This window comes from Streptomyces sp. NBC_00316 (assembly GCF_036158715.1).
Classification (GTDB): domain Bacteria; phylum Actinomycetota; class Actinomycetes; order Streptomycetales; family Streptomycetaceae; genus Streptomyces.
On sequence record NZ_CP108023.1, the window covers coordinates 4,702,484 to 4,817,826 of the forward strand.

A 115,343-nucleotide genomic window follows, 5' to 3' on the forward strand; every position below is an offset into this window, starting at 1 on the left:
GGCAGCGGCGTTCGAGGTCGTGGACCGCGTGATCGAGGGTGGCAACGACCCGCGGCGCTTCGTCGCCGACCTGCTGGAGCGGCTGCGCGACCTGGTGATCCTGGCCGCCGTGCCGGACGCCGGGGAGAAGGGCCTCATCGACGCGCCCGCCGACGTGGTCGAGCGGATGCAGGCCCAGGCGTCCGTCTTCGGCGCCGCCGAGCTGAGCCGCGCCGCCGACCTGGTCAACGAAGGGCTCACGGAGATGCGCGGGGCGACCTCGCCGCGCCTCCAGGTCGAGCTGATCTGCGCCCGGGTGCTGCTGCCCGCGGCCTTCGACGACGAGCGTTCGCTGCAGGCCCGGCTGGACCGGCTGGAGCGCGGCGCCTCCTTCGCGGCCGCCGGGACCGGCCCCGCCCTGGGGTACGTACCGGGGCCGGAGGCACAGGCGCATGCGCCCGTGGCCGCGGCGCCGCCGGGGGGCGGGGTCGCTGCGGCGCGCGCCGCCGTACGCGCAGATGTCGCCGAGGCTGTGCCGGCCGGTGCTCCCGTCGCACCCCCTGCCGTGTCCGCGCCGCCTGCGCAGTACGCCGCGCCCGCTGCTGCCGCCCCCGCCGCCCCTGCTCCGCAGCCTCCCGCCGAGGCCCCCGCCGGCGGGCAGCGTCCCGGGGCATGGCCCGCCGCGGCCGCGCCGGAGTCCGGGCGCCGTCCCGGTGGCTGGCCGACCGCCTCCGCTCCGGGGCAGGCACCGGCCCCCGTCACCCCTGCCGCTGCCCCCACCCCTGCCCCTGCCCCGGTTCCCGCGGCCTCCGTTCCCGGTGCGGCCCAGCCCGGTCCGGGCATGGCACAGGGCGCGGCCCAGGTGCGGAACATGTGGCCGGACATCCTGGAGGCCGTGAAGAACCGGCGCCGGTTCACCTGGATCCTGCTCAGTCAGAACGCGCAGGTCACCGGATTCGACGGCACCACCCTGCAGATCGGCTTCCTCAACGCCGGCGCCCGCGACAACTTCGCGAGCAGCGGCAGCGAGGACGTGCTCATGCAGGCCCTCGCCGAGCAGTTCAACATGCAGTGGAAGATCGAGGCGATCGTCGACCCGTCGGGCGGCGCGGGACAGCCCCCGCAGACCGGCGGCGGCCGTCCGTCCGCCCCGCCCGTGCAGCAGCGCCCGGCCGCACCCGCCCCGCAGCAGCACGAGTCCCGGCCCGCACCGGCCCCGTACCAGCAGCCGGACGCCGCCCCTGCCGCGGCATCCGCCCCGCAGTCGCACGCCGCCCCCGAGCCGCCGCGTTCGGTCGCCCCGGAGGACGACACCCCGGAGGCGGATGACCCGGATCTGGTCGACTCGGCGCTCTCCGGCCATGACCTGATCGTCCGGGAGCTGGGCGCCACGGTCGTCGAGGAGTTCACCAACGAGTAGCGCGGGCGGACAGCCCGCGGCACGCCCCGCAGGCTGTCCGCGGAGCGGCTTCCGTCAAGGCCGCCGCGCTCCGGCGGCTAGGCTGCACCCCGTGAAGGTCCTCGTCATCGGCGGCGGCGCCCGCGAACACGCCCTGTGCCGCTCTCTCTCCCTCGACCCCGACGTCACCGCTCTGTACTGCGCGCCCGGCAATGCCGGCATCGCAGAGGTGGCCGAACTGCACCCGGTCGACGCACTCGACGGCGACGCCGTCGCGCGCCTCGCCACCGAACTGGGCGCCGAACTGGTGGTCGTCGGCCCCGAGGCTCCGCTCGTCGCCGGGGTCGCGGACGCCGTGCGCGCAGCCGGCATCCCCTGCTTCGGCCCCTCCGGTGAGGCGGCCCAGCTGGAGGGCTCCAAGGCGTTCGCCAAGGACGTGATGGCCGGCGCCGGTGTCCCCACCGCCCGCAGCTACGTCTGCACCACCCCCGCCGAGATCGACTCCGCCCTCGATGCCTTCGGTGCCCCGTACGTCGTCAAGGACGACGGCCTCGCCGCCGGCAAGGGCGTCGTCGTCACGGACGACGTCGCGACCGCCCGTGCCCACGCACTGGCCTGCGAACGTGTGGTCATCGAGGAGTTCCTCGACGGCCCCGAGGTGAGCCTCTTCGCGATCACGGACGGCACCACCGTGCTGCCGCTCCAGCCCGCCCAGGACTTCAAGCGCGCCCTCGACGACGACGAGGGCCCGAACACCGGCGGCATGGGCGCGTACTCCCCGCTCCCGTGGGCCGACGCCAAGCTGGTCGACGAGGTCATGGAGACGGTCCTCCAGCCGACCGTCGACGAACTCCGCCGCCGCGGCACCCCGTTCTCCGGGCTGCTGTACGCGGGTCTCGCGATCACCTCGCGCGGCGTCCGCGTCATCGAGTTCAACGCCCGCTTCGGCGACCCGGAGACCCAGGTGGTCCTGGCCCGGCTGAAGACCCCGCTGGCGGGTGTCCTGCTGGGCTCCGCCAACGGGACCCTCGACGAGCTCTCCCCGCTCAAGTGGCGCGACGACGCCGCGGTCACCGTGGTCATCGCCTCGCACAACTACCCGGACACGCCGCGGACGGGTGACCCGATCGAGGGCCTCGACGACGTGGCGGCGCAGGACGCCCCGCATGCGTACGTCCTGCACGCCGGGACCAGGCGCGAAGGCGACACGATCGTCAGCGCGGGCGGCCGTGTGCTGTCCGTGACCGCGACCGGCAAGGACCTCGCCGACGCCCGTGAGCGCGCCTACACGGCGGCCGCCCGGATCCGGCTGGACGGCTCGCAGCTGCGTACGGACATCGCCCGTAAGGCCGCCGGAGCCTGACCGGAGGCCGGGAGACACTCGCGTCCGGCCGACTCCACACATCGCGCCCCCTCAGGTCCCTGGCCGGAGGGGGCGTGGCCATGCCGCCCGGGCCCCGGCCGGAGCCGATGAGCGGATGTCGCCCGGCCCCCGGCCGACCACCGCGACCCCCCTCGACCGGCTGCCGCCCGACCGGCCCCGCCCGCCGCCGGCGACGGCTCCGGCCGGCCCGCCCGAGCCCCTTTGCCGCATGGACACCGGCACGTCAGCACCTTTGCCCAAAGCCATTCCATCGAGTGACGGCTAGGCCATCCGGATGACGTCCGTCGAGGCCCCAACTAGGGTGCGGCGCAAGCGTTCCGGCACTTGGCCCACCGGCATTGCGATGTCAGTGACGGGTGCCACAGTGGGGGAGTGAGCAATACCGCCGCGGGGGCAGAGGGGGTGACGTCCGGCTGTGTCCGGTACCGGTACTGGTGAGGAGCTGGGTGCGCAGGATGCGCGCACCCGGGCTCTCGCCCTGCTGCGCATCCGCAGCTGGGCCACAGCCGCAGCCCTGCTGCCGGCGGCGGTTGCCGTCGTGCTGCTCGTCGCGGCCGCGCAGGGCCGTATCGGCGGCAGCGGCTGGGACACCGCGCGCTGGGTCGTGACGGCATGCGCGGTGATCGTGCTGCTGGGCGCTGCTGCGGTCTCGGTCGCGATCGTACGAGCGCGGCCGGCGATCAGCCCGACCGTCCCGCTCACGGAGCAGGCCGCCCCCGATCTCTACCGGCTGGTCCGGGACCTCGCCGACCGGCTCGGCGTGCCCGCACCGTCGGCCATAGCCCTCACGCCCGACTGCGACAGCTGGCTGGAGGACCGCACCCATCCCTCCGCGCAGCCTGCCGGGAACGCCGCGGGCCCCCGGCGGAGCGCCGCCTCCGGCGGGCGTCGGCACCGGGTGCAGGCGGCGCCTGTGCTGGTCATCGGCTCGCCGTTCCTGTGGTGGATGCGGGTCGCAGAGCTACGGGCGGTGCTCGCCCCGGTCGTCGCGGGCACGGGCCCTTCCGCCCACCCCGACATAGCTGCCGCCCGCCGTTTCGTACGGGGGCTGGACGGCGCGGTCGCCGACGCGGCCGCCCCCGCCCCGGGACCGCTCGCGAAGGTGCGCAGGCTGCCGCGCGCCTTCGTCGGCTGGATCGCCCGGCTGCTGCTGCGCAGCTGTCGCGGCCATGCTGCGGCGATGGAGCGGGGCGTTGCCGCCGCCGCGTCCGAGCGTGCACAGGCTGTGGATTACGGGCTGCGGATCGCGGCCCAGGAGCAGGTCGGCCTCGCGTATGCGGGCTGGGACCGGCTGCTCACCCGGGTCGCGCTGCCCGCCTGGCGGATGGGCCGCTGGCCGTCCCGGCTCGACGCGGGAGTCGTCTCCGCGCTCACGGAGCTGTCCCGGCGCGACCGGCTCGCCGAGGGCTTCGCGTCGCGGCTCGGCGAGCGCCCCGCCTGCGACCTCCTGGAGGAGCCCGGCGCGGCCGACGAGGCGGCCTCGCTGCTGGCTGCCCGGCTCTTCCACGGCGGCCCCGCGGAGGCCGGGCCGGACTGGTCCCCGGTCGACTGGCAGCAGTACCCGGAAGAGGTCGTCGACCGGAAGTGGCGCACCGAAGCGGCCCGTCTGCTGCGTGTCCTGGACGCAATGGGCGTACCGCCGGCGCCGGCGGCCGAAGGATCGAGCGAAGCTTCCGTGAGGGCCACGGAAGCCGGGTCGGTCGGGGCAGCCAAGGCGCGCAGCGCCGATTCCGTCGGTGTCGCCGTGCCCACGCTCGCCCGGATCGTGGAGCATCTGGCGGGCCCGGGCGGTCGGGGCGAGGAGCTCGCGGCCGGGATCAGCGCCGCGGTGGCCCGCGAGGAGGCCGCAGCCCCGCAGCACCTCCCCACCGGTTCACCCGCCGGTGCCGCCGGAGGCGATGACGTGCTCGACTTCTGGGGCCCCGCCCCCCTGCCGCTCTTCCCGCTCCAGCCGCCGCGTACGGGCACGGAGCTGCTCGCCGACCACGTCGCGGCGATGGTCTGCTGCGCCGCCGTGGACACGGCAGGCGCGACGCCCGGCCTCGACTGGCTCGACGGTCCTGCCCTCCTGGTCGACGGCGAGCGCCGGGCGGACCTGGGCAGTCCGGTCCTCAGCCTGGTCGAGGACGGGGACGCCGGACCGCTCCGATCCTGGCTCGCCTCCGTCGGCGTCCGTACCGACAAACCCGTCCGTCTCGTGTGACACAGGGGCCCACCCCGGCACCACCAACATCCGGAAGGGTGGGTTCCGTTCACGCCAATTCACGACGAACGGTGACGGAGTGCATGCGTTATGTGATGTGCTGGGGATCGGCGCTGACAGCCCCGGCACCGCAGGCTGACACGCGGCGCCTGTACATGGCACACCACAGTCGGCACACCACAGTTGTCTCGGGGGACTCGAGGGAGGTAGCGATATGGGGGCGGAGCAGATTCGCCGGTGGGAATCGGGTGCCCTCGCGCACGCCGTCTCCGACCCCTTCGGCCAGGGGCCGCTGCCCTGGCTGCGCGGCAGTGAGAACTACTTCGACGACACCGGCCAGGTAGTCCCCTGGTACGCCGATCTCGCCCTGGCCCGCGGCACCGGCGGCGGCACCCGTACCGCCGACGACGTGCACCGCCAGATCAAGGGCTTCATCTCGACCGGCGCCGCGGCACCCGGCGAGGCGATCGACTTCCACATCACCGTCGACCCGCCCCAGCAGTTCTCCGTGGACATCTACCGGATCGGTCACTACGGGGGCGACGGCGCCGCCAAGATCACCACCAGCCCACGGCTCTCCGGCATCGTCCAGCCGCCCCCGCTCGCGGCCGACCGCACCGTCTCCTGCCACCACTGGTGGCTGTCCTGGCGGCTGCAGATCCCTGCCTACTGGTCGATCGGCGCCTATGTCGCCGTCCTCACCACGGCCGACGGATACCGCTCCCACATCCCGTTCACGGTCCGCGACGACCACCCGGCCGATCTGCTGCTCGTCCTGCCGGACATCACCTGGCAGGCGTACAACCTCTACCCCGAGGACGGCCGCAGCGGCGCGAGCCTCTACCACGCCTGGGACGAGCAGGGCCGGCTCCTGGGCGAGGAGGACGCCGCGGTCACCGTCTCCTTCGACCGCCCGTACGCAGGCGCCGGCCTGCCGCTCCACGTCGGCCACGCCTACGACTTCATCCGCTGGGCCGAGCGGTACGGCTACGACATCGCGTACGCCGACACCCGCGATCTGCACGCCGGCCGGATCGACCCCGGACGCTACCGGGGGCTGGTCTTCCCGGGCCACGACGAGTACTGGTCCGTGCCGATGCGCCGCACCGCGGAGGCCGCCCGGGACGGCGGAACCTCGCTCGTCTTCCTCTCCGCCAACACCATGTACTGGCAGGTCAGCCTCTCCCCGTCGCCGTCCGGAGTGCCGGACCGGCTGCTCACCTGCCGCAAGCGGCGCGGCCCGGGGAAGCCCGCGCTCTGGCGCGAGGTCGACAGGGCCGAGCAGCAGCTCCTCGGCATCCAGTACGCGGGCCGGGTTCCCGACCCGCACCCCCTGGTCGTGCGGAACGCGCAGCACTGGCTCTGGGACGCGACCGGGGCCGGCGAGGGCGACGAGATCGACGGTCTGGTGGCGGGCGAGGCCGACCGCTACTTCCCGCGGACCACGCTCCCCGAGCACGAGAACCGCATCCTGCTCGCCCACTCCCCGTACCAGGACAGCGAAGGCGTGACACGCCACCAGGAGACGTCCCTCTACCGGGCCCCCTCGGGCGCCCTCGTCTTCGCCTCCGGCACGTTCGCCTGGTCCCCGGCGCTGGACCGTCCCGGCCATGTGGACACCCGCATCCAGCGGGCCACCGCCAATCTCCTCGACCGCATCTGCAAACGCGCCTGACGGACATCGGCACACGTGCCCGAACGGCATCCCTGCATGCGCCCGAACGGCGCGATGCGGCCGTCGCACGCCGCCCCGCTCCACCCCCGCTCCACCTCACCCACCCGGATACGGGACAATCGGAACGACTCCTGGATCAACCTACGCGGAGGCAGCGTGTCCGGATTTGTAGAAAAGCCCGAACCTGTGGTGGTCCCCGGACTCACCCACCTCCACACCGGCAAGGTGCGCGACCTGTACCGGAACGAGGCGGGCGACCTCGTGATGGTCGCCAGTGACCGCATGTCCGCGTACGACTGGGTCCTGCCCACCGAGATCCCCGACAAGGGCCGCGTCCTCACCCGGCTCTCGCTGTGGTGGTTCGACCAGCTCGCCGATCTCGTCCCGAACCACGTCCTGTCCACGGAACTCCCCGCCGGAGCCCCGGAGGACTGGGCCGGCCGGACGCTGATCTGCAGGTCGCTGCAGATGGTCCCGGTCGAGTGCGTCGCCCGTGGCTATCTGACCGGCTCGGGCCTCGCCGAGTACAACGCGTCCCGTACGGTCTGCGGCCTCGCCCTTCCCGAGGGACTCGTCGACGGCTCCGAACTCCCGGCACCGATCTTCACCCCCGCCACCAAGGCGGCCGTCGGCGACCACGACGAGAACGTGTCGTACGAGGAAGTGGCCCGTGAGGTCGGCGCGGAGACCGCCGCCCAGCTGCGCCGGACGACGCTGGACGTCTACGGCCGCGCCCGGGACATCGCCCGTGAGCGCGGCATCATCCTCGCGGACACGAAGTTCGAGTTCGGCTTCGACGGTGACGAGCTGATCATCGCGGACGAGGTGCTGACTCCGGACTCGTCCCGCTTCTGGCCGGCCGCCGCCTGGGAGCCGGGCAGGGCCCAGCCCTCGTACGACAAGCAGTTCGTGCGCGACTGGCTGACCTCGCCGGCCTCCGGCTGGGACCGCACGAGCGAACAGCCGCCCCCGGCACTGCCGCAGGAGATCGTCGAGGCGACCCGGTCGAAGTACCTGGAGGCGTACGAACTCCTCACCGGCACCACCTGGCAGTAGGACACGAAGAAGGCCCCGGTCACGAGGACCGGGGCCTTCTTGCGTGGAGCGAACGACGAGGTTCGAACTCGCGACCTCAACCTTGGCAAGGTTGCGCTCTACCAGCTGAGCTACGTTCGCATGCGCCGAAGCGCGAGACCAACTATACCCACCCTCACTGCCGTGGGAGACGCACCGCCGCATGTCGGTTCTCCGCGCCGAGCTTCGAGGCGGCCGCGGAGAGGTGGTTCCGCACGGTTCCCTGTGGCAGTGACGCCCGCTCCGCGGCCTCCGCCACGGGCGCCCCGTCCGCCGCCGGTTCCGGTACCTCGGCCTCGCGCACGATCAGCGGCGGGCCCCCGGAGGAGATCGCGCCGGCGGCCAACTCCGGGTCCACATACCGGTTTCCGGCGTGCACGGTACGGATGATGCCGGCCGGCCGTCGGGCGCCGACCGTCTTCGGTGCGAACGCCCGCACGCCCGCCTCGAGCGCCCGCTTCAGATGTCCGGGGCGGCCGTGACCGCTCACGATCATGATCCGGCAGCCGGGCAGTCCGACCCGCCGCGATGTGGCCACGCTCACACCGTCTGCGCCCGGCATCCGCCGATCGAGCACCGCCGCATCGGGGCAGTGAGCCCGCGCCATGGCGAGCGCCTCCGGGCCGGTCGCCGCCTCCGCCGCCACCACGAGGTCGTCCTCCAGCGCGAGCAGCGCGGCGAGCGCACCGCGGACCGGATGCTCGTCGTCGGCGAGCAGTACGCGTGTCGCGGTCACCGCCGCCCCCGGAATTGCCGGAGGGAGATCCCGCGAGCCGGAGGGATCTGAACGGGGACCGCGCCGCAGGAGCTGCGCGTCCGACTCCCGGGCTCGGCGTGACGGTTCGCTCAGCGTCTCCTGCAGCCGGTGCGGATCTCGATCCGCCGGCCGTCGGACGCGGACCGAAGCTGCAGCGGCAGCCGCCGCGCGGTGCCCCCGTCGGGCAGTTCGAACCGGATCCGGGCCGCCGTCACCTCCGCGGGCGTGCCCGCCACCACGATCCGGCCCCGGTGCATGATCGCCGGCCGGCCGGCGAGCGATTCCGCCTCTTCCAGGTGGTGCGTGGTGAGGGCCGGCTGTCACCACTGCTCGGGACAAGCGTCATGGGCGGTTATGGAATGGGCACCGGAAATACGACGAAGGCCCTGGTCGATATCGACCAGGGCCTTCAGACGATCAAGAGCGGACGACGAGATTCGAACTCGCGACCCTCACCTTGGCAAGGTGATGCTCTACCAACTGAGCCACGTCCGCATTGCTGCCGCTCGGCTTTCACCGGGCGGTGCGAGCACCACTCTACCTGATCCACCGGAGTGGTCTGAAAGAGCGATGCAGAGCGGGTGACAGGAATTGCACACTGCGCCTTCCCCCTGGAAGGGGGATGTTCTGCTACTGAACTACACCCGCACGCTGCGTGAGGTTCGGCCTTCCGGCCTTGCCCCTCGGCGTGCTCCAGACTCTAGCCGAACTGATGGGGTGTCGCGCAAGTCGGTACCCGCGGGGTGTCGTCGCAGGTGCGCTCGGGTGACGTCCCCTCGCACCTCGCGGGTCGCTTCCCCGGCTGTCCCTCAACTCGCTTCACGGAACGCCTCGTAGACCTTCTTGGGGATCCGGCCGCGAGCCGGTACCTCCATCTGGTGCGACCGGGCCCAGGCGCGCACGGCCGCCGGGTCGGGTGCGAGCGAGGTGTGCCGGTACGACACGGGGGGCCTGCCGTGCTTGCCGGTTTTTGTCTGCTTACGGCCTGCCGCCATGTACGGGGCCAGGACCTTGCGCAGTTTCTTTGCATTGGACGGATTCAGGTCGATCTCGTACGACTTCCCGTCCAGGGCGAAGGTAACCGTTTCCGCCGCTGCTCCCCCGTCGATGTCGTCGGAGAGTGTGACCACTACGCGCTGAGCCACGGATATTGGTCCTTTCCTACGGCATCCGCGCGACTGACATGGGCTGATGTCGGCCTTCTGGCTGTCAGGCGGATGCAGGTCGACCGGTGTCGACCGTTTAGGGGCAATGTTGCTTTCCCTGCTAATCATTTGTACAGCGGTGGACGCCGCATTGTGAAGCCCGGCCAATTACCTCCGCGTGTCCGCCTTCTCCGTGTGATCCTGTGAGGATTTTTTTCGCGGGACATTCCCTGCGTGTTGGCCCGCCCGATATCCCGGTGTGATCATGGCCGGCGATATCTACCCGCGTAGAATTTCTGGCCAGGTAGGCTGAGGTCACCTGCGGGGGTCTGGGGAGCCCCCCGGAGAAACAGCCGCACCACACCACCACCGGGAGTGCCAGTGGCACGCGTCGTAGTCGACGTCATGCTCAAGCCGGAGATCCTCGACCCGCAAGGACAGGCGGTGCAGCGCGCACTGCCCCGTCTCGGCTTCGAGGGAATCGCGGACGTACGTCAGGGAAAGCGTTTCGAGCTCGAGGTCGAGGGGCCGGTAGACGACGCCGCCCTGAGCCGCATTCATGAGATGGCGGAGACGTTCCTCGCCAACACCGTCATCGAGGACTTCACCGTGAAGGTGGAGAAGGCCGAGGAGTCGAAGTGACTGCTCGTATCGGAGTCGTCACCTTTCCCGGCACGCTCGACGACCAGGACAGCCTGAGGGCCGTAAGGGTCGCGGGCGCCGAACCCGTATCGCTGTGGCACCGCGACAAGGACCTGCACCAGGTCGACGCGGTCATCCTGGCGGGCGGCTTCTCCTATGGCGACTATCTGCGGGCCGGAGCCATCTCCCGGTTCTCGCCGGTCATGGAGACCGTCATCGAGCAGGCGAAGGCCGGAATGCCGGTCCTCGGTATCTGCAACGGCTTCCAGATTCTGACCGAGGCGCATCTGCTGCCCGGCGCGATGCTGCGCAACAATCACCTGCACTTCATCTGCCGCGACCAGAAGCTGCGCGTCGAGAACGCGGAGACCGCCTGGACCTCGGACTACTCCGCGGGCCAGGAAATCTCCGTACCGCTCAAGAACATGGACGGGCGTTACGTCGCCGACGAGCGCGTCCTCGACGAGCTGGAGGCGGAGGGCCGGGTCGCCTTCCGCTACGTGGACGTGAACCCCAACGGTTCGCTGCGCGACATCGCCGGCATCACCAATGCCGCGGGCAACGTCGTCGGTCTGATGCCGCACCCGGAGCACGCCGTCGAGCCGCTGATCGGAACCGGTCGCACCGACGGTCTCGGTTTCTTCACCTCGATCATCAAGAAGCTGGTCAACGCATGAGCCTGGATACGGTCAAGCACGCGGCCGAGACCCCGGACACGGCGCAGCCCTGGAAGGAGCTCGGCCTCAAGGAGGACGAGTACGCCCGGATCCGCGAGATCCTGGGCCGCCGTCCCACCGGCGCCGAGCTCGCCATGTACTCCGTGATGTGGTCCGAGCACTGCTCCTACAAGAGCAGCAAGGTCCACCTCAAGCAGTTCGGCGAGAAGGTCCCGGCCAACGACGCGATGCTCGTCGGCATCGGCGAGAACGCCGGTGTGGTCGACGTCGGTCAGGGTTACGCGGTCACCTTCAAGGTCGAGTCGCACAACCACCCCTCGTACATCGAGCCCTACCAGGGCGCGGCCACCGGCGTCGGCGGCATCGTCCGCGACATCCTCGCCATGGGCGCCCGCCCGGTCGCGGTCGTCGACCCGCTGCGGTTCGGTGCGGCCGACCACCCCGACACCAAGCGGGTCCTGCCCGGCGTCGTCGCGGGCATCGGCGGGTACGGCAACTGCCTCGGTCTGCCGAACATCGGCGGCGAGGTCGTCTTCGACGCCTGCTACCAGGGCAACCCGCTCGTCAACGCCGGCTGCATCGGTGTGATGAAGCACGAGGACATCCACCTCGCCCAGGCCTCCGGCCCCGGCAACAAGGTGATCCTGTACGGCGCCCGCACCGGCGGCGACGGCATCGGCGGCGTCTCGGTGCTGGCCTCGGAGACCTTCGAGTCGACCGGCCCGGCGAAGCGCCCGGCCGTCCAGGTCGGCGACCCGTTCCAGGAGAAGCTCCTCATCGAGTGCACCCTGGAGATCTTCGGCGAGAAGCTCGTCGCGGGCATCCAGGACCTCGGCGGCGCCGGGCTGTCCTGCGCCACCTCCGAGCTGGCCTCCGCCGGCTCCGGCGGTATGCGCGTCGAGCTGGACACCGTCCCGCTGCGCGACTCCTCCCTCTCGCCCGAGGAAATCCTCATGAGCGAGTCGCAGGAGCGCATGTGCGCGATCGTCGAGCCGCAGCACGTCGACCGCTTCCTGGAGATCTGCGAGAAGTGGGACGTCATCGCCACCGTCATCGGTGAGGTGACCGAGGGCTCGCAGCTGGAGATCTTCTGGCACGGCGAGCAGATCGTCGACGTGCCGCCGCGGTCCGTCGCCCACGAGGGCCCGACGTACCACCGCCCGTTCGCCCGCCCGTCCTGGCAGGACGCACTGCAGGCCGACGACGCGAACAAGCTGGCCCGTCCGGCGAACGCCGCCGAGCTGCGCGAGCAGGTCCTCAAGCTGGTCGCCTCCCCGAACCAGGCCTCCAAGGCGTGGATCACGGACCAGTACGACCGGTTCGTGCAGGGCAACACCGTGCTCGCGATGCCCGAGGACGCCGGCATGGTCCGGATCGACGAGAAGTCGAACCTCGGCGTGGCCATGGCGACCGACGGCAACGGCCGGTACGCGAAGCTCGACCCGTACACCGGCGCGCAGCTCGCACTGGCGGAGGCGTACCGCAACGTCGCCACCTCCGGCGCCAAGCCGCTCGCCATCTCGGACTGCCTGAACTTCGGTTCGCCCGAGGACCCGGACGTCATGTGGCAGTTCGCCGAGGCCACCCGTGGTCTCGCCGACGGCTGCCTGGAGCTCGGCACCCCGGTCACCGGCGGCAATGTGTCGCTGTACAACCAGACCGGTGAGACGGCGATCCACCCGACGCCGGTCGTGGCCGTGCTCGGTGTGATCGACGACGTGACGCGGCGTACGCCGGTCGCCTTCAAGGAAGAGGGCCAGCTCCTCTACCTGCTCGGCGACACGCGTGAGGAGTTCGGCGGCTCGGCCTGGTCCGAGGTCGTCCACAACCACCTCGGCGGTATGCCGCCCAAGGTCGACCTGGGCCGCGAGAAGCTGCTCGGCGAGATCCTGATCTCGGCGTCCCGCGACGGCATGGTCGATGCGGCGCACGACCTCTCCGACGGCGGTCTGATCCAGGCGGTCACCGAGTCCTGCCTCCGTGGCGGGAAGGGTGCCCGGCTGGTGGTGCCGGACGGTCTGGACGCGTTCACCTTCCTCTTCTCGGAGTCGGCGGGCCGCGCGGTCGTCTCGATTCCGCGCAGCGAGGAGCTCCGCTTCAACGACATGTGCGGGGCGCGGGGTCTGCCCGTCACCCGGATCGGTGTCGTGGACGGCGAGGAGATCGAGGTCCAGGGCGAGTTCAGCATTCCGCTGAGCGAGCTCCGTACGGCGCACGAGGAGACCATCCCGGGTCTGCTCGCCTGAGCCGGTTCGCTTCACCTCTTCACGACGCAGCCCCCGCCCGACCGACCGGGCGGGGGCTGCGTCGTCGCGTACGTACGGCTGCGCTGCCGGACCGGTCCCCGGTGGTCGTGGGCGGCGTCGGCGCGGCGCTCCCGTGCGGTCCCGCACCACCGGGATCACCCAGGAGACCCGAGCCGGTCTGAGACACTCGCAGTCATGCCGCCGTCCCAGAAGCGCGCCCGCCGCTACGACCTCGTCCGGACGCGCACCGCCGTACAGGCGCAGTTCGCCCATGTCCGCGCTGCGGTCGGCACACTGACGCCCGATCAGCTCGCACTGCCGACCCGGCTCGGGGAGTGGACGGTGCGGGAGCTGGCGACCCATCTGACGATGGTCGTCTCGAACGTCTGCCGGAATCTGGAGCTGCCGGAGCCGCCCGGCGAGAAGCCCGGCCTCACGCTGCTGGAGTGGCCGTTCTCGACAGCCGGGCGGGCCGGCCGGATCGCCGACGACACCAAGGCGCTCGCCGCCGACCGGCCCGACCTCGATGCGTTGTACGCGGAGACCGCCGACCGGTTCGAGGCGGCGGTGCCGGGCGTGGCCGAGGACCGGCTGCTGCCGACCCGGATGGGCGTGATGCGGCTGGGCGACTTCCTCGTCACCCGCACCGTCGAACTCGTCGTGCACACGGACGACCTGAACGCGGCGACCGGGCTGGACATCCCGTACGACCGGCAGGCCCTAGCCGCCTGCACCCGGCTGCTCACCGACGCCCTCGCGGAGAAGGCGCCCGGCGGCTCGGTCGAGGTGCGCGTCCCGCCGTTCGCCGTCGTCCAGTGCGTCCAGGGGCCGAAACACACCCGCGGTACGCCGCCCAATGTCGTCGAGACCGATCCGCTGACCTGGATCCGGCTCGCCACCGGGCGTACGCAGTGGTCCCGGGCGCTCGACGAGGCGAAGGTCGAGGCGAGCGGTGAGCGGGCCGATCTGGGCGACCTGTTGCCGCTGCTCGGCTGAGAGGAAGGCGGGGGGAACCGGAGCGGGCTCCCGTCCCGTCACAGGGCCATGTTTCGTCGCTGCCCGCCGGTGCGGAGAAGAAGGCGCGGCTGACCTTCGGCAGGGACGACTCCGTGGAGGGCAGTCCCGGCTGCAACCAGATCCGCGGCGTCGCGACGGTCTCCGGCGCAGGCGTCATGTTCGGCCGGATCAACGGCACCGGGATGATGTGCCCGGATCCGCAGATGACGGTGGAGCGTGCGCTGCTCGAGGTCCTGGACGGGCGGGCCACGTACCGGATCGATCACCGCACGCTGACCCTCACCGCGGCGAACGGCGAGGGTTTCAGCGCGACGGCACCCGCACCCGGGACGTGACACCCGCACCCGGGACGTGGGTCAGGACCCCGTCGGGTACGGCAGCAGGCCGGCGTCCGTCCTCTCCCAGGACGCCCGCAGCTCGGCCAGCAGCTCCGGCTCGGCCTGCGCCCGGTCCGCCTGTTCCCGCTGGTCATGGGCGAGCTGGAACAACTGGTCGGCCCCGCCCTTGCCCCGGTAGTACTTCCAGTCCCCGCGCCGCAGCGCCCGTTCCCCGCGCACCCGCCAGAACAGGTCCCGCTCCTTGGGCTCCTCGCCCCTCAGCAGGTATCCGGCGAGGCTGACGCCGTCCAGCGGGTACGCGGGGTCCGGCCGTGCGCCGCCGAGCTCCAGCAGCGTCGCCGTCCAGTCCGGCGAGAACACCGGCAGACCGCTCACCTGGTGCGGGTCGATCCTGGCCGGCCAGCGCAGCACCGCCGGGACCCGGATGCCGCCCTCCTGCAGCGAGGACTTGTTGCCGGAGAGCGGCCATTGGTACGAGAACCGCTCGCCGCCGTTGTCGCTCGCGAAGAAGACCAGCGTGTCCTCCTCCTGGCCGGACCGCTCGAGTGCCTTCAGCACCTCACCGACCGAGCGGTCCAGGTCCTCGACCATCTGCTTGTACTTCTCGACCGAACCCCCGTCCGCGTGGAACAGCCCGGCCAGGCCTCCGGCCTTGATCCTGCGGACGATCTCGGCGCTCTCGGCCGTGTCGCCCTCCGCGATCCACGGCCAGTGCGGGGTGGTGAAGTTCAGGTTGAGCAGCCATGGCCTGTCGTGGTCGCGTTGTACGTACGCGCTCGCCCGCTCGGTCAGGATCCGGGTGTAGTAGCGCAGGTCCTTGTACTCGGCGTCGCCCTCGAACAGGTCGTACTCGCCGCCGAGGCCGAGCTTGGAGTAGTACTCCAGCGCCCCGCCGAAGTTCCCGAAGAACTCGTCCCAGCCCGACCTGGTGGGGCTGTAGTCCGGCAGATAGCCGCAGTGCCACTTGCCGATCAGTGCGGTGCTGTACCCGACGCCGCGCAGCAGCGAGGCGAGCGTCGGATGGGTGGGTTCGAGGCCGACGGAGCGGTCCGCGATGGGCTCGGCCAGTCCGCCCCTCGTCCGGCCCGGATAGCGCCCGGTGTAGAGGCTGAACCGGGTGGGGGAGCAGGTGGCGGACCCGGCGTAGGCATCCGTGAACCGCACGCCCTGGCGGCCCAGCCGGTCCAGGTTCGGGGTGTGGATGTGCGGGGAGCCGTACGAGGAGAGGTCGGCCCAGCCGAGGTCGTCGCCGAGGATGAAGAGGATGTTGGGCCGCCGGGAGTGCCCGCCCGGGGCCGCCCGGAAGGGCCGCTCCCGGGCGGCCTCCGGGTGGGTGCCGGCTTTTGCGGGGACTGCCGGGGCGGCGGAGGCGGGTGTGGCGGCGGCCGGGATGCCGACGGCGGCGGTGGCGGCGGTGGCGCCGACGGCGGTCCCGAAGGCGCGCCGGGTCAGTGACGCCGAATCCGTTCTGTTGTTCGAGTTGCTTGAATCGCGAGAAGGCATGACTGCTCCAGGGCAGGGCTCGGCCGCGCACGGCGGGGCGGAGCGGGAAGGCCCGGACGAACCCGTCAGGCGTCAGATGAGGACACACGGACGCACGGCGGGTGCGGGTACGGGTGAGGGAAGCGGAGGTGGGAGGCGCCGGCGCACGGAGCGGGGCTCAGCCCTGGCGCGCGGTGCGGCGCGTCGCGGAGATCAGGCGCAGCGACAGATGGCGCTCGCGACACGTCCCAGATCGACGTGGCGGCGCTCCACAAGCGTGACCGAGCGATCACCGAGGGGCTGCATGAGGCAGGAGCCTGCCAACGCGGCATGCGCCTGTCAACGCCGGTCTCGCACTCCGGACACCGCGCAACTCGCCTCCGGAGGGAGTGCAATCCACCTCCGGACCCCGCGCAGCGCCCCCGGCCGATGTGAGGCTCACCACGAAACGAGCGTTCGGCCGGCGCCCCTTCCGGCCCGTCGGCCGGCTCTCCGATCGCGCTCCCGGGGTCCGTCGGCCCCCGTGGCGCCCCCTGGCCTGAACTCGCCGGTAGCCCCCGGAAGGCCGGGCCGGGACCGCCCCGCGGCCCCTCCCGGACCGCCCCGCGCCCCACCCGCAACGGAAAACCGTCACTGCCCGTGATCGTTCGATGCACCCCGCACCTGCGGTCCCGGCGCTCGTCCCCGGTGCTCGGGCGGGGTGTCCCCAATTCGGACCGATGGTCGATCTCGCCTACACTCGGTGGCGTGCCCCGTGGTGATGGACGACTCAACCACGACCTGCTCCCCGGAGAGAAAGGCCCCCAGGACGCTTGTGGCGTCTTCGGTGTCTGGGCTCCGGGCGAAGAGGTCGCCAAGCTCACCTATTTCGGACTGTATGCCCTGCAGCACCGTGGACAGGAGTCCGCGGGCATCGCAGTGAGCAACGGGTCCCAGATCCTGGTCTTCAAGGACATGGGACTGGTCTCGCAGGTCTTCGACGAAACGTCTCTGGGATCTCTCCAGGGCCATATCGCGGTCGGTCATGCCCGCTACTCCACCACCGGTGCCTCGGTGTGGGAGAACGCGCAGCCGACGTTCCGTGCCACCGCGCACGGCTCGATCGCCCTGGGTCACAACGGCAACCTGGTCAATACGGCTCAGCTCGCCGAGATGGTCGCCGACCTTCCCCGCAAGGAAGGCCGCGCCACCCAGGTCGCCGCGACGAACGACACCGATCTGGTGACCGCTCTGCTCGCCGGCCAGACCGACGACGACGGCAAGCCGCTCACCATCGAGGACGCCGCCGCCAAGGTGCTTCCCGATGTCAGGGGTGCCTTCTCGCTCGTCTTCATGGACGAGCACACCCTCTACGCGGCCCGCGACCCGCAGGGCATTCGCCCGCTGGTCCTCGGCCGGCTGGAGCGCGGCTGGGTGGTGGCCTCCGAGTCCGCAGCCCTCGACATCTGTGGCGCCAGCTTCGTCCGTGAGATCGAGCCGGGCGAGCTCGTCGCCATCGACGAGAACGGTCTGCGCACCTCGCGCTTCGCGGAAGCGAAGCCCAAGGGGTGTGTCTTCGAGTACGTCTATCTGGCCCGCCCCGACACCGACATCGCCGGGCGGAACGTGTACCTCTCCCGGGTGGAGATGGGCCGCAAGCTGGCCGCCGAGGCCCCGGTCGAGGCCGATCTGGTCATAGCGACTCCGGAGTCCGGCACCCCCGCCGCCATCGGCTACGCGGAAGCCAGCGGCATCCCGTTCGGCGCCGGTCTGGTCAAGAACGCGTACGTCGGCCGGACCTTCATCCAGCCGTCCCAGACCATTCGCCAGCTGGGTATCCGTCTCAAGCTGAACCCGCTCAAGGAAGTCATCAAGGGCAAGCGCCTGGTGGTCGTCGACGACTCGATCGTCCGCGGCAACACGCAGCGCGCACTGGTCCGGATGCTCCGCGAGGCCGGAGCCGCCGAGATCCACATCCGGATCTCGTCCCCGCCGGTGAAGTGGCCCTGCTTCTTCGGTATCGACTTCGCGACCCGCGCCGAGCTGATCGCCAACGGCATGTCCGTCGACGAGATCTGCACGTCGATGGGGGCCGACTCGCTCGCGTACATCTCGCTCGACGCGATGATCGAAGCGACGACGATCGCCAAGCCGAACCTGTGCCGTGCCTGCTTCGACGGCGAGTACCCGATGGAGCTCCCGGACCCGGAGCTGCTCGGCAAGCAGCTGCTGGAGACCGAGCTGGCGGCGGGCCCCGCGGCCACCGCAGCGGCCGACGCCCTGCGTCGTCCGTGACCGGCCTGGCACCCCAGCCCTGCCACCAGCCCCGTATCTCCACACGAAAGATCCCAGGCAATGTCTGAGACAACAGGTGCTTCCTACGCGGCAGCGGGCGTCGACATCGAGGCCGGTGACCGTGCCGTCGAGCTCATGAAGGAGTGGGTGAAGAAGACACGGCGCCCCGAGGTCCTCGGCGGCCTCGGCGGTTTCGCCGGCCTCTTCGACGCCTCGGCGCTGAAGCGTTACGAGCGTCCGCTGCTCGCCTCCGCCACCGACGGCGTCGGCACGAAGGTCGACCTCGCCCGCCAGATGGGCGTGTACGACACGATCGGCCACGACCTCGTCGGCATGGTCGTCGACGACCTGGTCGTCTGCGGCGCCGAACCGCTGTTCATGACCGACTACATCTGCGTCGGCAAGGTGCACCCCGAGCGTGTCGCGTCCATCGTGAAGGGCATCGCCGAAGGCTGTGTCCTTGCGGGCTGCGCCCTGGTCGGCGGCGAGACCGCCGAGCACCCCGGTCTGCTCGGCCCGGACGACTTCGATGTCGCGGGCGCCGGTACGGGCGTCGTCGAGGCCGACCGGCTGCTCGGCCCGGACCGTATCCGTAAGGGTGACGCGGTCATCGCGATGGCGTCGTCCGGACTTCACTCCAACGGGTACTCGCTCGTCCGCCACGTCGTCTTCGACCGGGCCGGCTGGGCGCTGGACCGGGACGTCGAGGAGTTCGGCCGCACCCTCGGCGAGGAGCTCCTGGAGCCCACGAAGATCTACTCGCTGGACTGCCTGGCGCTGACCCGTACGACCGAGGTGCACGGCTTCAGCCACGTCACCGGCGGCGGTCTCGCCAACAACCTGGCCCGCGTCATCCCGGACGGCCTGCACGCCACGGTCGACCGCTCCACCTGGACGCCCGGTGCGGTCTTCGATCTGGTCGGCAAGGCCGGGCAGGTCGAGCAGCTGGAGCTGGAGAAGACGCTCAACATGGGCGTCGGGATGATCGCGATCGTCCCCGAGGGATCGGTGGACGCCGCGCTGACGACGCTGGCCGACCGCGGGGTCGACTCCTGGGTCGCAGGCGAGATCACGGAGCGCGGCGCGCACGCAACCGGCGCTGAGCTCACGGGTTCGTACGCGCGCTGAGGCGCTGTGCCCCCGGCCGCCGGGCAGCTGTGAGGTCACGCCTGCCCGGCGGCGGGGAGCAGCCGGCGACACACCGGCCGGTCATGGATCGTCCGGTCGCACGGAGCCGGTCCAGCCGGACCCTGAGGATTCGTTCGGACCGGGACAGCACAGAACCCGGTCCGGGCAGGCCCGGACCGGGTTCTGTGTCAGCGCGAGGTCAAGCGCCGCGGCGCTGTGACGACGGACCGGACTGATCGTCCTCGTCCTCGTCATCGTCGTCGTTGTACAGATCCGCGTACTGTGCGTACGGGTCATCTTCCTCGTCGTCGTCCTCGAACGGCTCTGCGTTCGGTGGCTGACTCGAAGGCGATGCGCCCAGCTCATTGGCCAGACGCGACAGGTCAGTCCCGCCGCTGCTGTACTTCAGCTGGCGGGCGACCTTTGTCTGCTTGGCCTTTGCCCGGCCGCGCCCCATGGCTCGACCCCCTCGGTGACGGGGCTCGACGGCCCCAGAGTCTTGACACGCGTTCATGTTTCAGGACGGACTCTCGGCAGAGAGACCGTGCCCGTAGGGCTTTAACGGTACCTGCTTCCGTGGCCATACGGTACGCCGCCCGCATCACACGCCCCGGAACAGGACCAGCAAGAAGCCCCGTCCTCGCTGGTCAACTGCGATTTTAACCTCTTCTTGGCATGCGACCCGCCGACCGGCGTGAGTCTTGTCTCGCAGGTCGGCGGATCAGTGGGTCCCTGGAGGCCGCGGGCGGGGGAGACACCCGGTGAGGCTCTCGCGACCCTCGGTGACCGGGTCAGCCGCGGCGGGCCTCGGACATCCGCTGCTCGGCGATCCGGTCGGCCGCTGCGGCCGGCGGAATGCCGTCTTCCTTCGCACGTGCGAATATGGCCAGCGTGGTGTCGAAGATCTTCGATGCCTTGGCCTTGCACCGGTCGAAGTCGAAGCCGTGCAGCTCGTCGGCGACCTGGATGACACCGCCCGCGTTCACCACGTAGTCGGGGGCGTACAGGATCGAACGGTCCGCGAGGTCCTTCTCGACGCCCGGATGCGCGAGCTGGTTGTTGGCCGCACCGCACACCACCTTGGCCGTGAGCACCGGAACGGTGTCGTCGTTCAGCGCGCCGCCGAGCGCGCACGGGGCGTAGATGTCGAGGCCCTCGGTACGGATCAGCGTGGCGGTGTCCGCGGCGACCGAGACCTCCGGGTGGAGTTCGGTGATCCGGCGCACCGACTCGTCCCGTACGTCCGTGATGACGACCTCGGCGCCGTCCGACAGGAGATGCTCGACGAGGTGGCGGCCGACCTTGCCGACGCCCGCGACCCCCACTTTTCGGCCACGCAGCGTCGGGTCCCCCCAGAGGTGCTGGGCCGAGGCCCGCATGCCCTGGAAGACGCCGAACGCGGTGAGGACCGAGGAGTCCCCGGCGCCACCGTTCTCCGGGGAGCGGCCGGTGGTCCACCGGCACTCGCGGGCGATGACGTCCATGTCGGCGACGTATGTGCCGACGTCGCAGGCGGTCACGTAACGCCCGCCGAGCGAGGCCACGAACCGGCCGTACGCCAGAAGCAGTTCCTCGGTCTTGATCTTCTCGGGGTCGCCGATGATGACGGCCTTGCCGCCACCGTGGTCGAGACCGGCCATGGCGTTCTTGTACGACATGCCGCGCGCCAGGTTCAGCGCATCCGCGACGGCCTCCTCCTCGGAGGCGTACGGATAGAAGCGGGTGCCGCCGAGGGCCGGGCCCAGGGCGGTGGAGTGGATGGCGATGACGGCCTTGAGGCCGCTGGCACGGTCCTGGCAGAGCACGACTTGCTCGTGGCCCCCCTGATCCGAGTGGAACAGGGTGTGCAGGACGCCGTCGGTCACATCGGTCACTGTGGTGACTCCCAAGTACGAAGCGGCGGAAGACCCTCCTGAAGGTGGGGAGGGTCCCGGACCGACCGGTGCGGCCGGTCCGGCTTGGGCAAGAGCGTAAGTCCTGCGAAGACGCAGATCTGTTCCAGTGCTGAGGATCACCCCCTGGCGGAGTACGGGCGTGACACGATTTGCTGCATGTCGGTGGTGTCTTCGGTGCTCGTCCCTTACGCGTCCTATCTCCGGGTCTACGAACCGCTGGCCGCCTTCCCGGAACCGGAGCGCGCCCACTGGGCCCGGTACGCGGGGCGTGCCCGCATTCCCACGGCCCAGGACGAACTGCGGCGTTCGCTGGCGGACTTGGTGGCCACCCCGCCGGTCGGGGTGCCGGTGCACGAGAGCGGGGACGCGTTCGTCGCCGAGGTGGACGGTGTGGTGTGCGTCTGCCCGTGGCGGACCCGGCTGCGCGGCTGGCTGGCACTGGAGGAGCTGGCGGAGATGTTCCCGGCGCCGGTGCTGGACGCGGTGCTGCCGCCGGTGGTGCGCGGGCAGGCGGTCGCGGACCACGAGCGGTGGGCGGAGCGCAATCCGGACGCCCGGCCGTGGATCCGGACCACGGTGTGGCAGGTCCCCGTGCGCTGGTTCGTCCTCTTCTCCGACGAGGAGCGGGAGCACACCGAGGGGGCTGCCGAGGGGGAGGCGCCGGTGCTGCGTTACCGGACCCCGATGGTGCAGGCGCGGCGCCGGCTGGCCCGGGCGCTGAAGGCGCTGCGCGAGAGCGCCGACGAGGGCCCGCTGACCGAAGGGCTGGTGGACGTGGGGCGCTGGCTGGAGGAGTTCCATCCGCGCGCACTGGTCGAGCTGGACTACGGCGGCCTCGTGCACACCCTGTCGGCCAAGCAGCTCGCGGAGGACCGGTCGGCACTGGACGTCGCCGAGGGCATCGCGGCGCTCCAGGCCGGCGACACCGAGAAGGCGGGCGAGGCGTACGGGCGGCTGGCCGAGCGGTGGCGGGCCGTGAGGGACCGCCAGTTCGCCAACTGATCCCGAGGGACTCCGGCCGGGCCTCCGAGCGACTCCGGCGGAACCGGGCCTGAACCGTTGTTCCTTGTGACTCGTGTGAGTGGTGGGGGCCAAGGGGCGGGGGTGTAATCCTGTGGCCTTAGGACCTACGTCCCGAACCGGGCCTTTGACTCAAGGGTGATGGATAGCACTAACGGGGCCCTTGCGTCCTTCCCTACTCCTCGTGCCAAAATAGGACAAGGAGTCCGGGGAGGACTCCATCCGTCCAAGTATGGGCGGAATGCTCAGCATTGCACGCTATGGGGGGTCTGATGGCTCCTGATCGCTCTGTGACTGATCGTCACTGTGGTGTGACTGTCCGCTATGGCATGGTCCATCGGCTTCCGTCGCTGATGAACACCTGGGAGGGCAATTCCATCGGTTTGGCCGACGCGGCTGGACGGATGGTGTAGTTGTAGTGCCGAGGACAAGCCGTTCGTCCTATAACCGACTCGGCCCGCGTCCGCCATTTCGGGCAACGTGGGCCAAGGTGCAGAATTTAGAGGAAAGAACCGAGATGGTTCGGTTCTCCCGAGGAGGCCGCTCATGACCGCTCGCACCCCTGATGCCGAGCCGCTGCTGACCCCGGCTGAGGTTGCCACGATGTTCCGCGTGGACCCGAAGACGGTCACCCGTTGGGCCAAGGCAGGCAAGCTCACGTCCATCCGCACGCTCGGTGGACATCGCCGGTACCGCGAGGCAGAGGTCCGCGCACTGCTTGCGGGTATTCCGCAGCAGCGCAGCGAGGCCTGACACACCCCTGTCGCCGCGCCATAACCGGGCTGCCCGGGTCCCCCAACCCGTGTTCGCCCACCCATAGCTCCACACGACGGGCGCTCGCCCCAACGGGCGCCATTCCTGTGCAATACGGGTAAGTCGTTTTGATCGCGCTGGACTCCGCCGGGTCCAGCGCGATCTTTTTTTGTGCCCGCGCGGACGGGTGGCGGGCCCGGGACGGGCCTGGGGGCGGGCTGGGGATCGGCTGTACGTCGGCTTGTCGCCGGCTGTTGTGCGGGTCTGCTCGCACCTGCCGGACGGGCTCGAAGGGCTCACCTGACGGTCCCGCGGTGACCCCGTCCGGGTGGTGCAATTGCACATATTAAATTCGCCAGTTGTAGGAAGGGTGTAAAGTCACCCTTTCTCAAAACACTTTCAGTGACTCCCGTCACATGGCCCTGCTCTTGCCAAGGCTGATCCCGCCACTGCGCAGAAGTGGAATTCCCGGCCGTCGGTCACGGGGCGACGGGACTTCCGCTTTCGGCCCGCGCCCCGCCGGCCGGTGCATCGGGGTCGTGGACGGGCGCGGCGATGACGACGGTGTCCGGAACGGCTGCTGACGCACCGCCGGGTAAGCCGGGCGGTGCGGAGGAGAGAGGGGGCCCGGCGGCCGTCGTGGGCTCCGTGGGCTCTGTGGCGGCCGCCACGGGACCGTTCGCCGTCGTGAGGTCGCCGACGGGCTCCAGGAAGTCGGCGGAGGGTTCCATGAGGTCGTCGGAGGGTTCCATGGCGAGCCGCAGGAGCCGGTGGCAGATCGGGCAGTGCCGGGTGAGATGCCGGTAGCCGGAAGCGGCCGCCAGGTGGGCGCGCAGAAGTGCGCGGGTCTCGTGCCTCGCTGTGGATGCAGCCATCCGCGCCACCTCCCGGTGGAACGCGCCGCCCCGCGCCGAGGAACAGGGGCAGCCCCTGTTGTCTGAGTACTCGTTGGCAGTTGCCGGAGTCAAGACACGCGAAAGCCCGGATCCTTGAGGATCCGGGCTTTCGTTACTGCGGTCCTGACGGGATTTGAACCCGCGGCCTCCACCTTGACAGGGTGGCGAGCACTCCAAACTGCTCCACAGGACCAGGTTTTCGCGGCCGCCTTGCGGCTGCCTGCGAAAACAGACTGTACAGGAGTTTGGAGGCTCTGGTCGACCTCACTCCTGGTGGCCGTCCGGTTACGTCCCCCGGACCGCCGGGATCACGGCGCCGCGGCGTCGATCGCCTTCACGATCCGCTTGTCGGAGACGGGGTACGCGGTGCCCAGGGCGTGCGCGAAATAGCTGACCCGGAGCTCCTCGATCATCCAGCGGATGTCCAGGACCTCCTGCGGAACGGGCCTGCCTTGTGGCATCTGTTCGAGCAGCCAGGCGTACTCGTCCTGCATCTCGTGGACCTTCTCCATGCGCGTGGTGTCGCGCTGGACGGCCGTCGGCATCTGCTGGAGCCGTCGGTCCGCGGCGACCAGATAGCGCATCAGGTCGGGCAGCCTGCGCAGCCCGGTCGCGGTGACGAATCCCGGCGGTACGAGGGCCGCGAGCTGGTCCCGCACATCGGTGACGTTGTTGACCAGGACGAGGCTGCCGGTGGCCTTCAGGCGCCGTTCGCAGGCCTGCCAGGCGGCCAGTACCTGCTGGACCTGGGCGACCGTGCGCTCGGTCAGCGGGACGAGGTCGGTGCGGACCTTGTCGTACAGCTTCCGGAACGACTCCTCGTCCCAGGCCGGCCCGCCGTGCGCGGCGATCAGCCGGTCCGCGGCCGCGGTCGCGCAGTCCTCGAACAGCGCCTGGACGGAGCCGTGCGGATTGCGGGACAGGGCCAGCTTCTGCTGGTTCGTCAGCTTGTCCGAGGCGAACTTGGCCGGGTTCACCGGGATGTTCAGCAGGATCAGCTTCCGGGTGCCGCGCCACATGGACTGCAGTTGCTCGGCCTCGGTGTCGAAGAGGCGCACGGCCACGGTCTCGCCCTGGTCGACGAGCGCCGGGTACGCCTTGACCGGCTGGCCGGCCCGCCGGGTCTCGAAGACCCGGTTCAGGGTGCCGATCGTCCAGTCCGTGAGGCCCGACCGCTCGATGGACTCGCCAGACGGGCCCGCAGCGGCCTTGGAGAGGGCCTGACGGGCCTTGGGGCGCAGCTGGAGCTTCAGCGCCTCCAGGTCCTTGTCCTCGGCCACCCTGCGGCGCCGCTCGTCGACGATCCGGAACGTGATCTTCAGGTGGTCCGGGATCCGGGACAGGTCGAAGTCGTCGGCGGAGACCGGGACGCCGACCATCCGCTGGAGCTCGCGCGCGAGTGTGGCCGGCAGCGGCTCCTGCAGGGGCACCGCCCGGTCCAGGAACTTGCCCGCGTAGTTCGGCGCGGGGACGTAATGCCGGCGGATCGGCTTGGGCAGGGACCGGATCAGCTCGGTGACGACCTCTTCGCGCAGACCGGGGATCTGCCAGTCGAAGCCCTCTGCGGTGACCTGGTTGAGCACCTGGAGCGGGACATGGACGGTCACGCCGTCCGCGTCCGTACCGGGCTCGAACTGGTACGTCACCTTGAACTTGAGCTTGCCCTGCCGCCAGGAGTCCGGGTAGTCGTCCTTGGTGACGGCCCCGGCCTTCTCGTTGATGAGCATCGACCGCTCGAAGTCGAGCGCGTCCGGCTCGTCGCGGCGCTTGTGCTTCCACCAGGAGTCGAAATGCGCACCGGAGACGATGTGCTCGGGGATCCGCTGGTCGTAGAAGTCGAAGAGCGTCTCGTCGTCCACGAGGATGTCGCGGCGGCGGGCGCGGTGCTCCAACTCCTCGACCTCGCCGAGAAGTTTGCGGTTGTCGTGGAAGAACTGGTGGTGCGTCCGCCAGTCGCCCTCGACCAGTGCGTTCCGGATGAAGAGATCGCGGGATGTCTCCGCGTCGATACGGCCGAAATTGATCTTGCGCTGGGCGACGATCGGTACGCCGTACAGCGTGACCCGCTCGTATGCCATCACGGCCGCCTGGTCCTTCTCCCAGTGCGGCTCGCTGTAGGTGCGCTTCAGCAGATGCTGGGCCAGTGGTTCGATCCACTCCGGCTCGACCTTGGCGTTGACCCGCGCCCACAGCCGGGACGTCTCGACCAGCTCGGCCGACATCACGAACCGTGGCTGCTTCTTGAAGAGCGCCGACCCCGGGAAGATCGCGAACTTGGCGCTGCGCGCCCCCAGGTACTCGTTCTTATCGGTGTCCTTCAGCCCGATGTGCGACAGCAGCCCGGCCAGCAGCGAGGTGTGCACTGCCTGCTCCGGCGCATCCTCCTCGTTGAGATGGATGCCCATCTGCTTGGCGACCGTGCGCAGCTGCGCGTAGATGTCCTGCCATTCGCGGATGCGCAGGAAGTTCAGGTACTCCTGCTTGCACATCCGGCGGAAGCTGGACGAGCCGCGCTCCTTCTGCTGCTCGCGGATGTACCGCCACAGATTCAGGAACGCCAGGAAGTCCGACGTCTCGTCCTTGAAGCGGGCGTGCTGCTGATCGGCCTGCGTCTGCTTGTCCGAGGGCCGCTCGCGCGGGTCCTGGATGGAGAGCGCGGCGGCGATGACCATGACCTCGCGCGTGCAGCCGTTGCGGTCGGCCTCGATGACCATACGGGCCAGGCGCGGGTCGACGGGCAGCTGCGAGAGCTTGCGTCCCAGCTGCGTCAGCCGCTGCCCCTTCTTCCCCTCCCCGGGGGTCTTCTCCTCCAGGTCGAGCGCGCCGAGTTCCTGGAGCAGCTGCACACCGTCGCGGATGTTGCGGTGGTCCGGCGGGTCGATGAAGGGGAACTTCTCGATGTCGCCGAGGCCGGCCGCAGTCATCTGGAGGATGACGGACGCCAGGTTCGTACGGAGGATCTCGGCGTCCGTGAACTCCGGACGGGTCAGGAAGTCGTCCTCGGAGTACAGCCGGATGCAGATGCCGTCCGACGTACGGCCGCAGCGGCCCTTGCGTTGGTTGGCGCTGGCCTGCGAGATCCGCTCGATCGGCAGCCGCTGGACCTTGGTGCGGTGGCTGTAGCGGGAGATGCGGGCGTTGCCCGGGTCGATCACGTACTTGATGCCGGGGACGGTCAGCGAGGTCTCGGCGACGTTCGTCGCCAGAACGATCCTGCGGCCGGTATGGCGCTGGAACACCCGGTGCTGCTCGGCGTGCGAAAGGCGCGCATAGAGCGGGAGCACCTCGGTGTGGCGGAGGTTCTTCTTGTTGAGGGCGTCCGCGGTGTCGCGGATCTCGCGCTCGCCGGAGAGGAAGACCAGGATGTCGCCGGGGCCCTCCGACTGGAGCTCGTCCACGGCGTCGCAGATCGCGGTGATCTGGTCGCGGTCGGAGTCGTCGCCCTCTTCCTCCAGGAGAGGCCGGTAGCGCACCTCGACGGGGTACGTACGTCCGCTGACCTCGACGATCGGCGCGCCCTGCTGCTCCGCGCCGCCCTCGCCGCCCGTCATGTCCACGGCGGCGACCCCACCGAAGTGCCGGGCGAAGCGCTCCGGGTCGATGGTCGCCGAGGTGATGACGACCTTCAGGTCCGGGCGCTTGGGCAGCAGCCTGGCCAGATAGCCGAGCAGGAAGTCGATGTTCAGCGACCGCTCGTGGGCCTCGTCGATGATGATCGTGTCGTAGGCGAGCAGCTCGCGGTCCGTCTGGATCTCGGCGAGCAGGATGCCGTCCGTCATCAGCTTCAGGAACGTGGCGTCCGGGTTCACCTGGTCGGTGAAGCGGACCTTCCAGCCGACCGCCTCGCCGAGCGGGGTCTTCAGCTCGTCGGCGACGCGCTCGGCGACCGTACGGGCCGCGATCCGGCGCGGCTGGGTGTGCCCGATCATGCCGCGGACACCGCGTCCCAGCTCCATGCAGATCTTCGGGATCTGCGTGGTCTTTCCGGAGCCGGTCTCACCGGCGACGATCACGACCTGGTGGTCGCGTATCGCCTCCAGGATCTCGTCCTTCTTCTGGCTGACCGGAAGCTCTTCCGGGTACGAGATGGCGGGCAGCCGCGCGGCGCGTGCTGCGAGCCGCTCGGCTGCCTTCCCGGCCTGGGTGGCGATCTCGTCCAGCACGGCCTGCCGGGCCTCGGGCTTACGGATCCGGCGCGCCCCTTCGAGGCGGCGGCCGAGCCGGTGTGCGTCGCGGAGCGCGAGCTGTCCGAGCTGGGACTGGAGATCGGCAAAGGAAGTAGACATACGGGTCCCAGGATCGCACCCGGGCCCGAGGAACGGCGAACCTATTTCGCGCGGTCTGCGTCACGGCCGCGGTGACTGCACGGAACTGCGGGATCACAGTACGTACCATTTCGGGCAACCGGTCCTGTGACTCCCGGCTCCTGGTCCTCGCAGACCCCCTGTGCACGGAGAATTCCACGCCCATGCCTCACGCCCCCTCGTCGAAGCCGTCCGCCGGGAAGCCGCTGATCTACGGCTGCGGCGTCGCCCTCGCCGCCGCACTGCTCGGCTACGCCTCCTACCGGGCCACCGACCCCGGACACCAGCCCGCCGTTTCCTCGTCGGCCGCCGATGCCACCGCCGGCCCGGCCGCCGGCGTCGTTCCCGAGCTGGTGAAGCTCGCCCGCCGCGACCCGGGCGACAAGCTCGCGCGGGGACGGGTGGATGCACCGGTCGTCGTCATCGAGTACGCAGACTTCACGTGCGGCCACTGCGCAAGGTTCGCCCGGGACACCGAACCCGCCCTGGTGAAGAAGTACGTCGACAACGGCACCCTGCGCATCGAGTGGCGCAACTTCCCGATCTTCGGCGCCGAGTCCGAGGCCGCCGCGCGCGCCGCCTGGGCCGCCGGACAGCAGGACCGCTTCTGGCAGTTCCACGCCGCCGCGTACGCCGAAGGGGTCAAGGAGAAGGGCTTCGGCAAGGCCAGGCTGACGGCCCTCGCGCGGCAGGCGGGGGTGGCGGACCTCGACCGGTTCGCACGCGACGCGGACAGCCCCGCCGCCCGGGCGGCGGTGAGCAGGGACCAGGAGGAGGCGTACGGCATCGGTGCGACCTCCACCCCGTCGTTCCTGATCAACGGGCGTCCGATCGTCGGGTACCAGCCGGTGGCCGTCTTCGCGCAGGTGATCGAGGAAGCGGCCGGCGGGACCGGGAACACCGAGGACGCCAAGGACACCGACAAGTGGCCTCGGACACCGGCCACTTCGCTCCTGGCCTGAACTCCCCGGAGCGGGAAGAGGCCTGACACGACGAAGGCCCCGTCCGGTGGACGGGGCCTTCGAGTGGTGGCTGGGGCCGGGATCGAACCGGCGACCTATCGCTTTTCAGGCGATCGCTCGTACCAACTGAGCTACCCAGCCACGCAGCGCATAAAAGCTGCAGCGGTCCTGACGGGATTTGAACCCGCGGCCTCCACCTTGACAGGGTGGCGAGCACTCCAAACTGCTCCACAGGACCAAGCAATGTGCGAGACAAGTCTCGCACACGTTAAAGCGTGCCCCCAACGGGATTCGAACCCGTGCTACCGCCTTGAAAGGGCGGCGTCCTGGGCCACTAGACGATGAGGGCTAAGGGCCCACCTGCGCGCTTTCCAGCGCGTCGGGGACGTGAGAAGCATATGGGATGGGCGGAGGTAACGCCAAAACGGTTTACGGAGATGTCGTCGGAGTCGTCGGCGAAGGGCTCTCCTTCGGGGTGTTCTCCTCGGGCAGATGGCGGCTGACCTCGGCCGTCGTCAGGCCGAGACCGCCCAGCGTGATCTCGTCCCAGGCCTGCAGACGGCGCGTTGCGCGGTCCAGATAGAGCACCGATGCGCGCACCGGCTCCGGTTTCCTGCTCTGCAGGGCGCGAAGTCCGCCGCCGCCCGTGGAGCCCTCGACCTTGAGCCGGGTCCCGAAGGGCATCAGTTCGTTCTGCCGGTGGTGCACATGGCCGGCGAGGACCAGTGGAACCGTGCCGTCCGTCTCGCGGGCCGCGTCCGGCTCGTGGGTGACGGCGATGTCGACCGGGGTGCCGGCCTGCTCCTGGGCGCGCAGCGCGGAGGCGAGCCGCATGCCGGCCAGCCGCTCGGCGGCAGCGCCCTGGGCGGGCACCGAGCGGTCCGGGGTGAACTGGGGGTCCCCGATGCCGGCCACCCGCAGCCCGCCGACGTCCACCGCGCGGCCGTCGTCCAGCACATGCACGTTCCCGAACCGCGTCAGGTACGTCTGCGTGAGGCGCGAGTCGTGGTTGCCGCGGACCCAGACGTAGGGCACGCCGAGGTCCCGGACCGGGTCGAGGAAGCCGTTCTCGACGGCGGAGCCGTGGTCCATGGTGTCGCCGGAGTCGATGATCACGTCGATGTCGTACTGCCGGACCAGCGAGCCGATGACCTGCCAGGCCACGGGGTTGAGATGGATGTCGGAGACATGCAGGACGCGGAGGGTGGCGGGATCCGGCCGGTAGACGGGGAGCGTCGACGTGGCGTCGTACAGCTTGGTCACATTGGTGACGAGCCGGGCCAGTTCACGCTGGTAGACGTCGAATTCGGTGACGATCGAGCGGGCGTCGCCGACCACCGAGGGAGCGCTGGAGAGCAGTCCGGAGAACTTCGGCTCCAGGACGGACTTCGGGTTCCAGGTGGCGTACGCGCTGACGCCGGACGCGGCCAGGAGTGCGAGCGCGAGCCCTCCGGCGGCGAGGGCGCGGCGCGGCCGGCGGTAGACGGCCAGGCCGAGCGCGGTGGCACCGGAGACGACGGCGACACAGGAGCGCACGGCGAGATCGCGCGTACCGGTGGAGATATCCGAGCCGACCTCCTCCTGGAGGCCGGAGAGCCGTTCGGGGTGCTGGACCAGTGCCTCGGAGCGCACCGGGTCGAGGCGGTCGACGTCGACGTCGAGGCGGACCGGGGCGATGTGGGAGCGCAGCTCCAGGGCGCCGAGCGGGGCCACATTGATCTTCGTGCCGCCGGTGAGCGAGGGGCGCAGGGTCATCGTGGTGTCCATCGGTCCCACGGGCGTACGGACACTGCCGACGACCAGCAGGCCCAGCCAGGCGCCGAACACGACGACGGCTATCAGACCCAGGGCGTGGGCGTACGGATGCGGGGTGGGGGCCAGGGTGCTGGTGGTCGCGGGGCGGTAGTGGCGGCGGACGCGGGCGACTGCGGTGGTTATTGCTGCGCGGAACGGGTCGCGGGGCATTGGGCGCGTATGCCCGGGTACGGCTGCGGCCATGCGGGGCGCGAGGTGGCGGGGAGTGGCGGTCAGGAGCCGGGCGGGCCGGATTACGTGACAATGGCGGGGTGCTGGAGATGACGCGCGAAGAGTTCGAGGAACTGGTCGCCGAGGCCCTGGACCGCATTCCGCCGGAGCTGACGCGGCTGATGGACAACGTCGCGGTGTTCGTCGAGGACGAACCGGCCCCTGGCGATCCGGAACTGCTGGGGCTGTACGAGGGCACGCCGCTGACCGACCGCGGTGAGTGGTACGCCGGGGTGCTGCCGGACCGGATCACGATCTACCGGGGGCCGACGCTGCGGATGTGCGAGTCGCGCGAGGACGTGGTCGCCGAGACCGAAATCACGGTCGTCCATGAGATCGCCCACCATTTCGGCATCGACGACGAGCGGCTGCACGCGCTGGGTTACGGCTGATCCGCGGCCACGGGGAAGTCCCGGGAACGGGGCGCGGCGGGGTGCGGAGCCCTTGGGGCCGGGAGGGTGGGGGAGTCCGGCGATCGGGGTTCGGTGGGGCGCGGGGCGTGTCCCCGGCGGGGGAACGGGAGTTGGGCACAGTGCCCCCCTCCATGTCCTGCCCGCCCCTCTTCGCTTCCCGCCTTCCGGAGGTGCCACCCGTGCGCCAGATGTCCGCCTTGTCCGTGCCCGTTCGTTGGGCAGCCGTCACCGCAGTGACGATCGCCGCGTCCACCGGCTGCATGAGCATCAGCGACGACGGCGGGAAACCGGTCCCGTCGCGGTCGGCCCGGCCCAAGGGGGCGGCGGCCGAGCCGGACGGTTCCACCACGGCCGGCGCGGGGTGGGCCCGTACCCGCGGTGGCAGTGGTGCCGAGCCGCGCTCCGACCGGGAGACCGCCGGATCGCCGGACCCGAGCGCCTCCACGGGCGCATCGGCCGGCCCCGGCGACGGGCGGTCGAGCACCGGGTCCGGTGATCCGGCGCCGACACGGGGCGGGCATCTGCCGATGCCCTCGGAACCGGGGTCCGGCGGGCCGCAGCAGCCGGCGGGGCCGTCGTCGGAGCCGTCGGGACCCTCCGAGCCGTCCGGGCCGACCACGCCCGAGCCGCCGAGCTCGCCCGGCCCCTCGGATCAGCCGCCGGGGCCGTCCGATTCACCGGCCGCCCAGCTCCGCAACAGCGCTATGGGCGCGCCGGACGGGCTGGGAGCGAGGCGGACTCCCGAGGTATCACCGCAGGTGGGGCCGGTGTAAAGCCGGCCTCGAGGCGCGGCCCGGAGAGTGCGGTTTGCGCAATGTGGGTGAGAGTGCGTATGGTAGTAGATCGTTTGATCCCATTGCCCGGCGCCGACACAGAAGAGCGCCGTGTGGCGCGTACTCTCCCTTGCCGTGGCTGGACCGCATTGAGGCGGTCGAAATTGCGAATCACGGAGTTATGGGCGCGTGCCGAGACTCCGGAAGGTTTCGCATTTCGCATGTCCAATTTCAGCTCTGACAACACCGTCATGCCCGAGAACGACGAGATTGTCACCGAAGCCGAGGCCGTAGTGGCCGAGGCCACCGAGGTGTCCGAGTCGACCGAGACCGTCGACTCCACCGAGGCCACCACCGACAACGACACCACCTCCGCGGACGCCTCCGCCGACGCCGAGGACGCCGAGCCGACCGTCACCTTCGGGGACCTGGGCCTGCCCGAGGGCATCGTCCGCAAGCTCGCGCAGAACGGTGTGACCGCGCCCTTCCCGATCCAGGCCGCGACCATTCCGGACGCGCTGGCCGGCAAGGACATCCTGGGCCGTGGCCGTACCGGCTCCGGCAAGACGCTCTCCTTCGGTCTGCCGACCCTGGCCACGCTGGCCGGCGGCCACACCGAGAAGAAGAAGCCCCGCGCCGTCATCCTCACCCCGACCCGTGAGCTCGCGATGCAGGTCGCGGACGCGCTTCAGCCGTACGGCGACGTGCTCGGCCTGAAGATGAAGGTCGTCTGCGGCGGTACGTCGATGGGCAACCAGATCTACGCGCTGGAGCGCGGTGTCGACGTCCTCGTCGCCACCCCGGGCCGGCTGCGCGACATCATCAACCGGGGCGCCTGCTCCCTGGAGAACGTCCAGGTCGCCGTCCTCGACGAGGCCGACCAGATGTCCGACCTGGGCTTCCTGCCCGAGGTCACCGAGCTGCTCGACCAGGTTCCGGTCGGCGGTCAGCGCATGCTCTTCTCCGCCACGATGGAGAACGAGATCGGCACGCTGGTCAAGCGTTACCTGAACAACCCGGTGAGCCACGAGGTCGACAGCGCCCAGGGCAACGTCACGACCATGACGCACCACGTCCTCGTCGTGAAGCCGAAGGACAAGGCGCCGGTCACCTCCGCCATCGCCGCCCGCAAGGGCCGCACCATCATCTTCGTCCGTACCCAGCTGGGTGCCGACCGCATCGCCGAGCAGCTCGTCGAGGCGGGCGTCAAGGCGGACGCGCTGCACGGCGGCATGACGCAGGGTGCCCGTACCCGCGTGCTCGCCGACTTCAAGGACGGCTACGTCAACGCGCTCGTCGCGACCGACGTCGCCGCCCGCGGTATCCACGTCGACGGCATCGACCTGGTGCTGAACGTGGACCCGGCCGGTGACCACAAGGACTACCTGCACCGCTCGGGCCGTACCGCCCGCGCCGGCAAGTCCGGTGTCGTCGTCTCGCTGGCGCTGCCGCACCAGCGCCGCCAGATCTTCCGCCTGATGGAGGACGCGGGCGTCGACGCCTCGCGCCACATCGTCGGCGGCGCGGGCGCGTTCGACCCGGAGGTCGCCGAGATCACCGGCGCCCGTTCGCTGACCGAGGTCCAGGCCGACTCCGCGAACAACGCCGCCAAGCAGGCGGAGCGCGAGGTCGCCGACCTGACCAAGCAGCTGGAGCGCGTCCAGCGCCGCGCCGGTGAGCTCCGCGAGGAGGCCGACCGCCTGGTCGCCCGTGCCGCGCGCGAGCGGGGCGACGACCCCGAGGCGGCAGTGGCCGAGGCCGCCGCCGAGGCGGAGGCCGCCATCGAAGCCGTTGTCTCCGTGCCGGAGCAGCCGGCCGCGCGCGACGACCGTCGCGACGACCGGGGCAACTTCGACCGCCGCGACAACCGCGGTGGCGACCGTCGGGACGACCGTGGTGGGTACCGCGGCGGCGACCGTGGTGGCGAGCGTGGTGGGTTCCAGCGTCGTGACGACCGTCCGTCGGGTGGTTTCCGTCGTGACAACGACCGTCCGTCGTTCAACCGCGACCGTGACGACCGCCCGTCGTTCAACCGCGACCGTCGGGACGACCGTGGTGGCGAGCGTGGTGGGTTCCAGCGTCGTGACGACCGTCCGTCGGGTGGTTTCCGTCGTGACAACGACCGTCCGTCGTTCAACCGCGACCGTGACGACCGCCCGTCGTTCAACCGCGACCGTCGGGACGACCGTGGCGGCGACCGTGGTGGGTTCCAGCGTCGTGACGACCGTCCGTCCGGTGGCTTCCGTCGTGACAACGACCGTCCGTCGTTCAACCGCGACCGTCGTGACGACCGCCCGTCCGGTGGCTTCCGCTCCGGTGGCAGCGACCGTCCGTTCAACCGCGACCGTCGTGACGACCGCCCGTCGGGCGGCTTCCGCTCCGGTGGCAGCGACCGTCCGACCGGCCGCCGCGACGACCACCGCGGTGGCACGGGCACCGGCACCAACACCGGTTCCTTCGGCCGTCGTGACGACAAGCCGCGCTGGAAGCGCAACGGCTGATCTGCGCAACGACGTTCACGCGTAGACCCATGAACGGCTGAACAACTGAACAGCCGAAGCGGGCCCGCTCTTCACGAGCGGGCCCGCTTTTGTTTTCCCTTTCCCCGCAAGTGGAGCGGCTGTTACCATCCGGCGACTCGCATGGGGGAGCGTGGCTGGGGGGCTCCGCTCGATTCGTTCTTTCCGGTGGTATAAACCCGACGAATCCCTGTGCCGTTCACGCCTTTTCAGGCTTCCGGGGAGGGACCTTTTTTTGACGCACCATGCCGTTGTACGCAGACGGACCACCGGACGCAGGCGCGCGGCGCTCGCTGTTCTCACCGTGCTCGCGGCCGGGCTGGGTTCGATGCCGGCAGCGCACGCCGACGATCCGGTCACGGACATCACGATTCCGGCGACGTTGCGGACGACACCGGGTACCAGCAGCGTCATGAGTGCAGGGACCACGGGTTTCCTGCACGCCAGCACCACTCCGGGCGACTACGGGCTGGACTGGACGACGTATGACGGGGTCACCCGCAGGGTCGAAGGCGGCGACGGCTTGGGGTCGTGGGACCCGATCGAGCACTACGGCGCGGACTCGGACACGGTGGCACTGCCCCCCAAGGGCGGTGTGGGAGACGTCGTTCTGCGGGATATGGCGTCCGGGACGTCGACGATCGTCACGGTCCCCGCCGGCGAGCGGTACTTCACGACGCTCGGGGACACCGTGGTCGCAATCGGCCCGTCTGCCAACGACGGTTCGTGGTCCGAAATGCATCTGCTGCGAAACGACAACGGCACCACAACCGACCGCAAGGTGACCGGGCTGCCGGAGGGTGCAACCTTCGACACCGTCGGGCGGGCGACCGCGCGGGGATTCCTCACAACCATCATGGAATCCGGCAGTACGACCGTGCAGGACGGCTGGGTCGACCTCGGCACCGCAGAGCTCACGCTGATGCCGGAGGCGCACTACGGCCAACCCACGGTGACGGACCGTCATATTATTTTGATTACGGCGAAGGGCCTGCATATCTACGAGCAGGGGAAGTTCGATGCTCCTGTGCGTGATCTGCCCGCCTCCTTCGACGCCGAGAGGATCATCGGCGTCGTCGGCGACTCGCTCATCGTCGGGCGGTACGACCCCGCATACGGCGCCAGGGCGTACAACGCCGCCCAGTGGCGCGTCTTCGCTCGCCCCTTCGACGGGTCGGCGCAACGTGAACTCGTGGCTCGTGCAGTCCTGGACAGGGTGGTGGTCCGGCCGGACGGGGGCCTGGTGATCATGGGTGGTGCGTCCGCCCTGGATTACGGATTCACCGCCATCACGGCGGAGGGCACGGGTGAAGCGCATGCGGTGCGGCTGCACCCGATCGCGCCCGTGCCGATGACCACCCGGCGTGTGCTGATGGACAACGGACAGGTCAGCGCGTTGGAATACGGAGACAAGCGTACCGCTGTGTACACGCGTGACCTCACCGCGGCGTCCCCGGGCTACGGTCCCCGGATCGACCGGGGCAGCCTCCAGCGGCCGTTGCAGAACTGCGGCGACACCGTAGAGTCCTTCTGCCCCGCACTGGTCGCCACCGGGGACGGCCGGACCGTCTACCGGAGCGCCACCCCGGAGCAGGAGGGGACCCTCTCCGTGGTGGACAAGGACGGCGCGTTTCCTGGGATCCAGTGGAAGACGGGCTTCAGTGGCACGTGGAGCGAGGACGGCTACTACGGCACGGTCGTCCGCGCGGCGTCCGGGAATCTGGTGCTCGTCACCGGCCCGACGACCAGCGGCGTACGCGAGTCGCACGTGATCGACATAAACAACGGCGCGGTGGTGCGTAAGGAGCCGTCCGCAGTGAGCGCGCTCTGGGGCAACACCCTGTGGACGTCGTCCGAGACCGCCGTCGCGGGGAAGCTGACCATGACGGCCAAGGACGCACACACGGGAGCGCAGCTGACGACCGTGACCGTGGGGGCCGGATGTACCTCGCCGATCGACATCCAGGCCGTGGGCGAGTGGCTGTACTGGCGTTGCGACACCACAGCCCATCCCTACCAGTCTGCTGGTGTGTACAACCTGAGCACCCGTACGAACATACCTCTGACGGATGTCGGTACGGCGCAGCTCGGCAAGGGGGTCGTCGTGACCGCCGGCGCCACCCGCTACGACGTGCACAGCGGCACGGCCGTCGGGCAGCCGCTCGAAGGCTGGAGCCCCGCGCTGGACCCGCGGACCGGTGACATCGCCGTGCAGACGAAGACCGGCATCCGCGTCCTGCGCGCCGGCCTGCCCGCAGCTTCCCTGACCTCGCCGTACAGCGTGGTGACGACGACGGCCGACACGGACAGCACGCCCGTCGCCTGGCGCGGCGAGTGGTGGTTGTCCGAGCCGGCGGCGTCGTGGACGGTCACATTCCGGAGCAAGATCACCGGAAAGGTGGTGGCCACCCGCTCCGGCGGCGCCGCCACCTACTCCGTTGCCACCTCGTGGGACGGGCACGCCGCCGACGGCGGACTGCTGCCGAACGGTGCGTACACCTGGACGCTGACGGCGCAGCCCGCGGACGGTGTCGGAGCGGCGCTGACGAAGTCGGGGACGGTACAGGTGACGGGCGGCAGCGCGGTGCCGCGCGACTTCGTGAAGAGTGACGGGTTCGGTGATCTGCTGGCGTTCACGTCGGCGGGTGTGGCCGACTTCCGCGGCGGTACGGGTACGGGCCTTGTGGATGCGAAGGTGTCGGGGTCGGGTTGGACCGGTGCCAACACGGTGACGTCGGCGGTGCCGTTCGATGATGTGAGCGGTGACCGGTGCAATGACGTGCTGGTGCGGGTGTCGAGCGGTGAGCTGCGGGCGTACAAGCCGTCGTGCGGTGGTGCGCTGAAGTCGTCGACTGCGTACACGAAGGTCGGTGCGGGCTGGAATGTCTATGACGTGCTGACCTCGCCCGGTGATCTGACGGGGGACGGTCGCGCGGATCTGCTGGCTCGTGAGACGTCGACCGGTTACCTCTACCTGTACGAGAGTGCGGGTGCGGGTGTCTTCAAGTCGCGGGTGAAGATCGGTACGGGCTGGAAGGGCTACCTGCTGGCAGGTGCCGGTGATCTGAACGGTGACGGCAAGGGTGACCTGCTGGCGCGGGACGCGGCCGGAGTGCTGTGGCGCTACGCCGGTACGGGTAAGGGCACGTTGGCTGCTCGGGTGAAGGTCGGCGGCGGCTGGCAGATCTACAACTCCCTGGTGGGCGCCGGTGATCTGAGTGGTGACGGCAAGGCCGACCTGCTCGCCCGGGACACCTCCGGGGTGCTGTGGAGCTACAAGGGTGACGGCAAGGGTCTCTTTGCCGCGCGGGTGAAGGTTGGCGGCGGCTGGCAGATGTACTCCCGGCTCTCCTGAGTTCCCCGCCTTGTGGTTCGGGGCCCGTACGACACCGGCTCGGTGGCGTACGGGCCCTGTTGCATGGAACGGGCGCATGAGCGGCGCGTTGAACGGGTTCGAAAAACCTTCCGTTGCTGATGGGGTCGCTGGTAAGGTCCGCTCACGTGCATGGGGGCGGTGTGGTTGGGGGCCTTCTCGCACACTCTGCTCGGCATTTCCGCCGAGTGCAGACGCCGCTGATTTCCCATGCCTCTCAGATGTATCAGGGGAGGACCCGAGTGCCTCGTAGCGCTCTTCTACGCCATTCCGTTGCGGCTGTTGCCGCAGCGACCCTTCTTGCCGGTATCGGCCCGCTGTCCTCGACGGCGACCGCCGCCCCGGTTCTTGCGACGCAGGCTGGTGCCGCCGCAAGCCTCGACCCGTGGGCGGCGTCCGCGGCGCTGACGGACGGTACGGCCATCCAGGACGTTCTCGACGTCAGGACGGCCAAGAACGGAGCCGTCGTCGCCCTTTGGAACCGCATACCCAGCGACCACAGCAAGCGCGAACTCGTCGTGTCGGTGCGCCCGGCCGGCAGCGGCACGTGGGGAGCGCCGCACGTTCTCACGACTACGGCGTATGAGCGCGGCAATGCGGAGCTCGTCGTCTCGGCCGACGGTTCCGTCACGGCGGCGTGGGTGGAGTACCCGAACGACATCCCGAACCACCAGGAAAATCCGGGTGCTGCCTTCCGGATGGCCGTGCTCGCGGCCGGCGCCACGACCTGGTCCACCCCGGTCGACATCGTGACCGACCCGGACAACATCCAGGGGGGCAAGCTGGCCGGCTCGCCGTCCGGGACTCTCGTTGCGGTGTGGAGGCGCAACTCGGAACGCTCGTCCGAGCTGTACTCGTCGGTCCGTGAGGCGCCCGGCCAGGCCTGGTCGGAGCCGGCCCGGCTGGACGAGGAACTTGCGGACATGGAGCTCGTATCCGATCCGGAGCTCGTCTACTCGGACCAGGGCACGGCGACCGTGGCCTTCACGCAGTACGGTGCAGACAACGATGCGATCAAGGTCGCCGACCGGGTCCATGGCGGGACGGGTTGGACCAAGCCGGTCACCGTCTCCGCCCCGAACGCTCACGCGGACAACCCCACGCTGACACTCGGCCAGGACGGCCGCTCCACGCTGGTCTGGACGACTTGGGAGTCCCCGGAGGGCGCTGAGACGACCGAAGTGTTCACCCAGCGTCCGGCCGGAAGCCTGGCTTGGGGAGCCCCGGAGCCGATCAACGGGTTCGCGACCGGCGGCTGGCGCAAGGTCGCGGTCGGCCCCGAGGGCGATGTCACCGTGCTTGGGGTCGCCTATGCCGAGGGCTCCGGCTTCAGAGCCCTGACCGCCACCCGGTCCGCGGCGACCGGCAACTGGTCCGCCGTGAAGACCCTTTCCACGCGCTCCGCGTCGGAGTACCAGTTCGATCTCACGGTTGGTTCCGACGGGAGCGCGCACGCGGTGTGGACCCAGGGCGGCTCGCCCGGGAGGACGATGACGTCTTCCCGGGTGAACGGTGTCTGGTCCACGGCCCCGACGCCACTGAGCACCAACACCAGCGGCTACGCCAAGGGACAGATCACCGTCGGCGCCGACAACCGCCCCGTCGCCGTGTGGGAGCAGTCCACCGGTGACTTCACCACCCAGGTGCGTGCGGCCACCACCGCCCCCGCCCCCGTCAAGCCACTCCCCAAGTGGCGTGACTTCAGCGGCGACGGCAAGGGCGACCTGCTCGCGCTGACCTCGGGCGGGACGCTGACCGTGCGCACCGGGTCGGGCGCGGGAGGCCTCGGTACGGGCGCCTCGGCGACCGGCTGGCCGGCAACGTCGATGGTCGTTCCGTTCGGGGACCTCTCCGGAGACCGGTGCAACGACCTGCTCGTGCGGAACTCCGCAGGTGTGCTGACTCGGTACGACGGCAGCTGTGGGAAGGCCTTCTCTCCGAGCGGGACGCGGCTGACGATCGGCAGCGGCTGGAACATCTACAACGCGCTCACGTCGCCGGGCGATCTGACGGGCGACGGCCGGACGGACCTGGTGGCCCGCACGCCGGCCGGCGAGCTGTGGTTGTACGCCGACAACGGCGCGGGCAAGCTCGCACCGCGCGTGAAGATCGGCAATGGCTGGCAGATCTACAACACGGTCGTCGGCGTCGGGGATCTGAACGGTGACAAGTTCGGCGATCTGCTGGCCCGGGACACGGCCGGCGTGCTGTGGCGGTACAACGGCACGGGGAAGGGCACGTTCGCGACCCGGGTGAAGGTCGGCGGTGGCTGGCAGATCTACAACACGCTCGCGACCGTCGGCGACATCACCGCCGACGGCAAGGCGGACCTGGTCGCCCGGGACACGGCGGGCGTGCTGTGGCGGTACAACGGGACCGGCGCCGGCACGTTCGCCGGGCGGGTGAGGATCGGCGGCGGCTGGCAGATGTACAAGACCCTGTCCTGACGCGTGATCTGATGTTCAGGGCCCGTACGACTGGTGAATGTCGTACGGGCCTTGATAGTTGTGCACACATTCCCGTTTTGAACGGGTTCGAGAAATGCCTTCGCGACTGGTCGGATCGTTGCTACGATCCGCTCAGCTTTCCGGGCTCATGGGGAGAGCGGGGTGGGCCCCGCTGGGATCACCGCCACCATCCTGGCCGTCACTGCTTCCGACTTCTTCTTCGCCGACAGGCCGTCGTGGTTCCCCTTGCCCGTTTCTGCTCCTGGGGAGGGACACGTACATGAGGCGTCGTCGTGCGCGAAGATGCACTTCCATTGCCCTGACGATCGGGCTCGCAGCGGGACTCGGACTGACCGCCGGGGGGCAGGCCGGTGCCGAGGGCACTCCGGCGCCGCCGGGGAAGGTGTCGTTCGCGGCCAACCGGTATGTCCCGAGGGTGACCATCCCGTACGGGGCAGGGGCCTCGGGCGTGCTCTACCGGCAGGAGGGCCACGACGGGCTGCTGTGGACGAGCTGGGACGGTGTCACCAGAGACATCGATGTGCCCGATGCCTCTCCGGTCACGACGCATGCCGCCGCATACGCACTGACGAACCCCAAGTGGCTCCCGGCGGGCTCGGACACGATCATCACGTACGCCGGCGGGGAGTTGCGGGGGACGGATCTGGGCAGCGGAGCGACGAGTGTCTTTGCGCTGCCGGCGGGCCACGTCGCCGTGACATGGGCGGGGCGGCACGTGGTGACGCGTACCGGAACGGCTGGGGACTACACGTTCCACTTGGCCGAATGGGACGGCGGGGAGACGGCCACGGTCCACGCCACCATCGACCTGCCGGTCGGTGCCGAGATATCCGCCGCGGCGGCCGCGGACGATGCCACGTTGGTCGTCAGGTATCGCCGGTCGGACGGCGTCAATGGCCTCGGGCTGATCGACTTCGAGACCGGAAAGTTCACCGACGTGCCTGCCACGGCGGGCACCACGGTCAAGCAAGTGGTGCTGACCGCAGATCGCTTGGCCTGGCTGGGCGGAGATGTCAGCTGGGTGCCGCGCAGCAACCCGACGGCCGAACCCACCGTGATCGATCTGAAGCCGGAGTACAGAGAGCTTCCCGTGATCGGAGCGGCCGGCTCCACCTTGCTGGTCGCCTGGTACGCCCCGAACAACGATCCGGGCGACAGCGCTGACCAATCGGGGATGCGTCTGCACGCCATACCGTTCACGGGCGGCGACCCGGTCACTCTGGTGCGGCACGCTTCCTCGGTGGTGGCCGGAGCTGCAGACGGGAGTCTGGTCGTGGTGGCAGGTACGGACTCGGGGCAGTGGGCGCTGCGGAAGATTGATCCTGAAGCGCTCACGATGTCGGTAGTAGCCCCCGTGACGCCCGTGGTCGCACGCGTGGCGCGGCTCTCGCTGGCTAACGGGGTGATGGCGACCAATGAGACCGACTCCATGTTTCTGCCGTCGATCTTCGGCCGGACCGTCACCACGACGGCCGGCGGGCTCGCGGTGGGTGGTCCGTTGTACAAGGGTTGGGCAGATTCTCACAGCGGAGGACCGTGGTCGTCCGGAGACGGCCACGCGATCGCGACGGACAGCTGGGGCGACGAAACCGACGTCGGTGCCTTGTACGAGGTGGACGACCCACGCTGGTTCCGCATGAACTCCGGTAAAGGTTCCTTGATCGACCTCACCGGCCGTTACGTGATCCTCAACGGCACCAATCCGGATCTCCAGTACGTCGGCGATCTCGGTGGATACGACACGCATCCCCTCTCACGACCGATCAGAGCGGCCTCCGTCTGGGGCACCAAGCTGTGGTCCGCCACCACCACCGCCGGTGTGCTGACAGCGCAAGACCTGAAGACGCTGAAGATCACGACCACGATCAAGACGGGTGCCCCATGCGTGGCCAAGGAGCTTCAGGCGGTAGGCCGTTGGATCTACTGGTCCTGCGGCCCGACCGGGCAAGCGGGGGTCTGGGACCTGACGACCGGTAAGAACATCGACGTGCCACGTGGCGAGGCTCTGATCGGCGACGGCTATCTGGTCCAGCACGACAAGGCGGCCGGGAAGCTCAAGCTCACCGGATTCCGGGACGGCACGGCGAACGACACCCACGACATCGGTGACCTCCCCAGCTCTGCGGTGAACCAGCGAGGGGTGACCTGGACCGTCGACAAGTTCGGTGGTCCGGTTGCCTACATCGAGGCCGACCAGCACATGCATCTCGTACCGAGCGGGGTGGCGAAGCAACCGGTCGCGCCCATCGAGTCCGAGGTCGGCGCCACGGTCGGCTGGGCTAACCCCTGGAAGGCCCGCTGGCTGATGTCCCGTCCGGTGGCCTCCTGGCAGATCGTCATCAGGAACAAGGCCACCGGCACGGTCGTACACACCGAGGCGGGCAGCCCGAATGCGGGTGGTGGAACGGTCTCGACGACCTGGAACGGCAGAAATGAAAAGGGTGGATACGTGCCGAACGGTGCGTACACCTGGACGATGACGGCGAAGCCGGCCGATGGGCAGGGCCCGGACGCGATCACCTCGGGCACCTTGAAGCTGACCGGTGGTGCGGCAGTGCCGCGCGACTTCGTGAGGCGTGACGGGTTCGGCGATCTGCTGGGGTTCACGTCGGCCGGTGATTCCCACTTCCGGGCCGGTACGGGTACAGGCCGCGTGGATGCGACGGAGGTGGGCGTCGACTGGATCGGTGCGAACACGGTGACGGCGGCGGTGCCGTTCGATGATGTGAGCGGTGACCGGTGCAATGACGTGCTGGTGCGGGTGTGGACTGGTGAGCTGCGGGCCTACAAACCTACGTGCGGTGGTGCGCTGTACTCCACGACTGCGTACACGAGGGTCGGTGGGGGCTGGAACGTGTACGACGCGTTGACGTCCCCGGGGGATCTGACGGGGGATGGCCGGGCGGATCTGCTGGCTCGTGAGAAGTCGACGGGCTATCTGTATCTGTATGAGAGCAAGGGCGCCGGGGTCTTCAAGTCGCGGGTGAAGATCGGTACGGGGTGGAAGGGCTACCTCCTGGCTGGTGCGGGTGATCTGAACGGTGACGGCAAGGGCGACCTGCTGGCGCGGGACACCGCGGGTGTGCTCTGGCGCTACGCCGGTACAGGCAAGGGCACGCTGGCGACCCGGGTGAAGGTCGGCGGTGGCTGGCAGATCTACAACTCGCTCGTCGGTGTGGGTGATGTGAGCGGTGACGGCAAGGCCGACCTGCTCGCCCGGGACACGTCCGGGGTGCTGTGGAGCTACCGCGGTGACGGCAAGGGGCTCTTCGCGACGCGGGTGAGGGTCGGGGGCGGCTGGCAGATGTACAAGATCCTGTCCTGACGTGTGACCTGATGTTCAGGGCCCGTACGACTGCTGGATGCCGTACGGGCCCTGAGCCTTTGAACGAGTTCGAAACCCTCTGTCAGGCTGTCCGCGACTGCTGTTAGAGTCGCCGCATCTGCTCGGGGGTGGTGGTGCGAGCGGTAGCAGCCGCGCCACGAAGGACCACAGTGCGTTCACTGAGGACCTCCCCTCGTGCCATGTTTCCCGGGGAGGGACTTCCACATTGACTCGCTCATCCAGCGGGTGGAGAAGCCGGCGCGCGTCCGGCCGTATCGCCCTCTTGGTCACCCTGGCGGTCACCGCCGGGGTCGGTGCGACCGCCACGGGGACGGCTGTCGCCGACACGTCCGGCGAGACCGTCGTCGTGAAGCCGGGAGCACGCTTCGTGCCCCGTGCCACGCGTGTGCTCAACGCCGGTGAGACCGGCTTCCTGACGGCGCAGGAAGGCGACGACCGCCTGCGCTGGATCGACTACGCGACCGGAACAGCCACCGTTCTCGAACACCGGCTCCCGAAGCCGCTCGAGTACGACGTCGAGGCAGGCCGCCCCCTCGGCGACTGGCCCACCGGCTTCGGCCATGGGTCCGACACCGTGGCGATTTATTCGGAGAGCCCGAGCCCGCACGTCACGCTGCAACAGGGCGCGGGCGGCGGGGCGACCACCACCGTGCCGATTCCGGAAGGACAGTCGTACGTCGAGACGTACGGCACGACCGTCATCACCCGCACCGGTACCGAGAAGGCCACGACGAGTCTCCATCTGCTGCGGGCGGAGGCCGGTGGGGTCAAGGAGCAGCGGCTGGAAGGGCTTCCCGAAGGGTGGAGCCTGACCATTTCGGAGGGTGACACCCGGTCGGTCGTCGTCCGGGGGATCCGCTGGGAAGACACCACCATGAAGAACGGCTGGTGGCTCGTCGACCTCGCGAGCGGACAGGTCAAGGCGCTGGCCGCCGACGCCAACGACGTCACCCTCGGCAAGGACACCCTTCTGCAGGTGGGCCCGGGGGATGGCACCGGCGACGTCGCCGAGGTGTACGACCGGAACGATCTGACGGCCCCGCCCCGCGTGCTGGACATCAGGAACTTCTACGTCGACTCGTTCCGCATGCTCGGGAACTCGCTCATCGGCGCCCGCTCCCTCAACGGGGGGGACAACGAGTACCGCGGGCAGCCGCTGCTCCGTCTCTCCGACGACGGTGAGACCACCGAGGAACTGCTGGCCGTCGCCCGCACCGACCTGTCCTGGGCGCCGGACGGTTCCGTCCTGGTCGCCGGAGCCGAGACGCGGACCGACCGTGGCGCCCTCGACTGGGGCTACTACCGGTTCACGGCCGCCGCAGACGGCACCGTGACGCGCAAGCGCGTCGCCGACATCGAGGACATGCCCGCACAGCCCGCAGGCATCTCCCTGGGCAGCGGCATCCTCACCACGGCCGACGACTCGAACCTCTTCCAGCCGCACACGTACATCGGCGGCTACCGCAGTACGTGGCTCAAGACCTCAGGACGTCCCGAGGAGATCCGGACGACGGTGGACGGTCTCACCAGCGGGCGGGAGGCGGACTGCGGGTGGTTGGACGGCTCCTACTGCGTCACCATGCTCGCGAGCGGCGACGGACACCATGGCCAGAAGGAGGGCACCGAGCAGGCCGACGGCAAGACCAAGACGATCCTCTTCCCGAACGGGACCGCGAACTGGGGGCCGAGGCTCACCACCGGCATGCACACCCCGGAGCTCGTCGACCTCTCCGGCCGGTTCGGGGTCGTGAACGAGGCGTCGGGCGGCAATCAGGCGATCGTCGAGTTCCAGGGCGCCGATTCCGGCGCGGTGGTGGAGAACCGCTCACAGGCCGCCGCGACGGTGTGGGGCAACACATTCTGGAGTGGCCTCAAGGACTCGCCCACGGTGTCCTCGAAGAGCCTGCCGGCGGGTACGGCGGGCACCTCCTTCACCACGCTGAACAAGTGTGTTCCCACCGAGCTGCAGGCCGTGGGCCGCTGGGTGTACTGGGAGTGCCGGGACAACTGGTTCAGGGGCGCCGGCGTCTACGACCGGCAGACCGGGCGTTCCATGACGGCGCCGGACGCCAAGATCCTCCTTGCCGACGGCTACTTCGTCGCGTACACGGAGGAAGCCGGACTCACCCTCTTCGATCTGCACAACGGCCTGCCGACCAGCGGCGCGTACGTCAATCTGACCAACCGCCCGCTGGTGAGCGCGGCGGACCTGGGCAAGGGCACGGTGCGTCGCTCCGGCTGGACCGTCGACCGCTTCGGCGGCCACGTCGCGTACACCGGGGACGACCGACGGGTTCGCATCGTTCCCACGGGTGTCCCGGCCTCGCCGCTCTCGGTGATCGACACGAAGGCGCCCGGAACCTCGCTGGATCTGCGGGCCGCCGCTCCGAACTGGGCGGGCACCTGGTGGCTGTCCAAGCCGGCCGCTTCGTGGCAGGTCACGGTGAAGAACAACGCGTCGGGCCAGGTCGTGCGTACGGTGGCCGGCGGCGAGGCCCGCGGCACGGTCAGCGCCACGTGGGACGGCAAGAACGCGGCGGGCAAGTTCGTCGCCAACGGTGCGTACACCTGGACGCTGTCGGCGAAGCCGGCCGACGGTCAGGGCGCGGACCTGTCGGTGTCGGGTTCGGTGCAGCTGACGGGTGGTGGTGCGGCGGTTGCCCGTGACTTCGTCGGGGACGACGGGTTCGGTGATCTGTTGGCGTTCACGTCGGCGGGGGTTGCTGATTTCCGTGGTGGTACGGGCAACGGGACCGGCACGGTCAGTTCGAAGGTCTCGGGGTCGGGTTGGACCGGTGCCAATGAGGTGACGTCGGCGGTTCCGTTCGACGATGTGAGCGCCGACGGGTGCAATGACGTGCTGGTGCGTGTGAAGAGCGGTGAGCTCCGGGCGTACAAGCCGGCGTGCGGTGGTGCGCTGAAGTCGACGACCGCGTACACGAAGGTCGGTCTGGGCTGGAACGTGTACGACGCGTTGACGTCCCCGGGGGATCTGACCGGGGACGGGCGGGCGGATCTGCTGGCCCGTGAGACGTCGACCGGTTATCTGTACCTGTACACGAGCAAGGGCACGGGTGCATTCAACGCCCGCGTGAAGATCGGTACGGGGTGGAAGGGCTACCTTCTCGCCGGTGCCGGTGATCTGAACGGTGACGGCAAGGGTGACCTGCTGGCGCGGGACACGGCCGGTGTGCTGTGGCGCTATGCCGGGACCGGTACCGGCACGCTCGCGACCCGGGTGAAGGTCGGTGCCGGCTGGCAGATCTACAACTCGCTCGTCGGTGTGGGCGATGCGAGTGGTGACGGCAAGGCCGATCTCCTCGCCCGGGACTCGGCCGGCGTGCTGTGGGCCTACCGCGGTGACGGCAAGGGTCTCTTCGCCGCCCGCACCAAGGTCGGGGCCGGTTGGCAGATGTACTCCCGGCTCTCCTGAACCACCTGCGCCTCGCAGCTCGGGGCCCGTACGACATCGACTCGGTGTTGTACGGGCCCTCACTTTGAACAGGTTCGAAAATTCCCTATCGGCACCTGTGCGGCTGCTGTTAAAGTCGGCCCACTTGCATGGGGGGTTGGGGCCGGGGGGCTTTCACTTCGCGCGGACCGCGGCACTTGCTGCCGCGTCCTCCTCATGCCCTGTGTGGGTTCCCGGGGAGGGACGCGTATGACATCGGTACGGAAGGGCCTGTTGGCCCCATTGCTTGCCGCGGCCGTCGGAGGAGCGGTGCTCCTGCCGCTCAGTACCGGTGCGGCCCGGGCCGAGAGCCCCGGCGCCGAGGTGGTGCCGACCCCCGTCACCACGACCGGCGTCTGGGGCCTGGACTTCGGCGGTGGCGTGCTGAACACCGTGGAGCGTGCCGCCAACGGTGAGCAGTACGTCATGTCGCGCCGGATCAGCGCGGACGCGTCGTCCGCGGGCGAGCCGGTGCGCGGGGCTTTCGCAGGTCAGTACGCCTTCGGGCAGAGCCTTGAGCGGGTGCCGTGCGATGCCGGTTCCTGTGTGACCCTGGTCGCTGCGGGCAACGGCCACTACGGCGTGACTCAGGTGGGGTCGGACGGCCAGGAGACCGTGCAGGTCTGGGTAACTCCCAGCAGTCTCTACTACGTCCCCGACGCCACGTTCTCCACGACGCGGATCGTGGACCTGACCGGCCGCTACGCGGTCGTCGACGCGGGATCGCCCGCCACGCAGTACATCTCCGGGGTCCAGAAGTACCGGGCGACCCAGGAGAACTGGACGCGCAAGCCCACCGCCGCCGCAGTCTGGGGCACCAGGCTCTGGGCGGCGGGATCCGTCACCGGCGCGCTCACCTCGATCGACATCGCGCAGAAGAAGGTCATGGAGACGGTCGCCACCGGTGCCCCCTGTGTGATCAAGGAGGTGCGTACGGTCGGACGCTGGGTCTACTGGAACTGCGGGCCGGCCGGCGCGGCCGGAGTCTACGACCGTACGGCGAAGAAGTCCTTCACGGTGCCGTCCGGGCCCGCCCTCGTGGGTGACGGGTTCCTCGTCAGGCACGACCGGGACGCGGGGAAGCTCCTGCTCACCGACTTCCACACCGGCGTGGCCGCCGTGCCCCGGGAGGTGGCCGACCTCCCGGCCGGGAACACCGCCGACCAGCGACGGCTGACCTGGGCGGTGGACAAGTTCGGCGGGGACATCGCGTACGTCGATGCCGCGCACTCCCTCCACATCGTGCCCAGTGGTGTGCCCGCACAGCCCCTCGCGAAGATCGCTTCCGACGTCAGCGACAGCTACCTCGACATGAAGGGCAAGTACGGCGCGCCGGTGTGGTCCAGCACCTGGCAGTTCAACAAGCCGGCCACGTGGACGTACACGGTCAAGGATTGGCTCGGCCGTACCGTACGCACCATGAAGGGCGGTCCCGGTACCGAGGCCGACGTCGAATGGGACGGCCGGACCGACGCGGGAGAGCCCGTCGGCAACGGCCGGCACACCTGGTCCTTGCAGGTGACGGCCGAGGACGGCGTGGGGACGTACACCACCAGTGGCACCGTCTCGGTGGCCGGAGGGAAGGAGGGCTTCCACGACCAGGGCTACTTCAGCCTCGGTGACCTGGTCACCCTCAACTCCACCGGTGGGCTGACCGTCCAGTTCGGGCAGAGCGGAGGCCGCTTCGAGGGCAAGTCGTCCGGCTCCGGCTGGCCGGCCGGCACGCTTGCCGTGCCGTTCGCCGACACCGGCAGCGACCGGTGCGCCGAGCTGTTGGTGCGGATGCCGGGCGGAGAGCTGCGGCAGTACGCCGGACGCTGTGGGCAGTCGGGGTACACGCCGGGCAGCAGCCATACGTCGATCGGCAAGGGCTGGCAGCAGTACGACGTGCTGACCTCGCCCGGCGACCTGAACGGGGACGGCCGGGCCGACCTCGTCGCCCGCCAGACGGCCACCGGCGACATGTATTTCTACGCAGGAGCGGCCGGTGGGAAGTTCGCGGCCAGGGTCAGGATCTTCGCCAACTGGAAGACGTACGGGCAGATCACGGGCGTCGGCGACATCACCGGTGACGGCCGCCCCGACCTGCTCGGCCACGACCGCGACGGCGGCCTGTGGCGTTACAACGGATTGGGCAACGGCACCTTCGCGCCGCGGGTGAAGGTGTTCTCGGACTGGGGGCGTACCTACAACTCGGTCGTGGGCATCGGTGACCTGAGCGGCGACGGCAAGAACGACATCGTCGTGCGTGACTCGGCCGGGAAGCTCTTCCGCAACGACGGCAACGGCAAGGGATCGTTCGGGCCCCGTACCCAGATCGCCACCGGGTGGCAGGTCTACAAGGGGATCTTCTGATGAGCACACGTGCAAGCAGGGCAACAGCGCGGCGCCGTTCCGGCCGCCTCCTCACCGTGGTGGCGGCTTCTGGGGCGCTGGTCTCGGGGCTGCTAGGCGCGGGGGCGCCGGGCGCGGCGGCGGCCTCCTCCGTGCCGTCATGGGTCATCCCGCTCTACAACGAGGACTGGGCGAACGGCTCCCACCGGGCCTGTACCGGCATCGTCCTGTCGAAGACCAAGACGCTCGCCACCCCGGACTGCTTCACCGGGATGGACGAACAGGACATGGCCTCGGAGTACAGCCTGACGTCAGGCCAGATCACCGGCGGTGCCGGCGGGATCTCGTACCGCAGCCATCCGCAGTACGACGCGACGAGCCGCCGCGCCGCCCTCACCGTCGTCACCCGGCGGACCCCGGACAACAGCGGCAAGCCGGTCCTCGCCGCCGCGGCGGACTCGGCGCTCCGGGCAGCCGGGGCGAAGGCGACGTACTACTCCTGGTCCGGTCTCGACCTCGACTCGGCGCCCCGGGTGCGCCACTCCGAACAGGTGGTCGTGAAGTCGGCGGCGGAATGCGCCTCGCTGCTCGGGGCCGCACTGCCGTCCGGGGCGCTGTGCACCGCGCCCGCGCCGGGCGCACCGCCGGTCGCGGACGAGGACCAGTGCTTCGGGGACGCGGGCGGCGCCCTGGTCGCCGGCGGCAAGCTCGTCGCCGTCTCGGCGACGAAGTCGACCGGGTGTGTACAGGGCGGGGTCCGCCTCTACACCCGTATCGACTCCTACCGGGCGCTGGTCGACGAATGGTCCAGGGACGTCGACCTGGACTACAGGAACAGCGGCAGCGTGCTCGCCCTGGAGAAGCTCGGGACCGACTACTACTTGATCGACATCTGTACGACGGACACGCAGCGCAGGCTGCAGGACTGCTATGTGGACAGCACCGGCTCTGCCGTGGCCGGTGGCTATTCCACACTCCTGCAGGCCGGGGACATGAACGGCGACGGCTACGGCGACATGATCGCGCGTACCACCGGCGGAACCCTCTACCGCGTACCCAGCAGCGACGCCGAAGGCCCGGACGGCTTCGACCACCGGGTGCGGATCGGCGGCGGCTGGAACATCTACAACCAGCTGGTCGGTGTCCGTGACATCTCCGGCGACGGCCGGGTGGACCTCATCGGCCGGGACTCCGGAGGGGTGCTCTGGCTCTACCGGGGCACCGGCGACGGCAAGTTCGCGGGCCGTACGCGCATCGGCGGCGGCTGGAACGTGTACACCTCGCTCGCCGGGCGCGGTGACCTCTCCGGTGACGGCCGGTCTGACCTGGTGGCGCGGGACAGGGCCGGGGTCCTCTGGCTGTACCGCGGCAACGGCAAGGGCGGGTATGCCGCCCGTACCCGGGTCGGCGGGGGCTGGAACGTGTACAACGCGATCGTGGCGAGCGGGGACATGGACCACAACGGGCGGCAGGACATCTTGACCCGCACGCCGGCCGGGGCGGTGTACCTGTACAACGCCGACCACAAGGGCGGGTTCGACAGCAGGAAGCAGCTCGCGGTCACGCGCTGGAAGAACTACGCCAAGATCAGCTGAGAGCGGTCGAGGCGGCCCCGCCTCGCGTCACCGTATCGAGGCTCGAGACGGCGCATGCCGTGCCCCCGGCGAGGGAATCGCTGGGGGCATGACAAACACCAGCACACACCGTCCCCGCGGTGCCCCGGAGCCGGGCGCGGACGAAGCGCGCCTGGCCGAACTCGGCTACACGCAGGTCCTCGCCCGCCGGATGTCCGCGTTCGCCAACTATGCCGTCTCGTTCACGATCATCTCGGTGCTCTCCGGCTGCCTGACGCTCTACCTGTTCGGCATGAACACCGGCGGCCCGGCCGTCATCACGTGGGGCTGGGTCGCGGTCGGCCTGATGACGTTGTTCGTCGGCCTGGCGATGGCGGAGATCTGTTCGGCGTACCCGACGTCCGCGGGCCTGTACTTCTGGGCGCACCGGCTGGCCCCGCCGCGTTCGGCGGCGGCCTGGGCCTGGTTCACCGGCTGGTTCAACGTGCTGGGGCAGGTCGCCGTCACCGCCGGGATCGACTTCGGGGCGGCGTCGTTCCTGGGGGCGTACCTGAACCTCCAGTTCGACTTCGAGGTCACGCCAGGCCGTACGGTCCTGCTGTTCGCCGCGATCCTTCTGCTGCACGGGCTCCTGAACACCTTCGGGGTCCGCATCGTCGCCGTCCTGAACGGCGTGAGCGTGTGGTGGCATGTACTCGGGGTCGCCGTCATCGTCGGCGCCCTGACCTTCGTACCGGACTCCCATCAGTCGGCGTCGTTCGTCTTCACCGAGTTCGTGAACAACACCGGGTGGGGCAGCGGCTTCTACGTCGTGATGATCGGCCTGCTGATGGCCCAGTACACGTTCACCGGCTACGACGCCTCCGCCCATATGACGGAGGAGACCCACGACGCCGCGACGGCCGGTCCGCGCGGCATCGTCCAGTCGATCTGGACGTCGTGGATCGCCGGTTTCGTCCTCCTCCTCGGCTTCACCTTCGCCATCCAGTCGTACGACGGAGCCCTGAACTCCCCGACCGGCGCCCCGCCCGCCCAGATCCTGCTGGACGCCCTCGGCGCCACCACCGGAAAGCTGTTGCTGCTGGTCGTCATCGGCGCCCAGCTGTTCTGCGGGATGGCGTCCGTGACCGCGAACAGCCGCATGATCTACGCGTTCTCCCGGGACGGCGCACTCCCGTTCTCCCGTGTCTGGCACACGGTCAGCCCCCGCACCCGAACCCCTGTCGCCGCAGTCTGGCTGGCCGCGATCGGCGCACTCGTCCTGGGTGTGCCGTACCTGATCAACGTCACCGCGTACGCCGCAGTGACCTCGATCGCGGTGATCGGCCTCTACATCGCGTACGTCATCCCCACCCTGCTCCGACTCCTGCGCGGCGACGACTTCGTCCCGGGCCCCTGGCACCTGGGCCGCTGGTCCCGGCCCATCGGGATCGTCGCGGTGGTGTGGGTGGCGGTCATCACGGTCCTCTTCATGCTGCCGCAGCTGTCCCCGGTCACCTGGGAGACGTTCAACTACGCCCCGGTCGCGGTCCTGGTGGTGCTGGGGTTCGCGGCGACATGGTGGTTCGCGTCGGCGCGCCACTGGTTCCTCAAACCGGATCACAAGGGTGCGAGCGCGGACATTGCACCGGACTGACCGGCCCGAGTTCCCGGTTCGACGGGCCCGGCGACCGATACTCGATCGGCGGCCGGGCCGCGGCGGGCTATGCTCAGGGGTGATCGGCAAGGGCCGTTAGCTCAATTGGCAGAGCAGCGGACTTTTAATCCGTTGGTTGTGGGTTCGAGTCCCACACGGCCTACCGGACCCCTCGGGGTCGGAGCCCCCGTTGACCTGCGTCAACGGGGGCTCTGTCATGTTCGGAGCCCGCTCGGGGCGGAATCCGATGGTCAGGTGCTCACCACGGGGTCACGCCCGTCATCGGCGGGCGCAGACTGCACCGTCTGCCGGGCCCGCGGCACGAGCGCCGAAGCGCGGTCCGCTGCGTCCCGCCAAACCGTGCTCCATGAGCAGGTGTTCGCCACGGCTCGCCGACGGAGGCGATCCGCGCGGAGGCCCGCGCGTGGCGCGGCGTGGACCGGGCGCCATGGATCGCATGAGCGTCGAGGACGCGGTCCGCGCCTGCTGCGCGCCGGGCGGTCACTCGGCCGGGACCCCCCGGCCGAGTGATCACACCCGCGTCCTGCTGCCTCTTCTTCGCGGCGGCGCGCCGGTTGCCGTCGATGTGCGGTACATCGTCAGTAGGCTGACGCGTCCGGACGAAGGAGCACACCCCATGAGCCTGCGCCTGAAGGCGATCACCCGTGAGGAGCACCTGGCGTTCGTCGGGCGCCGGCCCTCCGCGAGCCACATGCAGGTTCCCTCGTGGGGGGATGTGAAGCCGGACTGGCAGGCACGGAGCCTTGGTTGGTTCGACGAGGGCGACCGGCTCGTCGGTGCGGGGCTGGTCCTGCTCAGGCCGCTGCCGAAGCTCAAGCGGTACCTCGCCTATCTGCCCGAAGGGCCGCTCATCGACTGGTCCGCGCCGGATCTGGACCGGTGGCTGCGCCCGATGCTGGGCCATCTGAAGGCGCAGGGCGTGTTCTCGGTGAAGATGGGCCCGCCCGTCGTCACCCGCCGCTGGAGCGCGGAGGCCGTCAAGGCCGCGATCGCCGATCCACAGGCCGGACGGCTGCGGGACGCCGAGGCCACGTCCCACGAGCCGGGGGCCCTCGCCGTCGCCGACCGGCTGCGCGCGATGGGCTGGCAGCAGACCGAGCCGGGCGACGAGGACGGGTTCGCCGCCGGCCAGCCCCGGTACGTCTTCCAGGTCCCGTTCGCCGGGAAGTCGCTGGAGGAAGTCCAGCAGGGCTTCAACCAGCAGTGGCGCCGCAACATCAAGAAGGCCGAGAAGGCGGGCGTCAAAGTCGTCCGGGGCGGCTATGAGGACCTGCCCGTCTTCTACGAGCTCTACGTGGAGACGGCGCGACGGGACAGGTTCATCCCGCGCCCGCAGGCCTACTTCGAACGGATGTGGACCGCCCTCGCGGACGAGGACCCGGACCGCATGCGGCTCTACCTCGCCCATCACGAGGGCGAGGTCCTCTCGGCGGCGACGATGCTGACCGTGGGCGAGCACGTCTGGTACTCGTACGGCGCGTCGACCGACCGCAAGCGCGAGGTCCAGCCGAACAACGCCATCCAGTGGCGGATGATGTCCGACGCCCACGAACTCGGCGCGAGCGTCTACGACCTGCGCGGCATCACGGACACCCTGGACGAGGGCAACCACCTGCTGGGCCTGCTCCGGTTCAAGGTCGGCACCGGTGGTCAGGCGGTGGAGTACCTGGGCGAATGGGACTTCCCGCTCAACAGGTTCCTGCACAAGGCGCTCGACCTGTACATGTCCCGCCGCTGAGGCCGGGCCCGGGAAGTCCCCCACGCCCCTCGGGGGTCAGTCCTCGCCCTCCAGTTCCCCTTCCGTCTCCAGGAACACCTGGCGCAGCGCCTCCAGTACCGCGGGGTCGGGCTTGGCCCACATGCCGCGGGACTCGGCTTCCAGGAGGCGTTCCGCGATGCCGTGGAGGGCCCAGGGGTTGGCCTGCTGGAGGAACTCGCGGTTGGCCGGGTCCAGGACGTACGTCTCGGTGAGCTTGTCGTACATCCAGTCGGCGACCACGCCCGTCGTCGCGTCGTAGCCGAAGAGGTAGTCGACCGTCGCGGCCAGTTCGAAGGCGCCCTTGTAGCCGTGGCGGCGCATCGCCTCGATCCACTTCGGGTTGACCACGCGGGCGCGGAAGACGCGGGACGTCTCCTCGACCAGGGTGCGGGTGCGGACCGTTTCCGGGCGGGTGGAGTCGCCGATGTACGCCTCGGGGGCCGTGCCGCGCAGGGCGCGGACGGTGGCCACCATGCCGCCGTGGTACTGGAAGTAGTCGTCCGAGTCCGCGATGTCGTGCTCGCGGGTGTCCGTGTTCTTGGCGGCCACGGCGATGCGCTTGTACGCCGTCTCCATCTCGTCGCGGGCCGGGCGGCCGTCCAGTTCGCGGCCGTAGGCGTAGCCTCCCCACACCGTGTAGACCTCGGCGAGGTCGGCGTCGGTGCGCCAGTCGCGGCTGTCGATGAGCTGGAGCAGGCCCGCACCGTAGGTTCCGGGGCGGGAGCCGAAGATGCGGGTGGTGGCACGACGTTCGTCGCCGTGTTCGGCGAGGTCGGCCTGGGCGTGGGCGCGGATGTGGTTCTGCTCGGCGGGTTCGTCGAGGGATGCGGCGAGGCGTACCGCGTCATCGAGCAGGCCGATGGTGTGCGGGAACGCGTCGCGGAAGAAGCCGGAGATGCGCAGGGTCACGTCGATGCGCGGCCGGCCCAGGTCGGCGAGGTCGATCGGTTCCAGGCCGGTGACGCGGCGCGAGGCGTCGTCCCAGACCGGGCGGACACCGAGCAGCGCCAGCGCTTCGGCGACGTCGTCGCCCGACGTACGCATCGCGCTGGTGCCCCACAGGGAGAGGCCCACCGAGGTGGGCCATGTGCCGTTGTCGGTGCGGTAGCGCTCCAGGAGCGACTCGGCCAGGGCCTGGCCGGTCTCCCAGGCGAGACGGGAGGGGACCGCCTTGGGGTCCACCGAGTAGAAGTTGCGGCCGGTCGGCAGGACGTTGACCAGGCCGCGCAGCGGGGAGCCGGACGGGCCCGCCGGGACGAACCCGCCGTTCAGGGCGTGGACGGTGTGGTCCAGTTCCGCTGTGGTGGCGGCCAGGCGGGGGACCACTTCGCGGGCGGCGAAGTCGAGGATGTCCGCGACCGGCCGGGGGTGGGACGCCGCCACGGTCGCGACGGCCGACGGGTCCCAGTCCGCGTCCTCCATCGCCTGGACCAGGGCGCGCGCCTGTTCCTCGGCCTCGTCCGCCGTGGTGCGGGTGGCGGCGGACTCGTCGAGGCCCAGGGCCTCGCGCAGCCCCGGCAGCGACGCCGTACCGCCCCAGATCTGGCGGGCGCGCAGGATCGCCAGGACCAGGTTGACCCGGTCCGGGCCGGCCGGGGCGCCGCCCAGGACGTGCAGGCCGTCGCGGATCTGGGCGTCCTTGATCTCGCAGAGCCAGCCGTCCAGATGCATGATGAATTCGTCGAAGCCCTCGTCGTCCGGGCGGTCGTCGAGTCCCAGGTCGTGGTCGAGCTTCGCGGCCTGGATCAGGGTCCAGATCTGGGCGCGGATCGCGGGCAGCTTCGCCGGGTCCATCGCGGCGATCTGAGCGTGCTCGTCGAGGAGCTGCTCCAGGCGCGCGATGTCGCCGTAGCTGTCGGCGCGGGCCATCGGCGGCACGAGGTGGTCGATCAGGGTGGCGTGGACGCGGCGCTTGGCCTGCGTGCCCTCGCCCGGGTCGTTCACCAGGAACGGGTAGACGAGGGGAAGATCGCCCAGTGCCGCGTCCGGGCCGCAGGCGGCGGACAGGCCCGCGTTCTTGCCGGGCAGCCACTCCAGGTTGCCGTGCTTGCCGAGGTGGATCACCGCGTCGGCGCCGAAGCCGCCGTCGTCCTGGGCGGCCGCGATCCAGCGGTATGCGGCCAAGTAGTGGTGCGAGGGCGGCAGATCGGGGTCGTGGTAGATCGCGATCGGGTTCTCGCCGAAGCCGCGCGGCGGCTGGATGAGGATCAGGAGGTTCCCGCGGCGCAGGGCGGCGAGCACGATGTCGCCCTCGGGGTTGCGGGAGCGGTCCACGAACATCTCGCCGGGGGGCGGGCCCCAGTGCCGCTCGACGGCGTCGCGGAGTTCTGCGGGGAGCGTCGCGTACCAGCGCCGGTAGTCGGCGGCCGGGATCCGCACCGGGTTGCGGGCCAGCTGCTCCTCGGTCAGCCACTCCTGGTCGTGGCCGCCGGCCTCGATCAGGGCGTGGATCAGCTCGTCGCCTTCGCCGGAGACCAGTCCGGGGAGGTCGGCCTCGGGACCGAAGTCGTAGCCCTCGGCGCGGAGCCGGCGCAGCAGGGCCACGGCGCTGGCCGGGGTGTCGAGGCCGACCGCGTTGCCGATACGGGAGTGCTTGGTCGGGTAGGCGGAGAGAACGAGAGCCAGGCGCTTGTCCGCGGCCGGGATATGGCGCAGCCGCGCGTGGCGTACGGCGATTCCGGCGACCCGGGCGGCACGCTCGGGGTCGGCGACGTACGCGGGCAGGCCGTCCTCGTCGATCTCCTTGAAGGAGAACGGGACGGTGATCAGCCGGCCGTCGAACTCGGGGACCGCGATCTGGCCGGCCGCATCGAGCGGCGAGACGCCCTCGTCGTTGTCCTCCCAGTCGCTGCGCGAGCCGGTCAGGCAGAGCGCCTGCAGGATCGGTACGTCGAGGCCGGTGAGGGCGCCCGCGTCCCACGACTCGTCGTCGCCGCCCGCCGACGCCTCGGCGGGCCGGGTGCCGCCGGCGGCGAGGACGGTGGTGACGATGGCGTCGGCGGCGCGCAGTTCGTCGATGAGTGCGGGTTCCGGGGTACGCAGCGAGGCGACGTACAGGGGGAGGGCGCGGGCGCCCGCGCCCTCGACCGCCCGGCAGAGCGTGTCGATGAACGCGGTGTTGCCGCTCATGTGGTGGGCGCGGTAGTAGAGCACCGCGATGGTCGGGCCGTCGGTGGCGCGCGCGGTGCGTTCCAGGGGACCCCAGGAGGGGGCGGGCGCCGGGGGTTCGAAGCCGTGGCCGGTCAGCAGGACCGTGTCCGAGAGGAACCGGGCCAGCTGGTCCAGGTTGGCGGGGCCGCCGTGCGCCAGGTAGGCGTGGGCCTCGGCCGCGATCCCGATCGGCACGGTGGAGGCGGCCATCAGCTGGGCGTCGGGGGCCTGTTCACCGGTGAGAACGACGACCGGCCGTCCGGTGGCCAGGACTTGGTCGAGTCCCTCCTGCCAGGCCCGGACACCGCCGAGGAGACGTACGACGACGAGGTCGGCGCCGTCGAGGAGAGCCGGGAGGCCGTCGAGCGGCAGGCGCGAGGGGTTGGCGTAGCGGTAGGTCACCGGACCGTCCGCGGCGCGGGCGCTGAGCAGGTCGGTGTCGGACGTCGACAGGAGCAGGATCATGCGGCGTCGGGCCTTCCTCGGGGTGTCCACGCCCCGGGCGGTGTCGGAATGGGGTTCTCCCCTGCTCGAGTGGGATCGAGAGCGTGGGGAAGGGAGTTCCTGACTCGCCCGGCTTTGCAGCCGGACTCACAGTGGCGGGACCGCGCCGGATTCGCACCGGGCTTCCTCCCCTGTCGCCGTTCCTGGCGATGCCGGGCCGGGTGGCCCGCTGCTAGGCATAGTAAGGGCCGCACATCGGATGGTGTTCATACCGCTCAGGATGATGGTCGGTATGCTCGCCGCCATGTCCACTTCCGACACTCCTCCGCCGGCCTCGGGGGAGCCCTTCTCCCGGGACCGTGGCGATGCCTGCCCGGGGTCGCTGCGGCTCCACCGGGCGGACGACGGTGCGCTGGCGCGGGTGCGGATCCCCGGCGGCGTGCTGGACATGCGGCAGGCGGACGTGCTCCGCGAGGCGGCACGGGAGTTGGGCGACGGTGAGTTGCATCTCACTTCGCGGGGCAATGTCCAGTTGCGCGGGCTCGGCGCGGACTGCGGCGGGCGGCTCGCCGAACTCCTCGGTGCGGCAGGGCTGCTGCCGTCCTGGAGTCATGAGCGGATACGCAATGTGGTGGCCTCCCCGCTCTCCGGGCTCGACGGCCGGGGCCGGTCGGACGTCGGGCCGTGGCTGACCGCGCTGGACGGGCTGTTGTGCGGAAGTGACAAAGCGGCCGGGCTGTCCGGCCGCTTTCTGTTCGCGCTCGACGACGGCCGCGGTGATGTGGACGCCCTGGGTGCGGACGTGACGGTGCTGGGGCGGGGCGACGGGAGCGCGCTGCTGCGGATCGGGGCCGCGGAGACGGTGCTGAGGGTTTCCGGGGGCGATGCGCCGCGCGCCGCGCTGATCGCGGCCGAGACGTTTCTGGAGACGGCGCGGGAGGCGGGCGCCTGGCGGGTGAGCGAACTGCCTTTCCCTGCCGAAGAGTTGTCGTCGCAGGTGGGAACGGCACTGCGTGCGGCGGGAGTTGACGCAGCCGACCACATGGAGCACGTACCACCGGCGACGACGGCGCAGGAGCCCGCGTACGGACTCGTCGGCACATCCGGACCGGCGGCGCTCTGCGTGGGCGTTCCGCTGGGGCGACTCAGCGGTGCGCAGTGGGAGAGCCTGTCCCGGGCGGGCGATGAGCTGCGGCTGACCCCGTGGCGCAGCGTCGTCGTGACGGGCGTGGCGCCCGGTGAGGCGGCGGCGCGACTGGGCGAGTGGGACGCGGCCGGACTGATCGTCGGTCCCGGCTCCGCGTGGACGGGGGTCGGTGCGTGCATCGGCCGGCCCGGATGCGCGAAGGCACTGGCCGATGTGCGGGGCGACGCGGAGGCCTTCGTGCGCGCCGCCGGAGCGCCCGTGGCCGGACGGCTCCCCGTGTACTGGTCCGGCTGCGAACGCCGGTGCGGTCACCCCAAGGGTGCCTGGGCCGACGTCGTCGCCGTCCCCGGTGGGTACCAGGTGACCCAGGTCCGCGAGGGGGTGCGGGGAGCCCCCGTGACGGTCCACGCCGGCCCGTCCGGCCTGGCCGCCGCGGTGGACGCCGCCCGTCGCACCCGTACCTGAACCATGACCTGACGGGCCGGCAGCCGGCCGGCCGGCCGAGACCAGCCCGACCAGCCAAGACCAGCCAGAGCAGTCCGACCAGCCCGACCATCGACCGGAGAGAGCGAACCCACCGTGTTCCAGTACGAGAAGGACGGACCGGCGATCTACCGCCAGTCCTTCGCCACCATCCGCGCCGAGGCGGATCTCGCGGGCCTGCCCGCCGACGTCAGCCAGGTCGCGGTCCGCCTGATCCACGCCTGCGGCATGGTCGACCTCGTACGCGACATCGGCTTCACCCCGGGCGTGGTGGCCGGTGCCCGCGCGGCGCTGCGCTCCGGTGCGCCGATCCTGTGCGACGTCGCCATGGTCGCCAGCGGTGTCACCCGCAAGCGGCTGCCCGCCGGCAACGAGGTCATCTGCACCCTGTCGGACCCCACGGTCCCCGATCTCGCGGCGAAGCTCGGCACGACCCGCAGCGCCGCGGCGATGGAGCTGTGGCGGGACCGCATGGAAGGGGCCGTAGTGGCGGTCGGCAACGCGCCGACCGCCCTGTTCCGGCTGCTCGAGATGATCGAGGAGGGTGCTCCCCGCCCGGCCGCCGTCATCGGCGTGCCCGTCGGTTTCGTCGGAGCAGCCGAGTCCAAGGACGCCCTGGCCGACCATCCGTCCGGTCTGGAACACCTGGTCGTACGGGGCCGTCGCGGCGGCAGCGCCATAGCCGCGGCCGCGCTCAACGCGATCGCCAGCGAGGAAGAGTAAGAGTGAGCGAGCAGAACACGGGCCGGCTGTACGGGGTGGGCCTCGGGCCCGGAGATCCGGCACTGATGACCGTACGAGCGGTGCAGATCATCGCCGGAGCCGATGTCATCGCCTATCACAGCGCCCGCCACGGACGGTCCATCGCGCGCTCCATCGCCGCCGAGCACATCCGCGCGGACCACATCGAGGAGAAGCTGGTCTATCCGGTCACGACGGAGACCACCGACCACCCCGGGGGCTACCGGGGTGCGATGGAGGAGTTCTACGGCGAGGCAGCGGCCCGGCTGGCGGTGCACCTGGACGCCGGGCGGACGGTGGCGGTGCTCGCCGAGGGCGACCCGATGTTCTACGGCTCGTACATGCACATGCACAAGCGGCTCGCCGACCGCTATCCCACCGAGGTGATCCCGGGGGTGACGTCGGTCAGCGCGGCCGCCGCCCGGCTCGGCACCCCGCTCGCCGAGGGCGAGGAGGTGCTGACGATCCTGCCCGGCACCCTGCCGGAGGAGGAACTGACGGCCAGGCTGGCCGCCACCGACGCCGCCGTGGTGATGAAGCTGGGGCGTACGTTCCCCGCCGTGCGCCGCGCCTTCGAGGCGTCGGGGCGGCTCGGCGAGGCGCACTACGTGGAGCGCGCCACGATGGCCGGGGAGCGTACCGGCGAGCTGGCCGACACCGACCCGGACTCCGTGCCGTACTTCGCCGTCGCGGTGCTGCCCAGCCGGATCGACGCGCCCCGCCCGGAAGCGGGTGCGGACGCGGCCGGCACCGGTGAGGTCGTCGTCGTCGGTACGGGTCCCGCCGGACCGCTGTGGCTGACCCCGGAGACCCGGGGGGCGCTGGCCGCCGCCGACGATCTCGTCGGCTACACCACCTACCTGGACCGGGTCCCGTTCCGCCCCGGTCAGGCACGCCACGGCTCCGACAACAAAGTGGAGTCGGAGCGCGCCGAGTTCGCCCTCGACCTGGCCCGCCGCGGCCGCCGGGTGGCCGTCGTGTCGGGCGGCGATCCGGGGATCTTCGCCATGGCGACCGCCGTGCTGGAAGTGGCCTCGCAGGACGCGTACGCGAAGGTACCCGTGCGAGTGCTGCCCGGGGTGACCGCGGCCAATGCCGCCGCGGCCCGGGCGGGCGCGCCGCTCGGCCACGACTACGCCACGATCTCGCTCTCCGACCGGCTCAAGCCGTGGGAGGTCATCGCCGCCCGGCTGCGCGCGGCCGCGGCGGCGGATCTGGTGCTCGCGCTGTACAACCCGGGTTCGCGGTCCCGTACCGAGCAGGTCGGCAAGGCCCGTGACCTGCTGCTGGAGCACCGTTCGCCGGACACTCCGGTGGTGGTGGGCCGGGATGTGGGCGGGCCCTCGGAGAGCGTACGGATCGTCACCCTGGCCGAGCTGGACCCCGCCGAGGTCGACATGAGGACGATCCTGCTGGTCGGCTCCTCGCAGACGCGGGCGGTGCGGCGTGGTGACGGCCGGCAGATCGTGTGGACGCCGCGGCGGTACCCGGAGGTCTGAGGCAGGCATCGGCCGTCCGGGGGCAGGGCCGGCCTCAATCGCGCAGGCCGGCCAGCCACGCCATCGCCTCTTCCGGCGCGGCGGCCACCGGTACGCCCTCCGGGACCGGTGGCCGGCGGACCACCACCACCGGAATGCCGGCCTCCCGGGCGGCGGTCAGCTTCGGGGCGGTGGCGTCGCCCCCGCTGTCCTTCGTGACGAGGACGTCGACGCGGTGACGGCGGATCAGCTCGCGCTCACCGTCGAGGGTGAAGGGCCCACGGTCCAGCAGGACCTCCATCCGCGCCGGGTGCGGTCCGTCGGGGGCGTCCACGGACCGCATCAGGAACCACAGGAAGCCGAGGCCGGCGAAGGCCGCGAGCCCCATCCGGCCCGTGGTCAGGAAGACCCGGCGGCCCAGCGCGGGCAGGGCCGTGGCCGCCTCGTCCAGCGACCCGACCGGATGCCAGCGGTCGCCGTCGACCGGCACCCAGCCGGGCCGGCGCAGCGCGAGCAGGGGAACATGGGCGGCGGCAGCGGCCGAGGCCGCATGGAAACTGATCGTCCCGGCGAAAGGATGGGTGGCATCGATGAGCGCGTCGACCCGGTGCGTACGCAGCCACTCGGCGAGCCCGTCGGCTCCGCCGAACCCGCCGACCCGCACCTCCCCCGGCGGCAGCTTCGGACTGGCCACCCGGCCGGCCAGCGAGCTGGTGACCCGGGCTCCGGCGGGCAGCGTCCCGGCCAGGATCCCGGCGAGCCGGCGGGCCTCCGTCGTGCCACCGAGGACGAGTACGTGCATGGGATCGGTCCAGACATGAGTGAGGCGACGGGCGGGCGCAGCGCCCAACTCAAACACACCGGTCTGCGGCCCGGCTGGACGACCGGTGCCTGTGCCACCGCCGCAGCCACCGCCGCGTACACGGCCCTGCTGACCGGTGACTTCCCCGACCCGGTGACCATCACCCTGCCCAAGGGCCAGACCCCCGCGTTCGCGTTGGCCGTGGAGGAACTCGACGGGGACCGGGCGACGGCCGGCGTGGTCAAGGACGCGGGCGACGATCCGGACGTGACGCACGGCGCGCTGGTACGGGCCACCGTGCGCCGCCTGCCGCCCGGCTCGGGTGTGGTGTTCCGGGCAGGTCCCGGCGTGGGCACGGTGACCCGCCCCGGTCTGCCGCTGGACGTCGGCGAGCCGGCCATCAACCCGGTGCCGCGGCAGTTGATGCGCGACCACATCGCGCGGGTGGCGGCGGAGCGCGGCGCCACGGGCGACGCCGAGATCACCGTCTCCGTCGATCACGGCGAGGAGATCGCCCGTTCCACGTGGAACCCGCGCCTCGGCATCCTGGGCGGACTGTCGATCCTCGGCACGACAGGGGTCGTCGTCCCGTACTCCTGCTCGGCGTGGATCGACTCGATCCGCCGCGGCGTGGACGTGGCCCGCGCGGCGGGGCACACGCATGTGGCGGGGTGCACGGGGTCGACCTCGGAGAAGACCGTCGTCGCCGAGTACGGCCTGCCGGAGATCGCCCTGCTCGACATGGGGGACTTCGCAGGAGCGGTGCTCAAGTACGTACGCAGGCATCCGGTGGACCGGCTGACGGTGTGCGGCGGGTTCGCGAAGCTGTCGAAGCTCGCTGCGGGCCATCTGGATCTGCACTCGGCCCGCTCCCAGGTCGACAAGGGGTTCCTCGCCGAACTCGCCCGGCGGGGCGGCGCGGACACGGCCCTGGCAGCCGCAGTGGCGGAGGCCAACACGGGCCTGGCCGCCCTTCAGCTGTGCGCGGCGGCCGGGGTCCCCCTGGGCGACCTGGTCGCAGTCGCCGCCCGCGACCAGGCGCTGTCGGTGCTGCGCGGGGCGCCGGTGTCCGTGGACGTCGTCTGCATCGACCGCGCGGGGACGGTCGTGGGCCGCAGCGAGCCGCGGTGACGACGGCCGGGCGACCGGGTCAGCAGACGTGCCGCTCGCGCTCCGCCGAGTACAGGTGGCTGTCGCGGAACTGCTCGGCGCCCAGCGTGCGGCCCACCATGATGACGGCGGTACGGATGACGCCCGCGGCCTTCACCTGACCGGCGATGTCGCTGAGCGAACCGCGCAGGATCAGCTCGTCCGGGCGGGACGCCATGGCCACCACGGCGGCCGGGCAGTCGGCCCCGTAGTGCGGCAGCAGCTCCTCGGCGACCCGGTCCACGTACCGGGCGGCCAGATGCAGCACGATCAGCGCACCGCTGCGCCCGAGCGTCGCAAGGTCCTCGCCGTCCGGCATGGCGGTGGCACGGTGGGCGATGCGGGTGAGGATGACGGTCTGGCCGACGGTCGGCACGGTCAGTTCCCGTTTCAGCGCGGCTGCGGCCGCCGCGAACGCCGGTACTCCGGGCACCACTTCGTACGGCACCCCTGCCGCGTCGAGCCGCCTCATCTGCTCGGCGACCGCACTGAAGACGGACGGGTCGCCGGAGTGCAGCCGGGCCACGTCGCGCCCGTCCTCGTGGGCGCGGACCAGCTCGGCGGTGATCTCGTCGAGGGTGAGCTGCGCGGTGTCGACGAGGCGTGCGTCCGGCGGGCATTCGGCGAGGAGTTCCCGGGGGACCAGGCTGCCCGCGTACAGGCAGACCTGGCAGGCGGCGAGCGTCCGGGCGCCGCGCACCGTGATCAGGTCGGCGGCGCCGGGCCCGGCACCGATGAAGTACACGGTCATCTGTTGTCTCCTGTGTCTCCTGATGCGGACGGTGCCGAGGACTTGCACACGGACCACTGGGTGACCGGCATGGCCTGCCGCCAGCCGGTGAAGCCGCCGACCGGTACGGCGTGCGCCACCGCGAGCCGTACCAGCTCGCCGCCGTGGCGCCCGTACCGCTCGGTGAGCAGCGCCTCGGACTCCAGCGTCACGGTGTTGGCGACCAGCCGGCCGCCGGGCGGCAGTGCGTCCCAGCAGGCGTCGAGCAGCCCCGGCACGGTCAGTCCGCCGCCGATGAACACGGCGTCCGGAACCGGCAGTCCGGCGAGCGCCTCCGGGGCCCGCCCGGTCACCACGCGCAGCGCGGGGACGCCGAGCCGGTCGGCGTTACGGGTGATGCGTCCGGCCCGCACCGGATCGCGTTCGACGGTCACGGCACGGCAGGACGGGTGGGTGCGCATCCACTCGACGGCGATCGAGCCGGATCCGCCGCCGATGTCCCAGAGCAGCTCGCCGGGGGCCGGGGCCAGTGCCCCGAGGGTGGCTGCGCGGATGTGACGTTTGGTGAGCTGGCCGTCGTGTTCGTACGCGACGTCCGGCAGTCCGGGAACGGCCCCGAGCCGCAGTGCGTCCGGGGCCCGGTGGCACTCGATCGCGATGACGTTCAACGGGTCGCCCGGCGGATGCGCCCATGCCTCGGCCGTACCCGCCGCACCGTCCTCGGCCTCGCCGCCGAGCTGCTCCAGCACCCGCATGCGGCTGGGCCCGAAGCCGTGCTCGCGCAGCAGCGCCGCCACTTCGCCCGGGGTGCCGGCGCCGGCGCTCAGCACCAGCAGCCGCCGGCCGTCGTGCAGGGCGGCGGCCAGCCGGGCCGCCGGGCGGCCGACGAGGGTGACGACCTCGGTGTCCTCCAGCGGCCAGCCGAGCCGGGCGCAGGCGTAGGAGACGGAGGACGGATGCGGCAGGACACGGAGGTTTTCGGCGCCCAACTCCTCGCAGAGCGCGCGCCCGATGCCGTAGAACATGGGGTCGCCGCTGGCCAGCACGGCGATCCGGAGTCCCTGATGTGCGGTCAGGAGAGCGGCCACGGCGGGCCGCAGCGGCGAGGGCCAGGGCACGCGCCGCCCCGTGCACTGCGGTGGCAGCAGCTCCAACTGCCGTGCACCGCCGATCACCACCTGTGCGCCGAGCAGCGCCGCGCGCGAGTCCTCCGGCAGCCCCTGCCATCCGTCGGCGCCGATCCCCACGACGGTCGGCGCAGGGGGCGGGGGCGGGCTGGGCTCTGCGGGTATCACGGCCGGTACCTCGGAGTTCGGGGGCTGACGCAGCCGAAACTCTACTGTTCGTCCCTGCCCGGCCGGTGGGCCGGGCAGGGGCCGTCTGCCGGGAGCGGTCAGAACCGGAAGACCGGGCCCGTGACCGCTGCCAGCACACAGGCGTTGGCGAAGGTCCGCTGCCAGGACACCGGCCGGCCGTCGTACTGCCCCTCGGCGGTGGCGGTGACCGGGTTGTAGAGGTGCGGGCACGGCCGCGGGTCGCCCGTCGGCCCGTCGAGATCGCCCCCGGCCGTGTCCAGTGCGGCGCAGGCCTCGGCGGCCTTCGGGTGGTTGCTCCCGGAGGCCGCCGGGCACTCGAGGAGGACGCCGCGGATCCACGTGTCGTCGCTGCCGGACACGGTCAGGAAGAGCCCGCTGTCGGGGGCGGCGGCGTGCGCAGTGGGGGACATGAGCAGGGGCGTGGCCAGGGCGGCGGCGGTCAGCGAGGCGGCGGCCAGGAGCCGCGCGACGGTGGCGACGATCACGGTGGGGGTAACGAACCGCCGGTCATGAGGACACGAGCGGTGTTTCTTCCCGGAGGGGTGAATGGAAGCTTCCGGCATGCCGTTCGATCCGTCGGGGCAGTTCATATCCGCAGGGCTGCCGCACTCCGCCGGGTGCCCCGCCGGAGTATCCTAGACATACCAGGAACATTCCGTACATGAGCCTCCGAGCCCGTGTCGTTCTTGGCGATTCACAACGCCGGGCCGGTGCACACCGGCCCGGGGCAGGGTTCGCGTCATGATTGCGCCCGTTCTGTACGCGTCCGCGGTCGATGACCGGACCTTCTCTTCGCCCTCGCCGCCGCGTCTCTCGCTGGCTCCGGCGGGCACCGATCCAGCCCTTCTGGACGGCGCGTGGTGGCCGCATTCCCGCGATCTGACGGTGGAGCTTCCCGCGCTGGCAGCGGTGCTCGACCCGCTGTGGGGCCGGATCACCCGCGTGACGGTGAACCCCACCTTCTGGCCCGTGATCCCACGGAAGGTTCCCGTCCAGGGGCATGTGATCCACGTCGGCTGGTTCAAGCCCGAACAGGACCCGAACAAGTTGCTGCTCCTCTCCTACACCACCGGCCGCTGGGACCTGCTGGTGATCCCGCCGGAGACGGACCCGGGTACCGCCGCCTGGCTGCTGACCGCAGCCGCCGATCCGGCACGGAGCCTCACCGCGAGTGGACTGATGCGGGAGGCCGAGCTCTTCCGGGCCGCGGCCGAGGCCGACTGGGACCTCGTCCGGGAGACGGTCTGGGACTCCGAAGGCGGCCACAGCGCCCGGCCGGCCTCGCGAGGCCGTGTCCGAGCAGTCGTCGCCCAGGCGCCGGGCCCGAGGGAAGGGATGTGAAGGCATGGAGGTGTGCAACGACGTGCGCGTCCGGAGGAGTGGCTCGCCATGACTTCGGACGCGCACGTTCCTGGCCGTACCGATGACACGGCGCCGCTCCTGCTCCTGTCGGACACGAGCGGTCGGCCGATCGTTCCCGGGATCGCGGTGCTGCGGATGGAGACGACCCCCGATCGCGAGGGGGTCTTCGACGGTGCGTGGTGGCCGCGTTCCCGCGACATAGCGTCCCAACTGCCCGGTCTGATCGATGCCTTGGCCGCCCGGCTGGGGCCCATCGCACGGGTCGGTCTGGACGCGAGTGCCTGGGACGATGCGCCGGGCCACCTCGTGATCGGTGGCCGGACCGTCCGTATCGACTGGTCCGCGGTCGACGACAGCACGATGATCGTCACGCGTGGCGAGCAGGACCATTTCTCGTTCCTGGTGATCCCGCCCCAGGCCAGTGCCGCCGCCGCGCGCGCTGCGATGGCCATGGCCGTGCAGGAGGGAAACTGCACGCCTGCGGAGCAGATCCTCATGGGTGTGGGCATCATCCCCGCAGCACCGAGTTGATGCGGACATGGAAGCGGCCCCGATGGTCTCGCCACCGGAGCCGGCCCTTCCAGGGCGCCACACGTGAGAGTGTGCGTCCTTGCCTCCATGGTACTCCGCAAATCGGTATAAAGCGGATCCGTTCTTCATTTATTCCGTGTTGCCGTGCCACTGCCCCTCGACGCGGAACCACAGACCCGGTGCGTAGATCGCATGGACAGCCGGGGCTTCCCCCTTTGCCACCTGCAGGATCCGCAAGGCGCCGCTGGGCAGCAGGTCGTACTCGTACACCATCTCGGAGTCGCCCTCCGTGATGTCCGTGTACGAGATGTCCGCCACCCCCTGCTCTGCGTATTCCTTGGGGGGACGATTCTCTACCAACTTGACGAAAACGCCCATGGTTTGACGATAGGATCGCCGAGGTCGTCGCGCTCGCGGGACGGCAGCTTACGACCGAGGAAACGGAGGCGGTCAGTGCTGCCCGGCCGGCGCGATGTTCTGGTTGGCGTGGAAGAAATTGTCCGGGTCGTAGGTCTGCTTGATCTTCGCGAGCCTGTCGTAGTGGCCGCGGTAGGTGGCCCGGACCCGGTCCGGGGTCTCACCCGCTCCCATGAAGTTCACGTACGCCCCGCCCATCGAGTGCGGGTGCAGCTCCTCCCAGTAGTCGACACACCACTGCCTGATCGTCTCGGCCTTGTCCGGGTCGGGGTCGATGCCCGCGATGACGCCGGACCAGACGGCGTCCCGGTACGCCCACGCCGTGTCGTCCGCGCCGATCCGGTGGGCGGCTCCGTCGACCGGGTACAGGTGCATGGTCGACAGGTCGGTGGGGAGGTTCTCGGCGTACTTGATGTGCACGTCGATGGCGTCGTCCGTGATCCGGTCGAAGAAGTTGCCGCGCCAGTACCACTGCAGGCCGGCCGGGAGCAGTTCGTCGAACATGCTCTGCAGTGCGGGGTACGGCATCGGTGTCGTGAAGTGGAAGGTCGGTGGGCCCGGTTCGTTCACGACCTTGAGGGTCTCTTCGAGGAGCGCGGGTTCGCCGGTCCAGCACCACACGACGCCGCACATCTTCTGGCCGTGCAGCTCCTCCGGGAACGGCGGACCGGGCGGCACGCTGAGCGCCGCGAAGAAGCCGTTCAGCTTCTCGGGCGCCTGCGGCAGGAAGTCCCGGTACCACTCGAGGACTTCGCGGGTCCGGTCGACCGGCCACACGGTGATCGCGACACCCACGGTGTCCACCGGGTGCAGCTGGAAGCTGAACGAGGTGACGACGCCGAAGTTCCCGCCGCCGCCGCGCAGTGCCCAGAACAGGTCGGCGTTCTCGTTCTCGTTCGTGGTGACGAAGCTGCCGTCGGCCAGCACGACGTCCGCTGCGAGCAGGTTGTCCATCGTCAGGCCGTACCTACGGGTGAGATAACCGTGGCCGCCGCCGAGGGTGAGGCCGCCGACGCCCGTGGTGGACTGGATCCCGGCCGGGGTGGCCAGCCCGAAGCCGTGGGCGGCATGGTCGAGGTCGGCGAGCTTGCTGCCGCCGCCGACGAGCGCGGTCCGGGTGTCGGGATCGATGTACGCCCAGCGCATCGGTGACAGGTCGAGGGTGACACCGTCGTCCACCACACACAGTCCGGCACCGCTGTGCCCGCCGCCCCGGACGGCGAGTTCGAGCCCTTCGGTACGGAGGAAGCCGACCGCGGCCATGACGTCCGCCGCGTCCGTGCACCGCACCACAGCGGCCGGGCGCCGGTCGATCATGGCGTTGTAGACCGTGCAGGCCTCGCGGTACTCCGGATCCTGCGGGCCGATGACCGGGCCGCGCAACGCGGTCCGCATCGCTTCGAGGGTGGTGCCGTCCATAGCCGTCTCCTTGCCGGGGCGCGGACCGCCGATGTCTCCACGCTCCCGCCGGGCGAGGGGCGGTGCAATCGCCGGGGGCCGCGCAAAGAGCGACATGCGATGTCGGGGAGCGGTGGGCGGGGGCGACCCGCAGGCGCACCATGAAGCCATGGACGGACGTCCGGGATCCTTCACCGGCGGCATCAGCCCCCCGGGGCGCCTCGCCGGGCCCGGCGAGGGCATCAGCCCGGAGGAACTCGCGCTCGCGGCACGCAACCACGGTCTGCCGCTGGAGGCGCTGCGCTACGACGTCACGCCACCCGGCCTCCACTACGTACTGGTCCACTACGACATTCCCTATGTCCCCGACGCCTGTGCCGGGCGCTCCCACGGCTGGCAGCTCACCGTGCACGGCCGGGTCCGCAGGCCGCTGGCGCTGGACGCGGCGGCCCTGCGGTCGTTCCCGGCCGTCACGCATCGCGTCACGATGGAGTGTGCGGGCAACGGGCGGGCCCTGCTCACCCCGCGTCCGGTCAGCCAGCCGTGGCAGGTCGAAGCGGTCGGTACGGCCGAATGGACCGGGGTGCCGCTGCGGCTGCTGCTCGCCGAGGCCGGGGTCGAGCCGGACGCGGTCGAGGCCGTCTTCTGCGGGGCCGACCACGGCGTCGAGCGGGGCGTCGAGCAGGACTACCGGCGGAGCCTGCCGTTGGAGGTGGCCCTCGGCGACGACCCGGACGTGCTGGTGGCGTACCGGATGAACGGCGGGCCGCTGCCGCCGCAGCACGGTCATCCGCTCCGGCTGGTGGTGCCGGGCTGGTACGGCATGGCCCACGTGAAGTGGCTCCGCGAGATCCGGCTCACCAGCACCCCGTTCACCGGGTTCCAGCAGACGACGGCGTACCGCTACCGCCAGGAGCCCGACGATCCCGGCGAGCCCGTCACCCGGATCGCCCCGCGGGCGCTGATGATCCCGCCCGGCTTCCCGGACTTCATGTCCAGGACCCGTTTCGTCCATCCCGGGCGGCTGCTGCTGGAAGGCAGGGCCTGGTCGGGGCGGCCGCCCGTCACCCGGGTCGAGGTGACCACCGACGACTGCCGTTCCTGGTACGACGCCGAGCTCGCCGCGCCGGACGGGGACGGGTCGCACATCTGGGCCTGGCAGCGGTGGCAGGCGTCATGGAAGGCCACCCCCGGCAGGCATGTCCTCGCCGCGCGCGCCACCGACGCGGCGGGCCGGGTACAGCCCCTGCGCCAGGCGTGGAACCGCGGCGGCTTCGGTAACAACGCCGTCCAGCGGATCCCGGTGCACTGCGGTGCGGGGCGTCCGGACTGAGCCGGGACGCACGGGAACGAGCCGCACCGCCGGGGCCGGGCGGTGCAGCTCGGACGTGGAGTACGCCTCAGATCAGGAGCTTCGTCTTGGCCTGCACGAACTCCTCGTCGGTGATCGCGCCACGGTCCCTGAGGTCCGCGAGTTTGGCCAGTTCGTCGACGCTCGGCCCGCCCTTCGCCGCGGCGCCCTTGTCGCCCGTGCCCGCCGCCTCGCGTACGTACGCCTTGAAGGCGGCCTCCCTCTCCTGGACCTCCTTCATGTCGCGCTTCCCCATGGATTTGCCGCGCGCGATCACGTAGACCAGGACGCCGAGGTACGGCACCACCAGGGCCAGGATCAGCCAGCCCGCCTTGGCCCAGCCGCCCAGGTCGTCGCTGCGGAAGATGTCCACGATGACCTTGAAGAGCAGGAACAGCCACATGATCCAGAGGAAGAACCAGAGCATGGTCCAGAAGAGATTGAGCAGGGGGTAGTCGTCCATGTTTCAGCTCCCTGGTCGTCGCCGCGGTTCAGCGCCGAATGACTGAATGCTGAATCAGTCATATCACCACATATGGGCGCCTGCTCGTCGTGGTTCGGCACCGGTCCTCCGGGGGTGCTGCGGAGTACCGTGGAACCGTCGGCGAAGGCGTGGGCGAGTGCGAGGGCGTATGAGAGCCGCAGACGAGTCCGCTCTGAGCCCGGTCGGGGCGGTGGGGCGCGTCACCGTGCCGATCCCGCAGAGCGGCCCGGGCGAAGTGCTGGTGGCCGTGCGGGGCGGTTCGGAGGCCTACACCGCATGGTCGTCGACGTCGATCGACAGGGACGAACGCGTCGTTGTCGTCGACTCGGTCTCGGCGCGCAGCGTGATCGTCGAACGTCTGCCGTCCTGAACCGGGATCCGGCACCGGGGGATGACGCCGGGGGACGACGTCGAGGTGAAATGACGTACGGCAGGAGTCCGCTCATGTTGTTCTGGCACGTTCCCGCCCCCAACGAGGCGATGCTCATCTCCGGATCGAAGCGGCAGACGCAGGACACGCAGTTCCGGATCGTCACCGGCCACGGCAGTTTCGTCGTACCGGTGAAGCAGAAGGCGCGCATGCTCTCCCTGGCGCTGCGCGAGGCCGAGATCACCGAGGACTGCGTCACCCAGCAGGGCATCCGCCTCAACGTCCGCGCGGTCGCCGTCTTCAAGGTCGGTGACGACGCCGTCTCCATCGCCAACGCGGCACGCCGCTTCCTGTCCGAACAGGACCAGATGGAGGAGCTCGCGGGCCGGATCTTCGCCGGTCACCTGCGGTCCATCATCGGCGGGCTGACCGTCGAGCAGATCATCCGGGAACGGAACCGGGTCTCCCAGGAGGTCATCGCTGGCAGCCACGGCGAGATGGAGAAGCTCGGCATCGTCGTGGACGCCCTGCAGATCCAGGAGATCGACGACGCCACCGGCTACATCAGCAACCTCGCCGCCCCGCACGCGGCCGCCGTCGCCAGCCAGGCCCGGATCGCCCAGGCCAGGGCCGACCAGGAGGCGTCCGAGCGCGAGCAGCAGGCCGCGGCGCTCAAGGCCGAGTACGAACGGGACACCGCGATCAAGCGGGCCGGTTTCCTCGCCGAGACCGAGCAGTACAACGCCCGCGCCGCCCAGGCCGGGCCGCTCGCCCAGGCCAGGGCGTCGCAGGAGGTCATCGAGGAGCAGACCGCCCTGGCGGAGCGCCAGGCCGCGCTGGCCGCACAGCGGCTGGAGGCGGAGGTCAGGCGTCCGGCGGACGCCGAGGCGTACCGGCAGCGCACGCTCGCCGAGGCCGCCCGGGACCGGGCGAAGTTCCAGGCCGACGGCAATGCGTACACCGAGCGGACCCTCGCCCAGGCGCAGGCCGACGCCAACACCGCCCGCGCCGCCTCGCTCCGGGACGGAAACCAGGAGCTGATCGCGGCCAACCGCATCGTGGAGAACCTGCCGGCGCTGGCGGACGCGGCGGCCCGCGGGATGAAGGGCGCCGACCTCACCGTGCTCAACGGCACCAACGGGGTCAACGAGATGGCGGCGGGCGTGGTCGGTCAGGGGCTGGCCATCCTCCACGCGCTCCAGCGCAGCACGGGGGCGGGAGCGGGTGCGGTCAACGGGAAGCAGACGCCGCGCATCACCGAATCGAAGTGACCGGGGACCGGCTCCGGGCCGGGTTCGGCAGGGCCTGGGGCGGGCCGGGACGGACAGGATCTCGTGCCCGGGGGCCGGGCGGTTCGGCACTCATTCCTCAATTGGTCAGCAGCCCGTCCCGGATGGCGTAGAGTTGTGTTCACCGACGCGGGGTGGAGCAGCTCGGTAGCTCGCTGGGCTCATAACCCAGAGGTCGCAGGTTCAAATCCTGTCCCCGCTACTGAAATGTCAGGCCCGGCACGCAGCGAGCGTGCCGGGCCTGACGTGTATGTGTCCTCTCCCCCCATTGGCCGACGAGGAGTCGCCGCGTGAGGCCGCTCCGGCGAACCTGGGAGGTCACAGGGCGCACCGGGCAGGAGAACACAGGTGGGGATGGCGGAGAGGCCGAGCGGTGCGCGGGCCCTGGGCGACGGCTGGGCCTGGCAGTTCGTCCGCACGCTGCCGGTCCTGATGATCGTCGGCGGGCTGCTGTTCGACTACTTCACGCCGCCGGCCTTCACCGCCGTGCCGCTGTTCGTGGCGGCCCCGTTGATCGCCGCCCCGTTCGTCTCGCTGGCCGGCACCGTCCGTACCGGCGCGGCCGCGGTCCTCGCCATCGTCGCGCTGCGGACGGCCAGTGGCACGCTGATGCACGTCGTGCCGGTCATCGAGTTCTTCACCGTGCTCACGGTCTCGATCCTCGCCGTCGTCATCAACGGGGTGGTACGGCACAGCAATGAGCAGCTGGCCTCGGCGCGGTTCATCGCGGAGACCGCCATGCGGGCCGTGCTGCCGGCCCCCATGGACCGGATCGGGGGGCTCCGCGTCGCGGCGCGGTACGAGGCGGCCCAGGCGGACGAGTACGTCGGCGGCGACCTGTTCGCCGTGGCCGAGAGTCCGCACGGGGTGCGGCTCGTGGTCGGGGACGTGCGCGGCAAGGGGCTCCAGGCGGTCGAGGCGGTGGCCGTGATCATCGGTGCGTTCCGGGAGGCCGCCGAGCAGGAGGACTCGCTGGAGTGCGTGGCGCAGCGGCTGGAACGGGCGCTGGCGCGGGAGGGGGCGCGGCAGCGCGGTATCGATCCGGTCGAGGGGTTCGTGACCGCCGTGCTCGCCGAGATCCCGCCCGGCGCGGCCGAGGTGCGGATCGTCAACCGCGGCCACCCCGAGCCCATTCTGATCCACCCCGACGGCACACTGGACGTGCTGGTGCCGTCGGTGCCCGCGCTGCCGCTCGGCATGGACCTGGGGGTGTGGCCGGACCGGGCCGACGTATGGGGTCTGGCCGCCGGTGCGACGCTGCTCGCCTTCACGGACGGGCTCTCCGAGGCCCGAGACCCGCAAGGGGTCTTCTACGATCCGGCGGCCCGGCTGCGCGGCCGGATCTTTCCCGGGCCCGAGGAGCTGCTGTCCGCGCTCTCCGACGACGTGCGGCTGCACACCGGTGGCAAGTCCACCGACGACATGGCGCTGCTCGCTGTCGAGCGCCCCGCGGAGGGGCAGCCGGAGCGGCGGACGACGGTGAAGATCGTGGGACGTGATGCGCGTGCGAGCGAAGGAAATCCGAGCCGGTGAGAAGACTCGGCCGAGCCGGTGAGAGGGCTGTGCGGGCCGATGCCACTGTCCGTGACCGAAGGACGCCGCTCCGCATAACATTTGACGCAACGTCAGAAACCGGGTAATGACTGAGAGGCGATCAACTCGCCCGATTCCGCCCGATTGTGTCCCGTAAAGTCCAGGCCAAGGCCGTCAACGATCAGTGGGAACGGCTTGGAATCGGGCCCGTGTGTCTATTAACGTTCGATAACGCAGCGCGGTTGTCCCAGCCGTCGTCAGTGGCGGCACCGTGCGCGAGCGCCGAATTCCGCAAGGGAACCGGGGAACCACCTACATGGGGTGAATCGGACACCTGTGTCTCGTGAGAGGCAGAGGGATCCGTAGGAGACCTTCCTGCTCCGAACCCGTCAGCTAACCCGGTAGGCGAGAAGGAAGGAAAGGAGTGCGCCCCCGTGGCGTCCAACAAGCCTGCCCCCGAAGCCCCCTCCCGGTTCGGCTCCGACTTCGCGAGCGAGTACGGAAACGACCGGAGAACCGAATTCGGCGCCGAGTTCACCACTGACCTCGCGGCCGACGGCTTCGGTGAGAGTGACCGGTCCTGGGAGGAATGGAATCCCACCGAGGAGTCCGTCCGCCCCGTGCGCGGCAGGCATCGCGTCGCCAAGCAGCGCAACGGACTCGCCCGCAGCTCCACGGTGCTCGGAGTCGGCGTCATCGCGGCCGTCGGCGCGGGTGGCATGGCCACCGCGCAGAGCAAGCCGCCGGTCTCCATCTCCCTTCCCGACTCCCTCGCGGACAACCTCCCCGATGCCAAGTCCCTTCCCGGCGTAGGCAGTCTGTTCGCCGACGACTCCGTCGACCAGGCGAAGGCCGCAGACTCCGCGGCCCCGCTCACCAGCGCCGGCATCACCACCGCCGAGGCCGAGCAGGGCGCCACCGACGCCGGCGAGGCACTGCGCGCCCGCATCCTCCAGCAGGCCGAGCAGCAGCAGAACGCCGCCGACGCGGAGGCCAAGGCCGCCGAGGAGAAGGCCGCTGCCGAGAAGGCCGCCGCCGAGGCCAAGGCGAAGCAGGACGCCGCGGAGGCCAAGGCCGCCGCCGAGAAGAAGAAGGCGGAGGAAGCCGCGAAGGCGAAGGCCGAGGCCGAACGGATCGCCAAGCTCGCCGCCTCCTACACCATCCCCACCTCCTCGTACACGATCACCTCGACCTTCGGTGAAGCCGGTTCGATGTGGTCCTCCGGCTACCACACCGGCCTCGATTTCGCGGCGCCCACCGGCACCCCGATCAAGGCCGTCCACACCGGCACCATCAAGTCGGCGGGCTGGTCCGGCTCGTACGGCTACCGCACGGTCCTGGAGCTGGAGGACGGTACGGAGCTGTGGTTCTGCCACCAGTCGTCGATCGACGTCACCGTCGGCCAGAAGGTCACCACCGGTGACACCATCGGCCGCGTCGGCGCCACCGGCAATGTCACCGGGCCCCACCTCCACCTGGAGGTCCACACCCCGGCCGGGACCGGCATCGACCCGATGACCTGGCTGCGCGACAAGGGCCTCACCGTCTGAGCCCGCGCCGGTTCCCCGGCACCCGAACCCCGGCAGTCCTGACGCTCACCCCCCGACGTCAGGGCTGCCGGTCCGGTTTTCGCGGGTCCCGGCGCCTCGCCCTCGCGGGCGGGATGCCGGCTGTGTACATGCCCTCTGCATGGAATAGCGGGCGCGGTGGAATTCGTTGATCCACTATGACTTCTTTCCGTAAGCTCGGCTCTTCCGACCTTCAGGTCTTCCCGCTCGCCCTCGGTGGCAACGTCTTCGGCTGGACCGCCGACGAGGCGCAGTCGTTCGCCGTGCTCGACGCCTACGCCGCGGCGGGCGGCAACTTCATCGACACCGCCGACGCGTACTCCGCCTGGGTCCCGGGCAACGAGGGCGGCGAGTCGGAGACGATCATCGGCAAGTGGCTCGCCGCCCGCGGCAACCGCTCCGACGTCGTCGTCGCCACCAAGGTGGGCTCCCACCCCGCATACAAGGGACTCTCCGCCACGACCATCAAGGCCGCGGCCGAGGAATCGCTGCGCCGGCTCGGCACCGACCACATCGACCTCTACTACACGCACTTCGACGACGAGACCGTCCCGGTCGAGGAGATCATCACCGCCCTCGACCGGCTGGTGAAGGACGGCAAGGTGCGCGCCATCGCCGCTTCCAACATCAGCCCGGAGCGGCTCCAGGCCTCCCTGGACTTCTCGGAACGCGAGGGGCTCGCCCGGTACGTCGCGCTGCAGCCGCACTACAACCTGGTCTCCCGCGACACCTACGAGGGCGAGCTCCAGGAGACGGCCGCCCGCGCCGGGCTCGCCGCCGTCCCGTACTTCGCCCTGGCTTCGGGCTTCCTCACCGGCAAGTACCGCCCGGGTGCGTCGGTGGAGAGCGCCCGCGCCGAAAAGGCCGGCCAGCACCTGGAGTCGGAGCGGGGGCAGAAGGTCCTGGCCGCACTCGACAAGGTCGCCAAGGAGCGCGACGCCGAGATCGCGACGGTCGCCCTGGCCTGGCTCGCCGCCCAGCCGACCGTTGCCGCGCCGATCGCCTCGGCCCGCACGGTCGAGCAGATGCCCGCCCTGGTGGCCGTCGCCGGCCTTCAGCTGACCGAGCAGGAGCTGGCGGAACTCACCGGAGCGTCCGCCTGAGTCCCTACCAGGAGCGCCCGGGCGGTCGGCTGCCGTAGGGCGGCCGGGTGTGGGGCGGCAGATACGGGGAGGGGCCGTAGCCGCCGTACTGCTGGTGCGGGGCCGGTCCCGGGACCGGCCCCGGGGGCATGTACCGGGGGCGCAGGCGACCCGATGCCTGCGCCGCGTACGCCAGGGCGGGGCCGGCCACATCCCTGCGCTGCCAGAGGTGGTGCAGCAGTTCCAGCTCGCGCGCCGCGAAGTCCGGGTCCGCCACTCCGCGGCGGGCCCGGCGCCGCAGGAACGCCAGGGACGTCGCGAACGACTCGTATTCGGCGACCGCACGGGCCGCCGCCTTGCCACGCGCCTTGGCCTGCGCCCTGGCGTGGCTGCGGACCTGCGCCGCGACCCGGTTGCTGCCGTACGCCGGGAGGTGGGGCTGCGGGTGACCGGCCGCCGCGTATCCGGGTGCCGCGTATCCGACGGCTGCATATCCGGGGGCTGCGTATCCGGGCGCCGGGTAGCCGTAGCCCGGGCCGGCGTAGGAGGTCGCGTACGGCGCTGCGTACCCGTGCGCCTGCTGGCGGCGGGCCACGTCCCGGGCCATGCCGCGGGCCCGTATCGACGAGAGCGCGAGGGGCTCGGCCGGGGTCAGCCAGCCGGCCGCCGCATAGGCGGGCAGCTCGGTCTCCAGAGTGCGCAGCTCACGCTGGCGCGACCAGATCACCAGCCAGGTGACCAGCCCGAAGACCGGAACCATGAACACCCCGTACACGACATAGAAGCCGTACGGGCCGAACACCGCCGAGCCGTTCCACAGGGCGTGCATACCCATCGCGAGAAACAGCCCGAGCAGCGGCAGCAGGATCCGGCGGAGGCGCCGGCGGCGTGCGGCCATCGCCGCGAAGCCGAAGCCCAGACCGGTCAGCACGGTGAAGAGCGGATGCGCGAACGGCGTCATCACCCCGCGTACGAAGAACGTCGCGGCGGTCACCGACGCGAAGCCCGAGCCGATCTGCTGGTCCTCGCCGAAGGCATTGCCCAGATAGAGGATGTTCTCGGTGAAGGCGAAGCCGGTCGCGGTGAAGCCGGCGATCACCACACCGTCGACGACGCCGCTGAAGTCCCGCCGCCGGAAAAGGAAGATCAGCAGGACCGCGGCGGCCTTCGCGCTCTCCTCGACGACCGGGGCTATCACCGTGGCCCCGAGAGTGTCCGCACTTGCCGGGTCGGCGGTGGCCGTCGCGATCCAGTGGGTCGCGAACGAATTCGCGATGATCGCGACCAGGGCGGCGGCGCAGGCGCCCCAGCCGAAGGAGAAGAGCAGATTCCGCCAGGGCCACGGCTCGACCCGGTCCAGCCAGCGGAACGCCGCCATCAGCAGCGGGACGGGCAGCACGGCCAGCCCCAGCCCGACCAGGAAGCCCTCGGTGCCGGTCTCGGCGCGGACGAGGGCCAGGATCACCAACCCGCACAGCGCGAGCACCGTGAACACCGCAGCGATACGGAATGTCCTGCTCCGCCACACCGTCCCGACCCGGCGCGGCCGGTAGCGCCACTGGCCCCGTTCCGGTACGGCCGCCAGGATCTCGCCGACCCGCTGCTCCTCGAGAAGCGGGACGGCCGGCTGCGACTGTTGCTGCTGCACAGACCCGTCGGACACCCCATGACCCTAACGAGGGGGACCGACAACTGACCATGGGGCAGCATCAGCCAGGTTGTCCGCGGGCTCCGCGATTTCGCAGCTCAGCGGCGGGCGAACAGCAGGTCGTGCACGACATGGCCCTTGTCCAGGCCCTGCCCCTCGAACCGGGTCAGCGGCCGGAACGCGGGCCTGGGTGCGTAGCCGCCGTCCGCCTGGGTGTTCTCGAAGCGGGGGTGCGCGGTCAGCACCTCCAGCATCTGCTCGGCGTACGGCTCCCAGTCGGTCGCGCAGTGCAGCACGGCCCCCGGCTTCAGCCGCTGCGCCACCAGATCGAGGAACTCCGGCTGGATCAGCCGCCGCTTGTGGTGACGCTTCTTGGGCCACGGGTCCGGGAAGTACACCCGCAGCCCGTCGAGCGCGTCCGGCGGCAGCATCTCGCGCAGGAGGATGATCGCGTCGCCGTTGGCCACCCGGATGTTGGACAGCCCGTTCCGGTCCGCGAGACCGAGCAGATTGCCCTGGCCCGGGGTGTGCACATCGACGGCGAGTATGCCGGTGCCCGAGTCGTCGGCCGCCATCTGCGCGGTGGCCTCGCCCATGCCGAAGCCGATCTCCAGTACGACCGGAAGCCCGTCGAACAGTGCGGGCAGGTCGAGGACCGACTGTCCGTCGATGTCGAGGCCCCACTTCGGCCAGAGGCGCTGCAGGGCGTCCTCCTGGCCGGCCGTGACACGGCTGCGGCGCGGCTGGAAGCTGCGGATCCGGCGCTCGTGGTGCGATCCGGCCGGATCGGCGGCGGGCCCGCCGGGGAAGCGCGGCTCCTGACGCAGCCTGCGCTGCCGCTCGAAGGCGGCGGCGCGCAGATCGTGGGCCTCGACGGTCTCGGGGGCGGGGTTCAAGGACTCAGACACAATGCCCCGATTCTACGGCGGGCGGCTTCCACCCCGTCCCCCGTGCCCGGAGCAGGGCCCTGCGTGCCACCTCCCGCCCGATGGGCAGCGAGGCCGTCGCGGCAGGCGACGGAGCGTTCAGTACATGCACGGTGTGCGGGGCCTCGCGGATCAGGAAGTCGTCCACCAGCGTGCCGTTGCGCAGCACCGCCTGCGCCCGGACACCGGCCGCGGCGGGACGCAGGTCGTCCTCCGTGACCTCGGGCAGCAGCCGCCGCACGGCCGCCGTGAAGGCACGCTTCGACAGCGAACGGTGCACCTCCCCCGCCCCGTACCGCCAGTGCCTGCGTGCGATCCGCCAGGAGCCGGGCCAGGCCAGTGTGTCCAAGAGCTCATTCGGACGCACGACCGGCCAGCCGTACCCCTCGCGGGCCAGCGCCGGCACCGCGTTCGGCCCGACGTGGACGCTTCCGTCGTGGCCGCGGGTCAGATGCACCCCGAGGAACGGGAACGCCGGATCGGGCACCGGGTAGACCAGTCCGTGCACCAGGTCCGGCCTTGCCAGCTCGTAGTACTCCCCACGGAAGGGCACGATCCGCATACCCGGGTCGTCGCCCGCGAGCAGCGCCACCCGGTCGCTCTGCAGTCCCGCGCAATTGACCAGGACCCGGGCGCGCACCACCCGTCCGTCCGCCGTCCGCACCGCCACACCCCACGGGCGGCGGTCGATCGCCGTGACCTCCGCGCCGAACCGGATCAGCCCGCCCGCGCCCCGCACCTCGGCCGCGAACCGCTCGGCGACCGCCTTGAAGTCGCACACCCCTGTCGTCCCGACCCGGATCGCCGCGAGCCCACGCACCTGCGGCTCGTACTCAGCGATCTGTGCGGGTCCCAGCTCCCGCACCGGCAGACCGTGCTGCCGGCCGCGCTGCACCAGCGCATGCAGCCGGGGCAGCTCGGAGCGCTCCGTCGCGACGATCAGCTTGCCGGTCACCGCGTGGGCAATGCCGTGCTCCGCACAGAAGTCGACCATCTCCGCGGCGCCGCGCAGCGCATACCGGGCCTTCAGCGAGCCCGGACGGTAGTAGATGCCGCTGTGGATCACTCCGCTGTTGCGCCCCGTCTGATGGCGCGCCGGGCCCCATTCCTTCTCCAGCACCGTCACCCGTGTGCCCGGAGCGGTCCGCGTGATCGCATACGCCGTCGACAGGCCGACGATTCCGCCGCCGATCACCAGCACATCGCAGTCGTACGCCGCGTGCGTCATCATCACGCCACCTCCCACCCCGATAGTGCACTGACCCACTGACAACGCACTCAAACCAGCGGCGGCCAGCGTGGCGCCGAGATTTCGGCCGGCGGCCGCCTGCGCGTCGCCCGGAGGACTCCGCGCAGGCACCCGGGAGGCACGGGTGAGGGTGCGGGCGGCAGCGGGAGCTACCGCTACGCGGGCGCCACCAGCAGTGGTCGCGCCCGCTCGCGCAGCTCGGCGACGCGGGGTTCGTCCCCGTACGGTTCGAGGCGGTGCAGCAGGTCACGTACGTACTCGGTCGTCCGCGCCGACGAGATGCGGCCCGCCACCTCCACGGCCCGGGTGCCTGCCGCGCACGCCGCGTCCAGGTTGCCCGACTCCAGTTCGGCGACCGCCGAGACCACCAGCCGCAGCCCGTGCGAGCGGACGAACTCCTCGGTCGGCCGGGACAGCGCCTGTTCGGTGAACCGCCGTACCTGCCGGGGTGCCTTGAGGTCGCGATAGCACTCCGCGGCGTCGGCGGCGAACCTGTCGTACGAGTAGAAGCCCAGCCACGACGGGTCCGCGTCGCCGTCGCGGGAGCGCTCCAGCCAGCTCTCGGCAGCCTTCAGCGCAGCGCCCGCGGCCGGTGCGTCATTCGCCTTCGCATGGGCCCGCGCCTCGACCAGCCGGAAGAAACTCATGGTGCGGGCGGTGGCGAGCCCGCGGTTGCGCTCGACGGCGGCCTGCGCGAGGTCCACCCCCTCGTCGGCGAAGCCGCGGTAGGTCGCCTGCAGTGACATGGAGGCGAGGACATAGCCGCCGAGCGGTACGTCGGCAGCGGCCCGGGCCAGCCGCAGCGCCTGGATGTAGTACCGCTGCGCGGCCTCCTGCTGGCCGGTGTCGAACGCCATCCACCCGGCGAGTCTGGTCAGTTCGGAGGCGGCGCCGAACAGCGCCCGGCCCACGTCGTCGCTGTACGAGCCGAGGAGCAGCGGCGCCGCGTCCACGCGTAAGCACTCCGGGACCATGGAGGACCGCCAGTCGCCGCCGCCGTACTTGGAGTCCCAGCGGCGCGCGTCCTGGGCCGCCTCGCGCAGCTTGGTCACATCGCTGTGGCCGACCCGCAGCGGCGAGATGTCGTTCAGGGAGTCCAGCGCCGACTGCTTGGGGCCGGGCGCACCCGGTGCGCCCGGCGTGCTCGGGGCTGCGCTCGTTGCACCCCCTGATGCGCCCTGTTGTGCGCCCGGCGCACTCAGCGGACCCTGTACACCCTGTGGGCCCGCCGGGCCCTGCGGAGACGGCGTGCCGAGGATGGCCGCCTCCGCCGCCGACGAGTCACGTCCCACCGAGGGGTCGGCAGGGGATATCAGCCAGCGGGATGCGGGTGTCGCGTACGCACTCACCGAGAACGAGCCCGCCAGCGACTGCCAGATCCCGCCGCTGCCCGCCCGGCGCCCGGCCAGATCCAGCCGGTACAGCTCGGTCGCCGAACGCACCGCCTCACCCACATCGCGCGGGAAGGCCAGACCGACCTCCGGCGCCGGATCGGCGTCCGCGAGCCCGATCTCGTGCAGCGGGACCGGCCGGCCCAGCTTGGCGCCGATCGCCGCGGCGATCAGATGGGGCGCGGCGCCCTGCGGCACCATGCCCTTGGAGACCCATCTCGCCACCGAGGTCTTGTCGTAGCGAAGGGTCAGTCCGCGCTGCGCCCCGAGGTCGTTGACCCGCCGGGCGAGCCCGGCGTTGCTGATTCCCGCGAGGGCGAGAACGGTTCCGAGTTTCTCGTTCGGCCCGCGTTGCTCCCTGGACATGCGCCACCCCTCGACACACAGACGGCCGCCGCGTCACCTGTCGAGGTGCGCGGCATTCGTACCGTGTCCTCCCCAGGGACGGACCCCGGCACTCCGGCCGCACACGCGTATGGCCGAGCCCCGAGGAATATGCCTCCTGCCGAGAACCTCAGTAAACCCAGCGTAGTTCGCCGCATCCCTACCGTTAAGGGGCAGACGTCCGTATGGCGGGATTGTTGTCCGTGCGGACGGCTCCGAACGGACGGTGGGCGGAGAGCGGAGGGGCTCGGGTGAGCAGGGAGGGCGAGAGGGGCGCGAGGGACGTGCGAGGCGGACGTACGGCGGACGCGAGGCAGACGGGGAGCGAGCCCGCCGTGACGATCCGGTCGCTGTGGCGGACCTGCCGGAGCGCGGCTCCGGACGCCGTGGGGCCGGCTCCCGTCGTGCTCCTGTTGTGTGGCCGTGCGCCCGGCCGTGCGCTGTTGTCCGGCCGTCGGGAGAGCGCTTCCATGGGTCCTGCGTGGGTCGGCCCACTGCACTGGACTCAGTGGGCTGGGGGACACTGCCGCCTCATTCCCCGCAGGCGGCGGAGCGGTCCGGGAGGCGAACCGCGTCTCCCGGACTGTGCGTCGAGCCGGTGGCGAACCGGCCGGGAGCGGTGCGGTGCGGGTGCGGAACCGGTCCTGCAGCCATGTGCCGAAGCGGGGCAGAACGGTGCATCCGGTGCGGGCTTCGTCGGCCCCCGCGGTCGATACGTGCTCCGAGAATGGCCGAATGGCGTCAGTTAGCCGGGGTTGGGCCGAGTCAATCGCGGACACGTGGCGGGCCGTTGGCGGACCGTCCAGGAGGTGGCCGGAAGTCGGCCGGTACGGTCGGGGGCCGGCGGGGAAGGCAACAAGCGGAACAGTCAGGTCCGTTGCCTCCCCGCGCGTCTTGCCGGGGCCGGGTGCCGACATCCTCCCTCCGGCCTTTGCCAGGGGCGCATGCGCTTCCGACGTGCGCCCCTCCGTAGCCACTCCTGCGCGCCGTTGTCGTGGCAGCATGTTCGCAACGGCGCTGCATGTTCCCGCAGTTCTCCCGACATGTTCCCGGCGCGCCGTTTTGTCCACAGCCTGTGGAGGCGGCGATGCGTTGGTTGGTGGGGTGGAGCAGTATCGCCGCGAGTTTCGGCACGGCCGGGGCGGTCGGCGCAGGTGACGAGGGGCGCACGGTGCACCCCGTGGGCTCCCAGCTCCTGTGGGGCGACCCGGATCCGCTCTGGGCCGTCGGCGACTGGCGTCCCGACGAGATCCGGATCAGCAGTCTCGAGACCGCCGAGGGCGCACCCACGGCCCGTCTCGCCGTCCTCGGCTGCTGCGGCGCCACCGACGAACAGCTGCGGCTCGGCCTCCTCGCCGCCCGCGGCGGCGCGTTGCGCCATCTCACCGCCTGGTCGGGCAGTTACACGGCGGTCGTCCAGATAGGCCGACGGATCACCGTCGTCGGGGACCTCGCCGGAGCCCGCCCGGTCTTCTACACGCCCTGGGCCGACGGTACGGCGTACGCAACCGCCGCGCTCCCGCTCGCCGATCTGATCGAGGCGCAGCTGGACATCGGTCACCTGGCCGCGCTGCTCGCCTGCCCCGAGACACCGGAAGCGCTGCGCGACGGCACTCCGTACGCGGGTGTGAAGCGCATCCCGCCGGGGCACGCGCTCATCCTCCGCGAGGGCTCGCGCGAGGTCACCGGGTACGAGCCGGTGGCCTCCCTCGCCGTCGCCGCGCCCCAGCTCGACCCGGTGAGCGCCGTCGACGGGGTGCGCGACGCGCTGGTCGAAGCGGTACGCACCAGGCTCACGGCCCCTCGGCACGCCCCCGAGACCCAGCCGCCCGACCCCGGCCCGGTTCCCGGCATGGGCCCCGCCGAACGCCGTGCCGCCCGCGGCGCGCCCGTCCCCGGCATCGGCGCCGACCTCTCCGGAGGCAGCGCCTCCGCCACCCTCGCCCTGCTCGCCGCGGGCCTGCCGGGCCTGCCGGGCACTCTCCTCGGCCACGGCACGGGTGCGGGCGAACGGCTGCTCGCCGTCACCTTCAACGACCTCACCACCCGCGACCACGAGGACGAACTCGAGCGGGCGGCGGTCATCGCCGCCAACCCGCGCCTGCACCATGTCGTCGTCGCGGCCGGCGAGGAGGCCCTGCCCTACGCCGACCTGGGCGGCGGCCCGCTCACCGACGAACCGGCCCCGTCCCTCGTCGTCGCCGAACGCCACCGCCGCCGGCTCACTGCCGGCAGCGCCGACCACTTCGTCGGCGACGGCGCACGGCAGGTCCTCGACGCCCACCCGGCCCGTCTCGCCGACCTGCTCATGGACCGGCGCCGACGCCACCTCCTGCGCCCGGTCGCCGCCCTGGCCAGAGCCGAACGGCCGTCCGCGCACTCGCTGTTCGTACCGCTGACCGTCTACCGTGCGGCCCGCCGTCTGGCCCGCACGTCGTACCGCACCGGCCTCGAAGCGGCGGCCGACCGGCTCCCCGACGCCAACCGGCACACGCCCGGCCTCGACACCCCTGCCGACGCCTCGCTCGCCGCGCTCACCTGGTCGCGGCCGGGCCCGGCCGCCCGCTGGCTGACGGGGGAGGCACTCGCGGAAGTGGCGGTCCGTCTCCAGGAGGCGGCGATCCGTCCCGCCTCCGTCCAGCGCCCCGGCGAGGCGCGCGCCCGCGCCGCGCTCGCCCGGCACGCCGCAGACCACCGGATCCTGGAACAGGCCGCGGAGATCCGCAGCCAGCGGCTGCACGCCCCCTTCCTCGACAACCAGGTGGTACGCGCCGCCCGCGCACTGCCCGAATCGCTCCGGGTCCAGCCGGGCGCCCGCGCCGCGATCCTGCGCCGGGTCCTCGCGGGGGCGGGCATCCACGAACTGCCGCCGGGCTGGGGCACCCCCTCCCAGGCCACCTCGACCGCGGTCAGCCGCACGGGCCTGCGCACCGCGCTCCCCGACCTGATCGCCCTCTTCGACGCCCCGCTGCTCGCCGACGCGGGCCTGATCGAGGCCCGGGTGGTACGGAAGGCCCTGCGGGCGGCCTCCGAGGGCGCACCGCTGCCCCTGGACGGCCTCGCCGACCTGGCAGCCACGGAACTCTGGCTCCGGCGCCTCGTTTCGCGCCGCGGCACCTGCTGGACGGGCACGGCGGCGCCGCGCCAACGGGCGGTGGCAGGCGGGGTGGCTCCGGCCCGCCGCGCCGTACAGCGCTGACGCCGCCCGCGACCCCGCCGACCGGCAGGCGGGTCACCCAGCGGGGTCCGCTCCCCGCCCGGACGGGACCGGGTCGCCCGGCCGTGACCCGGCCGCGTCTCAGCGGCAGCTGATTTTCGACTCCGCCCAGTCGGCCGGCGCCACCCCGCCGAGCGGCGTGTGCGGTTCGACGACGAGCCGGATCCGCTGCCGCCCCCCGATACCGATCGCGACCGGCACGGCCTGATGGTTGCCGCTCATCACCGGGGACTGCCACAGCCGTGCCCCGTCACCGTCGAACACGGAGAACCGCACCGAGCCGAGTCCCCGCGCCAGATCGTCGACCCCGACCATGGCCTCGTAACGGGTGCAGGACCGGTTCAGCCTGATGGTCACCGAGGAATGGCTGTTCACGGTCACCCCGTGGGCGTACTGCGTGCCACCGACCGACAGGCCGGAGCGCCGCCAGACCCAGCTGCTCGCACCCAGCACCACCTCCGGCGCGGTGTGATCGCCGAGGACGGAGTAGTCCAACTCGCTGACCTGGTACACGGTCAGCGGCGCGGGAGGCGCGGGCGGTGGGGGCGGGGCAGGCGTCGGCGTCGGGGACGGCGTCGGCGGTGCGGGGACCGGCGGCTTCGGTTTCGGCGCGGGTGGGGACGCGGGCGCCGCCGCCGGAGGCGTCGGCTCCGCCTTCGGCGGCGGGGTCGGCGCAGGGGCGGCCTGCGCGGGCACGCTCGGCGGCTCGGATTCCGGTGCCGGCGGCGCGGGCGACGGTACGGCGGGTGCCACCACCGGCGGCCTGGCCGCCGGCTTGGCCTCAGGCTCCGGCGTCCCGCCACCGACCAGCGCCCACACCAGACCGGCCGCGGCCGTCACGGCCACCGCCGCCGCGATCCCGGCCTTGGCCGGCGCACCGAGCCCTTCCGAGGCCGCTGCGCCACCGGCCGCACCGCCGGACGAACTCCCGCCCGTCGCCACCGCTGCGGCCCCCGCACCCGCCGCACCGGCCGCCACGGCCCCGGCGGCCTTGAGCGCGTACCCACCGGCGAACCAGCCGATGACCGCGACCGGAAGCAGCGCCGGAATCCCGGCGTTGACATGCGCGAGTTCGCCGGCGGCGACCCGGCACCTCGCGCACTCGTCCAGATGCTTGCGCAGCCCGCGCTCGGCACGCGTGCGCAGCCCGCCCCGGGCGTACGCGCCGAGCCGGTCGGCATAGCGCGCACAGTCGCCGCCCGAGGTGAGCGACTGGCTCACGTGCGCCTGCAGATATGCCTGCTTAAGCCCCTCGCGGGCCCGGCTGGCCAGCACCGCCGTGGCGTTGGCGGTCAGCCCGAACAGTGGCGCGATCTCGCTCGGCGACTCGTCCTCGACCGTGGTGTGCCACAGCACCGCCTGCCAGCGCTCCGGCAGGCTGCGGAACGCCTTCATGGCCATCGACTGCTCGGCCTCGTGCATCGCCAGGACGTCGGCGCCGAGGTCCAGCGTGTCCGCATCCGACAGGTCGGAGGAGTGGACCGCCTGCGCGGCGAACACGGCGAAGTCGTCGACCAGTTGCTCCCGCTTCGCCGTCTTTGTCCAGGCGGCCGCGACATGCCGGACGGCCGTCATCAGGTACGCCCTCACGGCGTCCTCGGGCCCCTTGCCGCCCCGGACCGCCTGCAGTGTGCGGGCGAAGACCTCGGCCGTCAGGTCGTCGGCGGTGTGGGCGTCGCGGCAGCAGGTGCGCGCATAGCGGCGCACCCTGTCCGAGTGGCGCCGGAACAGCTCCTCGTACGCGAGATCGTCGCCGTCCCGCATCTGCAGGATCAACTGGGCGTCGGAGAGCGCGAGACCGGCCGCGGCGGGGCCGCTGCCGCCCTCTCGCTGCATCGGCACGGCGGCACAGGACACGGTCCCGGCTTCGTCGCCCGACTCCGCCGGCCCGCGGTGACCGGGTGCACCGTCGGCCGGTCCGCCGTCACCGGGCCCGCTGTCGCCCGGCGCGGGCGGCCAGGGACCGGACAGCACGGTGCCGCCTTCGGCGTCGCCGTCGGACCGCCCGGGTCCGGCCTGACTCGGCACCTGCCGCAAGGGGGGCACCCCTCCGGCCTCCGTGCCGCCTGCGGCCGAAATGCCGTCGAGCGACTCCTCCTGCTGCCCGTCACCGCTCATCGCGGAAGCCCCCGTATGCGCCTTCGGACCCGAACACCGGGCAAGAGTGTCACACGGCGCAATGACGACGGTCGTTCAGTCACTGCAACCACTCATCCGGGGCGCTTTCCCGAATACGAGCACTAACAGCCACTCGAACAGGGAGGATCAATACGCTTCCGAGGGGGGCGAGTTGTCGATCACGTTCCGCGCACACGGACCACACCGATTCCCCCCGCCACCCTCACCGGACCGGAACGACATCCTCACGAATTCGGGGTCGCGCCCGCACGGCCTCGGCCCGTCGGCACACCCTTCCGGCTCCGCCCGCCCCGGCCCAGCAGTGTCCGAGCGTCCCGCTCACGCAGGGCGCGAACGCAGACCCTCCAGCAGGATGTCCAGCAGCCGGGCCGAAGCAGCAGCCTGCTGAGCCGCATCCGGCAGCGAGGGCGCCGCTGTGGCGATGACCAGCAGCACGTCGGCCACCGTCACGTCACGGCGCAGCTCACCCGATGCCCGCGCCCGGTCGACCAGCCGGCCCACGACCTCCAGCAGTTCGGCCGAGCCCATGTCGTCGTCCGCGAGCCCGGTCTCGTCGGCGGAGATCCGGCCGACGGCCCGCAGGTCGGCCTGCCCCACACCCTGCCGCTGCTGAGGAACCCACGCCGTGTCCCGGGCGTCACCGGAGGAGCCCGCGCCCGCGTCCTGCACGACCCCCGCTTGCCCGACGACCGTCGAGTCGTCCACGTCGACGCCGACCCGCAGCACCTGCGGCGGCAGCAGCCGGCCCGCGCCCGAGGCCACGGACGTCCGCAGGAAGCGCGAGAGCGCCGACCACGGCTCGTCCTCCTGCCCCAGTGCGCTGCGCGCCTGGTCGGTCAACCGGGCGGTCTCCTCCTCGGCTATCCGCCGAACCAGCACGTCCTTGCTCGGGAACCGCCGGTACACCGTGCCGACCCCGACCCGGGCGCGACGCGCCACGTCCTCCATGGGAGCCCCGTACCCCAGCTCGCCGAAGACCTCACGCGCAGCCCGCAGCACATGCTCCAGATTCCGCTGCGCGTCCACGCGCAGCGGTGTCGAGCGGGAGGCGCTGCCGCCGGTCCCGACCGCACTTCCCGTTCCGGCGGAGCCCACCGAGCCGACCGGTCCTGCCGAACTCAATGTGCCGATTCGTCCGTTTCCTTCGGACGTGACGGTAGTGCTCTGCCCATGCGAATCCTGAATGTGCATAACTGTTCCCCCGGTTATGACGTCTCCCCCCGGAGACTTCCCGCCGTGTCAGCCGGGGAGTGGATCTCCATCCCAACCCGACACCCCGACGACATACGAACATAGTTGAGCCCGGGTCAATTCAGAAGGGGGTTGTTCCGCACGGAGCGTCCCCCCGATCGGAGCAAGGACCGATCCGTTCCTGTTCCCGCCCCGCGCCACCACCTCCGCGGCAACGCCTGACCTGCGTGCCTTCCGCATTCCCGGAGGGATCGACGACACAGGTCCACGGAGAACCTCTGGTCACACAATTTGCCGGGGCTGTGGACAAACTCCGGAGCACGTTGCGTCATGGGGAGGTGATGGCTTCAGATTCCCGGGGTACGATCCCCGGCCCGCCGCCCGGTGTGCGCATTCTCGTCATCGGCGGTGGCTACGTCGGGATGTACACAGCTCTGCGTCTGCAGCGGAAGCTGAAGCAGAGACTCAAGTCCGGCGAGGCCGAGATCGTCGTCGTCACGCCCGAGCCCTATATGACGTACCAGCCGTTCCTGCCCGAAGCAGCCGCCGGCTCGATCTCGCCGCGCCATGTCGTCGTGCCGCTCCGCCGTGTCCTGGCGCACTGCACCATCGTCATCGGCGAGGCGCAGCGCATCGACCACACCAAGCGCACCGCGACCGTCACCACCCTTGCCACCGGCGAGGACGGTACGGGCGCCGTCGAGATCCCGTACGACGAGATCGTCATCGCCCCCGGCTCCGTGTCACGCACCCTCCCGGTCCCCGGCCTCGCCGAGCACGGCATCGGCTTCAAGACCATCGAGGAGGCCATCGGCCTGCGCAACCACGTCATCGAGCAGATGGACATCGCCTCCGCCACCCGCGACCCGGCCATCCGCGACGCCGCCCTCACCTTCGTCTTCGTCGGCGGCGGCTATGCGGGCGTCGAGGCGCTCGCCGAACTCGAGGACATGGCCCGCTACACCGCCCGCTACTACCACAACATCAAGGCCGAGGACCTGAAATGGATCCTCGTCGAGGCCTCCGGCCGGATCCTTCCCGAGGTCGGCGACGCGATGGGCAAGTACGCCATCCGAGAGCTGCGCGGCCGCAACATCGACGTACGTCTCGACACCCGGCTGGACTCCTGCGAGGACCGGATCGCCGTCCTCAGCGACGGTTCCCGCTTCCCGACCCGCACCCTCGTCTGGACCGCGGGCGTCAAACCCGCCCCGGTCCTGGCCGCCACCGATCTTCCGCTCGACGAACGCGGCAGGCTCCGGTGCACGGCGCAGCTCACCGTCGAAGGCACCGCACACGCCTGGGCCGCCGGGGACGCCGCAGCCGTGCCCGACCTGACCGCGGACGAGGCGGGCAAGGAGACCGCCCCCAACGCGCAGCACGCGGTGCGCCAGGCCAAGGTCCTCGCCGAGAACATCCTCGCGGCGATCAGCGGCGAGCCGCTCACGGACTACCGGCACAGCTATGCGGGCTCGGTCGCCTCGCTCGGCCTGCACAAGGGCGTGGCCCATGTCTACGGGCGCAAGCTCAAGGGCTATCCGGCCTGGCTGATGCACCGCACGTACCACCTGAGCAGGGTGCCGACGTTCAACCGGAAGGCGCGCGTCCTTGCCGAGTGGGCCCTCGCCGGACTCTTCAAACGCGAGATCGTCTCCCTCGGTTCGCTGGAACACCCGCGCGCCGAATTCGAACTCGCCGCCGGGGGAAGACGTCCCGACGGCAAAGGGCCGTCGAAGACGGATGGCTGACTGTCAGTACGGTCCGTCACACTGGACGTGTGACCATAGGTGGGCCCACACCTGCACAGAGTGACCCGGCCGGCAGTGACCGACAGTGACCAGCACCATGAGGCCCGGCTGCGCCTCACCGGAGGTCCGGCCCCCGGCGCCCCCGACCCCGGCGAGAGAGAAACCGGTAGCAGAACCGGACGGCAGAACCGGCAGAGGAAGCAGCTCCGCCCGGGCGGAGCAGACCGCCCGAGCGGACCAGACCGACACACGAGGCCAGAAATTCCGTGAACTTCACGCGTTGGAGCGCCCGCCTACCAGGAACGCAGCGCCGTGCCGCAGCCCGGGACGACCGCAGTTCCGTGCCCTCGGCCCGCGCCGAGTACGCCAGGTCCGAGCCCGGATCCGGCCCCCCGGGCGGCGACACTCCCGAGGCATCCGCAGAGAACGCCCCGAAGCCCGGCCGGCCCTCGGACCAGTCGTCCGGTCGCCCCTCCGGCCCCGCCCTGGAGGATCTCCCGGCCCACGAGATCCTCGGCCGGCTGCCCGCCCTCGTCGCCCTGGTGCACGGCCCCGACCACCGCATCGCGTACGTCAACGACGCCTACGCCGCAGCCTTCGGCCCCCGTCCCACGGGCGCCACCGCAGCCGAGGCCATGCCCGAGCTCGACGAGCTCAGCCTGCTGCCCCTCATGGACCAGGTCCTGCGCAGCGGCACGCCCCGCACGGTCAAGTCCCGCAAGGTCCGCAACGGAAACTCGTACACCGTGACCTGCACCCCCGTCGCCGCGCCCGCCGGCCTCGCCGCGAACGGCAGAGGCAAGGACAAGAACGGCAGAAACGGCGCAGGGGACAAGGGGAGCGGCGGCGGTGTCCTCGTGTACGCCGCCGACGTCACCGACCATGCCGAAGCGGCCGAGCGCCTGCGCGCCAGCGAACGCCGCCTCCGCGAAACGGCCGTCACCCTCCAGCGCTCCCTGCTCCCGCAGGAGCTCGAACAGCCCGACGACCTGCGGATCGCCGCCACCTACCAGCCCGGCGGCGTGGACGCGGCAGTGGGCGGCGACTGGTACGACGTCATCACGCTCGGCGCCGGCCGCACCGCCCTCGTCATCGGGGACGTGATGGGCCGCGGAGTGCGTGCCGCCGCGGTGATGGGCCAGCTCCGCACGGCCGTGCGCGCCTACGCCCGCCTGGACCTCCCGCCGCACGAGGTACTCCAACTGCTCGACGGCCTTGCCGCGGAGATCGACGCCAGCCAGATCGCCACCTGCGCCTACGCGGTCCACGACCCGAACGAGGGCCGGCTCGTCTACGCCTCCGCCGGCCACCTCCCCATCCTGGTCCGCGACGAGGACGGTACGGTCCACCGCGCCGAGGACCCGACCGGACCACCGCTGGGCACCGGTGGCTGGATCCACACCTCGGGCACGATCGAGCTCCCGCCGGGTTCCACTGCCGTCCTCTACACGGACGGCCTCGTCGAACGCCGCAGCGAGGACATCGACGAGGGCGTCGCCGCCCTGGAACGGGCCCTCTCCGGCGCCAAGGGGTCCCCGCAGGTCGTCTGCGACCGTCTCATCCGCTCCCTCGGTGTTACCGCCGAACACGACGACGACGTGGCGGTGCTGGTCGTCCAGCACCCTGCCCGCACGGGGACGAATGCGGAGCTGTTCCACAACGCCTCGCTCGAACTCCTCGGCGGCATCGAAGCGGCCCCGCGCGCCCGCGCCTTCGCAACCGGCGTCCTCGCGTCGTGGCGCTTCCCCGTGGAGTTGTGCGACCTGGGCGTCCTGGCCGCCAGCGAACTGGTGGCCAACTCCCTCCAGCACGGCACCCCGCCGATGCGCCTGGGCCTGCGTCGCACCGACCGCCGCCTGATCATCGAGGTGACCGACGGCGACGACCATCTGCCGCGTCGCCGCCGCGCCGATCCGGCGGACGAGGCGGGCCGCGGCATCTCCATCGTCGCGACGATCGCCTCGTCCTGGGGCAGCCGCCGCACACCGGGCGGCGGCAAAGCGGTCTGGTGCGAGTTCGCGCTGCCTCAGTGACCGGCAGCGACTGACGTCACCCGGCGGCAGCCGGGACGACGGCCGGCTCGGACACCCGCTCGGGGACGGTCCCCGCGGTGTCCGGCCGGGACACGGCCACCACCCGCGACGGCGCCGCCACGAGCGACGGCTGATCCTGTACCGGGGTGAGCTGACGGCCCAGCCGCAGCGCGAGCACGGTGATGCCCAGGGAGAACAGCACGAACGTCACGATGTACGGACCGTGCAGCGAGGCTCCCATCGGCCCGCCCACAGCCGGACCGACCGCCAGTGCGAGCTGCTTGACCAGGGCGAACGCCGAGTTGTACTGACCGACCATCGACTCCGGCGCCAGATCGGCGACCAGCGGTGCCACCGTCGGCGACAACATCGACTCGCCGAGCCCGAACAGCGCGTACGTCGAGATCATCGCGGCCGTCGCCATGGTCTGGCTGCCGTGCCCGAGCCCCGCGTACCCCGCCACGATCCAGGCGAACGCCCAGATCAGGCCGACCGCGGCGATGACACGGCTGCGCTTGCGGCGCTCGACCAGCCGCAGCACGACGAACTGCGCCACGACGATGACCGCGGTGTTGGCGGCCAGCGCGATGCCCAGCGTCGAGGGCTCGATCCCGGCAGCCTCGGTGCCGTACGCCGCGAGACCGGACTCGAACTGGCCGTAACAGGCGAAGAACAGCACGAAGCCCAGCACACACAGCTGCACCATGGCCCGGTGCGACAGCAGCACGCGCAGCCCGCCCTCGGCGGTGGACCCGTCGGTGGGCCGGGCGTCCACGATCGCGGGAGTACGGGGCATCCGCACCGTCGCAGCGACGGCGCCGAGCACGATGAACATCGCCGCCTCGATCAGGAACAGCAGCGTGAAGGTCTCCGGCCGGCTCGTGTCGACGATCTGCCCGCCGACCAGCCCGCCGATGCCGAGCCCCAGGTTCTGCAGGAAGAACTGCATGGCGAAGGCGCGTGTACGAGTGGCCGTGCTGGAGCACCAAACGAGCATGGTGGCGAGCGCCGGCGACATGACCGCCGTGCCCGCTCCGAGTACGGCGGCCGACAGCACGGCCGTCGTCACGCTCGACGAAAGCCCGAGGGCCGCCGCACCCACGGACGCCACCACGGCGGCGACGATCAGCACCGGCATCGGACCGCGCCGGTCGATGGCCCGCCCGGTGAACGGCAGGACAGCCAGCGCAGCCATGGCGAAGACCGCCAGCACGACACCTGCCGTACCGGCACCCAGATCCCGGACCTGCGCCACATAGACGTACAGATACGGGACGGTGAACCCCACACCGAACGCGCTCAGCGCGCTCCCCAGCTGGATCCGCCGCAGCGCTGCGCCCATTTCCCTGGTCACACTCACCTACCTCAAGTTCGCGAAGGACTCACGTCCAAAGACTTCAACAGTAAAGTTAGAACTTCAACAGTACAACGCGAAGGACTTCGACGCCAATGAAAGGCGTGCCATACTGCCCGCCATGTCTGACACCACCGAGCCGTCCGGCCTCGAGGAGCCGAGCCTCGACGAGCAGATCGCCGCTTATCAGCGCGAGTTCCGTGACCTCGATCCCCAGGTGGAGCAGGTCGTCTCGGCCCTGGGCCGGCTCAACCGCCGGATGAACGTCGGGTACGGACGGCAGCTGGCCGACCTCGGCATCAGCAACACCGAGTGGGAGGTCCTCAAGACCCTCGTCGTGGCGGGCTCGCCGTATCGGCTGGGCCCGGGCGAGCTGGCCAAGCGCCTCGGCCTGACCCCGGCCGCGATGACCCATCGCATCGACCGCATGGCGAGCGAGGGCCTGGTCACCCGCGACAGGGACGAGAACAACCGGGTACGTGTCATCGTCGAGCTGACCGACGAGGGCCGCACGAAGTGGCTGGAGGCGATGCGCATGGCATCCGCCTTCGAGGAGGACCTGCTCCAGGACCTCTCGGGCGACGAGCGCGGCGCTCTCGGCGAGATGCTGATCCGCCTCCTGCGCCGGGTGGAACACACCCAGCCGGACGCCGGCGGCCGCCTCACGGACCTGGACTGACCCGCGCCGGGCGCGCGGGGACCGAGCCGTGAAAACGGCTTGACCTGGCGGGGTTGACACGTCCCGCACCGATCCGTAAAGTTCTCCGAGTTGTCATGGGGCCGGAACGGTTCTGCGGCAGCCGATCTCGCCGCGAATGCGGCAACCAAAACTCTGCACGGTCTCCCACTCGGGATGATTTCGGCATGCCGGAATTCATTTCGAAGACGCGATTATGAATCGCCGGGAGGATTCCGCTAGGGTTTGGGTGTCGGAACGGCCCAACGGCCGGGATGACAAGCCCGCTGACTGGGAATCAGGCCCGAGAGGATCTGATAGAGTCGGACTCGCCGGAAAGGGAAACGCGAAAGCGGAAACCTGGAAAGCGAAACCCGCTTCGACCGGGAATCGGACACGAAAGAGTCTGATAGAGTCGGAAACGCAAGACCGAAGGGAAAAGCCCGGAGGAAAGCCCGTGAGGGTGAGTACGAAGGAAGCGTCCGTTCCTTGAGAACTCAACAGCGTGCCAAAAGTCAACGCCAGATATGTTGATACCCCGGCCTGTTTCGGCAGGTTGGTGGTTCCTTTGAAAGTCCTGCCGGGCCCTTGTGGTTCCGGTGGGCAATTTACACAGCGAGGACGCTGTGAACGACCGGTCCTATTCCGACCGGTTGTTCCGCTCTCGTGTGTGTCGTCCCGATTACGGGAAAACATTCACGGAGAGTTTGATCCTGGCTCAGGACGAACGCTGGCGGCGTGCTTAACACATGCAAGTCGAACGATGAAGCCCTTCGGGGTGGATTAGTGGCGAACGGGTGAGTAACACGTGGGCAATCTGCCCTTCACTCTGGGACAAGCCCTGGAAACGGGGTCTAATACCGGATAACACTCTGTCCCGCATGGGACGGGGTTGAAAGCTCCGGCGGTGAAGGATGAGCCCGCGGCCTATCAGCTTGTTGGTGGGGTGATGGCCTACCAAGGCGACGACGGGTAGCCGGCCTGAGAGGGCGACCGGCCACACTGGGACTGAGACACGGCCCAGACTCCTACGGGAGGCAGCAGTGGGGAATATTGCACAATGGGCGAAAGCCTGATGCAGCGACGCCGCGTGAGGGATGACGGCCTTCGGGTTGTAAACCTCTTTCAGCAGGGAAGAAGCGAGAGTGACGGTACCTGCAGAAGAAGCGCCGGCTAACTACGTGCCAGCAGCCGCGGTAATACGTAGGGCGCAAGCGTTGTCCGGAATTATTGGGCGTAAAGAGCTCGTAGGCGGCTTGTTGCGTCGGTTGTGAAAGCCCGGGGCTTAACCCCGGGTCTGCAGTCGATACGGGCAGGCTAGAGTGTGGTAGGGGAGATCGGAATTCCTGGTGTAGCGGTGAAATGCGCAGATATCAGGAGGAACACCGGTGGCGAAGGCGGATCTCTGGGCCATTACTGACGCTGAGGAGCGAAAGCGTGGGGAGCGAACAGGATTAGATACCCTGGTAGTCCACGCCGTAAACGTTGGGAACTAGGTGTTGGCGACATTCCACGTCGTCGGTGCCGCAGCTAACGCATTAAGTTCCCCGCCTGGGGAGTACGGCCGCAAGGCTAAAACTCAAAGGAATTGACGGGGGCCCGCACAAGCAGCGGAGCATGTGGCTTAATTCGACGCAACGCGAAGAACCTTACCAAGGCTTGACATATACCGGAAAGCATCAGAGATGGTGCCCCCCTTGTGGTCGGTATACAGGTGGTGCATGGCTGTCGTCAGCTCGTGTCGTGAGATGTTGGGTTAAGTCCCGCAACGAGCGCAACCCTTGTTCTGTGTTGCCAGCATGCCCTTCGGGGTGATGGGGACTCACAGGAGACTGCCGGGGTCAACTCGGAGGAAGGTGGGGACGACGTCAAGTCATCATGCCCCTTATGTCTTGGGCTGCACACGTGCTACAATGGCCGGTACAATGAGCTGCGATGCCGCGAGGCGGAGCGAATCTCAAAAAGCCGGTCTCAGTTCGGATTGGGGTCTGCAACTCGACCCCATGAAGTCGGAGTTGCTAGTAATCGCAGATCAGCATTGCTGCGGTGAATACGTTCCCGGGCCTTGTACACACCGCCCGTCACGTCACGAAAGTCGGTAACACCCGAAGCCGGTGGCCCAACCCCTTGTGGGAGGGAGCTGTCGAAGGTGGGACTGGCGATTGGGACGAAGTCGTAACAAGGTAGCCGTACCGGAAGGTGCGGCTGGATCACCTCCTTTCTAAGGAGCACTTCTTACCAAGCTTGCTTGGTCAGAGGCCACTACGTCGGCAAATGTTCGACGGTGGTTAGCTCATGGGTGGAACGTTGACTATTCGGCACGACAGGTTGTTGTTCACTAGTACTGCTTCGGCGTGGAACGTGGGGAACGGTCGGTCGTGTCGGGCACGTTGTTGGGTATCTGAGGGTACGGGCTCGTTTGAGTCTGTTCCTTCGGTTGCCGGCCCCAGTGAACTCACCTGTAAGGGTGGGGTGATGGGTGGTTGGTCGTTGTTTGAGAACTGCACAGTGGACGCGAGCATCTGTGGCCAAGTTTTTAAGGGCGCACGGTGGATGCCTTGGCACCAGGAACCGATGAAGGACGTGGGAGGCCACGATAGGCCCCGGGGAGCTGTCAACCGAGCTTTGATCCGGGGGTGTCCGAATGGGGAAACCCGGCAGTCGTCATGGGCTGTCACCCGCTGCTGAACACATAGGCAGTGTGGAGGGAACGAGGGGAAGTGAAACATCTCAGTACCCTCAGGAAGAGAAAACAACCGTGATTCCGGGAGTAGTGGCGAGCGAAACTGGATGAGGCCAAACCGTATGCGTGTGATACCCGGCAGGGGTTGCGCATGCGGGGTTGTGGGATCTCTCTTTTGCGGTCTGCCGGCCGTGAGACGAGTCAGAAACCGTTGATGTAGGCGAAGGACATGCGAAAGGTCCGGCGTAGAGGGTAAGACCCCCGTAGCTGAAACATTGACGGCTCGTTTGAGAGACACCCAAGTAGCACGGGGCCCGAGAAATCCCGTGTGAATCTGGCGGGACCACCCGCTAAGCCTAAATATTCCCTGGTGACCGATAGCGGATAGTACCGTGAGGGAATGGTGAAAAGTACCGCGGGAGCGGAGTGAAATAGTACCTGAAACCGTGTGCCTACAAGCCGTGGGAGCGTCGCTCACATCTTCGGATGTGGGTCGTGACTGCGTGCCTTTTGAAGAATGAGCCTGCGAGTTTGCGGTGTGTTGCGAGGTTAACCCGTGTGGGGAAGCCGTAGCGAAAGCGAGTCCGAATAGGGCGTTTTAGTAGCACGCTCAAGACCCGAAGCGGAGTGATCTAGCCATGGGCAGGTTGAAGCGGAGGTAAGACTTCGTGGAGGACCGAACCCACCAGGGTTGAAAACCTGGGGGATGACCTGTGGTTAGGGGTGAAAGGCCAATCAAACTCCGTGATAGCTGGTTCTCCCCGAAATGCATTTAGGTGCAGCGTCGTGTGTTTCTTGCCGGAGGTAGAGCACTGGATAGGCGATGGGCCCTACCGGGTTACTGACCTTAGCCAAACTCCGAATGCCGGTAAGTGAGAGCACGGCAGTGAGACTGTGGGGGATAAGCTCCATGGTCGAGAGGGAAACAGCCCAGAGCATCGACTAAGGCCCCTAAGCGTACGCTAAGTGGGAAAGGATGTGGAGTCGCAGAGACAACCAGGAGGTTGGCTTAGAAGCAGCCACCCTTGAAAGAGTGCGTAATAGCTCACTGGTCAAGTGATTCCGCGCCGACAATGTAGCGGGGCTCAAGCGTACCGCCGAAGTCGTGTCATTCCAGCGTTAAGGGCCAACGCCTGCTGGGATGGGTAGGGGAGCGTCGTGTGCCGGGTGAAGCAGCCGCGGAAGCGAGTTGTGGACGGTTCACGAGTGAGAATGCAGGCATGAGTAGCGATACACACGTGAGAAACGTGTGCGCCGATTGACTAAGGGTTCCTGGGTCAAGCTGATCTGCCCAGGGTAAGTCGGGACCTAAGGCGAGGCCGACAGGCGTAGTCGATGGACAACCGGTTGATATTCCGGTACCCGCTTTGAAACGCCCAATACTGAATCAGGCGATGCTAAGTCCGTGAAGCCGGCCCGATCTCTTCGGAGTTGAGGGTAGTGGTGGAGCCGACGAACCAGACTTGTACTAGGTAAGCGATGGGGTGACGCAGGAAGGTAGTCCAGCCCGGGCGGTGGTAGTCCCGGGGTAAGGGTGTAGGGCGTGTGGTAGGTAAATCCGTCACACATGAGTCTGAGACCTGATGCCGAGCCGATTGTGGCGAAGTGGATGATCCTATGCTGTCGAGAAAAGCCTCTAGCGAGTTTCATGGCGGCCCGTACCCTAAACCGACTCAGGTGGTCAGGTAGAGAATACCGAGGCGTTCGGGTGAACTATGGTTAAGGAACTCGGCAAAATGCCCCCGTAACTTCGGGAGAAGGGGGGCCATCACTGGTGATTGGATTTACTCCATGAGCTGGGGGTGGCCGCAGAGACCAGCGAGAAGCGACTGTTTACTAAAAACACAGGTCCGTGCGAAGCCGTAAGGCGATGTATACGGACTGACGCCTGCCCGGTGCTGGAACGTTAAGGGGACCGGTTAGCTGACTTTCGGGTCGGCGAAGCTGAGAACTTAAGCGCCAGTAAACGGCGGTGGTAACTATAACCATCCTAAGGTAGCGAAATTCCTTGTCGGGTAAGTTCCGACCTGCACGAATGGCGTAACGACTTCTCGACTGTCTCAACCATAGGCCCGGTGAAATTGCACTACGAGTAAAGATGCTCGTTTCGCGCAGCAGGACGGAAAGACCCCGGGACCTTTACTACAGTTTGATATTGGTGTTCGGTTCGGCTTGTGTAGGATAGGTGGGAGACTTTGAAGCAGCCACGCCAGTGGTTGTGGAGTCGCCGTTGAAATACCACTCTGGTCGTGCTGGATGTCTAACCTGGGTCCGTGATCCGGATCAGGGACAGTGTCTGATGGGTAGTTTAACTGGGGCGGTTGCCTCCTAAAGAGTAACGGAGGCGCCCAAAGGTTCCCTCAGCCTGGTTGGCAATCAGGTGTTGAGTGTAAGTGCACAAGGGAGCTTGACTGTGAGACCGACGGGTCGAGCAGGGACGAAAGTCGGGACTAGTGATCCGGCAGTGGCTTGTGGAAGCGCTGTCGCTCAACGGATAAAAGGTACCCCGGGGATAACAGGCTGATCTTCCCCAAGAGTCCATATCGACGGGATGGTTTGGCACCTCGATGTCGGCTCGTCGCATCCTGGGGCTGGAGTCGGTCCCAAGGGTTGGGCTGTTCGCCCATTAAAGCGGTACGCGAGCTGGGTTTAGAACGTCGTGAGACAGTTCGGTCCCTATCCGCTGCGCGCGTAGGAATATTGAGAAGGGCTGTCCCTAGTACGAGAGGACCGGGACGGACGAACCTCTGGTGTGCCAGTTGTCCTGCCAAGGGCATGGCTGGTTGGCTACGTTCGGAAAGGATAACCGCTGAAAGCATCTAAGCGGGAAGCCTGCTTCGAGATGAGTATTCCCACCCCCTTTGAGGGGTTAAGGCTCCCAGTAGACGACTGGGTTGATAGGCCAGATGTGGAAGCCCGGTAACGGGTGGAGCTGACTGGTACTAATAGGCCGAGGGCTTGTCCTCAGTTGCTCGCGTCCACTGTGTTAGTTCTGAAATAACGAACGGCCGTGTTGTTGTCCGGTGTTGGTTAATTTCATAGTGTTTCGGTGGTCATTGCGTTAGGGAAACGCCCGGTTACATTCCGAACCCGGAAGCTAAGCCTTTCAGCGCCGATGGTACTGCAGGGGGGACCCTGTGGGAGAGTAGGACGCCGCCGAACAATTATTCCGGGAAAGCCCCGCACCTCTGGTGCGGGGCTTTTCTGCGTTCACGGACCGGCAGGTACGACAGTCCTGTGATGCCTGACGAGTTGTCGTGCGGGTAGCGGGACCGCTTGATGATTGACCCGTTCAACTCGTTCAACCCGTACGAGGCCGCTGAACTCGATGGCCTCGAGCGGGAGATCGGACTGCCGCTGTCGCTGCAGGCGCCTGGACCGCTGTCAGGGGGCCGGGGTCTTCGACCAGTTGCACCGCGTTCTGCTCGGCGTGCTGATCGCGGCCGGCGAACTCGACTGGAGCCGCGCCTGTGTGGACGGTGACCACATACACGCGAAAAAGGGAGCCACGACCGGTCCGTCACCGGTCGCTCGGAGGAAAGCGGGGAGCAAGCATCACCCGATCTGCGACGGCAGAGGCACCCCGCTGCACGTCATCATGACCGCGGCCAACGTCAACGACGTCACCCGGACCCTCAACTTCGTCGACGGCCGCCCGTAGCGGACGGCGGGTCGTCCGCGACGGCGACCCGAGTGCATCCCGGGTGACAAGGCACACGACTCCGCGGCCGTACGGCACGAGCTGCGACACCGCCGGATCATGCCCGTGATCTCCCGTAAGGGCGCCCCGTCGGTGGCTTTCGTCTGTGCGGCCGTGACTTCCTGTCAGGTGCGTGCGGAGATGCCGAGTAGCGCGCGCACCGGCCACGTCTGCTCCCACACCCACACCCATTGCGAGGCTTCGCGGCCCTCGGCCTTGTCGTACAAGGCCGCGGCTACAGCGGACACCACCGGCCCAGATCGTCGGGCGCCTCGCCTGGATAAATTTGCGCACAAGGGGCCACGCGCGGTCGATGTTCAGGACGAAGTTGCCTGCGAACGCTGCTAGGCCGTCGATGCTCGGGATGTCGACCACGGCGTCGGAGGGGGCGGTGCCGTCTCCCATGAGAAGAGAAGCCCTCTCTGCATCTCTGAACAGATGGACGACCGCATGATCACCTCGGAAGCCGAGGGTGAGCAGAGGATAGTCACTGCCCGGCAACCGGACTTCGAGGTATCCGTGCCCGCGGGCGCGCAGTTGGCTGAAGCGGACTGAGAGGTCACTGATGTCCGAACGTCTCTCAACTGCTGTGAATCGTCCCGGTTCCGGCGACGTCATCGCCCACACCACGCTCATACGACCCCCAACGATCGGCCCCCTCCTTCAACTGCGTTCCGCCGTACGGCTATCGGGACCAAGTCGCGTGATCGTGTCATGAGCCCGAGGGGTCGGAAGCACCTCACTCACTCGGTCCATTTACCGGGCCGCGAACCGCAACTGCCGCGAGCTTTGATGCCGTTCAGGGGCAGGCGAACACCTCGTCCCCACTCGCCTTGGACACCGGGAGCGGCTCATCTGGGACGGTGCCCCTGATCCACCCGGCTTCGGGATAGGCCGCGGCACAGTGCGCAGCATGTCGTCGGTGGTGACCGGTGGCCGGCCGCCACGCGAGCCGGGGTGTGGCGCTCGATGTCTCCGTGTTGAACGGCGAAGAGGCTGAGGGCCCGTCATGACACCGAAGCCATACGCAATGCAGCTCTCAGAGGGGGTACCCGCTCTCACCCGAGAACGCCCCGGTGAGGGCGAGGTTGTGAAGTCGGGCGATGCCGAGCGTTGCCTGGTGGACGCCGTTGTCCATGGGCCGACAGTCCCACAGGTTCTTCCATTTCTTCGGTCGACAGGGCGTGCTCGACGCGATGCCCGGCTGCCGGCCATGCACGAGAGCGTTCAGGCTGTTCCGTAGTTGAGGAACGAACCCAAGAGCCTCTCGAAGCTCCGCTGACCAATCGCTGCCACGAGTCACCCTGGCCTGCACCGGACTTTCAGCCGGCGATCCAGGGGGCCGCTCGGGGACGATGCCTACGGCGTGCCGGGAAGCCGGGCCGTGACGAGGAGACCGCCGGCGGGGCGGGGGACGAGGTCGAGGGTCCCGTCGTGGGCGCGGACGATGCTGTGCACGATGGCCAGGCCGAGGCCGACACCGGCGTGCTCGTCGGTGCGTACGCGTTCCGTTCCGCGCCGGAAGGGCTCGGTGAGGGTCGGCACCAGTTCCGGTGGGAGCCGACGGCCCGCGTTCTCGACCCGCAGCACGCTCGTGTCGCCGTGCGTCTCGGTGTGGACCGTCACGGTGCCGCCGGCGGGGAGGCTGTGGACGATGGCGTTCTGGACGAGGTTCGTCACCATCTGCATCAGGAGCTCTGCGGAGCCGCTGGTCCGGGCCGCCCCGCCGGTGACGTCGAGCGTGATCCGGCGCTGTTCGGCGAGGGGAAGCAGCGTTTCGGCGGCTTCTTCGGCGATGAGGGAGAGGTCGACGCTCTCACGGGTGAAGTTGCCGCGGTCGCCGCGGCTGAGCAGCAGGAGGGCCTCGGTGAGGTCGATCGCCCGCGTATTGACAGCGTGCAGGCGTTCGATGAGTTCGCCCCGGTCCCGGCTGGGGTCCTTGCGGGCGACGTCGAGGAGCGCCCGCGAGATGGCCAGCGGGGTGCGCAGTTCGTGGGAGGCGTTCGCGGCGAACCTCTGCTGCTCGGCGACGTGGGACTCGAGTTGTCGGAGCATCGAGTCGAACGCGTCGGAGAGTTCACGGAATTCGTCCTGGCGGCCCTTCATGCGGATGCGGTGGGAGAGCGACCCGTTCTCGGCCATCCGTGCGGCATCCGTGATCTGCGTGAGTGGTGCGAGCATCCGGCCGGCGAGGAGCCATCCTCCCAGCAGGCCGAACACGAGCAGGAAGACCATCGCCACGGCCGCGGCGGGGGCGAAGGTGTGCACAAGGAGGTAGCGGTTGGGCGAGATCCCGAGAAGGCCCTTGGGGCTGTCGGGTACGTAGCGCAGCAGGAACCCCCACACCACGGCCAGCAGGAGAGCGCCGGCGACGGCGAGGAATCCGGCGTAGCTGAGGGTGAGTTTCAGTCGGGCGCTGAGCCCTGGGCGTCTATGCACGCGTACTGCCGGGGTCGGAAGTGTCCTTGCCGGGGGCGATGGTGCCCATCCGGGTGTCGACCCGGTAGCCGACGCCGGGCACCGTGGCGATGATCCATGGTTCGCCGAGCCGCTTGCGCAGTGCGGAGACGGTGATGCGCACGGCGTTGGTGAGGGGGTCGGCGTTCTCGTCCCAGGCCCGTGCCAGCAGCTCTTCGGCGCTGACGACCCCGCCCTCGGCGGCGACGAGGACTTCCAGCACGGCGAACTGTTTGCGGGTGAGCGCGACGTAGCGTCCGTCGCGGAAGACCTCCCGGCGGAAGGGGTCGAGCCGCAGGCCCGCGATCTCGCGGACCGGGGGCCGGGCGTACGCGCGTCTGCGGTCGAGCGCCCTCAGCCGCAGGACGAGCTCCCGCAGGTCGAACGGTTTGGTGAGGTAGTCGTCGGCGCCGAGCCCGAACCCGGAAGCCTTGTCGTCGATCCGGTCGGCAGCGGTCAGCATGAGGATCGGGATGCCGCTGCCGGAGGCGACGATGCGCCGGGCGACCTCGTCGCCGGAGGGGCCGGGGATGTCGCGGTCGAGGACCGCGAGGTCGTAGGAGTTGACGCTGAGCAGTTCCAGGGCGGAGTCGCCGTCGCCGGCGATGTCGGCGGCGATCGCCTCCAGCCGCAGACCGTCACGCACGGCTTCGGCCAGGTAGGGCTCGTCCTCCACGATCAGTACGCGCATGTCTGAAGCCTAAGCAGCCCACCATGTCGCCGACGTATGCAAAGACGCGTGCACTCCGGACACGCGACTCAGCCCGCCGGTGCCAGTGCGGGGCGAGGCTGGTCCGACGGCACTTCCGCCGTGGTGCGCCACCAGCGGCGCGACGCCAGCGCGGCGAGCACGGCGCCGGCGGCGTTGACCAGTACGTCGTCCACGGAGGACACCCGGTCCAGCCGCAGGACGTACTGCGCGGTTTCGACCAGGACCGAGCAGCCCGCCCCGAGCGCCAGGATCCGGGGCACGGACGCCAGCGCCGCGAACCGCATCGGGGCGAAGAACCCCAGCGACGCGAAGACCAGGAGGTTGCCGACGATCCCGAGCGGACCCATCGTGACCAGGTCCCGCAGCGGTACCAGGCTCACCCGGCCGGGGACGGTGCCGGCCCCGGCGCCCGGCATCATGGTCAGCCAGAGGAAAGGCACCGTCCCGTGGACCATGCCCACCTCGGCGAGCGACGTCCGCCACGCCGATGTGCCGCCGGCGGCGCGCCGACGGCGCGCCAGCGCCCACACCACCAGCACCGCGACCGGCAGCGCGACCAACGTCATGAGGACCACACCGTTGAACGTGTCGAAGCAGCCGTGCCACCGCCCGGCCATGCACCTCGGAGCGGACATCATGAGCGGCCCCCGCACGACGTACATGGCACTCGCCGTGCCGAGGACCACCAGGCCGAGGAGCACGATCCTGCGCGTGCGGCGGGGTGGTGCCGACAGGGATACGTTGTGGTTCACGCTCCCATTGGAAGCGGAGGGCTGTTGCGGTGGCGTATGCAATTTTCGATACGCCCGCGATACACGGGATCCCCCGCATCGAGGAACTGGCGCAAGCCGGCGATGAGATGGTCCCGCCGCCCGGTGATCGCGTCGGCCCAGCCACTGCCGGACGACTCGTCCGTGAACAGCGCACTGTCGAGCATCCAGGCCGAGCTCGCCGTCACGCCCGCACATCTGCCCTGGACCGTGAACGCCTGAAGGCTGTCACGTATGGGACGAGATTTATCCCGTGAGAGCGAGGTTGTGAAGTCGGGCGATGCCGAGCATGGCGTGATGGGTGCCGTTGCCCCTATGACGGCTTCGCCCGGGGCTTCGGTACCCCTGAACTCGACGGATGGACCTTTGTACTCGGGGCGTGGCGCGACCCCTGCGACGCCGAACGCAGCGAGGACATCCTGAGAACTCTGCACTCTGCTCCGCTCACGCTACGGACGGGCCCGGGTGTACGACTACGGGGCCCAGGGCGACGGCTCCGCCTGGCGCGTCGCCGAACACGGCGCAATCGCCGGCACCCGCTCCGCCTCTACCTCGCGGGGCAGCAGGCGCTCCTTGACCTGCCGCCCGGCGAGCGCCGGGAGCCGACGTACCGGCCTGAGGATGCGCTTGCCGGCCCGGGCGGCGCCCAGGCCATTCGACTCGCCCAGCAGCGACAGGCACGGGTCGCACGGTGTGGTGGCGAAGGACCGGCTTCCCGCGCATCGTCGCCCTGGCCGATCTGTCGTCCTCCGGCGCAGAGCCTCGACCATCGCCACAACGCCGGACATCGTCGCGCGCGGGACGGACTCCTCGACTGTCGCTCACCGCGCGGCCACGTCCAGGGTCCGCGTCGTCTTCGGCGACCCGGTCCAACTCCTTCCCCGAATCTCGACACCCGCTCCAGCGCGCGTGCCGTCTTCTCCCGCTGTGGCAGCACCGCCGGGCGCTTGCCATCCGAGGCCCGCGGGGCCGGGGCGATCAGCCTCGTCGCCGTCGGCAGCGGGATCTTCCGCGGCTTCGGCGCCCGCTCGATCGTCCGGGCTTGCTCAGCCGCGCGGACCGGTCCGGCATCTTCAGGCGGTTCGCCGGCAGCCGCGACAGTGGCCCAACCCGGACGCGGAGATCTCCTCGGTTCGCTGCATCCCGGTCGTCGTCATCGAGGAAGGAGAACTGTTCCGGCTCTGGCTGCGTGGATGTCTCCCCGAAGGCAGCGGCTTGCTCATCAGTCAGAAATTCGACCGGCACGGCCGGACCGCAGCCGCGCGCCTCGAATCGCATTTCACCCTGACCCGCTCCCTGGAGTGGACCACGACCACACACCTGGCAGACAGCCGCTCGGTGAGCGTCGCTTCCTCCTGGCCGTCTGCCTTGAGGCCGGTGGCCGTAGCCGGGGCGAGGACGAGCAGTCCGTGCACCGCGTCGGCGCTGCGGCAGTTGCGGCGGCTTGCGGGGATCCGGACGTAGCGAAGACGATGCCCAGCGCCTGTCCGGTCGTCGCCCGCACCGATGGCGATGCAACTGAAGGGCGTAGAGCGGTCTCCAAGCCCAGGCTGGGGTGTCGAGCAGCTGCAGCGCGATGAGGTGCAGGACCAGGGTGGCCGTCGCCCACCGGGCCTCGGACGACGCGAAGATCCGAGCACGGTGAGGGGCAGCGACGGTGTCGCGTGCCCCCGCGGCGGCGGGACGGGTCGGGCTGAAAACGGCTTGACCTGGCGGGGTTGACACGTCCCGCACCGATCCGTAAAGTTCTCCGAGTTGTCATGGGGCCGGAACGGTTCCGCGGCAGCCGATCCCGCCGCGAATGCGGCAACCAAAACTCTGCACGGTCTCCCACTCGGGATGATTTCGGCATGCCGGAATTCATTTCGAAGACGCGATTATGAATCGCCGGGAGGATTCCGCTAGGGTTTGGGTGTCGGAACGGCCCAACGGCCGGGATGACAAGCCCGCTGACTGGGAATCAGGCCCGAGAGGATCTGATAGAGTCGGACTCGCCGGAAAGGGAAACGCGAAAGCGGAAACCTGGAAAGCGAAACCCGCTTCGACCGGGAATCGGACACGAAAGAGTCTGATAGAGTCGGAAACGCAAGACCGAAGGGAAAAGCCCGGAGGAAAGCCCGTGAGGGTGAGTACGAAGGAAGCGTCCGTTCCTTGAGAACTCAACAGCGTGCCAAAAGTCAACGCCAGATATGTTGATACCCCGGCCTGTTTCGGCAGGTTGGTGGTTCCTTTGAAAGTCCTGCCGGGCCCTTGTGGTTCCGGTGGGCAATTTACACAGCGAGGACGCTGTGAACGACCGGTCCTATTCCGACCGGTTGTTCCGCTCTCGTGTGTGTCGTCCCGATTACGGGAAAACATTCACGGAGAGTTTGATCCTGGCTCAGGACGAACGCTGGCGGCGTGCTTAACACATGCAAGTCGAACGATGAAGCCTTTCGGGGTGGATTAGTGGCGAACGGGTGAGTAACACGTGGGCAATCTGCCCTTCACTCTGGGACAAGCCCTGGAAACGGGGTCTAATACCGGATAACACTCTGTCCCGCATGGGACGGGGTTGAAAGCTCCGGCGGTGAAGGATGAGCCCGCGGCCTATCAGCTTGTTGGTGGGGTGATGGCCTACCAAGGCGACGACGGGTAGCCGGCCTGAGAGGGCGACCGGCCACACTGGGACTGAGACACGGCCCAGACTCCTACGGGAGGCAGCAGTGGGGAATATTGCACAATGGGCGAAAGCCTGATGCAGCGACGCCGCGTGAGGGATGACGGCCTTCGGGTTGTAAACCTCTTTCAGCAGGGAAGAAGCGAGAGTGACGGTACCTGCAGAAGAAGCGCCGGCTAACTACGTGCCAGCAGCCGCGGTAATACGTAGGGCGCAAGCGTTGTCCGGAATTATTGGGCGTAAAGAGCTCGTAGGCGGCTTGTTGCGTCGGTTGTGAAAGCCCGGGGCTTAACCCCGGGTCTGCAGTCGATACGGGCAGGCTAGAGTGTGGTAGGGGAGATCGGAATTCCTGGTGTAGCGGTGAAATGCGCAGATATCAGGAGGAACACCGGTGGCGAAGGCGGATCTCTGGGCCATTACTGACGCTGAGGAGCGAAAGCGTGGGGAGCGAACAGGATTAGATACCCTGGTAGTCCACGCCGTAAACGTTGGGAACTAGGTGTTGGCGACATTCCACGTCGTCGGTGCCGCAGCTAACGCATTAAGTTCCCCGCCTGGGGAGTACGGCCGCAAGGCTAAAACTCAAAGGAATTGACGGGGGCCCGCACAAGCAGCGGAGCATGTGGCTTAATTCGACGCAACGCGAAGAACCTTACCAAGGCTTGACATATACCGGAAAGCATCAGAGATGGTGCCCCCCTTGTGGTCGGTATACAGGTGGTGCATGGCTGTCGTCAGCTCGTGTCGTGAGATGTTGGGTTAAGTCCCGCAACGAGCGCAACCCTTGTTCTGTGTTGCCAGCATGCCCTTCGGGGTGATGGGGACTCACAGGAGACTGCCGGGGTCAACTCGGAGGAAGGTGGGGACGACGTCAAGTCATCATGCCCCTTATGTCTTGGGCTGCACACGTGCTACAATGGCCGGTACAATGAGCTGCGATGCCGCGAGGCGGAGCGAATCTCAAAAAGCCGGTCTCAGTTCGGATTGGGGTCTGCAACTCGACCCCATGAAGTCGGAGTTGCTAGTAATCGCAGATCAGCATTGCTGCGGTGAATACGTTCCCGGGCCTTGTACACACCGCCCGTCACGTCACGAAAGTCGGTAACACCCGAAGCCGGTGGCCCAACCCCTTGTGGGAGGGAGCTGTCGAAGGTGGGACTGGCGATTGGGACGAAGTCGTAACAAGGTAGCCGTACCGGAAGGTGCGGCTGGATCACCTCCTTTCTAAGGAGCACTTCTTACCAAGCTTGCTTGGTCAGAGGCCACTACGTCGGCAAATGTTCGACGGTGGTTGCTCATGGGTGGAACGTTGACTATTCGGCACGACAGGTTGTTGTTCACTAGTACTGCTTCGGCGTGGAACGTGGGGAACGGTCGGTCGTGTCGGGCACGTTGTTGGGTATCTGAGGGTACGGCCGTCTGGTCGCCTTCAGTTGCCGGCCCCGGTAAAGCATCGCTTCGGCGGTGTGTGACGGGTGGTTGGTCGTTGTTTGAGAACTGCACAGTGGACGCGAGCATCTGTGGCCAAGTTTTTAAGGGCGCACGGTGGATGCCTTGGCACCAGGAACCGATGAAGGACGTGGGAGGCCACGATAGGCCCCGGGGAGCTGTCAACCGAGCTTTGATCCGGGGGTGTCCGAATGGGGAAACCCGGCAGTCGTCATGGGCTGTCACCCGCTGCTGAACACATAGGCAGTGTGGAGGGAACGAGGGGAAGTGAAACATCTCAGTACCCTCAGGAAGAGAAAACAACCGTGATTCCGGGAGTAGTGGCGAGCGAAACTGGATGAGGCCAAACCGTATGCGTGTGATACCCGGCAGGGGTTGCGCATGCGGGGTTGTGGGATCTCTCTTTTGCGGTCTGCCGGCCGTGAGACGAGTCAGAAACCGTTGATGTAGGCGAAGGACATGCGAAAGGTCCGGCGTAGAGGGTAAGACCCCCGTAGCTGAAACATTGACGGCTCGTTTGAGAGACACCCAAGTAGCACGGGGCCCGAGAAATCCCGTGTGAATCTGGCGGGACCACCCGCTAAGCCTAAATATTCCCTGGTGACCGATAGCGGATAGTACCGTGAGGGAATGGTGAAAAGTACCGCGGGAGCGGAGTGAAATAGTACCTGAAACCGTGTGCCTACAAGCCGTGGGAGCGTCGCTCACATCTTCGGATGTGGGTCGTGACTGCGTGCCTTTTGAAGAATGAGCCTGCGAGTTTGCGGTGTGTTGCGAGGTTAACCCGTGTGGGGAAGCCGTAGCGAAAGCGAGTCCGAATAGGGCGTTTTAGTAGCACGCTCAAGACCCGAAGCGGAGTGATCTAGCCATGGGCAGGTTGAAGCGGAGGTAAGACTTCGTGGAGGACCGAACCCACCAGGGTTGAAAACCTGGGGGATGACCTGTGGTTAGGGGTGAAAGGCCAATCAAACTCCGTGATAGCTGGTTCTCCCCGAAATGCATTTAGGTGCAGCGTCGTGTGTTTCTTGCCGGAGGTAGAGCACTGGATAGGCGATGGGCCCTACCGGGTTACTGACCTTAGCCAAACTCCGAATGCCGGTAAGTGAGAGCACGGCAGTGAGACTGTGGGGGATAAGCTCCATGGTCGAGAGGGAAACAGCCCAGAGCATCGACTAAGGCCCCTAAGCGTACGCTAAGTGGGAAAGGATGTGGAGTCGCAGAGACAACCAGGAGGTTGGCTTAGAAGCAGCCACCCTTGAAAGAGTGCGTAATAGCTCACTGGTCAAGTGATTCCGCGCCGACAATGTAGCGGGGCTCAAGCGTACCGCCGAAGTCGTGTCATTCGTACATATATCCCCAACGGGAGTACGGATGGGTAGGGGAGCGTCGTGTGCCGGGTGAAGCAGCCGCGGAAGCGAGTTGTGGACGGTTCACGAGTGAGAATGCAGGCATGAGTAGCGATACACACGTGAGAAACGTGTGCGCCGATTGACTAAGGGTTCCTGGGTCAAGCTGATCTGCCCAGGGTAAGTCGGGACCTAAGGCGAGGCCGACAGGCGTAGTCGATGGACAACCGGTTGATATTCCGGTACCCGCTTTGAAACGCCCAATACTGAATCAGGCGATGCTAAGTCCGTGAAGCCGGCCCGATCTCTTCGGAGTTGAGGGTAGTGGTGGAGCCGACGAACCAGACTTGTACTAGGTAAGCGATGGGGTGACGCAGGAAGGTAGTCCAGCCCGGGCGGTGGTAGTCCCGGGGTAAGGGTGTAGGGCGTGTGGTAGGTAAATCCGTCACACATGAGTCTGAGACCTGATGCCGAGCCGATTGTGGCGAAGTGGATGATCCTATGCTGTCGAGAAAAGCCTCTAGCGAGTTTCATGGCGGCCCGTACCCTAAACCGACTCAGGTGGTCAGGTAGAGAATACCGAGGCGTTCGGGTGAACTATGGTTAAGGAACTCGGCAAAATGCCCCCGTAACTTCGGGAGAAGGGGGGCCATCACTGGTGATTGGATTTACTCCATGAGCTGGGGGTGGCCGCAGAGACCAGCGAGAAGCGACTGTTTACTAAAAACACAGGTCCGTGCGAAGCCGTAAGGCGATGTATACGGACTGACGCCTGCCCGGTGCTGGAACGTTAAGGGGACCGGTTAGCTGACTTTCGGGTCGGCGAAGCTGAGAACTTAAGCGCCAGTAAACGGCGGTGGTAACTATAACCATCCTAAGGTAGCGAAATTCCTTGTCGGGTAAGTTCCGACCTGCACGAATGGCGTAACGACTTCTCGACTGTCTCAACCATAGGCCCGGTGAAATTGCACTACGAGTAAAGATGCTCGTTTCGCGCAGCAGGACGGAAAGACCCCGGGACCTTTACTACAGTTTGATATTGGTGTTCGGTTCGGCTTGTGTAGGATAGGTGGGAGACTTTGAAGCAGCCACGCCAGTGGTTGTGGAGTCGCCGTTGAAATACCACTCTGGTCGTGCTGGATGTCTAACCTGGGTCCGTGATCCGGATCAGGGACAGTGTCTGATGGGTAGTTTAACTGGGGCGGTTGCCTCCTAAAGAGTAACGGAGGCGCCCAAAGGTTCCCTCAGCCTGGTTGGCAATCAGGTGTTGAGTGTAAGTGCACAAGGGAGCTTGACTGTGAGACCGACGGGTCGAGCAGGGACGAAAGTCGGGACTAGTGATCCGGCAGTGGCTTGTGGAAGCGCTGTCGCTCAACGGATAAAAGGTACCCCGGGGATAACAGGCTGATCTTCCCCAAGAGTCCATATCGACGGGATGGTTTGGCACCTCGATGTCGGCTCGTCGCATCCTGGGGCTGGAGTCGGTCCCAAGGGTTGGGCTGTTCGCCCATTAAAGCGGTACGCGAGCTGGGTTTAGAACGTCGTGAGACAGTTCGGTCCCTATCCGCTGCGCGCGTAGGAATATTGAGAAGGGCTGTCCCTAGTACGAGAGGACCGGGACGGACGAACCTCTGGTGTGCCAGTTGTCCTGCCAAGGGCATGGCTGGTTGGCTACGTTCGGAAAGGATAACCGCTGAAAGCATCTAAGCGGGAAGCCTGCTTCGAGATGAGTATTCCCACCCCCTTTGAGGGGTTAAGGCTCCCAGTAGACGACTGGGTTGATAGGCCAGATGTGGAAGCCCGGTAACGGGTGGAGCTGACTGGTACTAATAGGCCGAGGGCTTGTCCTCAGTTGCTCGCGTCCACTGTGTTAGTTCTGAAATAACGAACGGCCGTGTTGTTGTCCGGTGTTGGTTAATTTCATAGTGTTTCGGTGGTCATTGCGTTAGGGAAACGCCCGGTTACATTCCGAACCCGGAAGCTAAGCCTTTCAGCGCCGATGGTACTGCAGGGGGGACCCTGTGGGAGAGTAGGACGCCGCCGAACAATTATTCCGGGAAAGCCCCGCACCTCTGGTGCGGGGCTTTTCTGCGTTCGGGGGTAGTTGTTCAATTCGACGGTGACCATATGTACGGGGTCGTCGTGGTCACTGCGTGAAAGCCGAGACGGCGCAGGATCGGTGCGCTGTCGTCGGATGCGTCCACTTGCAGATAGCTGACTCCGCGGGCTGCCGCGATCTCGGCACGGGCGGAGACCAGCGCACGGTAGATCCCGCGTCCTCGCCAGTCGGAGAGTGTGGAACCGCCCCACAGGCCGGCGAATTCGGTGCCGTCCCTGAAGACCAGCCAGGCCGCGGAGACGAGTTCGCCGCCGGCTTCGGCGACCAGGACGGCGATGTCGTCAGGGGCAGCGGCCACCCGGCCTGCCAGGTCGTCGCCGATCATGCTCAGGTCCTCGCCCCAGATGACCGACTCCATCGCCGCTATGCGGTGCATGTCGGCGGCCTCGGTGACCTGGCGGAGTGCAACGCCGTCCGGGAGCACGGGCGGTGATGCCATGTCCTGGGTGAGACCGATGAGGATGGTCTCCTCGTCCTCCGGAACGAAGCCGGCCGCGCGCAGCCGCTCGGGGAGGTCGGCCGGGCGGTCGTGGCCCCGCGTCTTCCATTCCACCGACTCCCCCCGTGCGGCGAAGTAGTCACGCTGACGCACGATCAACTCGTCGAGTGCGGCGCCCCGCAGGCCCACGTCACGTGGGGCGTTGATGAAGCCGCGGAACTGGCCGACGGTCCGGACGAGGGGTCCGTCCTGTTCATGGACGACCCCTGCCGGCGGGTGGGGCGATGCACCGCGCATCTGCTCGTCGTAGGCCGCGAGCAGGCCTTTCATGTCTGTCACGGAAGTACACAGTACGAGCCCGAGAACAGCACGGGCATCCGAATTCGATTGCCTCAGCACGGGGCGCGGGACAGGATCGGCGTATGGACTATGTGATTCGCCCCGTACGTGCCGAGGAATGGCCGCTGGTCAAGGACCTCCGGCTCGCCGCTCTGCAGGACCCTGTGGCACCGGTGGCCTTCCTGGAAACGTACGAGCAGGCTCTCGCCGAGCCCGATGACTTCTGGCAGGGACGTACGGCCCGTGGGGCGGAGGCCGGTGGGAACGAGGTGCGGCAGTTCATCGCCGAGGCGTCCGACGGGAGCTGGGCGGGCACGATCAGTGTGCTGATCGAGCGGCCGGACGGCGATCTGCGGTTCGGTGAGGCGGCCAAGGTCCACCAGGCCCATGTGGTCGGGGTGTTCGTACGGCCCGAGGCGCGGGGCAGCGGGCTGGCCGAGCGGTTGTTCCGGGCCGGGGTCGACTGGGCGTGGTCACTGGGCGAGCCGCGGATCGAGCGGGTGCGGCTGTATGTGCACGAGAACAATCCGCGGGCCGCTGCCTTCTACCGGCGGTTCGGTTTCGTGCCGAGCGGGGAGACCACGGCGGTACCGAACGATCCGACGGCGCTGGAGCTGGAGTACGAGATCGTCCGTCCCGGCTGATGCCCACGGCAACGGCCGGCTGAAACTGTCAGCCCGGACCGGATGGCGGTCGGCCCGGCCTCCCCGGGATGCCGGGGCTTCCGCACAGGCGATGGCTGTCGCGCGACGGCTCAGAGCGGGGACGACCAGCGGGCGCGAGCCTGTTCCTCGGAGCGGAGCAGGACCAGCGTCGGCAGGCCCTGGTCCTGGCCCGTCGACAGCAGCTCCGGGAGCTGAGGCACGGGCGCCACGGCCGCGACGTCGTCGAGGACGAGCGTCATTGGTGGGTCGAGCCGACCGTCGGTTGACCGTGCGGCCATGCGG

General features: G+C 69.4%; 74 protein-coding genes, 9 tRNA genes, 6 rRNA genes, 1 pseudogene and 2 riboswitches (2 of these 92 running past the window's edge). Of the genes and pseudogenes, 52 read left to right on the forward strand and 38 right to left on the reverse strand.

Annotation, left to right across the window (positions count from 1 at the left end; all coding sequences use genetic code 11):
• From OG878_RS20940 to OG878_RS20960, 5 genes are all read left to right on the forward strand, one after another.
• Positions 1-1,399, forward strand: partial view of a DNA polymerase III subunit gamma and tau gene (locus OG878_RS20940; protein ID WP_328888199.1) — the 3' portion only. Its footprint begins 791 nt before the window's first position; 1,399 of the gene's 2,190 nt are visible here — the last part of the coding sequence; its start codon lies beyond the left edge, outside the window; the stop codon is at positions 1,397-1,399.
• A gap of 91 nt (positions 1,400-1,490) precedes the next feature.
• On the forward strand, positions 1,491-2,741 hold the full coding sequence (purD, locus tag OG878_RS20945; protein WP_328888200.1) for a phosphoribosylamine--glycine ligase: 1,251 nt from the start codon (positions 1,491-1,493) through the stop codon (positions 2,739-2,741).
• A 436-nt stretch (positions 2,742-3,177) separates the two neighbouring features.
• The gene (locus OG878_RS20950) at positions 3,178-4,965 is read left to right on the forward strand and encodes a hypothetical protein (protein ID WP_328888201.1); all 1,788 of its coding nucleotides are present in this window, start codon (positions 3,178-3,180) and stop codon (positions 4,963-4,965) included.
• Positions 4,966-5,179: 214 nt separating this feature from the next.
• The gene (locus OG878_RS20955; RefSeq protein ID WP_328888202.1) at positions 5,180-6,640 is read left to right on the forward strand and encodes a N,N-dimethylformamidase beta subunit family domain-containing protein; all 1,461 of its coding nucleotides are present in this window, start codon (positions 5,180-5,182) and stop codon (positions 6,638-6,640) included.
• 156 nt (positions 6,641-6,796) lie between these two features.
• Positions 6,797-7,696: a phosphoribosylaminoimidazolesuccinocarboxamide synthase gene (locus OG878_RS20960; protein ID WP_328888203.1), complete on the forward strand. Its 900-nt coding sequence runs from the start codon at positions 6,797-6,799 to the stop codon at positions 7,694-7,696.
• Positions 7,697-7,740: 44 nt separating this feature from the next.
• Here the strand turns inward: OG878_RS20960 and OG878_RS20965 are convergent.
• The 6 genes and pseudogenes from OG878_RS20965 to OG878_RS20990 all read right to left on the reverse strand — a co-directional run bounded on the left by OG878_RS20965 (position 7,741) and on the right by OG878_RS20990 (position 9,616).
• Positions 7,741-7,816 (reverse strand) — tRNA-Gly (locus tag OG878_RS20965).
• A gap of 34 nt (positions 7,817-7,850) precedes the next feature.
• The gene (locus OG878_RS20970; protein WP_328888204.1) at positions 7,851-8,450 is read right to left on the reverse strand and encodes a response regulator transcription factor; all 600 of its coding nucleotides are present in this window, start codon (positions 8,448-8,450) and stop codon (positions 7,851-7,853) included.
• A 69-nt stretch (positions 8,451-8,519) separates the two neighbouring features.
• Positions 8,520-8,782, reverse strand: a pseudogene (locus OG878_RS20975) (ABC transporter ATP-binding protein); the annotation flags it as partial.
• A 111-nt stretch (positions 8,783-8,893) separates the two neighbouring features.
• Positions 8,894-8,966, reverse strand: a tRNA-Gly gene (locus tag OG878_RS20980).
• Positions 8,967-9,047: 81 nt separating this feature from the next.
• Positions 9,048-9,119: transfer RNA gene (locus OG878_RS20985), tRNA-Gly, on the reverse strand.
• Between the two features lie 161 nt (positions 9,120-9,280).
• Positions 9,281-9,616 (reverse strand): histone-like nucleoid-structuring protein Lsr2, encoded by a 336-nt coding sequence (locus tag OG878_RS20990; protein WP_328888205.1) that lies wholly within the window; start codon positions 9,614-9,616, stop codon positions 9,281-9,283.
• 381 nt (positions 9,617-9,997) lie between these two features.
• On the opposite strand from OG878_RS20990, the gene purS reads away from it, so the two are divergent.
• The 5 genes from purS to OG878_RS21015 all read left to right on the forward strand — a co-directional run bounded on the left by purS (position 9,998) and on the right by OG878_RS21015 (position 14,533).
• Positions 9,998-10,258: a phosphoribosylformylglycinamidine synthase subunit PurS gene (purS, locus tag OG878_RS20995; RefSeq protein ID WP_176729353.1), complete on the forward strand. Its 261-nt coding sequence runs from the start codon at positions 9,998-10,000 to the stop codon at positions 10,256-10,258.
• Positions 10,255-10,935, forward strand: a complete 681-nt coding sequence (gene purQ, locus OG878_RS21000; protein ID WP_328888206.1) for a phosphoribosylformylglycinamidine synthase subunit PurQ — start codon at positions 10,255-10,257, stop codon at positions 10,933-10,935. The genes purS and purQ overlap by 4 nt, the downstream gene beginning before the upstream one ends.
• Positions 10,932-13,181 (forward strand): phosphoribosylformylglycinamidine synthase subunit PurL, encoded by a 2,250-nt coding sequence (gene purL / locus OG878_RS21005; RefSeq protein ID WP_328888207.1) that lies wholly within the window; start codon positions 10,932-10,934, stop codon positions 13,179-13,181. Before purQ ends, purL begins: the two co-directional genes overlap by 4 nt.
• Positions 13,182-13,376: 195 nt before the next feature.
• Positions 13,377-14,177 carry a maleylpyruvate isomerase family mycothiol-dependent enzyme gene (locus OG878_RS21010; protein WP_328888208.1) on the forward strand — a complete coding sequence of 267 codons (801 nt, stop codon included), beginning with the start codon at positions 13,377-13,379 and terminating at the stop codon, positions 14,175-14,177.
• 59 nt (positions 14,178-14,236) lie between these two features.
• A complete protein-coding gene (locus tag OG878_RS21015; RefSeq protein WP_328891318.1) occupies positions 14,237-14,533 on the forward strand; it encodes an META domain-containing protein in 297 nt (98 codons plus the stop codon).
• Between the two features lie 21 nt (positions 14,534-14,554).
• Here the strand turns inward: OG878_RS21015 and OG878_RS21020 are convergent, their stop codons facing one another.
• Positions 14,555-16,039: a sulfatase family protein gene (locus OG878_RS21020; protein ID WP_328888209.1), complete on the reverse strand. Its 1,485-nt coding sequence runs from the start codon at positions 16,037-16,039 to the stop codon at positions 14,555-14,557.
• A gap of 192 nt (positions 16,040-16,231) precedes the next feature.
• Entirely contained in the window at positions 16,232-16,324 is a 93-nt protein-coding gene (locus OG878_RS42315; protein WP_352303411.1) for a putative leader peptide, read from the reverse strand.
• Positions 16,325-16,765: 441 nt separating this feature from the next.
• Here OG878_RS42315 and purF point away from each other — a divergent pair, with 441 nt between their 5' ends.
• Both purF and purM read left to right on the forward strand, forming a co-directional pair.
• Positions 16,766-18,292, forward strand: coding sequence for an amidophosphoribosyltransferase (purF, locus tag OG878_RS21025; RefSeq protein ID WP_328888210.1), 1,527 nt, complete (start codon positions 16,766-16,768; stop codon positions 18,290-18,292).
• Between the two features lie 60 nt (positions 18,293-18,352).
• Positions 18,353-19,420, forward strand: a complete 1,068-nt coding sequence (gene purM / locus OG878_RS21030) for a phosphoribosylformylglycinamidine cyclo-ligase (protein ID WP_277327073.1) — start codon at positions 18,353-18,355, stop codon at positions 19,418-19,420.
• Between the two features lie 199 nt (positions 19,421-19,619).
• On the opposite strand, the gene OG878_RS21035 is transcribed toward purM, so the two are convergent.
• Positions 19,620-19,877, reverse strand: coding sequence for a DUF3073 domain-containing protein (locus OG878_RS21035; RefSeq protein WP_030979949.1), 258 nt, complete (start codon positions 19,875-19,877; stop codon positions 19,620-19,622).
• Positions 19,878-20,211: 334 nt separating this feature from the next.
• Positions 20,212-21,294, reverse strand: a complete 1,083-nt coding sequence (locus tag OG878_RS21040; protein WP_328888211.1) for a Leu/Phe/Val dehydrogenase — start codon at positions 21,292-21,294, stop codon at positions 20,212-20,214.
• Positions 21,295-21,471: 177 nt separating this feature from the next.
• Between OG878_RS21040 and OG878_RS21045 the strand changes: the two genes are divergently transcribed.
• Positions 21,472-22,317, forward strand: a complete 846-nt coding sequence (locus tag OG878_RS21045; protein WP_328888212.1) for a hypothetical protein — start codon at positions 21,472-21,474, stop codon at positions 22,315-22,317.
• Between the two features lie 564 nt (positions 22,318-22,881).
• Entirely contained in the window at positions 22,882-23,088 is a 207-nt protein-coding gene (gene bldC, locus OG878_RS21050) for a developmental transcriptional regulator BldC (protein ID WP_003949541.1), read from the forward strand.
• A gap of 479 nt (positions 23,089-23,567) precedes the next feature.
• On the opposite strand, the gene OG878_RS21055 is transcribed toward bldC, so the two are convergent.
• From OG878_RS21055 to hrpA, 3 genes are all read right to left on the reverse strand, one after another.
• Positions 23,568-23,963, reverse strand: coding sequence for a DUF6274 family protein (locus tag OG878_RS21055; protein WP_328888213.1), 396 nt, complete (start codon positions 23,961-23,963; stop codon positions 23,568-23,570).
• A gap of 139 nt (positions 23,964-24,102) precedes the next feature.
• Positions 24,103-24,177, reverse strand: a tRNA-Asp gene (locus tag OG878_RS21060).
• A gap of 115 nt (positions 24,178-24,292) precedes the next feature.
• Entirely contained in the window at positions 24,293-28,270 is a 3,978-nt protein-coding gene (gene hrpA, locus OG878_RS21065) for an ATP-dependent RNA helicase HrpA (protein ID WP_328888214.1), read from the reverse strand.
• A gap of 182 nt (positions 28,271-28,452) precedes the next feature.
• Between hrpA and OG878_RS21070 the strand changes: the two genes are divergently transcribed.
• The gene (locus tag OG878_RS21070) at positions 28,453-29,250 is read left to right on the forward strand and encodes a DsbA family protein (protein WP_328888215.1); all 798 of its coding nucleotides are present in this window, start codon (positions 28,453-28,455) and stop codon (positions 29,248-29,250) included.
• Positions 29,251-29,314: 64 nt separating this feature from the next.
• Here OG878_RS21070 and OG878_RS21075 read toward each other — a convergent pair.
• From OG878_RS21075 to OG878_RS21090, 4 genes are all read right to left on the reverse strand, one after another.
• Positions 29,315-29,391: transfer RNA gene (locus OG878_RS21075), tRNA-Phe, on the reverse strand.
• 22 nt (positions 29,392-29,413) lie between these two features.
• Positions 29,414-29,488 (reverse strand) — tRNA-Asp (locus tag OG878_RS21080).
• Between the two features lie 38 nt (positions 29,489-29,526).
• Positions 29,527-29,599: transfer RNA gene (locus OG878_RS21085), tRNA-Glu, on the reverse strand.
• Positions 29,600-29,679: 80 nt separating this feature from the next.
• Positions 29,680-31,215, reverse strand: a complete 1,536-nt coding sequence (locus OG878_RS21090; protein WP_328888216.1) for a metallophosphoesterase family protein — start codon at positions 31,213-31,215, stop codon at positions 29,680-29,682.
• Positions 31,216-31,316: 101 nt separating this feature from the next.
• On the opposite strand from OG878_RS21090, the gene OG878_RS21095 reads away from it, so the two are divergent.
• From OG878_RS21095 to OG878_RS21145, 11 genes are all read left to right on the forward strand, one after another.
• Complete coding sequence (locus tag OG878_RS21095) at positions 31,317-31,667, forward strand: metallopeptidase family protein (protein ID WP_328888217.1); 351 nt, start codon at positions 31,317-31,319, stop codon at positions 31,665-31,667.
• A gap of 1,015 nt (positions 31,668-32,682) precedes the next feature.
• Complete coding sequence (locus tag OG878_RS21100) at positions 32,683-34,962, forward strand: DEAD/DEAH box helicase (RefSeq protein WP_328888218.1); 2,280 nt, start codon at positions 32,683-32,685, stop codon at positions 34,960-34,962.
• A gap of 253 nt (positions 34,963-35,215) precedes the next feature.
• Positions 35,216-38,335 (forward strand): FG-GAP-like repeat-containing protein, encoded by a 3,120-nt coding sequence (locus OG878_RS21105; protein WP_328888219.1) that lies wholly within the window; start codon positions 35,216-35,218, stop codon positions 38,333-38,335.
• A gap of 260 nt (positions 38,336-38,595) precedes the next feature.
• Complete coding sequence (locus OG878_RS21110) at positions 38,596-40,800, forward strand: FG-GAP repeat domain-containing protein (protein ID WP_328888220.1); 2,205 nt, start codon at positions 38,596-38,598, stop codon at positions 40,798-40,800.
• 436 nt (positions 40,801-41,236) lie between these two features.
• The gene (locus OG878_RS21115; protein ID WP_328888221.1) at positions 41,237-44,146 is read left to right on the forward strand and encodes an FG-GAP-like repeat-containing protein; all 2,910 of its coding nucleotides are present in this window, start codon (positions 41,237-41,239) and stop codon (positions 44,144-44,146) included.
• A 283-nt stretch (positions 44,147-44,429) separates the two neighbouring features.
• Positions 44,430-47,600, forward strand: a complete 3,171-nt coding sequence (locus OG878_RS21120; protein ID WP_328888222.1) for an FG-GAP-like repeat-containing protein — start codon at positions 44,430-44,432, stop codon at positions 47,598-47,600.
• 228 nt (positions 47,601-47,828) lie between these two features.
• Complete coding sequence (locus OG878_RS21125; protein WP_328888223.1) at positions 47,829-49,973, forward strand: FG-GAP-like repeat-containing protein; 2,145 nt, start codon at positions 47,829-47,831, stop codon at positions 49,971-49,973.
• Positions 49,973-51,547, forward strand: coding sequence for an FG-GAP-like repeat-containing protein (locus tag OG878_RS21130; RefSeq protein WP_328888224.1), 1,575 nt, complete (start codon positions 49,973-49,975; stop codon positions 51,545-51,547). Before OG878_RS21125 ends, OG878_RS21130 begins: the two co-directional genes overlap by 1 nt.
• 88 nt (positions 51,548-51,635) lie before the next feature.
• Positions 51,636-53,162 (forward strand): amino acid permease, encoded by a 1,527-nt coding sequence (locus OG878_RS21135; RefSeq protein WP_328888225.1) that lies wholly within the window; start codon positions 51,636-51,638, stop codon positions 53,160-53,162.
• 90 nt (positions 53,163-53,252) lie between these two features.
• Positions 53,253-53,325: transfer RNA gene (locus OG878_RS21140), tRNA-Lys, on the forward strand.
• Positions 53,326-53,799: 474 nt separating this feature from the next.
• Entirely contained in the window at positions 53,800-54,921 is a 1,122-nt protein-coding gene (locus OG878_RS21145; protein ID WP_328888226.1) for a lipid II:glycine glycyltransferase FemX, read from the forward strand.
• Positions 54,922-54,957: 36 nt separating this feature from the next.
• On the opposite strand, the gene cobN is transcribed toward OG878_RS21145, so the two are convergent.
• A complete protein-coding gene (cobN, locus tag OG878_RS21150) occupies positions 54,958-58,557 on the reverse strand; it encodes a cobaltochelatase subunit CobN (RefSeq protein WP_328891319.1) in 3,600 nt (1,199 codons plus the stop codon).
• Positions 58,558-58,650: 93 nt separating this feature from the next.
• A riboswitch (cobalamin riboswitch) is annotated at positions 58,651-58,746 on the reverse strand.
• 82 nt (positions 58,747-58,828) lie between these two features.
• On the opposite strand from cobN, the gene OG878_RS21155 reads away from it, so the two are divergent.
• The 3 genes from OG878_RS21155 (at position 58,829) to OG878_RS21165 (ending at position 62,406) form a co-directional block, all read left to right on the forward strand.
• On the forward strand, positions 58,829-60,148 hold the full coding sequence (locus OG878_RS21155) for a cobalamin biosynthesis protein CobG (protein ID WP_328888227.1): 1,320 nt from the start codon (positions 58,829-58,831) through the stop codon (positions 60,146-60,148).
• Positions 60,149-60,262: 114 nt separating this feature from the next.
• Positions 60,263-60,889, forward strand: coding sequence for a precorrin-8X methylmutase (locus tag OG878_RS21160; RefSeq protein WP_328888228.1), 627 nt, complete (start codon positions 60,263-60,265; stop codon positions 60,887-60,889).
• A gap of 2 nt (positions 60,890-60,891) precedes the next feature.
• Complete coding sequence (locus OG878_RS21165; RefSeq protein ID WP_328888229.1) at positions 60,892-62,406, forward strand: precorrin-2 C(20)-methyltransferase; 1,515 nt, start codon at positions 60,892-60,894, stop codon at positions 62,404-62,406.
• A gap of 34 nt (positions 62,407-62,440) precedes the next feature.
• On the opposite strand, the gene OG878_RS21170 is transcribed toward OG878_RS21165, so the two are convergent.
• Positions 62,441-63,187 carry a cobalt-precorrin-6A reductase gene (locus OG878_RS21170; RefSeq protein WP_328888230.1) on the reverse strand — a complete coding sequence of 249 codons (747 nt, stop codon included), beginning with the start codon at positions 63,185-63,187 and terminating at the stop codon, positions 62,441-62,443.
• A 15-nt stretch (positions 63,188-63,202) separates the two neighbouring features.
• Here OG878_RS21170 and OG878_RS21175 point away from each other — a divergent pair, with 15 nt between their 5' ends.
• Positions 63,203-64,318 carry a cobalt-precorrin-5B (C(1))-methyltransferase gene (locus tag OG878_RS21175; protein ID WP_328888231.1) on the forward strand — a complete coding sequence of 372 codons (1,116 nt, stop codon included), beginning with the start codon at positions 63,203-63,205 and terminating at the stop codon, positions 64,316-64,318.
• Between the two features lie 19 nt (positions 64,319-64,337).
• Here the strand turns inward: OG878_RS21175 and cobM are convergent, their stop codons facing one another.
• The 3 genes from cobM to OG878_RS21190 form a co-directional block, all read right to left on the reverse strand.
• Positions 64,338-65,087 (reverse strand): precorrin-4 C(11)-methyltransferase, encoded by a 750-nt coding sequence (gene cobM, locus OG878_RS21180; RefSeq protein WP_328888232.1) that lies wholly within the window; start codon positions 65,085-65,087, stop codon positions 64,338-64,340.
• Positions 65,084-66,358 (reverse strand): precorrin-6y C5,15-methyltransferase (decarboxylating) subunit CbiE, encoded by a 1,275-nt coding sequence (gene cbiE / locus OG878_RS21185; RefSeq protein ID WP_328891320.1) that lies wholly within the window; start codon positions 66,356-66,358, stop codon positions 65,084-65,086. The genes cobM and cbiE overlap by 4 nt, the downstream gene beginning before the upstream one ends.
• A 101-nt stretch (positions 66,359-66,459) precedes the next feature.
• Positions 66,460-66,867: an SSI family serine proteinase inhibitor gene (locus tag OG878_RS21190; RefSeq protein WP_328888233.1), complete on the reverse strand. Its 408-nt coding sequence runs from the start codon at positions 66,865-66,867 to the stop codon at positions 66,460-66,462.
• Between the two features lie 256 nt (positions 66,868-67,123).
• Between OG878_RS21190 and OG878_RS21195 the strand changes: the two genes are divergently transcribed.
• Entirely contained in the window at positions 67,124-67,723 is a 600-nt protein-coding gene (locus tag OG878_RS21195; RefSeq protein WP_328888234.1) for a DUF5994 family protein, read from the forward strand.
• Between the two features lie 48 nt (positions 67,724-67,771).
• Positions 67,772-68,275 carry a DUF5994 family protein gene (locus tag OG878_RS21200; RefSeq protein WP_328888235.1) on the forward strand — a complete coding sequence of 168 codons (504 nt, stop codon included), beginning with the start codon at positions 67,772-67,774 and terminating at the stop codon, positions 68,273-68,275.
• Between the two features lie 129 nt (positions 68,276-68,404).
• Here OG878_RS21200 and OG878_RS21205 read toward each other — a convergent pair whose 3' ends face one another.
• A complete protein-coding gene (locus tag OG878_RS21205) occupies positions 68,405-68,653 on the reverse strand; it encodes a hypothetical protein (RefSeq protein WP_328888236.1) in 249 nt (82 codons plus the stop codon).
• A 72-nt stretch (positions 68,654-68,725) separates the two neighbouring features.
• Positions 68,726-70,111: an FAD-binding oxidoreductase gene (locus OG878_RS21210; RefSeq protein ID WP_328888237.1), complete on the reverse strand. Its 1,386-nt coding sequence runs from the start codon at positions 70,109-70,111 to the stop codon at positions 68,726-68,728.
• Between the two features lie 148 nt (positions 70,112-70,259).
• On the opposite strand from OG878_RS21210, the gene OG878_RS21215 reads away from it, so the two are divergent.
• Positions 70,260-71,423 (forward strand): sulfite oxidase, encoded by a 1,164-nt coding sequence (locus OG878_RS21215; protein WP_328888238.1) that lies wholly within the window; start codon positions 70,260-70,262, stop codon positions 71,421-71,423.
• Positions 71,424-71,490: 67 nt separating this feature from the next.
• Here OG878_RS21215 and OG878_RS21220 read toward each other — a convergent pair whose 3' ends face one another.
• Positions 71,491-71,904, reverse strand: a complete 414-nt coding sequence (locus tag OG878_RS21220; RefSeq protein WP_328888239.1) for an SHOCT domain-containing protein — start codon at positions 71,902-71,904, stop codon at positions 71,491-71,493.
• 169 nt (positions 71,905-72,073) lie between these two features.
• On the opposite strand from OG878_RS21220, the gene OG878_RS21225 reads away from it, so the two are divergent.
• The 6 genes from OG878_RS21225 (at position 72,074) to OG878_RS21250 (ending at position 77,788) form a co-directional block, all read left to right on the forward strand.
• The gene (locus tag OG878_RS21225) at positions 72,074-72,295 is read left to right on the forward strand and encodes a hypothetical protein (RefSeq protein ID WP_328888240.1); all 222 of its coding nucleotides are present in this window, start codon (positions 72,074-72,076) and stop codon (positions 72,293-72,295) included.
• Between the two features lie 74 nt (positions 72,296-72,369).
• Entirely contained in the window at positions 72,370-73,566 is a 1,197-nt protein-coding gene (locus tag OG878_RS21230; RefSeq protein ID WP_328888241.1) for an SPFH domain-containing protein, read from the forward strand.
• Positions 73,567-73,712: 146 nt separating this feature from the next.
• A tRNA-Met gene (locus OG878_RS21235) sits at positions 73,713-73,786 on the forward strand.
• A gap of 152 nt (positions 73,787-73,938) precedes the next feature.
• Positions 73,939-75,117: a PP2C family protein-serine/threonine phosphatase gene (locus OG878_RS21240; protein ID WP_328888242.1), complete on the forward strand. Its 1,179-nt coding sequence runs from the start codon at positions 73,939-73,941 to the stop codon at positions 75,115-75,117.
• A 270-nt stretch (positions 75,118-75,387) separates the two neighbouring features.
• Positions 75,388-75,540: riboswitch (cyclic di-AMP (ydaO/yuaA leader) on the forward strand.
• Between the two features lie 11 nt (positions 75,541-75,551).
• Positions 75,552-76,667: a M23 family metallopeptidase gene (locus OG878_RS21245; protein ID WP_328888243.1), complete on the forward strand. Its 1,116-nt coding sequence runs from the start codon at positions 75,552-75,554 to the stop codon at positions 76,665-76,667.
• 176 nt (positions 76,668-76,843) lie between these two features.
• Entirely contained in the window at positions 76,844-77,788 is a 945-nt protein-coding gene (locus tag OG878_RS21250) for an aldo/keto reductase (protein WP_328888244.1), read from the forward strand.
• Positions 77,789-77,792: 4 nt separating this feature from the next.
• Here the strand turns inward: OG878_RS21250 and OG878_RS21255 are convergent, their stop codons facing one another.
• The 4 genes from OG878_RS21255 to OG878_RS21270 form a co-directional block, all read right to left on the reverse strand.
• Positions 77,793-79,430: a PrsW family intramembrane metalloprotease gene (locus OG878_RS21255; RefSeq protein ID WP_328888245.1), complete on the reverse strand. Its 1,638-nt coding sequence runs from the start codon at positions 79,428-79,430 to the stop codon at positions 77,793-77,795.
• 83 nt (positions 79,431-79,513) lie between these two features.
• Positions 79,514-80,323 (reverse strand): tRNA (guanosine(46)-N7)-methyltransferase TrmB, encoded by an 810-nt coding sequence (trmB, locus tag OG878_RS21260; RefSeq protein ID WP_328888246.1) that lies wholly within the window; start codon positions 80,321-80,323, stop codon positions 79,514-79,516.
• On the reverse strand, positions 80,316-81,572 hold the full coding sequence (gene lhgO, locus OG878_RS21265) for an L-2-hydroxyglutarate oxidase (RefSeq protein WP_328888247.1): 1,257 nt from the start codon (positions 81,570-81,572) through the stop codon (positions 80,316-80,318). Before lhgO ends, trmB begins: the two co-directional genes overlap by 8 nt.
• Positions 81,573-81,745: 173 nt before the next feature.
• The gene (locus OG878_RS21270; RefSeq protein ID WP_328888248.1) at positions 81,746-83,347 is read right to left on the reverse strand and encodes a collagen-like triple helix repeat-containing protein; all 1,602 of its coding nucleotides are present in this window, start codon (positions 83,345-83,347) and stop codon (positions 81,746-81,748) included.
• Between the two features lie 1,105 nt (positions 83,348-84,452).
• Here OG878_RS21270 and OG878_RS21275 point away from each other — a divergent pair.
• Positions 84,453-86,564, forward strand: a complete 2,112-nt coding sequence (locus OG878_RS21275; protein ID WP_328888249.1) for an asparagine synthase-related protein — start codon at positions 84,453-84,455, stop codon at positions 86,562-86,564.
• 99 nt (positions 86,565-86,663) lie between these two features.
• Here the strand turns inward: OG878_RS21275 and OG878_RS21280 are convergent, their stop codons facing one another.
• Together OG878_RS21280 and OG878_RS21285 are read right to left on the reverse strand one after the other, a co-directional pair.
• Positions 86,664-88,700, reverse strand: coding sequence for a sigma-70 family RNA polymerase sigma factor (locus OG878_RS21280; protein ID WP_328888250.1), 2,037 nt, complete (start codon positions 88,698-88,700; stop codon positions 86,664-86,666).
• A 339-nt stretch (positions 88,701-89,039) separates the two neighbouring features.
• Positions 89,040-89,912: a TetR/AcrR family transcriptional regulator gene (locus OG878_RS21285; RefSeq protein ID WP_328888251.1), complete on the reverse strand. Its 873-nt coding sequence runs from the start codon at positions 89,910-89,912 to the stop codon at positions 89,040-89,042.
• 341 nt (positions 89,913-90,253) lie between these two features.
• On the opposite strand from OG878_RS21285, the gene OG878_RS21290 reads away from it, so the two are divergent.
• Positions 90,254-91,660, forward strand: coding sequence for an NAD(P)/FAD-dependent oxidoreductase (locus OG878_RS21290; RefSeq protein ID WP_328888252.1), 1,407 nt, complete (start codon positions 90,254-90,256; stop codon positions 91,658-91,660).
• A 266-nt stretch (positions 91,661-91,926) separates the two neighbouring features.
• Positions 91,927-93,693, forward strand: coding sequence for an ATP-binding SpoIIE family protein phosphatase (locus tag OG878_RS21295; protein ID WP_328888253.1), 1,767 nt, complete (start codon positions 91,927-91,929; stop codon positions 93,691-93,693).
• Positions 93,694-93,709: 16 nt separating this feature from the next.
• Here the strand turns inward: OG878_RS21295 and OG878_RS21300 are convergent, their stop codons facing one another.
• Positions 93,710-95,035 carry an MFS transporter gene (locus tag OG878_RS21300; protein WP_328891321.1) on the reverse strand — a complete coding sequence of 442 codons (1,326 nt, stop codon included), beginning with the start codon at positions 95,033-95,035 and terminating at the stop codon, positions 93,710-93,712.
• 133 nt (positions 95,036-95,168) lie between these two features.
• Between OG878_RS21300 and OG878_RS21305 the strand changes: the two genes are divergently transcribed.
• From OG878_RS21305 to OG878_RS42320, 5 genes are all read left to right on the forward strand, one after another.
• Positions 95,169-95,726, forward strand: coding sequence for a MarR family winged helix-turn-helix transcriptional regulator (locus OG878_RS21305; RefSeq protein WP_328888254.1), 558 nt, complete (start codon positions 95,169-95,171; stop codon positions 95,724-95,726).
• Positions 95,727-96,418: 692 nt separating this feature from the next.
• A 16S ribosomal RNA gene (locus tag OG878_RS21310) occupies positions 96,419-97,944 on the forward strand.
• Positions 97,945-98,249: 305 nt separating this feature from the next.
• Positions 98,250-101,372 (forward strand): 23S ribosomal RNA (locus OG878_RS21315).
• A gap of 79 nt (positions 101,373-101,451) precedes the next feature.
• Positions 101,452-101,568: ribosomal RNA gene (rrf, locus tag OG878_RS21320) — 5S ribosomal RNA — on the forward strand.
• The 16S, 23S and 5S rRNA genes sit together here, the layout of an rRNA operon.
• A gap of 247 nt (positions 101,569-101,815) precedes the next feature.
• A complete protein-coding gene (locus tag OG878_RS42320) occupies positions 101,816-102,067 on the forward strand; it encodes a transposase (RefSeq protein ID WP_443049138.1) in 252 nt (83 codons plus the stop codon).
• A 164-nt stretch (positions 102,068-102,231) separates the two neighbouring features.
• Here OG878_RS42320 and OG878_RS21330 read toward each other — a convergent pair whose 3' ends face one another.
• The 4 genes from OG878_RS21330 to OG878_RS21345 form a co-directional block, all read right to left on the reverse strand.
• Complete coding sequence (locus tag OG878_RS21330; protein WP_328888255.1) at positions 102,232-102,357, reverse strand: hypothetical protein; 126 nt, start codon at positions 102,355-102,357, stop codon at positions 102,232-102,234.
• A gap of 1,108 nt (positions 102,358-103,465) precedes the next feature.
• The gene (locus tag OG878_RS21335; protein ID WP_328888256.1) at positions 103,466-104,545 is read right to left on the reverse strand and encodes a sensor histidine kinase; all 1,080 of its coding nucleotides are present in this window, start codon (positions 104,543-104,545) and stop codon (positions 103,466-103,468) included.
• Positions 104,538-105,254 carry a response regulator transcription factor gene (locus tag OG878_RS21340; protein ID WP_328888257.1) on the reverse strand — a complete coding sequence of 239 codons (717 nt, stop codon included), beginning with the start codon at positions 105,252-105,254 and terminating at the stop codon, positions 104,538-104,540. Before OG878_RS21340 ends, OG878_RS21335 begins: the two co-directional genes overlap by 8 nt.
• 68 nt (positions 105,255-105,322) lie before the next feature.
• Entirely contained in the window at positions 105,323-106,027 is a 705-nt protein-coding gene (locus OG878_RS21345; RefSeq protein ID WP_328888258.1) for a VanZ family protein, read from the reverse strand.
• A 102-nt stretch (positions 106,028-106,129) separates the two neighbouring features.
• Here OG878_RS21345 and OG878_RS21350 point away from each other — a divergent pair, with 102 nt between their 5' ends.
• From OG878_RS21350 to rrf (OG878_RS21365), 4 genes are all read left to right on the forward strand, one after another.
• Positions 106,130-106,267 (forward strand): hypothetical protein, encoded by a 138-nt coding sequence (locus tag OG878_RS21350; protein WP_328888259.1) that lies wholly within the window; start codon positions 106,130-106,132, stop codon positions 106,265-106,267.
• Positions 106,268-108,402: 2,135 nt separating this feature from the next.
• Positions 108,403-109,928 (forward strand): 16S ribosomal RNA (locus OG878_RS21355).
• A 298-nt stretch (positions 109,929-110,226) separates the two neighbouring features.
• Positions 110,227-113,349: ribosomal RNA gene (locus tag OG878_RS21360) — 23S ribosomal RNA — on the forward strand.
• Positions 113,350-113,428: 79 nt separating this feature from the next.
• Positions 113,429-113,545: ribosomal RNA gene (gene rrf / locus OG878_RS21365) — 5S ribosomal RNA — on the forward strand.
• Positions 113,546-113,607: 62 nt separating this feature from the next.
• On the opposite strand, the gene OG878_RS21370 is transcribed toward rrf (OG878_RS21365), so the two are convergent.
• A complete protein-coding gene (locus OG878_RS21370; protein ID WP_443049263.1) occupies positions 113,608-114,387 on the reverse strand; it encodes a GNAT family N-acetyltransferase in 780 nt (259 codons plus the stop codon).
• A gap of 92 nt (positions 114,388-114,479) precedes the next feature.
• Here OG878_RS21370 and OG878_RS21375 point away from each other — a divergent pair, with 92 nt between their 5' ends.
• Positions 114,480-115,040: a GNAT family N-acetyltransferase gene (locus OG878_RS21375; RefSeq protein ID WP_328888261.1), complete on the forward strand. Its 561-nt coding sequence runs from the start codon at positions 114,480-114,482 to the stop codon at positions 115,038-115,040.
• Positions 115,041-115,150: 110 nt separating this feature from the next.
• Here OG878_RS21375 and OG878_RS21380 read toward each other — a convergent pair whose 3' ends face one another.
• A protein-coding gene (locus tag OG878_RS21380) for a type VI secretion protein (protein ID WP_328888262.1) crosses the window boundary here: on the reverse strand, positions 115,151-115,343 show its final stretch. It continues 1,304 nt past the right edge of the window; only the last 193 of its 1,497 coding nucleotides appear in the window; the start codon falls outside the window, past its right edge — the gene reads right to left on this strand; its stop codon occupies positions 115,151-115,153.

Bases quoted from the DNA above. Each gene is read 5' to 3' on its own strand.
- OG878_RS20955 (WP_328888202.1), top strand. From the start codon at position 5,180: ATGGGGGCGGAGCAGATTCGCCGGTGGGAATCGGGTGCCCTCGCGCAC.
- purL (WP_328888207.1), top strand. From the start codon at position 10,932: ATGAGCCTGGATACGGTCAAGCACGCGGCCGAGACCCCGGACACGGCG.
- OG878_RS21010 (WP_328888208.1), top strand. From the start codon at position 13,377: ATGCCGCCGTCCCAGAAGCGCGCCCGCCGCTACGACCTCGTCCGGACG.
- OG878_RS21020 (WP_328888209.1), bottom strand. From the start codon at position 16,039: ATGCCTTCTCGCGATTCAAGCAACTCGAACAACAGAACGGATTCGGCG.
- OG878_RS42315 (WP_352303411.1), bottom strand. From the start codon at position 16,324: ATGCAGCCCCTCGGTGATCGCTCGGTCACGCTTGTGGAGCGCCGCCAC.
- purM (WP_277327073.1), top strand. From the start codon at position 18,353: ATGTCTGAGACAACAGGTGCTTCCTACGCGGCAGCGGGCGTCGACATC.
- OG878_RS21035 (WP_030979949.1), bottom strand. From the start codon at position 19,877: ATGGGGCGCGGCCGGGCAAAGGCCAAGCAGACAAAGGTCGCCCGCCAG.
- OG878_RS21045 (WP_328888212.1), top strand. From the start codon at position 21,472: ATGTCGGTGGTGTCTTCGGTGCTCGTCCCTTACGCGTCCTATCTCCGG.
- bldC (WP_003949541.1), top strand. From the start codon at position 22,882: ATGACCGCTCGCACCCCTGATGCCGAGCCGCTGCTGACCCCGGCTGAG.
- OG878_RS21055 (WP_328888213.1), bottom strand. From the start codon at position 23,963: ATGGCTGCATCCACAGCGAGGCACGAGACCCGCGCACTTCTGCGCGCC.
- hrpA (WP_328888214.1), bottom strand. From the start codon at position 28,270: ATGTCTACTTCCTTTGCCGATCTCCAGTCCCAGCTCGGACAGCTCGCG.
- OG878_RS21070 (WP_328888215.1), top strand. From the start codon at position 28,453: ATGCCTCACGCCCCCTCGTCGAAGCCGTCCGCCGGGAAGCCGCTGATC.
- OG878_RS21090 (WP_328888216.1), bottom strand. From the start codon at position 31,215: ATGCCCCGCGACCCGTTCCGCGCAGCAATAACCACCGCAGTCGCCCGC.
- OG878_RS21100 (WP_328888218.1), top strand. From the start codon at position 32,683: ATGTCCAATTTCAGCTCTGACAACACCGTCATGCCCGAGAACGACGAG.
- OG878_RS21125 (WP_328888223.1), top strand. From the start codon at position 47,829: ATGACATCGGTACGGAAGGGCCTGTTGGCCCCATTGCTTGCCGCGGCC.
- OG878_RS21130 (WP_328888224.1), top strand. From the start codon at position 49,973: ATGAGCACACGTGCAAGCAGGGCAACAGCGCGGCGCCGTTCCGGCCGC.
- OG878_RS21135 (WP_328888225.1), top strand. From the start codon at position 51,636: ATGACAAACACCAGCACACACCGTCCCCGCGGTGCCCCGGAGCCGGGC.
- OG878_RS21145 (WP_328888226.1), top strand. From the start codon at position 53,800: ATGAGCCTGCGCCTGAAGGCGATCACCCGTGAGGAGCACCTGGCGTTC.
- cobN (WP_328891319.1), bottom strand. From the start codon at position 58,557: ATGATCCTGCTCCTGTCGACGTCCGACACCGACCTGCTCAGCGCCCGC.
- OG878_RS21155 (WP_328888227.1), top strand. From the start codon at position 58,829: ATGCTCGCCGCCATGTCCACTTCCGACACTCCTCCGCCGGCCTCGGGG.
- OG878_RS21170 (WP_328888230.1), bottom strand. From the start codon at position 63,187: ATGCACGTACTCGTCCTCGGTGGCACGACGGAGGCCCGCCGGCTCGCC.
- OG878_RS21175 (WP_328888231.1), top strand. From the start codon at position 63,203: ATGAGTGAGGCGACGGGCGGGCGCAGCGCCCAACTCAAACACACCGGT.
- cobM (WP_328888232.1), bottom strand. From the start codon at position 65,087: ATGACCGTGTACTTCATCGGTGCCGGGCCCGGCGCCGCCGACCTGATC.
- OG878_RS21195 (WP_328888234.1), top strand. From the start codon at position 67,124: ATGATTGCGCCCGTTCTGTACGCGTCCGCGGTCGATGACCGGACCTTC.
- OG878_RS21200 (WP_328888235.1), top strand. From the start codon at position 67,772: ATGACTTCGGACGCGCACGTTCCTGGCCGTACCGATGACACGGCGCCG.
- OG878_RS21205 (WP_328888236.1), bottom strand. From the start codon at position 68,653: ATGGGCGTTTTCGTCAAGTTGGTAGAGAATCGTCCCCCCAAGGAATAC.
- OG878_RS21210 (WP_328888237.1), bottom strand. From the start codon at position 70,111: ATGGACGGCACCACCCTCGAAGCGATGCGGACCGCGTTGCGCGGCCCG.
- OG878_RS21215 (WP_328888238.1), top strand. From the start codon at position 70,260: ATGGACGGACGTCCGGGATCCTTCACCGGCGGCATCAGCCCCCCGGGG.
- OG878_RS21220 (WP_328888239.1), bottom strand. From the start codon at position 71,904: ATGGACGACTACCCCCTGCTCAATCTCTTCTGGACCATGCTCTGGTTC.
- OG878_RS21225 (WP_328888240.1), top strand. From the start codon at position 72,074: ATGAGAGCCGCAGACGAGTCCGCTCTGAGCCCGGTCGGGGCGGTGGGG.
- OG878_RS21230 (WP_328888241.1), top strand. From the start codon at position 72,370: ATGTTGTTCTGGCACGTTCCCGCCCCCAACGAGGCGATGCTCATCTCC.
- OG878_RS21240 (WP_328888242.1), top strand. From the start codon at position 73,939: ATGGCGGAGAGGCCGAGCGGTGCGCGGGCCCTGGGCGACGGCTGGGCC.
- OG878_RS21250 (WP_328888244.1), top strand. From the start codon at position 76,844: ATGACTTCTTTCCGTAAGCTCGGCTCTTCCGACCTTCAGGTCTTCCCG.
- lhgO (WP_328888247.1), bottom strand. From the start codon at position 81,572: ATGATGACGCACGCGGCGTACGACTGCGATGTGCTGGTGATCGGCGGC.
- OG878_RS21270 (WP_328888248.1), bottom strand. From the start codon at position 83,347: ATGTCCAGGGAGCAACGCGGGCCGAACGAGAAACTCGGAACCGTTCTC.
- OG878_RS21275 (WP_328888249.1), top strand. From the start codon at position 84,453: ATGCGTTGGTTGGTGGGGTGGAGCAGTATCGCCGCGAGTTTCGGCACG.
- OG878_RS21280 (WP_328888250.1), bottom strand. From the start codon at position 88,700: ATGAGCGGTGACGGGCAGCAGGAGGAGTCGCTCGACGGCATTTCGGCC.
- OG878_RS21285 (WP_328888251.1), bottom strand. From the start codon at position 89,912: ATGCACATTCAGGATTCGCATGGGCAGAGCACTACCGTCACGTCCGAA.
- OG878_RS21290 (WP_328888252.1), top strand. From the start codon at position 90,254: ATGGCTTCAGATTCCCGGGGTACGATCCCCGGCCCGCCGCCCGGTGTG.
- OG878_RS21300 (WP_328891321.1), bottom strand. From the start codon at position 95,035: ATGGGCGCAGCGCTGCGGCGGATCCAGCTGGGGAGCGCGCTGAGCGCG.
- OG878_RS21305 (WP_328888254.1), top strand. From the start codon at position 95,169: ATGTCTGACACCACCGAGCCGTCCGGCCTCGAGGAGCCGAGCCTCGAC.
- OG878_RS21340 (WP_328888257.1), bottom strand. From the start codon at position 105,254: ATGCGCGTACTGATCGTGGAGGACGAGCCCTACCTGGCCGAAGCCGTG.
- OG878_RS21350 (WP_328888259.1), top strand. From the start codon at position 106,130: ATGAGATGGTCCCGCCGCCCGGTGATCGCGTCGGCCCAGCCACTGCCG.
- OG878_RS21370 (WP_443049263.1), bottom strand. From the start codon at position 114,387: ATGAAAGGCCTGCTCGCGGCCTACGACGAGCAGATGCGCGGTGCATCG.
- OG878_RS21375 (WP_328888261.1), top strand. From the start codon at position 114,480: ATGGACTATGTGATTCGCCCCGTACGTGCCGAGGAATGGCCGCTGGTC.